Source organism: Cellulomonas sp. Leaf334 (assembly GCF_001424195.1).
Lineage (GTDB): Bacteria > Actinomycetota > Actinomycetes > Actinomycetales > Cellulomonadaceae > Cellulomonas.
Map to the genome: position 1 here is coordinate 630,951 of NZ_LMOO01000005.1, position 115,343 is coordinate 746,293.

General features: G+C 73.4%; 100 protein-coding genes and 2 tRNA genes (2 of these 102 cut by a window edge). 58 read left to right on the top strand and 44 right to left on the bottom strand.

The genetic code is table 11. The features are described from left to right. A protein-coding gene (locus ASF78_RS13320) for a TetR/AcrR family transcriptional regulator (RefSeq protein ID WP_056590031.1) crosses the window boundary here: on the bottom strand, positions 1-13 show its 5' portion. It extends 593 nt beyond the left edge of the window; the window shows 13 of its 606 coding nt (coding positions 1-13); its start codon is at positions 11-13; its stop codon lies off the left edge, out of view. A gap of 101 nt (positions 14-114) precedes the next feature. On the opposite strand from ASF78_RS13320, the gene ASF78_RS13325 reads away from it, so the two are divergent. The 6 genes from ASF78_RS13325 (at position 115) to ASF78_RS23230 (ending at position 5,305) form a co-directional block, all read left to right on the top strand. Further along, the gene (locus ASF78_RS13325) at positions 115-1,608 is read left to right on the top strand and encodes an MFS transporter (protein WP_056590033.1); all 1,494 of its coding nucleotides are present in this window, start codon (positions 115-117) and stop codon (positions 1,606-1,608) included. Between the two features lie 73 nt (positions 1,609-1,681). Next, positions 1,682-2,359 carry a TetR/AcrR family transcriptional regulator gene (locus ASF78_RS13330; protein ID WP_056590902.1) on the top strand — a complete coding sequence of 226 codons (678 nt, stop codon included), beginning with the start codon at positions 1,682-1,684 and terminating at the stop codon, positions 2,357-2,359. Positions 2,360-2,407: 48 nt separating this feature from the next. Next, complete coding sequence (locus ASF78_RS13335) at positions 2,408-3,382, top strand: NAD(P)-dependent alcohol dehydrogenase (protein WP_056590036.1); 975 nt, start codon at positions 2,408-2,410, stop codon at positions 3,380-3,382. 155 nt (positions 3,383-3,537) lie between these two features. Further along, positions 3,538-4,848 (top strand): helix-turn-helix transcriptional regulator, encoded by a 1,311-nt coding sequence (locus ASF78_RS13340; RefSeq protein ID WP_056590904.1) that lies wholly within the window; start codon positions 3,538-3,540, stop codon positions 4,846-4,848. Between the two features lie 119 nt (positions 4,849-4,967). Further along, on the top strand, positions 4,968-5,090 hold the full coding sequence (locus ASF78_RS23225) for a hypothetical protein (RefSeq protein WP_255354813.1): 123 nt from the start codon (positions 4,968-4,970) through the stop codon (positions 5,088-5,090). A gap of 92 nt (positions 5,091-5,182) precedes the next feature. After that, positions 5,183-5,305: a hypothetical protein gene (locus ASF78_RS23230; protein ID WP_255354814.1), complete on the top strand. Its 123-nt coding sequence runs from the start codon at positions 5,183-5,185 to the stop codon at positions 5,303-5,305. A gap of 107 nt (positions 5,306-5,412) precedes the next feature. On the opposite strand, the gene ASF78_RS22430 is transcribed toward ASF78_RS23230, so the two are convergent. Further along, entirely contained in the window at positions 5,413-6,015 is a 603-nt protein-coding gene (locus ASF78_RS22430) for a hypothetical protein (RefSeq protein WP_056590038.1), read from the bottom strand. Between the two features lie 323 nt (positions 6,016-6,338). Here ASF78_RS22430 and ASF78_RS13350 point away from each other — a divergent pair, with 323 nt between their 5' ends. Beyond that, positions 6,339-10,766 (top strand): hypothetical protein, encoded by a 4,428-nt coding sequence (locus ASF78_RS13350; RefSeq protein ID WP_056590041.1) that lies wholly within the window; start codon positions 6,339-6,341, stop codon positions 10,764-10,766. 451 nt (positions 10,767-11,217) lie between these two features. Beyond that, complete coding sequence (locus ASF78_RS13360) at positions 11,218-11,862, top strand: dienelactone hydrolase family protein (protein ID WP_369816332.1); 645 nt, start codon at positions 11,218-11,220, stop codon at positions 11,860-11,862. 140 nt (positions 11,863-12,002) lie between these two features. On the opposite strand, the gene mscL is transcribed toward ASF78_RS13360, so the two are convergent. From mscL to ASF78_RS22045, 3 genes are all read right to left on the bottom strand, one after another. Beyond that, a complete protein-coding gene (gene mscL, locus ASF78_RS13365; RefSeq protein WP_235518566.1) occupies positions 12,003-12,563 on the bottom strand; it encodes a large conductance mechanosensitive channel protein MscL in 561 nt (186 codons plus the stop codon). 64 nt (positions 12,564-12,627) lie between these two features. Continuing rightward, positions 12,628-13,311, bottom strand: a complete 684-nt coding sequence (cpaB, locus tag ASF78_RS13370) for a Flp pilus assembly protein CpaB (protein ID WP_082495044.1) — start codon at positions 13,309-13,311, stop codon at positions 12,628-12,630. A gap of 104 nt (positions 13,312-13,415) precedes the next feature. Then, on the bottom strand, positions 13,416-13,739 hold the full coding sequence (locus ASF78_RS22045; RefSeq protein ID WP_082495045.1) for an FmdB family zinc ribbon protein: 324 nt from the start codon (positions 13,737-13,739) through the stop codon (positions 13,416-13,418). Positions 13,740-13,882: 143 nt separating this feature from the next. Between ASF78_RS22045 and ASF78_RS13380 the strand changes: the two genes are divergently transcribed. Next, positions 13,883-16,456 carry a penicillin acylase family protein gene (locus ASF78_RS13380; RefSeq protein ID WP_056590056.1) on the top strand — a complete coding sequence of 858 codons (2,574 nt, stop codon included), beginning with the start codon at positions 13,883-13,885 and terminating at the stop codon, positions 16,454-16,456. Here the strand turns inward: ASF78_RS13380 and ASF78_RS13385 are convergent. Continuing rightward, a complete protein-coding gene (locus ASF78_RS13385) occupies positions 16,446-17,084 on the bottom strand; it encodes a 5-formyltetrahydrofolate cyclo-ligase (RefSeq protein ID WP_056590058.1) in 639 nt (212 codons plus the stop codon). The two genes, ASF78_RS13380 and ASF78_RS13385, sit on opposite strands and share 11 nt — an antisense overlap. 285 nt (positions 17,085-17,369) lie before the next feature. Between ASF78_RS13385 and glp the strand changes: the two genes are divergently transcribed. The 4 genes from glp (at position 17,370) to ASF78_RS13405 (ending at position 20,512) form a co-directional block, all read left to right on the top strand. Beyond that, the gene (glp, locus tag ASF78_RS13390; RefSeq protein WP_056590061.1) at positions 17,370-18,605 is read left to right on the top strand and encodes a gephyrin-like molybdotransferase Glp; all 1,236 of its coding nucleotides are present in this window, start codon (positions 17,370-17,372) and stop codon (positions 18,603-18,605) included. Continuing rightward, complete coding sequence (locus ASF78_RS13395) at positions 18,605-19,204, top strand: GNAT family N-acetyltransferase (RefSeq protein ID WP_056590064.1); 600 nt, start codon at positions 18,605-18,607, stop codon at positions 19,202-19,204. The genes glp and ASF78_RS13395 overlap by 1 nt, the downstream gene beginning before the upstream one ends. A 63-nt stretch (positions 19,205-19,267) precedes the next feature. Further along, on the top strand, positions 19,268-20,386 hold the full coding sequence (locus ASF78_RS13400; protein WP_056590910.1) for a hypothetical protein: 1,119 nt from the start codon (positions 19,268-19,270) through the stop codon (positions 20,384-20,386). A 53-nt stretch (positions 20,387-20,439) separates the two neighbouring features. After that, positions 20,440-20,512, top strand: a tRNA-Ala gene (locus tag ASF78_RS13405). A 46-nt stretch (positions 20,513-20,558) separates the two neighbouring features. Here ASF78_RS13405 and ASF78_RS13410 read toward each other — a convergent pair. The 3 genes from ASF78_RS13410 to ASF78_RS13420 all read right to left on the bottom strand — a co-directional run bounded on the left by ASF78_RS13410 (position 20,559) and on the right by ASF78_RS13420 (position 21,800). Further along, positions 20,559-21,065 carry an SRPBCC family protein gene (locus ASF78_RS13410; RefSeq protein WP_056590067.1) on the bottom strand — a complete coding sequence of 169 codons (507 nt, stop codon included), beginning with the start codon at positions 21,063-21,065 and terminating at the stop codon, positions 20,559-20,561. Beyond that, the gene (locus ASF78_RS13415; protein ID WP_056590070.1) at positions 21,062-21,421 is read right to left on the bottom strand and encodes a metalloregulator ArsR/SmtB family transcription factor; all 360 of its coding nucleotides are present in this window, start codon (positions 21,419-21,421) and stop codon (positions 21,062-21,064) included. The genes ASF78_RS13410 and ASF78_RS13415 overlap by 4 nt, the downstream gene beginning before the upstream one ends. Before the next feature lie 103 nt (positions 21,422-21,524). Continuing rightward, positions 21,525-21,800: a GlsB/YeaQ/YmgE family stress response membrane protein gene (locus ASF78_RS13420; protein WP_055917383.1), complete on the bottom strand. Its 276-nt coding sequence runs from the start codon at positions 21,798-21,800 to the stop codon at positions 21,525-21,527. Between the two features lie 102 nt (positions 21,801-21,902). On the opposite strand from ASF78_RS13420, the gene ASF78_RS13425 reads away from it, so the two are divergent. Both ASF78_RS13425 and ASF78_RS13430 read left to right on the top strand, forming a co-directional pair. After that, positions 21,903-22,904 carry a bile acid:sodium symporter family protein gene (locus tag ASF78_RS13425; protein ID WP_235518567.1) on the top strand — a complete coding sequence of 334 codons (1,002 nt, stop codon included), beginning with the start codon at positions 21,903-21,905 and terminating at the stop codon, positions 22,902-22,904. A 45-nt stretch (positions 22,905-22,949) separates the two neighbouring features. Then, positions 22,950-24,425, top strand: coding sequence for a family 20 glycosylhydrolase (locus ASF78_RS13430; RefSeq protein ID WP_056590076.1), 1,476 nt, complete (start codon positions 22,950-22,952; stop codon positions 24,423-24,425). 20 nt (positions 24,426-24,445) lie between these two features. On the opposite strand, the gene ASF78_RS13435 is transcribed toward ASF78_RS13430, so the two are convergent. After that, a complete protein-coding gene (locus ASF78_RS13435) occupies positions 24,446-26,551 on the bottom strand; it encodes a dolichyl-phosphate-mannose--protein mannosyltransferase (RefSeq protein WP_235518568.1) in 2,106 nt (701 codons plus the stop codon). Between the two features lie 58 nt (positions 26,552-26,609). On the opposite strand from ASF78_RS13435, the gene rsmI reads away from it, so the two are divergent. Next, positions 26,610-27,494 carry a 16S rRNA (cytidine(1402)-2'-O)-methyltransferase gene (rsmI, locus tag ASF78_RS13440; protein ID WP_056590913.1) on the top strand — a complete coding sequence of 295 codons (885 nt, stop codon included), beginning with the start codon at positions 26,610-26,612 and terminating at the stop codon, positions 27,492-27,494. A 48-nt stretch (positions 27,495-27,542) separates the two neighbouring features. On the opposite strand, the gene ASF78_RS13445 is transcribed toward rsmI, so the two are convergent. Together ASF78_RS13445 and ASF78_RS13450 are read right to left on the bottom strand one after the other, a co-directional pair. After that, the gene (locus ASF78_RS13445) at positions 27,543-28,466 is read right to left on the bottom strand and encodes a cytochrome d ubiquinol oxidase subunit II (RefSeq protein ID WP_056590079.1); all 924 of its coding nucleotides are present in this window, start codon (positions 28,464-28,466) and stop codon (positions 27,543-27,545) included. After that, positions 28,463-29,662, bottom strand: coding sequence for a cytochrome ubiquinol oxidase subunit I (locus tag ASF78_RS13450; RefSeq protein WP_056590082.1), 1,200 nt, complete (start codon positions 29,660-29,662; stop codon positions 28,463-28,465). Before ASF78_RS13450 ends, ASF78_RS13445 begins: the two co-directional genes overlap by 4 nt. Positions 29,663-29,809: 147 nt before the next feature. Between ASF78_RS13450 and ASF78_RS13455 the strand changes: the two genes are divergently transcribed. The 11 genes from ASF78_RS13455 (at position 29,810) to ASF78_RS13505 (ending at position 41,493) form a co-directional block, all read left to right on the top strand. Continuing rightward, positions 29,810-30,904 (top strand): sorbosone dehydrogenase family protein, encoded by a 1,095-nt coding sequence (locus tag ASF78_RS13455; RefSeq protein WP_056590916.1) that lies wholly within the window; start codon positions 29,810-29,812, stop codon positions 30,902-30,904. Between the two features lie 372 nt (positions 30,905-31,276). Then, complete coding sequence (locus ASF78_RS13460) at positions 31,277-32,056, top strand: endonuclease domain-containing protein (protein WP_162243362.1); 780 nt, start codon at positions 31,277-31,279, stop codon at positions 32,054-32,056. A 207-nt stretch (positions 32,057-32,263) separates the two neighbouring features. Beyond that, entirely contained in the window at positions 32,264-34,057 is a 1,794-nt protein-coding gene (gene metG / locus ASF78_RS13465; protein WP_056590087.1) for a methionine--tRNA ligase, read from the top strand. Continuing rightward, on the top strand, positions 34,057-35,010 hold the full coding sequence (locus ASF78_RS13470) for a TatD family hydrolase (RefSeq protein WP_056590090.1): 954 nt from the start codon (positions 34,057-34,059) through the stop codon (positions 35,008-35,010). Before metG ends, ASF78_RS13470 begins: the two co-directional genes overlap by 1 nt. 151 nt (positions 35,011-35,161) lie before the next feature. Beyond that, on the top strand, positions 35,162-36,361 hold the full coding sequence (locus tag ASF78_RS13475; RefSeq protein WP_056590092.1) for a ubiquitin-like domain-containing protein: 1,200 nt from the start codon (positions 35,162-35,164) through the stop codon (positions 36,359-36,361). Between the two features lie 339 nt (positions 36,362-36,700). After that, a complete protein-coding gene (locus tag ASF78_RS13480; protein ID WP_082495047.1) occupies positions 36,701-37,945 on the top strand; it encodes a resuscitation-promoting factor in 1,245 nt (414 codons plus the stop codon). A 73-nt stretch (positions 37,946-38,018) separates the two neighbouring features. Continuing rightward, positions 38,019-38,957: a 16S rRNA (adenine(1518)-N(6)/adenine(1519)-N(6))-dimethyltransferase RsmA gene (gene rsmA, locus ASF78_RS13485; RefSeq protein ID WP_056590099.1), complete on the top strand. Its 939-nt coding sequence runs from the start codon at positions 38,019-38,021 to the stop codon at positions 38,955-38,957. Further along, on the top strand, positions 38,954-39,892 hold the full coding sequence (locus ASF78_RS13490) for a 4-(cytidine 5'-diphospho)-2-C-methyl-D-erythritol kinase (RefSeq protein WP_056590102.1): 939 nt from the start codon (positions 38,954-38,956) through the stop codon (positions 39,890-39,892). The genes rsmA and ASF78_RS13490 overlap by 4 nt, the downstream gene beginning before the upstream one ends. Positions 39,893-39,939: 47 nt before the next feature. Further along, on the top strand, positions 39,940-40,269 hold the full coding sequence (locus ASF78_RS13495) for a helix-turn-helix transcriptional regulator (protein ID WP_056590105.1): 330 nt from the start codon (positions 39,940-39,942) through the stop codon (positions 40,267-40,269). A 2-nt stretch (positions 40,270-40,271) separates the two neighbouring features. Then, positions 40,272-40,739, top strand: coding sequence for an SRPBCC domain-containing protein (locus ASF78_RS13500; protein ID WP_056590108.1), 468 nt, complete (start codon positions 40,272-40,274; stop codon positions 40,737-40,739). A 46-nt stretch (positions 40,740-40,785) separates the two neighbouring features. Further along, a complete protein-coding gene (locus ASF78_RS13505; RefSeq protein ID WP_056590109.1) occupies positions 40,786-41,493 on the top strand; it encodes a hypothetical protein in 708 nt (235 codons plus the stop codon). Between the two features lie 5 nt (positions 41,494-41,498). On the opposite strand, the gene ASF78_RS13510 is transcribed toward ASF78_RS13505, so the two are convergent. Next, positions 41,499-42,677: an LCP family protein gene (locus ASF78_RS13510; protein WP_056590112.1), complete on the bottom strand. Its 1,179-nt coding sequence runs from the start codon at positions 42,675-42,677 to the stop codon at positions 41,499-41,501. 87 nt (positions 42,678-42,764) lie between these two features. On the opposite strand from ASF78_RS13510, the gene ASF78_RS13515 reads away from it, so the two are divergent. Next, a complete protein-coding gene (locus ASF78_RS13515; protein ID WP_056590115.1) occupies positions 42,765-44,552 on the top strand; it encodes an ABC-F family ATP-binding cassette domain-containing protein in 1,788 nt (595 codons plus the stop codon). On the opposite strand, the gene ASF78_RS13520 is transcribed toward ASF78_RS13515, so the two are convergent. Genes ASF78_RS13520 through ASF78_RS13530 form a run of 3 tightly spaced genes read right to left on the bottom strand, consistent with a single transcriptional unit; the run spans position 44,549 to position 46,901 of the window. Then, the gene (locus tag ASF78_RS13520; protein WP_056590118.1) at positions 44,549-45,739 is read right to left on the bottom strand and encodes a CynX/NimT family MFS transporter; all 1,191 of its coding nucleotides are present in this window, start codon (positions 45,737-45,739) and stop codon (positions 44,549-44,551) included. The two genes, ASF78_RS13515 and ASF78_RS13520, sit on opposite strands and share 4 nt — an antisense overlap. 4 nt (positions 45,740-45,743) lie before the next feature. Further along, the gene (locus ASF78_RS13525; RefSeq protein WP_056590120.1) at positions 45,744-46,268 is read right to left on the bottom strand and encodes a MarR family winged helix-turn-helix transcriptional regulator; all 525 of its coding nucleotides are present in this window, start codon (positions 46,266-46,268) and stop codon (positions 45,744-45,746) included. Positions 46,269-46,277: 9 nt separating this feature from the next. Further along, complete coding sequence (locus ASF78_RS13530) at positions 46,278-46,901, bottom strand: TetR/AcrR family transcriptional regulator (protein WP_056590919.1); 624 nt, start codon at positions 46,899-46,901, stop codon at positions 46,278-46,280. Between the two features lie 106 nt (positions 46,902-47,007). Between ASF78_RS13530 and ASF78_RS13535 the strand changes: the two genes are divergently transcribed. Further along, positions 47,008-47,082: transfer RNA gene (locus ASF78_RS13535), tRNA-Gln, on the top strand. Between the two features lie 7 nt (positions 47,083-47,089). Here ASF78_RS13535 and ASF78_RS13540 read toward each other — a convergent pair. Genes ASF78_RS13540 through ASF78_RS13600 form a run of 13 tightly spaced genes read right to left on the bottom strand, consistent with a single transcriptional unit; the run spans position 47,090 to position 60,011 of the window. Continuing rightward, a complete protein-coding gene (locus ASF78_RS13540; RefSeq protein ID WP_235518570.1) occupies positions 47,090-48,304 on the bottom strand; it encodes an acetyl-CoA C-acetyltransferase in 1,215 nt (404 codons plus the stop codon). Beyond that, a complete protein-coding gene (locus ASF78_RS13545) occupies positions 48,304-48,948 on the bottom strand; it encodes a CoA transferase subunit B (protein WP_056590123.1) in 645 nt (214 codons plus the stop codon). Before ASF78_RS13545 ends, ASF78_RS13540 begins: the two co-directional genes overlap by 1 nt. Then, positions 48,948-49,730 (bottom strand): CoA transferase subunit A, encoded by a 783-nt coding sequence (locus tag ASF78_RS13550; RefSeq protein WP_056590126.1) that lies wholly within the window; start codon positions 49,728-49,730, stop codon positions 48,948-48,950. The genes ASF78_RS13545 and ASF78_RS13550 overlap by 1 nt, the downstream gene beginning before the upstream one ends. After that, positions 49,705-50,892 carry an alpha/beta fold hydrolase gene (locus ASF78_RS23415; RefSeq protein ID WP_056590129.1) on the bottom strand — a complete coding sequence of 396 codons (1,188 nt, stop codon included), beginning with the start codon at positions 50,890-50,892 and terminating at the stop codon, positions 49,705-49,707. The genes ASF78_RS13550 and ASF78_RS23415 overlap by 26 nt, the downstream gene beginning before the upstream one ends. Next, positions 50,889-52,085, bottom strand: a complete 1,197-nt coding sequence (locus tag ASF78_RS13560) for a lyase family protein (protein WP_056590132.1) — start codon at positions 52,083-52,085, stop codon at positions 50,889-50,891. The genes ASF78_RS23415 and ASF78_RS13560 overlap by 4 nt, the downstream gene beginning before the upstream one ends. Beyond that, positions 52,082-52,639 carry a protocatechuate 3,4-dioxygenase subunit alpha gene (pcaG, locus tag ASF78_RS13565; protein ID WP_056590135.1) on the bottom strand — a complete coding sequence of 186 codons (558 nt, stop codon included), beginning with the start codon at positions 52,637-52,639 and terminating at the stop codon, positions 52,082-52,084. Before pcaG ends, ASF78_RS13560 begins: the two co-directional genes overlap by 4 nt. Next, the gene (gene pcaH / locus ASF78_RS13570; protein ID WP_056590138.1) at positions 52,632-53,390 is read right to left on the bottom strand and encodes a protocatechuate 3,4-dioxygenase subunit beta; all 759 of its coding nucleotides are present in this window, start codon (positions 53,388-53,390) and stop codon (positions 52,632-52,634) included. Before pcaH ends, pcaG begins: the two co-directional genes overlap by 8 nt. A gap of 15 nt (positions 53,391-53,405) precedes the next feature. Further along, complete coding sequence (locus ASF78_RS13575; protein ID WP_056590925.1) at positions 53,406-55,211, bottom strand: bifunctional sugar phosphate isomerase/epimerase/4-hydroxyphenylpyruvate dioxygenase family protein; 1,806 nt, start codon at positions 55,209-55,211, stop codon at positions 53,406-53,408. 2 nt (positions 55,212-55,213) lie between these two features. After that, positions 55,214-56,194, bottom strand: a complete 981-nt coding sequence (locus ASF78_RS13580; RefSeq protein ID WP_056590141.1) for a phosphotriesterase — start codon at positions 56,192-56,194, stop codon at positions 55,214-55,216. Then, positions 56,191-57,225, bottom strand: coding sequence for a DctP family TRAP transporter solute-binding subunit (locus tag ASF78_RS13585; RefSeq protein WP_056590144.1), 1,035 nt, complete (start codon positions 57,223-57,225; stop codon positions 56,191-56,193). The genes ASF78_RS13580 and ASF78_RS13585 overlap by 4 nt, the downstream gene beginning before the upstream one ends. A gap of 13 nt (positions 57,226-57,238) precedes the next feature. Then, a complete protein-coding gene (locus ASF78_RS13590; protein ID WP_056590147.1) occupies positions 57,239-58,162 on the bottom strand; it encodes a shikimate dehydrogenase in 924 nt (307 codons plus the stop codon). After that, on the bottom strand, positions 58,159-59,433 hold the full coding sequence (locus ASF78_RS13595) for a TRAP transporter large permease (RefSeq protein WP_056590152.1): 1,275 nt from the start codon (positions 59,431-59,433) through the stop codon (positions 58,159-58,161). The genes ASF78_RS13590 and ASF78_RS13595 overlap by 4 nt, the downstream gene beginning before the upstream one ends. Then, positions 59,430-60,011 (bottom strand): TRAP transporter small permease, encoded by a 582-nt coding sequence (locus ASF78_RS13600; protein ID WP_056590155.1) that lies wholly within the window; start codon positions 60,009-60,011, stop codon positions 59,430-59,432. The genes ASF78_RS13595 and ASF78_RS13600 overlap by 4 nt, the downstream gene beginning before the upstream one ends. Before the next feature lie 76 nt (positions 60,012-60,087). Between ASF78_RS13600 and ASF78_RS13605 the strand changes: the two genes are divergently transcribed. The 8 genes from ASF78_RS13605 to ASF78_RS13640 all read left to right on the top strand — a co-directional run bounded on the left by ASF78_RS13605 (position 60,088) and on the right by ASF78_RS13640 (position 67,938). Then, a complete protein-coding gene (locus ASF78_RS13605; RefSeq protein ID WP_056590158.1) occupies positions 60,088-61,077 on the top strand; it encodes a LacI family DNA-binding transcriptional regulator in 990 nt (329 codons plus the stop codon). A gap of 37 nt (positions 61,078-61,114) precedes the next feature. After that, the gene (locus ASF78_RS13610) at positions 61,115-61,390 is read left to right on the top strand and encodes a hypothetical protein (RefSeq protein ID WP_056590161.1); all 276 of its coding nucleotides are present in this window, start codon (positions 61,115-61,117) and stop codon (positions 61,388-61,390) included. A 64-nt stretch (positions 61,391-61,454) separates the two neighbouring features. Continuing rightward, positions 61,455-63,068, top strand: coding sequence for a bifunctional UDP-N-acetylglucosamine diphosphorylase/glucosamine-1-phosphate N-acetyltransferase GlmU (glmU, locus tag ASF78_RS13615; RefSeq protein ID WP_056590164.1), 1,614 nt, complete (start codon positions 61,455-61,457; stop codon positions 63,066-63,068). Further along, complete coding sequence (locus ASF78_RS13620) at positions 63,065-64,048, top strand: ribose-phosphate diphosphokinase (RefSeq protein ID WP_056590167.1); 984 nt, start codon at positions 63,065-63,067, stop codon at positions 64,046-64,048. Before glmU ends, ASF78_RS13620 begins: the two co-directional genes overlap by 4 nt. Positions 64,049-64,052: 4 nt before the next feature. Then, positions 64,053-64,718, top strand: coding sequence for an SIMPL domain-containing protein (locus tag ASF78_RS13625; RefSeq protein ID WP_056590170.1), 666 nt, complete (start codon positions 64,053-64,055; stop codon positions 64,716-64,718). A 246-nt stretch (positions 64,719-64,964) separates the two neighbouring features. Continuing rightward, complete coding sequence (locus ASF78_RS13630) at positions 64,965-65,588, top strand: 50S ribosomal protein L25/general stress protein Ctc (protein ID WP_056590173.1); 624 nt, start codon at positions 64,965-64,967, stop codon at positions 65,586-65,588. A 90-nt stretch (positions 65,589-65,678) separates the two neighbouring features. Continuing rightward, positions 65,679-66,299 (top strand): aminoacyl-tRNA hydrolase, encoded by a 621-nt coding sequence (gene pth / locus ASF78_RS13635; protein WP_056590176.1) that lies wholly within the window; start codon positions 65,679-65,681, stop codon positions 66,297-66,299. A gap of 127 nt (positions 66,300-66,426) precedes the next feature. Then, on the top strand, positions 66,427-67,938 hold the full coding sequence (locus ASF78_RS13640) for a sugar transferase (protein ID WP_056590179.1): 1,512 nt from the start codon (positions 66,427-66,429) through the stop codon (positions 67,936-67,938). Here the strand turns inward: ASF78_RS13640 and ASF78_RS13645 are convergent. Next, positions 67,932-68,531: an acyltransferase gene (locus ASF78_RS13645; protein ID WP_056590181.1), complete on the bottom strand. Its 600-nt coding sequence runs from the start codon at positions 68,529-68,531 to the stop codon at positions 67,932-67,934. The two genes, ASF78_RS13640 and ASF78_RS13645, sit on opposite strands and share 7 nt — an antisense overlap. Positions 68,532-68,794: 263 nt before the next feature. Between ASF78_RS13645 and ASF78_RS13650 the strand changes: the two genes are divergently transcribed. The 7 genes from ASF78_RS13650 (at position 68,795) to ASF78_RS13680 (ending at position 79,846) form a co-directional block, all read left to right on the top strand. Continuing rightward, positions 68,795-73,504, top strand: a complete 4,710-nt coding sequence (locus ASF78_RS13650; RefSeq protein ID WP_056590184.1) for a DUF4082 domain-containing protein — start codon at positions 68,795-68,797, stop codon at positions 73,502-73,504. A 165-nt stretch (positions 73,505-73,669) separates the two neighbouring features. Continuing rightward, positions 73,670-74,725 carry a Gfo/Idh/MocA family protein gene (locus tag ASF78_RS13655; protein WP_056590187.1) on the top strand — a complete coding sequence of 352 codons (1,056 nt, stop codon included), beginning with the start codon at positions 73,670-73,672 and terminating at the stop codon, positions 74,723-74,725. Beyond that, positions 74,722-75,729 (top strand): NAD-dependent epimerase/dehydratase family protein, encoded by a 1,008-nt coding sequence (locus ASF78_RS13660; protein WP_056590189.1) that lies wholly within the window; start codon positions 74,722-74,724, stop codon positions 75,727-75,729. The genes ASF78_RS13655 and ASF78_RS13660 overlap by 4 nt, the downstream gene beginning before the upstream one ends. 14 nt (positions 75,730-75,743) lie before the next feature. Then, entirely contained in the window at positions 75,744-76,856 is a 1,113-nt protein-coding gene (locus tag ASF78_RS13665; protein ID WP_056590929.1) for a DegT/DnrJ/EryC1/StrS aminotransferase family protein, read from the top strand. Position 76,857: 1 nt separating this feature from the next. Next, entirely contained in the window at positions 76,858-77,577 is a 720-nt protein-coding gene (locus tag ASF78_RS13670) for an acetyltransferase (protein WP_082495049.1), read from the top strand. Beyond that, complete coding sequence (locus ASF78_RS13675; RefSeq protein ID WP_056590192.1) at positions 77,574-78,677, top strand: DegT/DnrJ/EryC1/StrS aminotransferase family protein; 1,104 nt, start codon at positions 77,574-77,576, stop codon at positions 78,675-78,677. The genes ASF78_RS13670 and ASF78_RS13675 overlap by 4 nt, the downstream gene beginning before the upstream one ends. Then, a complete protein-coding gene (locus ASF78_RS13680; RefSeq protein ID WP_056590195.1) occupies positions 78,677-79,846 on the top strand; it encodes a glycosyltransferase family 4 protein in 1,170 nt (389 codons plus the stop codon). The genes ASF78_RS13675 and ASF78_RS13680 overlap by 1 nt, the downstream gene beginning before the upstream one ends. A 16-nt stretch (positions 79,847-79,862) precedes the next feature. On the opposite strand, the gene ASF78_RS13685 is transcribed toward ASF78_RS13680, so the two are convergent. The 3 genes from ASF78_RS13685 to ASF78_RS13695 are packed head-to-tail and all read right to left on the bottom strand — an operon-like array spanning position 79,863 to position 84,085. Beyond that, positions 79,863-81,416, bottom strand: a complete 1,554-nt coding sequence (locus tag ASF78_RS13685) for a lipopolysaccharide biosynthesis protein (protein ID WP_056590198.1) — start codon at positions 81,414-81,416, stop codon at positions 79,863-79,865. Further along, the gene (locus ASF78_RS13690; RefSeq protein ID WP_082495050.1) at positions 81,413-82,825 is read right to left on the bottom strand and encodes a glycosyltransferase; all 1,413 of its coding nucleotides are present in this window, start codon (positions 82,823-82,825) and stop codon (positions 81,413-81,415) included. Before ASF78_RS13690 ends, ASF78_RS13685 begins: the two co-directional genes overlap by 4 nt. A gap of 12 nt (positions 82,826-82,837) precedes the next feature. Then, complete coding sequence (locus ASF78_RS13695; protein ID WP_056590205.1) at positions 82,838-84,085, bottom strand: hypothetical protein; 1,248 nt, start codon at positions 84,083-84,085, stop codon at positions 82,838-82,840. A gap of 206 nt (positions 84,086-84,291) precedes the next feature. On the opposite strand from ASF78_RS13695, the gene ASF78_RS13700 reads away from it, so the two are divergent. After that, on the top strand, positions 84,292-85,245 hold the full coding sequence (locus tag ASF78_RS13700) for a glycosyltransferase family 2 protein (RefSeq protein ID WP_200940604.1): 954 nt from the start codon (positions 84,292-84,294) through the stop codon (positions 85,243-85,245). On the opposite strand, the gene ASF78_RS13705 is transcribed toward ASF78_RS13700, so the two are convergent. From ASF78_RS13705 to ASF78_RS13715, 3 genes are all read right to left on the bottom strand, one after another. Then, positions 85,229-85,894, bottom strand: coding sequence for a polysaccharide deacetylase family protein (locus ASF78_RS13705; RefSeq protein ID WP_056590211.1), 666 nt, complete (start codon positions 85,892-85,894; stop codon positions 85,229-85,231). The two genes, ASF78_RS13700 and ASF78_RS13705, sit on opposite strands and share 17 nt — an antisense overlap. Continuing rightward, positions 85,894-86,736 (bottom strand): glycosyltransferase family 2 protein, encoded by an 843-nt coding sequence (locus ASF78_RS13710; protein ID WP_056590214.1) that lies wholly within the window; start codon positions 86,734-86,736, stop codon positions 85,894-85,896. Before ASF78_RS13710 ends, ASF78_RS13705 begins: the two co-directional genes overlap by 1 nt. Before the next feature lie 119 nt (positions 86,737-86,855). After that, complete coding sequence (locus ASF78_RS13715) at positions 86,856-88,373, bottom strand: DUF4082 domain-containing protein (RefSeq protein WP_162243363.1); 1,518 nt, start codon at positions 88,371-88,373, stop codon at positions 86,856-86,858. A gap of 455 nt (positions 88,374-88,828) precedes the next feature. On the opposite strand from ASF78_RS13715, the gene ASF78_RS13720 reads away from it, so the two are divergent. Genes ASF78_RS13720 through ASF78_RS13740 form a run of 5 tightly spaced genes read left to right on the top strand, consistent with a single transcriptional unit; the run spans position 88,829 to position 94,117 of the window. Further along, positions 88,829-89,680 carry a hypothetical protein gene (locus ASF78_RS13720; protein WP_200940605.1) on the top strand — a complete coding sequence of 284 codons (852 nt, stop codon included), beginning with the start codon at positions 88,829-88,831 and terminating at the stop codon, positions 89,678-89,680. A 52-nt stretch (positions 89,681-89,732) separates the two neighbouring features. Beyond that, complete coding sequence (locus ASF78_RS13725; protein ID WP_056590223.1) at positions 89,733-91,295, top strand: acyl-CoA ligase (AMP-forming), exosortase A system-associated; 1,563 nt, start codon at positions 89,733-89,735, stop codon at positions 91,293-91,295. Next, positions 91,292-92,518, top strand: a complete 1,227-nt coding sequence (locus ASF78_RS13730) for a pyridoxal-dependent decarboxylase, exosortase A system-associated (RefSeq protein WP_056590225.1) — start codon at positions 91,292-91,294, stop codon at positions 92,516-92,518. Before ASF78_RS13725 ends, ASF78_RS13730 begins: the two co-directional genes overlap by 4 nt. A gap of 19 nt (positions 92,519-92,537) precedes the next feature. Further along, complete coding sequence (locus ASF78_RS13735; protein ID WP_056590228.1) at positions 92,538-92,798, top strand: acyl carrier protein; 261 nt, start codon at positions 92,538-92,540, stop codon at positions 92,796-92,798. After that, the gene (locus ASF78_RS13740; RefSeq protein ID WP_056590231.1) at positions 92,798-94,117 is read left to right on the top strand and encodes a glycosyltransferase family 4 protein; all 1,320 of its coding nucleotides are present in this window, start codon (positions 92,798-92,800) and stop codon (positions 94,115-94,117) included. Before ASF78_RS13735 ends, ASF78_RS13740 begins: the two co-directional genes overlap by 1 nt. A gap of 13 nt (positions 94,118-94,130) precedes the next feature. Here ASF78_RS13740 and ASF78_RS13745 read toward each other — a convergent pair whose 3' ends face one another. Continuing rightward, positions 94,131-95,552, bottom strand: a complete 1,422-nt coding sequence (locus ASF78_RS13745) for an O-antigen ligase (RefSeq protein WP_056590233.1) — start codon at positions 95,550-95,552, stop codon at positions 94,131-94,133. Then, positions 95,545-96,477, bottom strand: coding sequence for a hypothetical protein (locus ASF78_RS13750; protein ID WP_056590236.1), 933 nt, complete (start codon positions 96,475-96,477; stop codon positions 95,545-95,547). The genes ASF78_RS13745 and ASF78_RS13750 overlap by 8 nt, the downstream gene beginning before the upstream one ends. Before the next feature lie 192 nt (positions 96,478-96,669). On the opposite strand from ASF78_RS13750, the gene ASF78_RS13755 reads away from it, so the two are divergent. Further along, on the top strand, positions 96,670-97,572 hold the full coding sequence (locus ASF78_RS13755) for a hypothetical protein (protein ID WP_056590239.1): 903 nt from the start codon (positions 96,670-96,672) through the stop codon (positions 97,570-97,572). Here the strand turns inward: ASF78_RS13755 and ASF78_RS13760 are convergent. The 5 genes from ASF78_RS13760 to lhgO form a co-directional block, all read right to left on the bottom strand. Next, the gene (locus ASF78_RS13760; RefSeq protein WP_156374167.1) at positions 97,499-98,668 is read right to left on the bottom strand and encodes a glycosyltransferase; all 1,170 of its coding nucleotides are present in this window, start codon (positions 98,666-98,668) and stop codon (positions 97,499-97,501) included. The two genes, ASF78_RS13755 and ASF78_RS13760, sit on opposite strands and share 74 nt — an antisense overlap. Beyond that, positions 98,665-99,687: a hypothetical protein gene (locus ASF78_RS13765; protein ID WP_056590245.1), complete on the bottom strand. Its 1,023-nt coding sequence runs from the start codon at positions 99,685-99,687 to the stop codon at positions 98,665-98,667. Before ASF78_RS13765 ends, ASF78_RS13760 begins: the two co-directional genes overlap by 4 nt. After that, complete coding sequence (locus ASF78_RS13770) at positions 99,684-101,054, bottom strand: MFS transporter (RefSeq protein WP_235518572.1); 1,371 nt, start codon at positions 101,052-101,054, stop codon at positions 99,684-99,686. The genes ASF78_RS13765 and ASF78_RS13770 overlap by 4 nt, the downstream gene beginning before the upstream one ends. Positions 101,055-101,060: 6 nt before the next feature. After that, a complete protein-coding gene (locus tag ASF78_RS13775) occupies positions 101,061-101,753 on the bottom strand; it encodes a hypothetical protein (RefSeq protein ID WP_156374168.1) in 693 nt (230 codons plus the stop codon). 175 nt (positions 101,754-101,928) lie between these two features. Beyond that, the gene (lhgO, locus tag ASF78_RS13780; protein WP_056590251.1) at positions 101,929-103,125 is read right to left on the bottom strand and encodes an L-2-hydroxyglutarate oxidase; all 1,197 of its coding nucleotides are present in this window, start codon (positions 103,123-103,125) and stop codon (positions 101,929-101,931) included. A 144-nt stretch (positions 103,126-103,269) separates the two neighbouring features. On the opposite strand from lhgO, the gene mfd reads away from it, so the two are divergent. From mfd to eno, 7 genes are all read left to right on the top strand, one after another. Then, the gene (gene mfd, locus ASF78_RS13785; RefSeq protein WP_056590254.1) at positions 103,270-106,947 is read left to right on the top strand and encodes a transcription-repair coupling factor; all 3,678 of its coding nucleotides are present in this window, start codon (positions 103,270-103,272) and stop codon (positions 106,945-106,947) included. A 75-nt stretch (positions 106,948-107,022) separates the two neighbouring features. Next, the gene (locus ASF78_RS13790) at positions 107,023-107,595 is read left to right on the top strand and encodes a hypothetical protein (RefSeq protein ID WP_056590257.1); all 573 of its coding nucleotides are present in this window, start codon (positions 107,023-107,025) and stop codon (positions 107,593-107,595) included. Further along, positions 107,592-108,224, top strand: a complete 633-nt coding sequence (locus ASF78_RS13795) for a MazG family protein (protein WP_369816333.1) — start codon at positions 107,592-107,594, stop codon at positions 108,222-108,224. Before ASF78_RS13790 ends, ASF78_RS13795 begins: the two co-directional genes overlap by 4 nt. Positions 108,225-108,383: 159 nt before the next feature. Beyond that, a complete protein-coding gene (locus tag ASF78_RS13800; RefSeq protein WP_056590260.1) occupies positions 108,384-109,937 on the top strand; it encodes a Re/Si-specific NAD(P)(+) transhydrogenase subunit alpha in 1,554 nt (517 codons plus the stop codon). 4 nt (positions 109,938-109,941) lie between these two features. Then, on the top strand, positions 109,942-111,333 hold the full coding sequence (pntB, locus tag ASF78_RS13805; RefSeq protein ID WP_056590263.1) for a Re/Si-specific NAD(P)(+) transhydrogenase subunit beta: 1,392 nt from the start codon (positions 109,942-109,944) through the stop codon (positions 111,331-111,333). Positions 111,334-111,464: 131 nt separating this feature from the next. After that, positions 111,465-113,498 (top strand): endo-1,4-beta-xylanase, encoded by a 2,034-nt coding sequence (locus ASF78_RS13810; protein WP_056590266.1) that lies wholly within the window; start codon positions 111,465-111,467, stop codon positions 113,496-113,498. Between the two features lie 201 nt (positions 113,499-113,699). Then, complete coding sequence (eno, locus tag ASF78_RS13815) at positions 113,700-114,980, top strand: phosphopyruvate hydratase (RefSeq protein ID WP_056590269.1); 1,281 nt, start codon at positions 113,700-113,702, stop codon at positions 114,978-114,980. Between the two features lie 52 nt (positions 114,981-115,032). Here eno and ASF78_RS13820 read toward each other — a convergent pair whose 3' ends face one another. Next, positions 115,033-115,343, bottom strand: the 3' portion of a protein-coding gene (locus tag ASF78_RS13820) for a hypothetical protein (RefSeq protein WP_156374169.1). Its footprint extends 253 nt past the window's final position; only the last 311 of its 564 coding nucleotides appear in the window; its start codon lies off the right edge, out of view; the stop codon is at positions 115,033-115,035.

A 115,343-nucleotide genomic window follows, 5' to 3' on the forward strand; every position in this document is an offset into this window, starting at 1 on the left:
CGTCGACGCTCATGGCCCTACTGTATCCGGAGAATTCGATACCGAGGGGTTCCGGAACTGGCAAGTTCCGTATTAGTGTCGCTCCACCGACCACGACGTCCCAGGAGCACCCTCATGTCCTCACCCACGCAGACCCCGCCGGAGAGTCGGCACCGCTGGCTCGTCCTGGCCACGGTCGCCCTCGCCCAGCTCATGGTCGTGCTCGACGCGACCATCGTGAACATCGCCCTGCCCTCTGCCCAGGCGGAGCTCGGGTTCAGTGACAACGACCGCCAGTGGGTGGTCACCGCCTACGCGCTCGCCTTCGGCAGCCTGCTGCTGCTCGGCGGCCGCCTCTCCGACATGTTCGGCCGCCGCCGCATGTTCCTCATCGGTCTCGTCGGCTTTGCGGCCGCCTCGGCGCTCGGCGGTGCGGCGCAGTCGTTCGAGCTGCTCGTCGGCGCCCGCGCGCTGCAGGGCGTGTTCGCCGCGGTCCTCGCCCCGGCCGCCCTGTCCGTGCTGACCACCACCTTCACCGTCCCCCAGGAGCGCGCCCGCGCGTTCGGCGTGTTCGGCGCCATCGCGGGTATGGGCGGCGCCATCGGCCTGCTGCTCGGCGGCTACCTGACGGAGAACTTCGACTGGCGCTGGAACCTCTACGTGAACGTCGTCATCGCCGTGATCGCGTTCGCGGCGGGGACGATGCTGCTGTCCCGGACCGATGCCAAGCACGACACCCGCATCGACGTGCCCGGCGTGCTCCTCGCGTCGTCGGGTCTCTTCCTGCTCGTGTTCGGCTTCTCGCAGGCCGAGCCCCAGGGCTGGGACGCGCCCGTCGTGTGGGGTTCGCTGGCCGCGAGCGTCGTGCTGCTCGTCGGGTTCGTGCTGCGGCAGCGCACCGCCGAGCACCCGCTCCTGCCGCTGTCGATCGTGCAGGACCGCGACCGTGGCGCCGGCTTCCTGGCGATCCTCGTCGCCGGGTCCGGGATGTTCGGCGTCTTCCTGTTCCTCACGTACTACCTGCAGCTGACGCTCGGGTACGGGCCGATGCAGACCGGCACCGCGTTCCTGCCGATGGTGCTCTTCATCGTCATCACCGCGCAGGTCCAGACGAACGTCCTGGTCCCGCGGTTCGGGCCGAAGGTCGTCGTGCCGCTGGGCATGGCCATCGGCGCCGGCGCGATGCTGTGGTTCACCACCCTCGACCTCGACAGCGGCTACCCCGCGGTGCTGGTCGGGCTGATCGGCGTGGGGATCGCGATGGGCTCGATCATGCCCGCGTCGTTCCAGATCGCCACGCTCGGCATCGCGCCGCGGCAGGCGGGAGCCGCGTCCGCGATGGTCTCCACCAGCCAGCAGGTCGGCGGCGCGATCGGCACCGCGGTCCTGAACACCCTCGCGGCCACCGCCGCCACCGCGTACGTCGCCGACCACGCACCGGCGACCCCCGAGGTGATCGCCGCCGGAGCGCTGCACAGCTTCTCCGTGGCCTACACCTGGTCCGCCGGGATCTTCCTGTTCGGCGCCGTCCTGACCGCGTCGCTGTTCCGGACGCGGCCGGACCGGGAGGCCCGGGCCGTCGACGTCGCACCGGTGACGCCCGACGAGGCCGCCGTGCTCGTGCACTGACCGTGCGGGTGGGCGGCGCGCGGCAGCGTGCGTCGCCCACCTCGTACGATCCGAGCAGGAGAGAGGTGATGTGGTGACGGCCGAACCGGCGCCTGGGGAGCGGCTCCCGCTCAGCCGCGAGCGTGTCCTGCGCACGGCGGTCGCGATCGCCGACGAGCACGGCATCGAGGCGGTCACGATGCGCCGGGTCGGCGACGAGCTGGGCGCCGAGGCGATGTCGCTGTACCACCACGTCGCCAACAAGAACGACCTGCTCGACGGGGTCGTGGACCTGGTGGCGGGGGAGATCAACGACGTCGTCGACGCCCTGGACGCGACGGGCCCCTGGCAACCGGTGGTCCGCGCCCGGATCCTCGCCGCGCGCCAGGTGCTGCTCCGGCACCGCTGGGCCCCGGGCCTGCTGGCCACCCGCTCGGCACTCAGCCCGAACGTCGTGACCTACCACGACCGCCTCGTCGGCCTGCTGCACGCTGGTGGCTTCACGTACGACCTCGCCCACCATGCGCTGCACGCGCTCGGCAGCCGCTCGCTCGGGTTCTCCCAGGAGCTGTTCGACCCGGGCGCCGGGGCGTCCGCGGGGCCGCTGCCCGCGGAGCTGGCAGCCGCGGTGCCGTCGCTCGTGGCCATGCTGGCCGAGGTCGCGCACGACGACCCCGGCTCGACGTTGGGCTGGTGCGACGACCAGACGGAGTTCGAGTTCGGGCTGGACCTCCTGCTCGACGGGCTGGAGCGCCGGCGGACAGGGTCTTGACCTGCCTTACGTTGTAAGTCACTCTGACTTACAACGTAAGGAGCAGCCATGAAGGCGATCGTCCAGACCACGTACGGCTCACCCGACACCTGCACGCTGCAGGACGTCGACGACCCGGAGCCGACGTCCGACGAGGTCAAGGTCCGCATCCGTGCCGCGTCGCTGAACGCCCGCGACTGGCACCTCATGCGCGGCGACCCGTACCTCGCCCGCCTCGCCCCTGGCTTCGGGCTGCGCGCCCCGGCGCTGCGCATCCGCGGATCCGACTTCGCGGGCGTCGTCGAGACCGTCGGCCGGGACGTGACCGGCCTGCGTGCCGGCGACGAGGTCTACGGGCTGCGCGACGGCGCGCTCGCGGAGTACGTGTGTGCGCCGCAGCGGCTCGTCGCCCGCAAGCCGGCGAACCTCACGTTCGAGCAGGCCGCGGCCATGCCGATGGCGGCGATGACGGCGCTGCAGGGGCTGCAGGGCCGTGTCCAGCCCGGTCAGCGCGTGCTCGTCAACGGCGCGTCCGGGGGAGTCGGGACGTTCGCGGTGCAGCTCGCGCACGCGTGGGGGGCCGAGGTCACCGGTGTGTGCAGCACCCGCAACGTCGAGCTCGTCCGGTCCCTCGGCGCCGACCACGTCGTCGACTACACGCGCGACGACGCACTGCGCGCCGGCCGGCGCTACGACGTTCTCTTCGACCTCGTCGCCAACCGCTCGCTGCGGGACCTGCGCCGCGCACTGACCCCCACCGGGACGCTGGTCCTGTCGGGCGGTGGCGTCTTCGAGGGCGGCTCGGTGCTCGGTCCGATCGGTCTGCTGCTCCGCAGCAAGGTCGTGGCACCGTTCGTCGGGCAGCAGATCGTGTCGCTCTCGACGTCGCCCGGCGCCGAGCACCTCGACGTCCTGCGCGGCCTTGCCGAGGCCGGCACGATCGTGCCGGCCATCGACCGCACCTACCCGCTGCCCGCCGCGGCCGACGCGCTGCGCTACCTGGAGACCGAGCACGCTCGGGCGAAGGTCGTCGTCACGATCTAGCGCAGACCACCCGACGCACCCGACGCCGGGTCGCTCGGCCGGAGTCCGAAAAGTCCGAATAGCCCGGAATGGACAGCTCTCCCGGTCGGGCGGCGTGGACGCGTCACCCTGGCACCCGGCTACCGGTGACCCTCCGCGGTCCCTATCGTGAGTACGTGAATCCGCTGAGCCGACGAGTGCGCGACGCCCGCGAGAAGGCCGGGCTGAGCCAGGGCGAGCTCGCGCGGCAGGCCGGGGTCCACCCCACGTACATCTCGCACGTCGAGAACGACCGGCGCGCGCTGGGTGAGGACGCGCTCGCCCGGGTCGCGCAGGTGCTCGGCGTCTCCGTGGCCTACCTGCTCGACGGCGAGCAGGCCCCGGACTACCGGTCGGCGGAGAGCGCCCTCGTCGAGGCGCGCCGGCTGTCCCGCATGGGCGAGGCGCGGGCCGCCGCGGACGTCCTCGCGCAGGTGGACGTGTCGGCGCTCGACGTCGACGCCGCCGCTCGGGTCGGGCTGGCCCACGCCGAGGCCCTCGACCTCGCCGGCGACCTCGAGGGATCGGTCGAGGCCCTGGAACGCCTCTGCGCCCGCCTGATGGACTCGCACCGGTACCTGCAGGCCGCGTACGCCGCGATGCGGATCGTCATGGCCCTGACCGAGATCGCCGACCTCCACCGGGCCGTCGCGCGCGGGGAGGCGCTGCTGGCACAGCTCCCGGCGTCGGTCGCGGGCAGCGACGAGGTGGTCCGGCTCGAGTCGACCATCATCTGGGCCTACATCGCCCGCGGCGACACGACGTACGCGCGCTACCGCGGCCGGCAGCTGCTCGCGCACACCCGCCAGCACGGGTCGGCCCGAGCCGTGTCGTCGGTGCACTGGAACCTCGCGTTCGTCGACGACGCCCTGGGGGACCCGGACGCCGCGCTCGCGCAGCTCGAGTCCGCGATCGCGCTCGCCGGCGGCGACGAGATCGACCGCGACCTGCCCCGGTTGCGTCTGGACCGGGCGTTCCTGCTCGTCTCCGTCGAGCCGCCACGCGCCGCGGAGGCGCTCGTGGACCTCGACGCCGCCCAGACCGCGCTGGAGGTCGGCGAGTCACAGATCGAGCTGGCTCGCGCCGATTCCGTGCGGTCGCGCGCCTGGCTGCTCCTCGACGACGCGACGACGGCCCAGCAGTACGCCACCCGTGCCGTCGAGCTGTTGCGCGAGGGGGTCCGTCGCGACTCGGCCTCCGCGCACGAGGCGCTCGGCGACGCGATGCTCGCCCAGCGGTCCCGGCCGGAAGCCGTCAAGGAGTACCGCGCCGCGGCCGAGCTGCTCGACATGATCTCGTCCGGACGTTCCGCCGCGGTGCTCTGGCGCCGCATCGGCGACCGCCTCCGGGTGGCCGGAGACGAGGACGAGCGGGTGGTCGAGGCCTACGGTCGCGCCCTCGCCGCGGCGGGCATTCGGGGGGTCCTGCCCCCGCCACCGAGGGTGTGAACACCGCATAACGGTGATGTCTACCCCCTGGTGTCCTGCGTCATTGCGCCCTAGACACGGGCTAGGGACCATTCCAGGTGTACCGGAGAGTCCGGTGCACCCTCGGAAAGGTCTCCCTCATGAAGAAGCTCGTCGTCACCGTCGTCATCGCCCTCACCGCGTTCGCCGGCGTCGCCAGCGCCACGGCAGCCTCTGGGGCCACCCAGCAGGTCGCCGCACCGTGCTGCAAGCACATCATCTGACTCCACCGACGCGACGCGTCGCCGCACCCCGCCCCCTGCGGTCCGCGGCGACGCGCGAGGCCCGGCAGAACGACCAGCTGGAAGGTCCCACCATGAAGAAGCAGAGCATCACCCTCGTCCTCGCCCTCGCCGCCCTCACGGGTGTCGGGGCAGTCGTCGCGCCCGTGACCGACGCCCAGGCGTTCATCACCCCGTGCTGCAAGACAGGCACCTGAGGATCGGAGCCAGAGGCGTCCCGCACCCCCCGCGTGCGTCGACGCCCACCACGTCCCGCCGGCCGGTGGGCGCCCTCCGGGGCGCTCACCGGCCCGCTGGGCGCACGTCAGAGCCCGAGCGCCCGTCGGCGGAGTCCGATGCGCGCACCCACGGCAAGGTTGACGACGCCGAGCACGAGCGGAATCGCACCGTTGCTGCCACCCGGGGTGAGCGCGAGGAACAGGCCCCCGGCGGCAGGGACCGCACCACACACCAGGTAGGTCCACATGCGACCCCGCGACGGAGGCAGGCTGACGGACTCCCGCAGCGACTCCCGCGGCGCCGGCCCCTGCGCCGGCCACGGTGCCGGCCACGGTGCCGGCCACGGTGCCGACGCGGCCGGCACGGGAATCGGCCGTGAGCGCTCGGCTTCCCTGCCGTACGACGGATCGGGTGAGGTCCGCGTCAGCGCGTCGAGCCAGAACCGGTCGACCGCCTCCGCCAGCGTCGCGGACGCCACGCCGGGCGCGCGGACCAGGATCACCTCCCGGTCCTGGTGCCACGCCGCGACCACGCCGGGCACGCCCGCGAGCACGTCGACCGTGGCCTCCACGAGGGCGTGGTACGGGTGCGCGGCGAGGTCGCTGAAGCCTAGCTCGACATCCGCCCCGGTCTCGTCCCGATCGAGCTCCTCGATCCAGTAGAGCGGTTCGTCCTCGAGCGCTCCCACCAGTCTCTCCATGCGGAGATGTCGACCGCCCGGCTGCGAACCTTGAGCCAGCCCGTGGTCCCGCAGGATCAGCGAGGATCCAGGTGATTCTCAGGTTCGAGGATTCACCCGGAAGGACGGCCTGGACGTTTGACCAGGACCGCACTCGTGCCGCACACTCGTCTTGATGGTGCGCATCGCCTGCCCCCTGCGCGGTGCGCACCGTCTTGACGTCCGAGAGCGGGACGGGTCCCCTGACCCGTCCCGCTCTCCGTGTCTCCGGGTCTGCCCGTCACGGCGCGCCATGCCCGTGATCACGCGGCAGCGCGGTTAGCGTTCCCAGCGTGACCATCCCCGTGCGCGCCTCCGGCCCGGGACCCGACCAGGCTCCTGAGACCGGCGCAGACCCCGCCGACCGCCCGATGCTCGTCGAGCCCCCGAGCCCCGCCGAGCTCCTCGAAGGGTCCGTCGCGACCTGGCGCGCCGCGCTCGTCGAAGCCGCCGGCGGGTCGACGCTCGTCGACGTCGAGCTGCTCGGCGACGCCGCGCTCGACCTGTCCGCCGCGCACCCGTCGGGGATCTCCCAGCTGTACGCCGGCCGCGAGACCCGGCTGTCCAACCTGGTCCGCGAGGGCGCGGCCCTGTCGACCGCGCGCCGTCGCGCCCGTGCCGTCAGCGCGCGCGCCGCCGTGTACGCCCAGCGCTACGGCATCGCACCCACGTCGCTGGCCATCGGGGTGGCCACCTGGACCGAGCGCACCACCCCGGACATCGCCAGCGACGACGTCGCCGCGCTCGCGTCGGTCACCCGGCAGCGGACCCCGGACGGCGAGCAGCAGACCGATGCCGCCCCGCGTGTCGTGCGGGCTCCCGTGCTCCTGCGCCCCGTCACCCTGCACGCCCGCGGCTCCGGGGAGAGCGACTACGAGCTCGCCCTCGAGCCGTCCCTCGAGGTCAACCCCGTCCTCGCCCGGGCGCTGCGGACGCGCGGCGCGCTCCTCGACCCCGGCGCGGTCGCGCGCGGCACGTTCACGTCCAACGGGTTCGACCCGCGCGGCGCGCTGCACCGGCTCGCCTCCCTCGGCGAGGCCGTTCTCGACGACTTCTCGATGAGCGAGCGCGTCGTCGTCGGCACCTTCGTGCACCCCGGCCAGATCCTCGTCGACGACCTCGACAACCTGTCCGGCACCCTCGAGCGCCACGAGGTCGTCTCCGCGCTCGCGGGTGTCGACGAGTCGCGTGCCCGGCTGCGGCGCGTCCTGCCCGAACCGGTCCGCGGCGACCGCGACCCCGGCCACGAGCGCGGCGTCGGCGACCTCGACCCCGCCCAGCAGCACGTCCTCGACGTCGTGGCGACCGGCACGCACCTGTTCGTCGACGCCCCCGCCGGCGCCGACGTCACCGGGACCCTCGCCGCGCTCGTCGCCGACGCGGCCGCCACGGGCCGCACCGTGCTCTACGTCCCGGGACACCGTCGTGCGGCCGCGGCGCTCGCGGACCGGCTCACCGCCCTGGGCCTCGGCGACCTGCTGCTCGACGTCGCACCCGAGGCCGGGTGGCGGTCGGCGATCTCCCGCCGCCTGCTCGGCGCGATGACGCTCGAGGCGCCCTCGGTCGACGCGCACGGCGTCGTCGCCCTGCGCAGCGAGCTCGTCAGCTCCCGCGAGCGCCTGCGGGACTACGTCGACGCGCTCCATGCCGAACGCGCCCCCTGGGGGGTGTCGGCGTACGACGCCCTGCAGCAGCTGGCCCGGCTGACCTCCACGCGGCCGACCCCGAAGACGACCGTGCGGCTGGCGCCCGACGTCGCGCGCGTGTTCGACGCGCCCCGCCGCACGGAGCTCGCCGACGCGCTCGTGCAGGCCGGGGCGCTGGGCGCGTTCCGGGTCCGCCCCACCGACACCCCGTGGTACGGCGCGGACCTGCGGACGCGTGCCGACGCCGAGAACGCGGTCCGACGGCTCGAGCGCGTGCTCGACTCGACCCTGCCGGCGCTCGTCGCGCGGACCGCCCAGGTGGCCGCCGAGACCGGGCTGACGCAGGCGACGACGGTCATCTCCTGGGTCGAGCAGCTGACCATGCTCGACGGGGTCCGCGCGGCCCTCGACGTGTTCCAGCCGATCGTCTTCGAGCGCACCGCCGCCGACCTCGTGGCCGCGACCGCCACCAAGGAGTGGCGCGCGGAGCACGGCATCGACATGGGCTACTGGCTGCGCCGGCGGCTGCGCAAGCAGTCGAAGGACATGGTCCGTCCCGGCCGGCCCGTCGCGGACCTGCACGTCCGGCTGATCGAGGTGCAGGCACAGCGGGAGATCTGGCAGGCGCACTGCCCGTCCGGCGGGTGGCCGCGGCTGCCCGACGGTCTCGAGCACATCGAGGAGGAGTTCGCCGCCGTGCGCGCCGACCTCGACGCGCTCGACGAGGTCCTGGCGACCACCCCCGGCGGCGGTGGCCTGTCGGGCCTGCCGTTCGCCGCACTGACCGAGCGGCTGACCCGGCTGCGGGCCGACACCAGCGCCCTCGTCGACCTCCCCGAGCGCACCGGGCTCCTGCACCGGCTCCGGTCCGCGGGCCTCGGCGCGCTCGTCGACGACCTGGCCACCCGCCGGATCGACCCCGCCCTCGCGCCGGCCGAGCTGGACCTGGCCTGGTGGAGCACCGTCATCGAGCAGATCCTCGGGGAGGACCCGGCGCTCGCCGGCTACGACGGTGCCGCGCTCGGGGCGCTGTCCGCGCGCTACGCGACCCTCGACCGGGCGCACGTGAAGAGCCTGTCCGGTCCTGTCCTGGGGGCGGTCGTCGGACACGTCTCGCACACCCTGCGCCAGCACCGCGAGCAGGCCGAGGCGCTGTTCGCGGACCTCGTCGAGGAGCGGCTCACGTCGCTGCGGGACACCGTCGTGCGGCACCCCGACGTCACCCGGCGGCTGCGGCCCGTCATCGCCGCCAGCCCCATGCTGGTCCCGCAGGTCCTGCCGCCGACCCGCACCGTCGACCTCGTGGTCATCGACTCCGCCGCGCACCTGCCCGTCGAGGTCGCCCTCGCCGCCGTCGCGCGCGGCCGCCAGGTCGTCGTCGTCGGCGACGCCCGCTGCGCCTCGGGCAGTGCCGTGCGGGAGCTCGCCGCCGTCCTGCCCTCGGTCGCGCTGCGCGCCGACTCCTCCCGTCGCGACCCGTACCTCACCGCGTTCCTCGCCGCCCACGGCTACGCGGGCGTGCTGCGCCCGACGCCGCTGCCGCAGCACCGGCCGCTGGTCAGCCTCGACGTCGTCGACGGCACCGGGATGCCCGACCCGGCGACCGGTTCCGTCGACTCGACGCGCGAGGAGGTCGAGCACGTCGTCGAGCTCGTCCTCACGCACGCGCTGCTGCGGTCCGACGAGTCGCTCGCCGTCATCACCGCGACCTCCACCCACGCGGAGGCCGTCCGGGAGGCCGTCCTGTCCGAGGTCCGCGGCAACCCCGCGCTCGCCGCGTTCTTCGACTCCGGCCGCGTCGACCCCTTCGTCGTCACCGACCTGCCCAACGTCGCCGGCCTGCGGCGCGAGGCGATCATCCTGTCGCTCGGTCTCGGCCGGACCCCGCACCGTCGCGTCCTGCACACCTTCGGGCCCATCACCGGCCCCGGGGGCGACGCCCTGCTGCTCGACGCCCTCGGCTCCACCCGCCACCGGCTCACGGTCGTCTCCTGCTTCGGGTCCGACGACCTCGACCCCGAGCGGCTGCGCGGCCCCGGCCCGCGGCTCCTGGCGGACCTCCTCGCGTTCGCGGCCCGCCGCGGTGCGGGGCAGGACGTCGCCGACCTGGTCACCCCGCCCGAGCCGACCGACCCGCTGCTGCGGTCGCTGGCCGCCGCGACCGCAGCCGCCGACCAGGCCCTCGCTGCGGCGGCCGAGCCCGACCGCCTCCTGCTCGACCTCGCCGAGCGCCTCTGGAAGCACGGCCTGCTCGTCGAGGCCGACCACGGCATCCCCGGCGGCGACCGGATCCCGCTGGTCGTCGGCCACCCCGACCTGCCCGGCGAGATGCTCGTCGCCGTCCTCACCGACGACGAGGAGTACACCGCCGAGCCGAGCGTCCGCGTCCGTGACCGCCTCACGGCCGACCGCCTCGAGCGCGTCGGGTGGAGCGTCATCCGCGTCTGGTCCGCCGCCGCGTTCATGGACCCGCAGGCCGAGGTCGACCGCATCCGCCGCGCCGTGCACGCGCGCGTCCCTGCGCCCGCCGCACCGCGCACCGCACCGCTGCAGCTCGGCCTGATCGACGAGGCCGACGACGCCGAGGAGCTGCCGACGCCCGCCGCGTCCGCCCGGTCGGCGGCACGTGCCGCGGCGCGCGCGGCAGCCCACCCCGGCGAGCCGCGTCCCGCGACGGGGGTGTGGTCGACCATCGAGGTCGTCGACGCGGTCGCCTCGGCGCGTGCTGCCGCGCCCGCGGACGGGCCTGTGGCCGTCGCTGACGCGGAGGGCACCCCGGCACCCGAGGCCTCCGAGGCGTCCGAGGCCGGCGAGGACCCGCACCCGCCCAGCCGTGCGCTCCAGCTGGCGCTCGCGGTGCCGACCCGGCAGCGCCCCGACGTCCGTCGCGGTCTGCCGATCGGCGCGTACAGCGACGACCAGCTCGACGAGCTGGTCGCGTGGCTCCAGTCCGACGAGCAGGAGCGGACCCGCGAGCAGCTGGCCGCCGCCCTGCGGGACGAGCTGGGCATCACGCGCCGGTCCTACCGGATCGACACCGCGGTCCGCAGCGCGATCACCCGCGGGATGCGCTGAGCAGGACGCGCGGTGGGTGGGATCATCGGACGGTGACGTCGTCCGACCAGCCCCAGGGAGCTCCCGTGCGCCGGCCGCGGCGAGCCGTCCGGCATGCGGGGACCGTCGGCGGTGACGACGCGAACCTCGTCTCGTCGCACCCAGCACTCCAGGACCGCCCGCTCACCGACGACTCACCCAGCGCAGACATCTCCATCGCTGGCGACGCAGGTCCTGACAGCACGGCTGGCGCCGCCGGTCTCGACGACGCGCGCGGCGCCCGCTCGGCCGCCGACGTGCCTCCCGCGACCGGGCGTGCGGGCGGGAGTGGGCCGACGGCCGTCCCACCGGCGTCCGAGGATGCGGTCGCGACGCGGAGCGCGGACGACTCCGATGTCGGGTGGGGCGACCGCGAGACGGGCTCCAACGACGACCGACTGCACCAGGACAAGCCACCGCACTGGTAGCCCACGTGTCAGACCCGCGCGAGACGATCGCACGCGACCGACCAACCGCACGACCCGAAGGAGACACCCCCATGGCCGAGGTCCTGCTGTTCCACCACGCCCAGGGCCTGACGTCCGGCGTCCGCGACTTCGCGGACACGCTCCGCGCCGCGGGTCACACCGTGCACGTCCCGGACCTGTTCGACGGGCACACGTTCGAGGACATCGAGTCGGGTCTCGCCTACGCGGACGAGGTCGGGTTCCCGACCGTGCTGGGGCGGGGGCAGGCCACGGTCGACACGCTGCCCGACGGGCTCGTGTACGCCGGGTTCTCGCTCGGAGTCCTGCCCGCGCAGATGCTCGCCCAGACACGCCCCGGTGCGAAGGGTGCGCTGTTCTTCCACTCGTGCGTCCCGACCTCGGAGTTCGACAGCCCCTGGCCCCAGGGTGTGCCGGTCCAGATCCACGGCATGGACGCCGACCCGTTCTTCGCCGGCGAGGGCGACATCGACGCCGCCCGCGCCCTGGTGAAGGAGGCCACGGGCGCGGAGCTCTTCGTCTACCCGGGGGAGGAGCACCTGTTCGCGGACAGCGGCCTGCCCTCGTACGACCCCGCGGCCGCGCAGCTCCTCACCGAACGTACGCTCGCGTTCCTCGCCGCCATCCGGTAGCAGCCCGGCCCGCACGGGACCGGTCCCGCACGGTTCCCACCGCATCCCCTCGGACCGGCCGCCCACCGACCAACGGATGGCGGTCGACCAATCCCTGGGAGCCGCTGAAGCGCTGCTCCACGAGACCCATGGCTTGTTCGTCAGCTGGGGCGCGGGGCGGCTGGACCCGGGGGGATCGACGGCGGCAGGTCGGGGTCCGTCGGCGGTGTCCCGGCGTGGGTCGCTCCGCCCGTCCCGGCGTCGTTGACGATCGCGGGGGAGGGGCGGTTGGCCAGCAGGTCGCGGATCTCCAGCAGGATGTCCTCGCTCGGAGCAGCGGGCTCCTCCTCCTCGCCCTTCTTGCGGCGCGCGGCCAGGGCGTTCAGCGGCAGCACGATGAGGAAGTAGACGGCCGCGGCGGTGAACAGGAAGAGGATCAGGGCCTGGAGGATCACGCCGAACGAGAAGAGCGCGTCGTTGATCGTGAACGACAGCACCTTGCTCATGTCCGGCTGCCCGAAGATCGCCGCGATGAGCGGTCCGATGAGTCCCTCGACGATCGACGCCACCACCGCACCGAACGCCGCACCGATGACGACACCGACCGCGAGCTCGATCGCGTTGCCACGGGAGATGAAGTCCTTGAACCCCTGAAGCACCTTCGCGGTGCCTCTCAAGCCCTGCCGTGCTCCGTCGAACCCTGCGCTGAGTCTGTCGGTCACGCTGCCCCCTCGGGGTGGAGTCGGTTGCGGGGCGCCCCGGGGAGGGGCGTCTCCGGTCGGTCGATCATGGCACGACGACCGCGGACAGCAACGCGGAGGCGGCGGCACCGGCGAGGGTCGGTGCCTCGTCCGGGGACACGGCCAGGAGCACCGGGACGGAGTCGTCACCGGAGCCGCCGAGGGCGAGCGTGCTCGGGACAGCTGCGGTCCGACGGGCCACCGGCAGGACGAGCGCCCTCGTCGCGACCACCCCTCCTGGTCCGCCCTCCGGGGTGGCGGCGAGCACGTCGACCCGCATCCCGGGCGACAGCAGACCGGCGACGGCCGGGTCGGCGAACCGGACGGTCGCGACCACGGTGCCGGGTGGTCCGCTCACGTCGTCGTCGGCGAGCAGTCCCGGCACCACGGGCGTACCCGCCGCGAGCGGGACGGCCGTCGAGGTGTCGACGACGGCGTCGGGGTCGGTCAGTGCGCCATCGGGGACGACGTCGACGGGGAACCGGGCCACGCGGACGTCGGTGCTGGTCAGCGCGGTCCCGGCGGCGAGCGCGTGCGCCGTCACGAGCACGGCGGTGGTCGGCGGGTCGGCCGGTCGCATCGCCTGGACCGTGCACGCGGCCGCGAGGCCGAGGAAGACCGCACCGACGGTGAACCGGGCACGCCACACCGTGACGCGCAGGGCCACCGAGAACGGTCGTCGGCGGTGGGGGAGCGGCGGCGGCCGGCCGGCGAGCAGGTGGGGGTGCATGGTCGGCGACCGTAGGCGCGTCGACGTCGGGACGCGGCGGTCGGGCTGAGCGAGGTGGACGACGCTCCGGCGGTCCGGGCTGGGGGCGGCTCAGCGAGCGTGCGTCAGGAGGAGGCCGCGGGCTTCGCTGCCGGGGCTGCCGACGAGGACGAGGACGTCGACGAGGACGACGAGGACGTCGACGACGAGGTCGACGCAGGAGTCGCGGCGGGCGTCGACGCGGCGGGGCTCAGGGCGGTCGACTTCGCTCCGGCGCGGGCGTCGTTGCGGTAGAAGCCCGAGCCCTTGAACACGACCCCGACGGAGGAGAAGACCTTGCGCAGGCGACCCTCGCACTCGGGGCAGACGCTCAGCGAGTCGTCGCTGAACGACTGCACGATCTCGAAAGCGTGACCGCACGCCGTGCAGGCGTAGGCGTAGGTGGGCACTGGGGGTCTCCCGGGGTCGGAAAGGTCTGGCACTCGCGTGGTCCGAGTGCCAATCGTAACGGTTCGGCCGCCCAGGGCATTCCGTGCGCCGCCGCAGGGCGCTTCGACAGCCGGAGACGGAACGGCAAAGTACCCTCCGAAGCGTGTCTCGTCGTCGCCTCGTCCGTCTCGCCCTGACCACTGTCGCCGCGGTGGTCGTCGTCGCCCTCGTCGCCGTGATGGCCACGGCCGTCATCGTCGTGCGCAGGCCGTTGCCGGAGGTGTCGGGCGAGCAGCAGCTGCCCGGGCTCGACGCCGAGGTGACGGTCACGCGCGACGACCGGGGCGTGCCGACGATCACGGCGACGACGTCGCAGGACCTCTTCCGTGCGCAGGGGTACGTGGCTGCGCAGGACCGCTTCTTCGAGATGGACTACCGCCGGCACGTGACGTCGGGACGGCTGTCGGAGCTCGTCGGCGACAACCCCGACGCGCTCGCCGCGGACAAGGTGATCAGGACCTTCGGGTGGCGGCGGGTGGCCGAGCAGGAGTGGGGCCTGCTGGAGCAGAGCACACGTGACGCGCTGCAGGCCTACGCGGACGGTGTCAACGCGTACCTCGACGGCCGGGACCCGGGCGCGATCGCGGTCGAGTACTCGGTCCTCGGGGTGCGGCTCGACGTGCGGACTCCGGCGGAGTGGGACCCGGTCGACTCGCTCGCGTGGCTGAAGGCCATGGCGTGGGACCTGCGGGGCAACTACGACGCGGAGCTGGAGCGTGCCGCGTCGTACTCGACGATCGGCGACGTCGCACGCGTCGACGAGCTGTTCCCGGCCTACCCGCAGGACCTGAACCTGCCCATCCTCACGGCGGCTGACCTGCCCGCGACCGTCGCGCAGCAGGCGTCCGCGACGACGACAGCGCTCGACCTCGACAGCGCTGACCTCCAGGCGGCCATGGCGTCGGCGGCGGCCGCGCTGGACGCGGTGCCGCACCTCATGGGCGACGGCGAGGGCGTGGGCTCGAACTCGTGGGTCGTCTCCGGGGAGCTCACCGAGTCCGGCAAGCCGCTGCTGGCCAACGACCCGCACCTCGGCATCTCGGCGCCGGGCATCTGGGAGCAGCTGGGGCTGCGCTGCGAGGAGGTCACGGCGCAGTGCCCGTACGACGTCACCGGCTTCGCGTTCGCGGGCATGCCCGGGGTCGTCATCGGCCACAACGCCTCGCTCGCGTGGGGGCTGACGAACCTCGGGGCCGACGTGACCGACTTCTTCCTCGAGCGCGTCGACGTCGAGGGCGGCACCACCCGGCTCGACGGTGCCGAGGTGCCGATCACCGAGCGCGTCGAGGTCATCCACGTCAACGGGGGTGACGACGTCGAGCTGACGGTCCGGGAGTCGGTGCACGGTCCGCTGGTGTCCGAGGTCCTCGACCTGGTGGGCGTCGGCACCGCACCGGTCCCGGAGGACGCGCCGGGGCGCCGGTTCGAGGTCGCCCTCGGCTGGACCGCCCTGCAGCCGGGCCGGACCATGGACGCGGTGCTCGCGATGAACGTCGCCGAGGACGCCGCGGACATCCAGGCGGCGGCCGCGCTGTTCGACGTGCCGTCGCAGAACATCGTCTTCGCGACGACCGACGGCCACATCGGCTACCAGGCGCCGGGTCGCATCCCGGTCCGCGCGAACGTCGCCGGTGGTCCGGTCCCGTCGGACGGCACCTGGCCGCGGCCCGGCTGGGACAGCCGGTACGAGTGGCAGGGGTTCGTCGACCCGGCCGCCATGCCGCGCGCGCTGGACCCCGTCGAGGGAATCATCGTCACGGCCAACCAGGCCGTCACCCCGGCCGGCGTCGGCCCGTTCCTCACCGACGACTGGGACTACGGCTACCGCGCGCAGCGGATCCGGGAGCTCCTCACGGACGCCGCGTCGGACGGCAAGGTCGGCGTCGCGGACATGGGCCGGATCCAGGTCGACAAGCACAGCCCGTACGCAGACGTGCTGGTCCCCGTGCTGCTCTCGCTGGACATCGAGGACCCGTTCTACGACGACGGGCAGGAGCTGCTGCGCACCTGGGACCGCGTGCAGTCGGTGGACTCGGCGGCCGCGGCGTACTTCGCGGCGGTGTGGGCGGACATCCTGGCGGCCGCGTTCGCCGACGACCTCCCCGACGGCTACGGCCCGTCGGGCGGCTCACGGTGGCTCGAGGTCGTCCGTCGGCTCGTCGACGAGCCCGCGTCGCCGTGGTGGGACGACAAGTCGACCCCTGGCGTGGTCGAGGGTCGCGACGAGGTGCTGACCCGCGCGATGGTCGCCGCGCGTCGTGAGCTGACCGCCGCGCTCGGCCGCGAGGCGACGGACTGGCGCTGGGGACAGCTGCACCCCGCCGCGCCGGAGCACCCCGTGCTCGGCGGACCGTCACTGCCCGGGGTCATCCGGAACCTGGTCAACCCCGACCCGGTGGCCGTCGGTGGCGGGTCCTCGATCGTGGACGCCACCGCCTGGGACGCCAGCTCCGGGTCGTTCGCCGTGACCGCGGCACCCTCGATGCGCATGGTCGTCGACCTGGGCGACCTCGACGCGTCGACGTGGGTGACGCTCACGGGGGCGTCCGGCCACCCCGCGAGCGTGCACTACGCCGACCAGCTGGGCCCGTGGTCGCGCGGCGAGACGTTCCCGTGGCCGTTCACGCAGGCCGCGACGGAGGCGGACGCCCGCGACCGGTTGACGTTCACGCCGTGATGAGGTGCCACTCCAGCGGTGTCGCGACGGCGTCCACGAGGCGGTCGTGGCGCTCGCGCGGCAGCGGGCGCTTCGCCGCGTCGTAGAGCTCCTCGGGGAACACCAGCGCGACGACGGGGGCCCCGGGCCGCAGGTGCTCGAGCGCCCGGTCGTACCAGCCGCCACCCTGGCCGAGCCGCGCACCCGTCGTGTCGACGGCCAGTGCGGGGGCGATCACGACGTCGGCATCGGCGAGCGCCGCCGCACCGAGAGTGGGCCCGCCGGGCTCCGGCGGGCGGCCCGGCGCGCGTTCACGCAGGTCGTCGGCGCCGGCGTACTCGGCCCACTCGCGCTGCAGCCCGCCGCCCAGAACGGGCAGGAGCAGGCGGACGCCGCGGGCCGCGAGGGCCTCGAGCAGAGGACCGGTGCCGGGTTCGGTGACGCGGGACGCGTAGACGGAGACGCACGTGGCGTCGGCGACGGCCGGGATGGTGAGGACGACGTCCGCCAGCGCGTGGGCGGCGGCGTCGCGCTGCCGGGCGGAGCGGATCTTGCGTGCGTCGCGGATGGCTACCCGGAGCCGTTCCTTGACGTCCTCGACCTCGTCCCCCTCGGACACGCGCGGATACGGCTGGGCGACGCTGCTCATGGGAACAGTGTCGCCCACCGGACGGCGGCCCGACGACCGACCGAGGGATGAGTTGTGACCTCGTCCACGTGGTGACGGACACCAGGGGTGTGGTCCCGTCGTGACGGGCCACGAGGCAGCCGTCCCCGCCGAGGGACGCGCTCGTGACCCGTGCCGGCGGCGGCGTGCACGGCGTGGTTCCGGGGGCCGTCGACCGACCGACCTGGGGCCCGACTTTCGTGCCCGGTCGGGCGAGTTCTCGCGGACCCTGTCCGACGGACCTCCCGGGCGGGGCAGAATGCCCGCATGAGATCGGTCCAGGATCACCTCGCGGCCGTGCTGGCCTCCGTCGGACCGGTCGCACCGCTCGACGTCGTGCTCCGTGACGCCGTCGGCTGCATCCTCGCCGCCGACGTCACGGCCACGCACGACCTGCCGGCGTTCGCAGTCGCTGCGCGCGACGGGTACGCCGTCGCCGCATACGAGACCGTGGGCGCCGGCTACGCGAGCGCGCAGTCGCTGCCGGTCGCGCACGACGTCCGGCCGGGTGCCGGTCCGCTGCGGCTGGTGCCCGGCACCGCCGTGCGGGTCGCGTCCGGTGCGGCGCTGCCGCTGGGGGCCGACGCCGTCGTGCCGCTGGAGGAGACCGACCGGGGCACCGCACGCGTCGCCATGCAACGCCCCGCCGTGCCCGGCCAGCACGTGCGACCCGCCGCGTCCGACGTCCGTGCGGGTGACGTGGTCCTCGAGGCGGGGACCCGCCTGGGCGCCCGGCAGCTCGCGCTGGTCGCCTCGATGGGTCGCGGGCGCCTGCGCGTCCACCCGACGCCTCGCGTCGTGCTGCTCTCGGTCGGCGACGAGCTCGTCGAGCCGGGAGCGCACGCCGACCGCTCCGGGCACGGGGTCTTCGAGACCGACGGGCACGCCCTCGAGGCTGCCGTCCGGGACGCCGGCGCCGCGTCGGTGCGGGTCGGCATCCTCGGCGACGACCGCGCGGTCCTGCGGGAGGCCATCGAGGACCAGCTGGTGCGCGCCGACCTGCTCGTCATCACCGGTGGGCTGTCCGAGCTGACGCACGACACGGTCAAGGACGTGCTGGCGACGATGGGCAGCGTCCGGCTGGACCAGGTCGCCATGACGCCCGGCCAGCGGCACGGGTTCGGCACCGTCGCCGACGACCTCGCCAGCGACAAGTCCGTGCCGATCTTCGCGTTGCAGGGGCACCCCGTCGCCGCGCAGGTCTCGTTCGAGGTGTTCGTCCGGCCGGCGCTGCGGGCGATGGCCGGGCACGCCGAGGTGTTCCGCCCGTCGGTCGCGGCCGAGGCCGTCGAGGGCTGGGTCTCGCCGCCGGGGCTGCGGCAGTTCGTGCCCGCGACGGTGCTCGGGTCCCCGGAGGAGGGCTACCGCGTGACGCCGATCGGCGACCCGTCGGCTCCGACGGTCAGCGCGCTCGCGCACGCCAACGCGCTCGCCGTGGTCGGTGAGCAGGACCTGACCGTGCACCCCGGACAGGTGATCCACTGCCTGGTCCTGGAGGGCTGATGGTTCCCGGGTGGCCCGCCGTGCTCGTCGAGGGCGACGTCCGGCTGCGTCCGCTGCGGCGGCGCGACCAGGACACGTGGATGGCGCTGCGTGCGCAGAACGCCGCGTGGCTGGAGCCGTGGGACGCCACGAGCCCCGTTCCCGTGACGGGTCCGCGCCCGTCGTTCGGCACCTTCGTACGGACGCTGTCCGCTCAGGCCCGCTCCGGGGTCACGCTGCCCTTCGCGGTCGACCACGCCGGCCGCCTCGTCGGGCAGCTGACGGTCTCGTCGATCACGTACGGCTCCCTGCGCTCCGCGGCCATCGGGTACTGGGTCTCCGAGCACGTCGCCGGGCTCGGCATCACGCCGACCGCCGTGGCGCTGGCCACCGACCACTGCTTCGGGGCGCTCGGCCTGCACCGCGTCGAGATCAACATCCGCCCCGAGAACGGTCCGTCGCTGCGGGTCGTCGAGAAGCTCGGGTTCCGCGACGAGGGCGTGCGGGAGAAGTACCTGCACATCCAGGACCGCTGGTGCGACCACCGCACGTTCGCGCTGACGGTCGAGGAGGTCCCCGACGGGCTCCTGCAGCGCTGGCGGTCGCGCACTGTCGGGTGACGCACAGGCCGACACGCCGCGGTGGTCCCTGGCGGGTGCGGCCTCGACGCCTACCGTCGTGACGTGAACGATCTCGCAGGACCGGTCGCGCTCGCGCTGGTCGGCCTGTGGGTGGCGTACCTGGTGCCGCACAAGCTGCGGCACCGGCAGCAGCTGCTGGAGTCCCGGGCGGACGACCGGTTCTCCGAGGCGCTGCGCGTGGTCGCGGTGAGCGACCGGCGCATCCGCCAGGAGGCCGTCTCCGGGCCGACAGTGAGCAGCACAGCGGGGTTGCTGACCCCGGGCAAGGGGCTCCCGGTGGCCACCGGGAGCGTGACAGGAGGCACCACCGTGGACCGACCGTACGGCACGCAGGACAGGATCACCGCCGACGCGGCCCGCCGCGCCGCGCAGGCACGTGCTGCCCGGGCGGCATCCGTCGCCCGTCGTGGCGCCGCCGCGCGCCGTCGTGCGCTCCTGGCCGGGTTCCTCGTCGTCGCCAGCGTCGTCGGCTGGGCCGCGGTCGGGCTCAGCCCGCTCGTCACCTGGGTCGCGGGCGTCGTGCCCACCGTCCTGCTCGGTTCGGTCCTCGTGCTCGGCCGGCGCGCTGTCCTCGCGGGCCGCGAGGCCGACGAGGCCTGGGAGCAGAAGATCGCCGCCGAGCGCCGCATGGCGTCCGGGCCGCGGACCGGTGCGATGCGTGCCGTGGCGACGGCGACGGCGACGGCGACGGCGACGAAGCCCGACCCGGTCGTGGCGCCGACTGTCCCCGTCACCCCTGCCGAGGCGCCCATGGCCTTCGTCACCGGGCGCGCCGTCCACCCGTCCGACGCCAGCACCGAGGTGTTCGCACGCATCGTCGCCGACAAGGGCGAGTCCGAGGGCACCGCCCGGCACGCCTCGACCGGACAGGTGCCCGTCGTCCGTCGCTCCGTGAGCGAGCGCTCCGCGGAGGCGGAGAGCGACGAGGACGAGGCCTGGTCGCCCGTCCCCGTCCCGCGTCCGACCTACACGATGAAGGCCTCCGCACCGCGCCGCGAGCCGGCCCCGCTGGAGAACCTCGAGGGGTCCACGGCCGCCCGCACCGCCGAGGTCGACGCGCCCGCCGACGTCGACCGCGCACCGCTCGAGGCGCCCGTCGAGACCACCGGCAGCATCGACCTGAACGCCGTCCTGGCCAAGCGCCGCGTCGCCGGGGAGTGACCCCCGGATTTCGCGATCCACCGCGGCCTGGTGTTAGTCTTTAGGCCGCTCGCGGGGCTGTGGCGCAGTTGGTAGCGCGTCTCGTTCGCAATGAGAAGGTCAGGGGTTCGAATCCCCTCAGCTCCACCCGCACACGAAGGCGGCCCCCCATCCGGGAGGCCGCCTTCGTCGTTCAGGCGAACACGGCGCGGTAGTGGTCCGACAGCGCGGGGTAGTAGTCGTCGAAGTCGAGCGCTGCGACGTCGCCCCCGGTCTCGGCCGCGACGAGCCGGTCCAGGTAGTAGTCCCAGCCGGGGCCGACGCCCGTCGCCGTCTCCGCGTCGGGCACGGACTGGCTGAACGTGAGCGTGGTGGTGCCGGCGTCCTCGGTGAGCTCGAGCAGGAAGTGCCAGACGTTCTGCTCACCGACCACCTGTGAGGTGAGGGAGACCCGGTGGGGCGGGTCGCACTCGTGGATCGTGAAGGTCTCGGGCTTGGCGTCGTCACCCTCGGCGTTCATGCGGAACAGGACCGATCCTGTGGTCGGGTCGCCGGTCCAGGTGCCGACCCAGCGCTCGAGGCGGTCGGACTCGGTGACCGCCGCCCAGACGGACTCCAGGGGGGCCCGGAAGACCCGTTCGAACACGACGCTGTCGTGGCCGTCGCGGGTCTCTCGTCGACCGGTGGCGCTCGGGGTCATGCGGTCTCCTCCATCGGGTCGGGGGTCGTGGCTTCTCGGTGGTCGCGGACGGTGCGGCGGACCTCGAGGTCGAGGCCGTCGAGCACCGACTCCTCGAACCGCGGTCGCAGGTCCAGGTCGCGGAGCAGGTCGCGCATCGGCTCGAGCCCGTCGGCCAGCAGCGCGTAGTGGCGTTCCCGCCCGTGCGTCTCGGCGCGGACCAGGCCGGCGTCGACGAGCACGCGCAGGTGCTTGCTGACGGCCGGGCGGCTGATCGGGTGCGCGGCCGCGAGGTCGACGACGCGAGCGGGCTCTCGGGCGAGGGCGCGCAGCAGGTCGCGTCGCACCGGGTCGGCGATCGCCGGGAACGGGTCCATGGACTATTGGTAACCGCATAGTTACCAATTTGTCAACGCCCGGGTACAGCACGAGGGCGGCCCCCCGGTCCGGGAGGCCGCCCTCGTCGTGGCGCGGTGGGGCTCAGAGGATGCTGCGGCGGCGGCCGCGGCTGCCCGAGACGGCGGCGACGCCGATCGCAGCGAGCACGACCTGGAACAGCAGCTCGATCCAGTCGACGCCGGCGGTGTCCTGCACGCCGACCAGGCTGGCCAGGTAGGTGCCGATGAGGGCCGCGACGATGCCGATGAGGATGGTCACGAGAAGGGAGATGCGCTGACGGCCGCGCACGAGCAGACGGCCGAGGATGCCGATCACGGCGCCGATGATGATGGCGGAGATGATGCCTTCGGGTGTCATGTGTGGAACTCCTTGACTTCGAGGGGTTCGTCCGGGTACGACGGATGAATCTAGGGGGGATCCGACGGATCCGCGCGCTGAGCGCGGTGACACAATGTCGCCGTGCCTTCCGCCATGCCCGCCGACGACGCCGGGCGGAGTCTCTGGGCGCGGGCCCTGCACTGGGTCGACCCGCTCGTCGTGATGATCCTGTCGGCGCTCCTGCTGGGGCTCCTGCTCCCGGCCCGCGGGGTCGTCGCCGACGTCCTCGACGTGGCCCGCACGGCCGCGATCGTGCTCCTGTTCTTCCTCTACGGCGCACGCATGGCGACCGGCGAGGTGTGGGCGGGGCTGCGCAGCTGGCGGCTGCAGGGGTCGATGCTCGCGGCCACCTACGTGGCGTTCCCCGTCCTCGGCCTGCTCGTCCAGCTGCTGCCGGACGCGGTGGTCTCGCCCGAGCTCAAGACGGGCGTCCTGTACCTGTCGCTGCTGCCGTCGACCGTGCAGGCGTCGGTGGTGTTCACCTCGGTCGCGCGCGGCAACGTCGCCGGCGCGATCACCGGCGCCACGATCTCCAACGTCGTCGGCATCGTGCTCACGCCGCTGCTCGTCGGGGTGCTGATGGTCCGCACCTCCGGGCAGGCCGGCGGGAACCTCACCGGGATCCTGCTGCAGCTGCTCCTGCCGTTCGCCGCGGGGCAGCTGGTGCAGCGCTGGCTGGGACCGTGGTTGCGGGCGCGGCCCCACCTGACACGCGTGACCGACCGGAGCGTGATCGTCCTCGTCGCGTACACGTCGGTGAGCCAGGCGACCGTGTCCGGGGCGTGGTCGCACGTCACCTGGGTCGCCCTCGTGATCCTCGTCGTCGTGTGCGCGGCGATGCTGGCGACGATGCTGCTGCTCACCTGGAACGGCGGTGGACGGCTCGGGCTCCCGCGGGACGACCGCGTGGCGCTGCTGATGTGCGGGTCGAAGAAGAGCCTCGCCACGGGCCTGCCGATGGCCGCCGTCCTGTTCGCTCCGGCGCTCGCCGCGAGCGTGGCGCTGCCGGTGATCGTCTTCCACCAGCTGCAGCTGGCGACGTGCGCGATCCTTGCGCGCCGCCTCGCGGCCCAGGTCGAGTAGCGTCTCCCCGGAACGATTCGACCCCCCGCCCCCGAGGACCCCACCGTGCCCGACGCGATCGCCGTCATCCCGCAGCCCGCCGACGTCGAACGGACCGGCGACGAGCCGTTCGTCCTGACCGAGGCGACGACCGTCGTCGTCGACGGCAGGCCGGACCTGATCGGCATCGCGGTGCTCGCCGCCGACCTGCTCGGCCGCGTCGGTGGGCGGGCCGTCGAGGTGCGGTACGCCGAGAACAGCCTGAGCAGCGCGAGCGGCGTCGTCCGCCTCCGGCTCGTCGACTCGCTCCCGCCCGGCGACGAGGCGTACCGCGTGACCTCGCGCAGCGGCCGCATCGACCTCGAGGCCCGTACCCCCGCCGGGCTCGTGCGGGCGATCGTGACACTGCGCCAGCTCATCGAGTCCGGCCCCGGCGGGGTCATGCAGGTGCCCGCCGTGCGCATCCAGGACGCGCCCCGGTACCAGTGGCGGGGACTCTCGGTCGACGTCGCCCGGCACTTCGTGCCCGTCCGCGACCTCAAGGTCGTCATCGGGCTCATGGCGCACTACAAGCTCAACGTGCTGCACCTGCACCTGACGGACGACCAGGGCTGGCGGCTGCACGTGCGGTCGCGACCGCTGCTCACCCGGCTGTCCAGCAGCACGTCGGTCGGCGGGGACCCCGGCGGCTTCTACACGGCCGAGGACTACGCCGACCTCGTCGCGTACGGGGCCGTCCGGGGCGTACGCATCGTCCCGGAGATCGACGTCCCCGGGCACGTCAACGCCGCCACCCACGCGTACGGCGAGCTGAACCCGACCGGTGAGCCGACCGACGAGTACACCGGCATCGAGGTCGGCTTCAGCCGGCTGCACGCGACCCTGCCCGCGACGGGCCCGTTCCTCGCGGACGTGTTCTCCGACGTCGCGGCGATGACCCCCGGCGAGTACGTGCACATCGGTGGTGACGAGGTGCTGACGATGGAGGCCGACGAGTACGCCACGCTCGTCGCCGCCGCGTCCGCCGCGGTGCGCGCGGCCGGGAAGAAGGTCGTCGGCTGGCAGGAGATCGCCCACACCCCGCTCGAGCCCGGCACCGTGGTGCAGTACTGGGACACCCGCGTCGACCCCGCGCCGTTCGTCGCCGCCGCACAGGCCGGAGCCCTGCTGCTCATGTCCCCGGGGTCGAAGGCGTACCTCGACATGACGTACGACGCGAGCACCGAGCTCGGCCTGGAGTGGGCCGGTCACATCGAGCTGCGCGACGCCTACGACTGGGAGCCGTCGACCCTCGTCGAGGGTGTCCCGGCGGAGTCGGTCATCGGCGTCGAGGCGGCCGTCTGGACCGAGACGCTGCGCGACCTGCCGGCGCTCACGCAGATGCTGCTGCCGCGCCTCGCCGCGATCGCCGAGGTCGCCTGGTCCGCACCCGAGCAGCGCGACTGGGACGACTTCCGCGCCCGTGTCGCCCGGCAGGCCCCGTTCTGGGACCGCCTCGGGCTGTCCTGGTACGCGAGCCCGCAGGTGGACTGGACCCGCTGACCCGTCTGGCCATCAGGCCGTCAGACCCACGTCTGCAGCCACATGTGCGAGTGCCAGAAGTCGTACGGCACGATCCACGCCGACCAGAGCGGGTAGAAGAACGCGCTGACGCCCACGATCAGCGCGACCAGGACCCCGCACCCGATGATCGCCCACCGGCGTTCGCGGGGGTCCAGGTCCTTCGGTCCGACCACCAGGCCGATCACGTAGACCAGCGTGAGCACGACCCAGGGCGCGAACACGATCGAGTAGAACGTGAAGATCGTGCGGTGCTCGTAGGCGAACCACGGCAACCAGCCGGCCACCAGGCCGGACAGCACGGCACCCGCCCGCCAGTCGCGGTACCGGAACAGCCAGACGACCGCGACGATGATCGCCGCCGCCGCGCACCACCACAGGACCGGGTTGCCGAGCGCGACGATGGCCTGGGAGCAGCTGTTCGCACCGCACGCGTCCTGCGCCGCCTGGCCCGTCAGCCCGGACACCTCGGTCGGGTAGAAGAACGACGTCGGGCGCCACTGCACGATCCACCCGAGCGGGTGGGACGAGTACGAGTGCGGTGTCTCCAGCCCGTTGTGGAACCCCCACATGTCCTGGTGGTACTTCCAGAACGAGCGCAGCGCCGGCGGGAGCCACTGGACGCCCTGGTCCGGGTTCTGCTCCGCCCAGAGCCGCCCGTAGGCACCCCGGTGCGTGAACCAGGACCACCACGAGCCGACGTAGACGAGGAACGCGATCCCGACCATCGAGATCCCCGCGACGACACCGTCCTTGAGGATCCCCGCGCGCCACCAGTGCCGCACCCCGATGCTCCGGCGTGCCGTGATGTCCCATGCCACGCTGAGCAGCCCGAACACCGCGAGGAAGTACATGGCCGACCACTTCGTGCCCAGGGCCAGGCCCAGCAGCACGGCAGCCGCGAGCCGCCACCAGCGGACGCCCAGACGGGGCCCGTCGCGGAGGTCCTCGCCCGCGTCCAGCCGTTGCGCGGTCCGCTCGGCCAGCCGTCGTCGCGCCTGGTCACGGTCCAGCAGGAGCGCACCGAACGCCGCGAGCACGAAGAACATGAGGAACGGGTCCAGGAGGCTGATCCGCGACATCACGATCGCCTCGCCGTCGATCGCGAGCAGCAGACCCGCCAACGTGCCGAGCGCCGTGGACGCGAACAGCCGCCGGCCGATGCGCGCGACCATCAGGACCGCCAAGATCCCGCAGACCGCCGCCGCCAGGCGCCACGCGGCCGAGCTGCCGACACCCCCGCCGAGCTGGATCCCCAGCGCGATCAGCCACTTGCCCACCTGCGGGTGCACCACGTACGAGCCGACGTCCGTCAGGCCGCTGGTGTCACCCGCCTCGAACGCCGGGTTCGGGTCCTCGCCCCACGTCGCCTCGAAGCCGTTGACCAGCAGCGAGTACGCGTCCTTGACGTAGTACGTCTCGTCGAACACCAGCGTGTGCGGGCGCCCCAGGTCCCACAGCCGCAGCACCGCGGCGAGCACCGTGACCGCGAGCGGCCACAGCCAGCCCGTGAGCCGGTCGCGACGCGTGGCGTCGAGGCGGAGCGTGTCGTCGCCCAGCAGCCGCCGCAGCAGCCGTCCGCGGGTGGACTCCTGGGGGCCTTCGACCTCGCGCGGCTCGTCGTCGCGGACGAGCACGGCGACCGGAGCGCCGCCTGCACCGGCCGCTCCCACCGCGGCCTCCGCGCCGGCGCCACCGACCGCACCGGTCGTGGCGGTCGCGTCGACGACGGTCTCGGCCGGTGCGCTCGCGTCGACCGTGTCCGTGGCGTCGGCGACCTCGTCCGGCGCGGTCTCGTCGACGCTCTCGTCGGCGACAGCAGCAGGCTCGGCGGCGGTGGCGGGGGCTGTGCTCTCGTCGGGGACGGGCTCGTCGACGACCTCGTCGACCGAGCCCATCTCGGTGGCAGCGCTCTCCTCGACCGCAGCAGGCTCGTCGTCGATGTCGGTGGCGGTCTCCTCGACGGCAGCGGTCTCGTCGGCGGGGTCGGTCGCGTCGCTCGTCGTCGGCACCGGGGTCGTCGGCTCCTCGTCGGGATCCGGGGAGGCGGCGGGGACCTCCTGACGTTCGGTCAGGGTCGAGGCGTCGTCGTCTCCGGTGAGCGGCACGCGGGTCATCGTAGGGGCGGGGACTGTGCTGCGGGAGGGGGGTCCGGGAGGTGGCAGGCTGACCTGCGTGACCCCTGCGAGCCCGACCGAGCACCCCTCAGGCCGTCTCGTGCTGGCTGCGACGCCGATCGGCAACGCCGAGGACGCGTCGGCGCACCTGCGTCGGCTGCTCGCGGAGGCGGATGTCGTCGCCGCGGAGGACACCCGTCGGCTGCGGGCGCTCGCTGCCCGGCTGGGGGTCGAGATCGGCGGTCGGGTGCTGAGCTTCCACGAGCACAACGAGGTCGAGCGGTCGGCGGAGGTGCTCGCGGTCGTGGCCGGTGGGGGGACGGTGGTCGTCGTGACGGACGCCGGGATGCCTGCCGTGTCGGACCCGGGGTTCCGGGTGGTGGGGGCCGCGGTCGCTGCGGGTCTGCCGGTGACGGCCGCCCCCGGGCCGAGCGCCGTGCTGACCGCGCTCGCCCTGTCCGGGCTGCCGACGGACCGGTTCTGCTTCGAGGGGTTCCCGCCCCGCAAGCCCGGGGAGCGCGCCCGGGCGTTCGAGCTGCTGGCCGACGAGCGCCGCACGATGGTGTTCTTCGAGGCGCCGCACCGGCTGGACGACACCCTCGCGGCGATGGCCGTCGCGTTCGGCGCAGGCCGTCCTGCCGCCGTCTGCCGCGAGCTGACCAAGACCTACGAGGAGATCGTCCGCGGACCGCTGGCGGACCTGGTGACGTGGGCGTCCGCGGACCAGGTGCGCGGGGAGATCGTCGTGGTGGTCGGCGGGGCGGTGAAGGCGGTGGAGCTGTCGACCGCGGACCTGGTCGCGGAGGTCCTGTCCCGCACGGACTCCGGCGACCGCCTGAAGGACGCGGTCGCGGAGGTCGCCGCAGCGGCGGGCGTCCCTAAGCGTGACCTGTACGCAGCAGCCCTGGCGGCGAAGGCCCCGACGAAGCCCTGACCCCCGCGCGGCCGACATCCCACGTCCTGGCTCGGTCGGCATCGGGCGTCAGTAGAAGACCGCGTCGCGCGGGCCGACCGGGTGGCGGAACGTCCACCAGACCCACGCCTGGACCGTGAGCAGGACCGGGACGCAGGCGAGCAGGACGAGCTCGAGGGTCGGCGCCGGTGACGGCACCGGCGCGAGGGCGACGGCGGCCGCGACGACCGGCAGCACACCGCCGACGGCCACCGCACCGAGCGCACGGTGCAGCCGACCGGTCGCGAGCGCCGGCCGTGCCACGAGGGCGGACCCGGAGCCTGCCAGCACCACGAGCGGTGGCAGGACGGCGGTCACGGGACCGTCGGCGGGCACGAGGACGACGTACGCGATCGCCGACGCCGCGAGCAGCCCCGCCGACCAGGGCAGCGCCCGCAGGGCCAGCCGCGTGGCGCGCTCGCGCAGGACGCCGGAGGTCCGGACGGCGACGAACGTGGTGCCGAGGACGCGGGTCACGGCGACGGCGGACAGGGCGGTGAGGACGGGGACGACGATCCGCGCGGTCAGGGAGGGTTGCGGCGGGAGCCACACCAGCGCGGTCCCGAGCAGGGCGCCTGCGGACAGGGGCAGTCCCACTGACGCGACGACGATGACGCGTTCCCAGCCGGCCCGCCAGCGGACGCCCGGACGTCGGCTGCGCAGCCACACGCCGGCGTCGCGCAGCACCCAGGCCACCAGCAGCGCGATGACCAGCGGGTACGCGACGAAGACGAGGTCGCGCTCGAGGTCGTGGAAGCCGGCGAGCAGCACGCCCGCGGCGGCGACGAGCCAGACCTCGCCCGCCAGCAGGAACGGTCCGAGCGCGGTGAGGACGGTCCGGCGCTCGCCGGGGGTCCGGCCGACCTGGCGGAGCGTGGCGCCGAGGCCCTGGTTCATGCCGTCGAGCACGGCCCAGCCCGCGAACGCGCCGACGAGCAGCACGGTCCAGATCATCGGGGTGCCTCCGCGAAGGTCAGGTGCTCGTCGGGCTCCCGCGCGTGCAGGGCGGGGGCGCCGAGCGTCGGGGATCCCGGGCCGAGACGGGCGAGGCGGGCGAGCAGGACCCAGTCGATGACGGCGAGGACCGCGACGAGCCCGACGAGGACGGCGAGCGAGACGAGGACGGTCGTGGCGCTGTGCGTGGAGGTCGCGTCGGAGGTCCGCAGCACGCCGACGACGATCCACGGCTGCCGGCCGATCTCGCGGGCGAGCCAGCCGAAGATCGCGAGCACGAACGGGACGGGCAGCACCGCGGTGAGGAAGCCGTAGACGGCGTTGCGGAAAGGCAGCCGGAAGAGGGCGCCGCCGACCATGAGCCCGAGCATGGGGAACGCGCCGAGGAACAGGGCGAAGCCGCCCAGGATCATGAACCCGAGCGCGGTGCCGACCACGGGGGACTGCCCCGCCGCGGCGTCGTCGCCGAGGTAGGAGAACTGCGAGAACCCGAACCCGACGGCCAGCACGGCCCCGACCGCCCCCACGACGACGCCGGTGCGCAGCGAGCGCTGGAACAGCTCGTCGTAGCCGGTCTGCCGGCGCAGGTGCCACGCGCTGACGCCGATGACGACGAACGCCCCCGCCAGCAGGCACGCGCCGATGACGTGCCCGAGCGACAGGACGGACGCGGGGTTGAGGACGAGCGCGGCGCTGTCGGTGATGTGCGCGACGCCGTCGCGGAGCTCGTAGCCGACGGGGTTGCGCAGGAACCCGTTGGCCACCATGACGGCGAACGCCGACGCGTACCCCGTGACCACCACGAGCCAGAACACCGCCGTGTGCACCCACCGGTTCAGCTGGTGCCACCCGAACACCCACAGCCCCAGCAGCGTCGACTCGAGGAAGAACGCGACCATCGTCTCGACGGCGAGCGGGGCGCCGAACACCTCACCGGCGACGTCGAGCAGCCCGGGGAAGTGCAGCCCGAACTGCAGCTCGAGGAGGATCCCCGCGACGATGCCGAGCGCGTAGTTGACCAGGTACAGCTGGCCCCAGAACCGGGTGGCGTACTGGTGGACGTCGAGCCGGGTGACCGCCCACCGGGTCTGGAAGATCGCGACCACGGGTCCGAGGCCCAGGGTCACGAGGACGAACAGGAAGTGGAAGCCCGCGAGCAGGGCGAACTGCGTACGGGCGGCGTCGACGGCGCTCACGAGAGGGACGCTAGGTGCGCGGGAGGGTCGCGGACCCTGTTCCCAGGGGAAGACCGGGGACGGTTCCGGGTGGTCCCGGAGGCGCGCGGCGCGCCGGTCAGGGTGGTCCCGGAGTGCGGGGCGGGATCGCGCGTGATCGGCTGGGGCATGGCTGCACGAGCGGTGACCGGTCTCGCGCTCGTCGTCGCCCTCGCGGGCTGCACCGCGGCCGACGGGCCGACGCCGGGACCGACGACCGCACCCGCGCAGGCCCCGGCGACGGTGGAGGTGACCGAGGTCGACGACGTCCTCGGAGACCTCGACGTGCCTTGGGGCCTCGCGTTCCTGCCGGACGGCGACGCGGTCGTCACCCTGCGCGACGAGGCCGCGCTGGTCGTCGTCGGACCGGACGGCTCGGCGACGGACGTGACCGGGCCGGGTGCCGACGAGCTCGCCGACCTGGTGGTCCCGGGCGGTGAGGGCGGTCTGCTCGGTGTGGCGGTCCTGGGCGCAGACGGGTCGGCCGTGGACCTGGCCCTGTACGCGACCGCGGCCGACGACAACCGGGTCCTGCGCGGGACGCTCGACGGGTCGGTCCTGGGCGACCTGCGACCGATCCTCACGGGCATCGAGAAGGCGGGGAACCACAACGGTGGCCGGCTCGCCGTCGGTCCGGACGACTTCCTCTATGTCGCCACGGGCGACGCGGGCGACCCCTCGTCGTCGCAGGACCCGGACAGCCTCAACGGCAAGATCCTGCGCATCACCGCCGACGGCGACCCCGCCCCGGGCAACCCCGACGAGGGCTCACCGGTGTGGACCCTGGGGCACCGCAACGTGCAGGGGCTCGGCTGGGCGCCCGACGGGCGGATGTTCGCGTCGGAGTTCGGCCAGAACACCTGGGACGAGCTCAACGAGATCGAGCCGGGCGGCAACTACGGGTGGCCGGAGGTCGAGGGGGACGGCGAGGGGTTCGTCCAGCCGGTCGCCGTCTGGGCGACCACCGACGCGTCGCCCAGCGGGTTGGCCGTCACCGACGAGGCCGTCTACCTGGCCGGGCTGCGCGGCGAGCGGCTGTGGCGGGTGCCGCTGACCCAGGACGGCGTCGGCACCCCGGAGGCCCTGCTGGAGGGCGAGCGCGGACGGCTGCGTGCGGTCGAGCCGGCGCCCGACGGCTCGCTCTGGGTGGTCACCGGGAACACCGACGGTCGCGGGGACCGACGCGACGGCGACGACCGCATCCTGCGGGTGGTCGTCGACTGACCGCTCGGGGTGGCGTCGCCGGTCGACCCCCGGGCGTCCCGGAAGCGACCGGAAGCGAACCGTCGCCGAACCAGCCGCACCTGGTGCGCCCGTCGCGAATGACCCCCGTGCGACCGCCTCATCTGCCCCTCCCGCACCAAGTGCGGCTGGATCGAACGCGACCCCACCCGCTCGGGCGCACTGGCGCTCAGGCGCCCCATCCGTCCACAGCCCCGGGATCACGCGCTGCTCTTCACCGGGTCGTCGTGTGAGCGCCCTCGATCTCCCCGGCAGGGGTCGGATGGGACGGTGCGCGACCCACTCATGGCGCGGCTCGCTCTGCTGGGTGGGGCAGCACGCCGGGCGGACCTCGTCCGGGCCCGAGGTGATGACGTGTCGTTGCGACGTGCGCTCGCGGCCGGTTCGGTGGTCCGCCTGGCTCACGGGGTCTACGGGGTTCCCGGGTGCTCGACGGCCGTGGCCGCAGCGGCGGTGCACGGTGCGGCGATCGGGTGCATCTCGGCGGTGGAGCTCGCCGGCGTCGCAGTCCTCCATCGGCCGGTGCATCCCCACCTCGTCGTCCCGCGCGACCGGGGGCGGACGCCCTCTCAGGCGCGGGACTCCGTGCCGGTCGTGCTCCACAGGGAGCCACGCTGCGACCCGGGCCGGACGGTGGGCGTCCAGGCGGTGCCACTCGATGCTGCGCTGGCGCGGATGCTGCTCTGCTGCCCGCCGGTGGCGGCGGTCGTGTCCGTCGACAGCGCTCTCCAGCGCAGGAGGACGACGTCCGCTGCCATCGCCGGCCGGCTCCCGGCCACCGCGCCGGTCAGCGCCCGACTCGTCCTCGCTCGCGCCGACGGCCGGAGCCGGTCACCGCTCGAGACCGTGGCGAGGCTCGCGCTGCGCGCTGCCGGACTGCAGGTCGACGTCGGTGTCGTGATCCCCATGGTGGGGGAGGTCGACCTGGTCGTCGCCGGACGCGTCGTCGTCGAGCTCGACGGGCTGGCCTACCACTCCGGGCGGCGGGAGTTCCGGGAGGACCGACGCCGCGACCGGGAGCTCGCACTGCAGGGGTACGTGGTCCTGCGGTTCACCGCGGAGGACGTCCTGGGGGACCTGGCGCGGCTGGTGGCGACGGTCCGGGCGGCTCTCTCGGCTCCTCGCCGCCGCTGAGGGTCGCCGCCGGAGGCCACGGCGCGCGTCCGTCGAGCGTGTCAGACCCAGCCGCACTTGGTGCAGTTGCGGGCTGCTGGGGTGCCCCGAGCGTCACAGGCGGCCCATGCGTCACAAGTGCGGCTGGGTCTGGGGTCTTCGGCGGGCCGGTTCGTCGACGGGCGGGCGTCTGCGCGTCCGGACCACCGGGCGACCTAGGATCGGCGCATGTCTCGCATCCTCTCGGCCGTCGCGTGGCCCTACGCGAACGGCCCCCGCCACATCGGTCACGTCGCCGGCTTCGGTGTCCCGTCGGACATCTTCAGCCGCTACAACCGGATGGCGGGCAACGAGGTGCTCATGGTCTCCGGCACCGACGAGCACGGCACCCCGATCCTGGTGCTGGCCGACCAGGAGGGCCTGCCCCCGCAGGAGCTCGCGGACAAGTACAACCGCGTGGTCGTCGAGGACCTGGTGAACCTGGGGCTGAGCTACGACCTGTTCACGCGGACGACGACGCGCAACCACTACGCCGTCGTGCAGGAGCTGTTCCGCACGGTGCACAAGAACGGCTACATGATCGAGCAGTCGTCCTTGGGGGCCATCTCGCCGAGCACCGGCCGCACGCTGCCCGACCGGTACGTGGAGGGCACCTGCCCGATCTGCGGGTACGACGGCGCGCGCGGTGACCAGTGCGACAACTGCGGCAACCAGCTGGACGCGATCGACCTGATCAACCCGCGCAGCCGGATCAACGGCGAGACGCCGAAGTTCGTCGAGTCGAACCACTTCTTCCTGGACCTGCCGGCGCTCGCCGGTGCCCTGGAGGCGTGGCTGAGGACGCGCACGGACTGGCGCCCGAACGTCCTGAACTTCTCGCTCAACCTCATCGAGGACCTGCGCCCCCGGGCCATGTCGCGGGACATCGACTGGGGCATCCCGATCCCGCTGGAGGGCTGGGAGGAGAACCCGAACAAGCGCCTCTACGTGTGGTTCGACGCGGTCATCGGGTACCTGTCGGCGTCGATCGAGTGGGCGCGCCGCCACGGCGACCCGGAGGCGTGGCGCCCGTTCTGGAACGACCCCGAGGCCCTGAGCTACTACTTCATGGGCAAGGACAACATCACGTTCCACTCGCAGATCTGGCCGGCGGAGCTGCTGGCCTACGACGGTCTCGGGGCGAAGGGCGGATCACCGGGGCAGTTCGGCACGCTGAACCTGCCCACCGAGGTGGTCTCCAGCGAGTTCCTCACCATGGAGGGCAAGCAGTTCAGCTCGTCGCGCGGGGTGGTCATCTACGTGCGTGACGTGCTGTCGCGCTACCAGCCGGACGCGTTGCGGTACTTCCTGTCGGTCGCCGGGCCGGAGACCCAGGACTCGGACTTCACGTGGGCGGACTTCAAGACGCGCACCAACTCCGAGCTCGTCGCGGGCTGGGGCAACCTGGTCAACCGCACGGCGAGCCTGATCCACAAGAACTTCGGCGAGATCCCGGCGCCCGGTGAGCTGCAGCCGGTGGACCAGGGGCTTCTCGCGGCGACGTCGGCGGGCTTCGACAAGGTCGGCGGGCTGATCGGCACCCACCGCAACCGCGCCGCGGTCAGCGAGGCGATGCGCGTGGTCCAGGAGGCCAACCGGTACATCTCCGAGACCGAGCCGTGGAAGCTGACGCAGGACCGGGACCGCCTCGGCACGGTGCTGCACACGGCCGCGCAGGCGGTCAGCGACGCCAACACGCTGCTGGCGCCGTTCCTGCCGCACTCCGCGCAGAAGGTCCACGAGACGTTCGGCCGCACGGGGACGTTCTCGCCGCTGCCGCGGATCGACGAGGTCACCGACCTGGACGACGACTCGCGCCACTACCCGATCATCACCGGGGACTACGAGCTGGGCCGGACCGTGGCGCCGTGGGGTCGCGCGGACGTCGTGCCCGGCACGCCCGTCGGCAAGCCGGTGCCCGTCTTCACCAAGCTCGACGACTCGATCGTCGAGGAGGAGCTCGAGCGGCTGCGCCAGGCCTGATGGCGCGGTCGAAGGGGGACCGCGGCTGGCCCGCGTCGCCGGAGCCGCTGCCGGTCGCGGTGGTCGACAACCACACGCACCTGGAGTCGGTCGAGTCGTGGGAGGCGCCCGGCTGGACGCGCAGCGACGACGGCACGGCGATCGACGGTCCCCCCGCCGACATCGCTGCGCACCTCGCACGGGCGGCGGCGGTCGGCGTGACGCGCATGGTGCAGGTCGGGTGCGACGTCGACGCGATCCGGTGGACCCACGCGGTCGTGCAGGAGCACCCCGAGCTGCTCGGCGCGGTGGCGATCCACCCGAACGAGGCCGTCCTGCACGAGCGTGTCCGCGAGATCGCGCCCGACGGGCGGCTGCCGGAGCACCCTGACGACCTGATGGCGATGGGCCGGTTCCAGGAGGCGTTCCACCTCGTCGAGCTCGTCGCGCGCGCCAACCCGCGCATCCGGGCCATCGGTGAGACGGGCCTGGACCACTTCCGCGCAGGACCGCGGGGCCGAGAGGTCCAGCGCGAGGCGTTCCGCGCCCACATCGCGCTGGCCAAGGAGCTGGGCCTGGCGCTGCAGATCCACGACCGCGACGCGCACGACGAGGTGGTCGAGGTCCTGCTCGCCGACGGCGCCCCGGACCGCACGGTGTTCCACTGCTTCTCGGGCGACGCGGAGCTGGCCCGGCTCGCGGTGTCCCACGGCTGGTACCTGTCGTTCGCCGGACCGGTCTCCTTCGGTCCGAACGACGGTCTGCGCGCGGCGCTCCGCGAGGTCCCGCCGTCGCTGCTGCTGGTCGAGACGGACGCGCCCTACCTGACCGTGCACCCGTTCCGCGGCCGCCCGAACGCCCCGTACCTGCTGCCCGGCACGGTCCGCACGGTTGCCGAGGTCACCGGTCGCCCGCTGGCGGACGTCTGCACGTCGCTCGTGGCCACGTCCGAGGCGGTCTACGGCTCGTGGTGACGGGATCGACCCGGTCTGTCGCCGCACGGTCGGGTGATGCCGGTCCCGGAGAGCGGACCTCGGGTTACCGGGTCGGTCACGGATCGGTTACGGTCGGACCTGCGTCCAGGACGGACGCATCTTTGTGAGCCCTGCCGAGAGGACCCACCGCGTGAGGCCGGACCAGGAGCGTGCGACGCGCAGTCGCCCCTTCCGTGGTCGTCGAGCCGCCCGCGTGGTCGCCCAGGCCGCCGTGCTCGCGGTCGTCGCGGCCGCGACGAGCGCCTTCGCGGTCCTGCACAAGACGGTGACCGTGGACGTCGACGGGACGTCGGTGGAGGTCGAGGCGTTCGGCCGGACCGTCGGTGACATGCTCGCGAGCGGGGACATCGAGGTCGGTGAGCGGGACCTCGTCGCCCCGGCGCTGGACCAGCCGATCGCCCGGTCGGGCCAGATCGTGGTGCGGCACGGACGTGAGCTCGCGGTCGAGGTCGACGGCTCGGAGCGCTCGGTGTGGACGACCGCGCTGACGGTCGGCGAGGCGGTCGACGGACTCGGGCTGCGGGACACCGAGGTGCGCCTGTCGGCGTCACGTTCTGCCGCGCTCGGCCGGGACACGCTGCGCGTCTCGACGCTGAAGACGATCCACCTCGTCGTCGACGGCCAGGTCATCGACGGCCTGAGCAGCGCCGCCACCGTGCGCGACGGCCTGCGGGACATCGGGCTCGTCCTCGAGGAGGGCGACCAGGTCTCGGTGCCGCTCGACTCCACGGCCGTCGACGGGCTCGTGGTCCTGGTGACCCGGGCCAGCACGTCGGGCGAGACGGTGACCGAGGCGATGCCGTTCGAGTCGACCGAGGTCGAGGACCCCGGGATGGTCAAGGGCAACACCGTCATCGCCAGCAAGGGCAAGGCCGGCGTCCGCACGACCACCTACGAGCTCCAGGTGGTGGGCGGTGTGGTGGTCGGCAGGACCGCGATCGCGTCGGTGGTCACCGTCCCGCCGGTCGCCCAGGTCACCCGCGTCGGCACCGCGGAGCTCCCGGACCCGTCGGTCGTGGCCGTCGAGCCGGGCACCGCCCAGGCGCTCGGCAAGGAGATGGCGGCGGCGCGCGGGTGGGGTGACGACCAGTTCGCCTGCCTGCTAGCGCTGTGGAACAAGGAGAGCGGCTGGCGGGTGAACGCGGAGAACAAGTCGTCGGGTGCGTACGGCATCCCGCAGTCGCTGCCTGGCAGCAAGATGGCGACCGTGGCCGACGACTGGCGGACCAACCCCGCCACGCAGATCACCTGGGGCCTGAACTACATCCAGGCGCGCTACGGCAACCCGTGCGGCGCCTACGCGCACAGCCAGGCGAAGAACTGGTACTGATTCACCCGATTTCCGTGTGATCCCGCTCACGCCCCCTGACGTGGGGGAACGCCTGATCAGCCGCGAAAACGGTGCACATCGCTACCGCATCTGATGGTAGGCGCGCTTGGCAACGCGATCACGATTCGGTTACGGTCGGTGCCGCCCCGCGATCTGGACATCGGCCCACCTGTGCCGGCTGTCGATTCTGCAGGGTGGTCGGCGCCCGCTCCAGGCGGGCCGCCGTGACGGCCGGATCGGGGATCCGGGACCGACGGGAGACACCTCACCAGGTGTCCACAGAACCTTGATCCTGAGGAACACCGTCGGGTGCCGCGCCTGCGGCACGCTCCGCCCCCCGTGCCCGGGCACCTCGACGGCTGGAGCCCCGTGCAGTTCTCGACCCTGATCCCTGGTCTGTCCGCGCGAACGCGCACCTCGTCCTCCCCGGACGAGCCCCCCACGACGGACCACCGGTCCGGTCGGGCACGCATCCTGCCCATCACCGCCGCCGCCGCGGCACTCGTCCTCGCGGGCGGGACGGCCGCGTTCGCGCACGCTCAGAAGACGGTGACGCTCGACGTCAACGGCGACGTCGCGCAGCTCAGCACCTTCGCCGGGTCGGTCGAGGGCTTCCTGGAGGACCAGGGCGTCGTCGTCGGCGACCGGGACCTCGTGAGCCAGACCGGCTCGCTGCGGGAGGGCTCCGAGATCGTCGTGCGGCACGCGCACCAGGTCTCGATCAGCGTCGACGGTGCGGAGACGTCCGTCTGGACGACCGCACTGTCCGCCGACGAGGCGCTCGACTCGCTCGCCGCCCGTGGCCAGACCGTGGCGCTCGTCGCGTCCCGGTCCGCAGCCGGTGGCCGGCCGGAGCTCGCGCTTGACCTGACCCTGCGCGGTCCGGCCGACGTCCTCGTCGACGGCACCACGCTCGAGGTCGCCGACGCCGACGCGTCCGTCGCGCAGGTCCTCGGTGAGCTCGGGGTCGAGCTGAACGCGCTCGACCGGGTGTCCGTGGTGCAGAGCGCGAACGGCCGGGTCCAGGTCGTCGTCAACCGCGTCGTCGTGCAGGACGTCACGTCCACGCACGAGGTCGCGTTCGCGTCGACCACGCAGCAGGACGCCGCGCGCTACACCGACCAGAAGCGCACGCTGACCGCGGGCGTCCCCGGGGTCCGCACGCTCGTCGAGCGGGTCACCACGGTCGACGGTGCCGAGTCGGCACGCACCACGCTCTCCGACGCCGTCACGCAGGCGCCGGTCGACGAGGTCCTGAGCGTCGGCACCAAGACGCGCCCGGCCGTCGTGAAGACGCCGGCCGCCCCCGCGACGGGCAGCCCCGTCACCGCCGGCGGCAGCGCCGACTCGCTCAACTGGGCCGCGCTGGCCAAGTGCGAGTCGGGCGGCAACCCCACGATCGTGTCGTCGACGGGCAAGTACCACGGGCTCTACCAGTTCTCGGTGAGCACGTGGCAGGCCGTCGGTGGCGCGGGACTCCCGTCGCAGGCGTCGGCCGACGAGCAGACGGCCCGCGCGAAGATGCTCTACAACCGCTCCGGTGCCGGCCAGTGGCCGCACTGCGGGAAGAACCTCTTCAGCTGAGCTCCCGACGCAGCCCCCGCCCGGCAGTAGCCGGTTGGCGGGGGCTGCGCCGTGCTCGCCTAGGCTCGTGCGCATGTCGACCACCACCACGCTGCTCGGGCCTGCGGAGATCCGTGAGCTCGCGGAGCGTGCGGGGGTACGACCGACCAAGCAGCTCGGCCAGAACTTCGTCCTCGACGGGGGCACGGTGCGCAAGATCGTGCGGCAGGCCGACGTCGTCGAGGGGGACCGCGTCGTCGAGGTCGGACCGGGCCTGGGGTCGCTCACGCTGGGGCTGCTCGAAGCCGGCGCCGACGTGGTCGCGGTCGAGATCGACCCGACGCTCGCCCGCCTGCTGCCGGCCACGGTCGCGCGGCACGTGCCGGGTCTGACGGTCGTCGAGGGCGCCGACGACGAGGCGGTGGTCCTGCGTGACGACGCCGGCCGCGACCGCCTGACGATCGTGCTCGCGGACGCCCTGGACGTGCACGCCCTGCCCGGCCCGCGACCCGTCGCGCTCGTCGCCAACCTGCCGTACAACGTGTCCGTCCCGGTGCTGCTGACGTTCCTCGAACGGTTCGACAGCCTGGAGCGGGTGCTCGTCATGGTGCAGGCCGAGGTCGCGGACCGGCTGGCAGCACCGCCCGGCAGCCGTACCTACGGGGTGCCGTCCGCGAAGGCCGCCTGGTACGCGTCGGCCCGGCGGACCGCGACGGTCGGCCGCTCGGTCTTCTGGCCGGCCCCGAACGTCGACTCGGCACTGGTCCGTTTCGACCGGCGCGAGCCGCCCGCCACGGATGCGTCCCGGGAGGCCGTGTTCGCCGTCGTCGACGCCGCGTTCGCGCAGCGCCGCAAGATGCTCCGCTCGGCCCTGTCCGCGCTGGCGGGATCCGCCGACGCCGCGGTGGCGGCCCTGGAGGCGGCCGGCGTGGACCCGCAGGCCCGCGGCGAGCGCGTCGACATCGCGGGGTTCGCACGCATCGCGGAGCACCTCGGGCCGGTCGGCGGACGACCTGGCATGGTGGTGCCGTGACGTTGACCCCCGTGGCCCCGCTGCCCGAGCACGAGGTCAGGGTCCGCGCGCCCGGCAAGGTCAACCTGTCGCTGCGGGTCGGTCCGCGCGAGGACGACGGCTACCACGCGGTGTCGACGGTGTTCCAGGCGGTGTCGGTGTTCGAGGAGGTCGTCGCGACCCCGTCGGAGGAGCGCACGCTGACCGTGAGCGGCCCGCAGGCGGAGCTGGTCCCGACGGACGGGTCGAACCTCGCGCTGCGCGCCGCGGCCCTGCTGGCCGAGCGGGCGGGGATCGACGACGGCGTCCACCTGCACCTCCACAAGGGCGTCCCGGTCGCCGGGGGGATGGCGGGTGGTTCGGCGGACGCCGCGGCGACCCTGGTGGCGTGCGACTCCCTGTGGCGCACCGGGCTCAGCCGGGACGACCTGCTGGAGCTGGCTGCCGAGCTGGGGTCGGACGTGCCGTTCTCCCTGGCCGGGCACACCGCCGTCGGCTCGGGTCGCGGGCACCTCCTGACGCCGGCGCTCAGCCGCGGCGAGTTCCACTGGGCGTTCGCGGTGCAGGACCGGGGCCTGTCCACCGCCGACGTCTACGCCGCGTTCGACGACCTGCACGGCACCGCGCTCCTCCCCGACCAGGACGACGACGTCCCGCTGATGCAGGCGCTGCGTGCGGGCGATCCGCGGGCGCTCGGTGCCGCGCTCCACAACGACCTGCAGATGGCGGCGCTCGAGCTCGACCCCGGCCTCGCGGAGCCGCTCGCGGTGGCGCAGGACGCGGGGGCGCTCGGAGTCGTCGTGTCCGGTTCGGGTCCGACGGTGGCCGCTCTCGGCCGCAGCCGCCAGCACGCGCTGGTCCTCGCGGCGGCGTTCACGGCCTCCGGCGTGGCTGACCGCGTCCTCACCGCCGCCGGCCCGGTGGCCGGCGCGCGCGTCGTCAGCTCCTCGGACTGAGACCTGGACCTCTTGACTTCTCGTCGCGACGAGCAATACTTAAGCACATGCTTAACAATGGCGAGCTGGACAGGGTCTTCAAGGCCCTGTCCGACGCCACCCGCCGCGCGATGGTCGAACGTCTCGTGCGCGGTCCGGTGTCGGTCAGCCAGCTCGCCGAACCCTTCGAGATGTCGTTGCCGGCCGTCCACCAGCACCTCGCGGTGCTCGAGGACGCGGGCATCGTCACCTCGCACAAGACCGGCCGGGTCCGCACGGTCCAGCTCGCCGCCGACGCCCTCACCGGCGCGGGGGAGTGGATGGGCCGGCAGCGGCTGCCGGCCGAGCGCCGGCTGGACCGGCTCGGCACCTACCTCGCCTCCACGAAAGGACCCTGATCATGCCCACCGAGACCACCGCCCCAGCCGTCCACGCGACCTTCGTCGTCGAGCGCACCTTCGACGCCGACCTCGACCGCGTCTGGGACGCGTTCGCCGTGCCCGAGCAGCACGCCCAGTGGTTCGGCTCCGACCCCGGGTTCACCGAGACCGAGGCGCACGAGGACTTCCGCGTCGGCGGCCAGGCCGTGCAGGACGGCCAGTGGCACGACGGCCCCACCAGCCGCTACGTCGCCGCCTACACCGACATCGTCGAGCGGCGTCGGATCGTGGCCACCTACGACATGTGGGTGGCCGGTGAGCACCTGTCGACGTCCCTGTCGACGACCGAGCTCGAGCCCGTCGACGGCGGCACGCGCGTCACCTACACCGAGCAGGCCGTCTTCCTGGACGGCTCGGACGACGGCAGCAAGCGCGAGTCGGGGTTCGCCGGGATCTTCGACACCCTGGCGGAGTACCTGGCCCGCTGACGCGCGGCGGGTTGCGTCGCGTCGGCCACGACGGCAAGGTGACGCGATGCGCGCCACGACATCGACCCTGCTCACCGCCGTGTGCGTGCTGGCCCTCGTCGGGTGCGCACCGACCGAGCCGACGGCACAGGAGCCGAGCCCGACGACCACCACCGACGCGGCGCCCACGCCCACACCCACGCCGACACAGGCGCCGATCTCCGACGTCCCGGTCGAGGTCATGCTGCCCGCGACCGCCTGGGAGAGCATCAGCCCGGACGACGTGCGGGAGGAGTCGACGGACGTCGTCGACTGGCGCGTCCCGGAGGCCTGCGACGGGGGGAGCCCGACCGGCGGTCTCGCGATGCGCACGGTCACGGCGGGCTCCGGGGAGCTCGAGACCCGGGTGGGCGTGCACCAGGTCGTCCTGCTCGCCGACGCCGACGCCGCGGTGGCCGAGGCCGACCGGCTGGGCGCCGCACTCACCGCGTGCACGCAGCACGTCTCCGACGACTCCACGACGTACGTCGTCGAGCCGCTGACCGTCGGGGCACAGGGAGTCGGCCTGGCCACCGACTACTACGGCGGGTCCGTCGAGGGGGCGCTGGACGACGCGATGGGCACCTACCTGGGGATCACGCGTCGGGGGAACGCGATCGCCCTCGTCGCGGTCGACGGGGGCGAGGGGACGGTCGGCACCGCGCGCGAGGCGGTCACGGCGAACGCGCAGGCGGCGTGGGAGCTCCTGTGCACGTACGACTCCGCGGGCTGCTGACGAGGTCAGCAGGTCGACGAGTCGTCCGCGGACGTGAGGACGTCGGCCGGTGGGGTCCAGGGCGCGTCCGTCGTCGGGGGCGGTGCCGACGGGTCCGTGACCGGCGGTGTCGTCGTCGTGGCCGCCCCACCGATCGGCTGGTCCGCGGCGACCCGCGCCCAGAGCTCGACCGCCTCGGAGGTCGCCTCGACGCGGTACTTCTGCGACGTCGACGGCACGGTCGGCATCGACACGAACACGATCTGGTCGGCGGTCAGGTTCCGCAGCGACAGACCGAACCCGGTCAGGTCGGTGAGGTTGCGGAACCCGTCGCTGGCGGTGATGGCACCCGTCGCCGCCTGCGCGAACTGGAACAGGGCGGTGGGGTCCGTCAGCACCTCGCGGCTGAGCACCGACCGCGTCATGGCGGCCATCAGGTCCTGCTGGCGTTCCATCCTGCCCGTGTCGGAGCCGTCGCCGATGTTGTGCCGGGCACGGGCGAACTGGACGGCCGTCGTGCCGTCGAAGACCTGCGGTCCGGCCTTCACGTGCAGGCCGGTGTACTTCGGGTCGTCGAGGTCCGTCGGCAGGCAGATGGGCACGCCACCGATCGCGTTGACCATGTCCCGCAGGCCCACGAAGTCCACGAGCACGAGCCCGTCCAGCCGGACGCCGGTGAGCTGCTCGACGGTCTTGTACGTGCAGGCGGCCGCCGACCCGATGTCGTGGCCGTGGTCCCAGCCGATCCGGAACGCTCCGTTGAACTGCACGTTCTCGCGCGCGGGCGTCGTGCTGCCGTCCGTCATCGTGCACGACGGCCGGTCGGCCAGCAGGTCCCGGGGGATGGACACCAGCTCGACGCGCGACCGGTCCGCGGCGACGTGCGCGACGATCGTGGTGTCGGACTGCATGCCCTCCTCGGCGCCGCCGATGGTGGCGTTCTCGCCGCTGCGGTCGTCCGACCCGATGATCAGCAGGTTCACGGGCGCCCCCGCCCGCGCGTCGCCCGGGGGCGGCTCGCTCGCCTGCGGCCGAGCGCTCTCGTCGCCCACGAGGCCCGCCAGGTCGACCCCCGAGACGTTCGACTGGAGCTCCCGGTACACGGCGGCCGCGGCCGCGGCCCCGAAGACGAGGACGCCCACGACGGTGAGGCCGACCGCGCGAAGGGCCCGGCGTGGACGGACGGCGCGCGCGTGCTGGCTCATCCTTCGGACGCTAGTGCGCAGGTCAGTGCCGGTACCGGCGGTCTGCGTGGAGGACCTGTGCGAGTGTGCGGGTAGCCTTCACAGGACATGGCACACCTTCTCGGCGCGGATCGCGTCACGCTCGCGCTGGGCACGCGCACCCTCCTCGACGAGGTTTCCCTCGGGCTCGACGACGGCCAGCGCATCGGCGTCGTCGGCCCCAACGGCGCCGGCAAGTCCACGCTGCTGCGCGTCCTGTCCGGCATGCAGGAGCCCGACGACGGCCGCGTGACCCGCGCGGGCGGCGTGCGGATCGCGGTGCTGGACCAGCGCGACGACCTGCTGGCCGGGAGCACCGTCCTCGACGTGGTGCACGGGTCCGCCGACGAGCACGAGTGGGCCACCGACTCCCGGATCCGGTCGGTGCACGCGGGCCTGCTCGGGGACGTGTCCCTGGACGCCGACGTCGCGACCCTGTCCGGTGGCCAGCGGCGCCGGGTCGCGCTCGCCGCGCTGCTCGTGCGCGACGACGAGGTGCTCGTCCTCGACGAGCCCACCAACCACCTCGACGTCGAGGGCGTGGCGTGGCTCGCGGCGCACCTGGTCGAGCGGTACCGGGGGTCCAAGGGCGCGCTCGTCGTCGTCACCCACGACCGCTGGTTCCTCGACGCGGTCTGCACCCGCACGTGGGAGGTGCACGACGGGACGGTCGACCAGTACGAGGGCGGGTACGCCGCCTACGTGCTGGCGCGCGCCGAGCGGGCGCGGACGGCGTCGACCACCGAGGAGAAGCGGCAGAACCTGCTGCGCAAGGAGCTCGCGTGGCTGCGCCGGGGGGCTCCTGCGCGCAAGAGCAAGCCCAAGTTCCGGATCGACGCCGCGAACGCCCTGATCGAGAACGAGCCACCGCCGCGCGACCAGCTGAGCCTGACCCGGATGGCCACCGCCCGGCTGGGCAAGGACGTGCTCGACATCGAGGACGCGTCCGTCGCGTACGGCGACCGGGTCCTGCTGCACGACGTCACGTGGCGGCTCGGCCCCGGTGACCGCGTCGGGCTGGTCGGCGTCAACGGGGCCGGCAAGACCTCGCTGCTGCGGCTCCTGTCCGGGCGGCAGCAGCCGACGACCGGCCGGGTCAAGCGCGGCAAGACCGTGCAGGTGGGGGAGCTGACCCAGGACGTCGAGGAGCTCGACGAGCTGGCCGGCCTGCGGGTCATCGAGGTGATCGAGAGCGAGAAGCGCTCGGTCGTCGTCGGCGGCAAGGAGCTCACGGCCGCGCAGCTGGTCGAGCGGCTCGGCTTCGACCGCGAGCGCTCGCGGACCCCCGTGCGGGACCTGTCCGGTGGCGAACGGCGTCGGTTGCAGCTGCTGCGGCTGCTCGTCGGCGAGCCGAACGTGCTCCTGCTCGACGAGCCGACCAACGACCTCGACACGGACACCCTGGCCGCCCTGGAGGACCTGCTCGACGGCTGGCCGGGGACCCTGATCGTCGTGTCGCACGACCGGTACCTGCTGGAGCGGGTCTGCGACACGCAGTTGGCCCTGCTGGGCGACGGCCTCCTGCGCCAGCTGCCCGGTGGCGTCGAGCAGTACCTGGACCTGCGCCGCACCGCGACGGCGACCGCGGCCTCCCCGCTGGACGCCCGCGCGCCGACCGAGGTCGCCCCGGCAGCGGTGTCCACCGCGGACCTGCGCACCGCGCGCAAGGAGATCGCCCGCATCGAGCGCCGCCTGTCCCGGATCGCCGACCAGGAGGCGACGCTGCACCAGCGGATGTCCGACCAGGCGACCGACCACCAGGCCGTGATCGCGCTCGACGCGGAGCTGCGGGCGCTGGCCGTCGAGAAGGACGAGCTCGAGGCCGCGTGGCTCGAGGCGGCGGAGATCGTCGGCTAGGACGTCTCTCGGCGCATGCTGCGCAGACCCAGCCCCGTCGCGACGCCCATGGTGAGCACGGCGGCCAGCACGACGAGCAGCGGCGCGGTCCACCCGCCACTCGACGCGTGCACCGCACCGAGCACGCTCGGGCCGAGCGCCGCGCAGCCGTAGCCGAGGCTCTGCACGGTCGCGGACATGCGGCGCGCGGCGGCCTGCGACCCGGCGCTGGACGCGATGACGGTGAAGATCACCGCGAAGTTCCCGCCCTGCGCGACGCCCGCGAACGTGCACCACACCGGCCACCACTGCGGCGCGAGCAGGAGACCGAGGGGGAGCGCCATCCACCCGACGGCGATCGCGGCGGCCACGGCGGCGACCGGTGCGCGCCGTCCCAGGGCGATCGGCACCGCGATGCCGCCGACCATCCCGAACAGCTGGAACAGCGCCGCCGCCCCGCCCGAGGCCGCCCGTTCGAGGCCGAGCGTGTCGTGCAGCACGGACGGCAGCCACGCGCTGACCGCGTAGTACCCGAACGCCTGACCGGCGAAGGCGACGGCGAGGAACCAGGTGACCGGCCGTCGCCACACGTCGGGCGCGGTCGACGCGGTGACCAGCGCGACGGGCTCGGCACGCGCGAACGGGTACGCCTTCTGCCACACCACGAGCGCGACCACGGCCAGCAGCCCCCACGACGCGAGCGCCCACCGCCACCCCACGACCTCCGCGAGCGGAGCGGTCAGGGTGGTCGTCAGGACGCTGCCCGCGTTGAGCGCCGCCGTGTACAGACCGGTCACCCGGGGCACGTGCCCGGGGAAGTCCCGCCCGATCACCACCGGGACGGCCACGTTGCCCGCCGTGATGGCGACGCCGATGAGGACCGTGCCGACGAGCGCGGTGCCGAAGCCGTCGGCGGACCGCAGGAGCGTGCCGACCAGGACGGTCACCAGCGACGCCGCGACCACCCGCCCGGTGCCGAGGCGCCCGAGCAGCACGGCCATGAGCGGGGTGGCCAGCGCGAAGCAGAGCACCGGGATGCCGGTGAGCAGGCCGACGGTCGCGGCGCTCAGCCCGAGGTCGGCCCGGACGTCGTCGACGACGGGCGCGAGGGCCGTGATCGGGGCGCGCAGGTTCAGCGCGTAGAGCAGGACCGCGGCGAGCAGCAGCCCGCGCGCAGCAGACGGTGCCAGGGACCGTGCTGCCGTCATGCCCTCACGACGCGTCGAACGGCGCGGTCACCTCGCGCAGCAGGTCGGCCAGCCGGTCGCGGTCCGCCTCGCTGAGGTCTCCCAGCAGGCCGCGCTCGACGTCGAGCAGGTCGGCGAACGCCGCGTCCACCCGGTCCAGCCCGGCGGGGGTGAGCTGCACCAGGACGCCGCGCCGGTCGTCGGGCGCGGGCTGCCGCTCGACCAGACCGTGCTCCACGAGCCGGTCGATGCGGTTCGTCATGGTGCCGCTGGTGACCAGCGTCTGGGTGAGCAGCGCCCCCGGTGACAACCGGTAGGGAGAGCCGGCGCGCCGCAGGGCCGACAGCACGTCGAACTCCCACGTCTCCAGGTCGTGCCGCGCGAACGCCGAACGTCGGGCCAGGTCGAGGTGCCGGGCCAGCCGGCTGACGCGCGACAGGACCGTCAGGGGGCGGACGTCCAGGTCGGGGCGCTCGCGCTCCCAGGCGAGGACGATCCGATCGACCTCGTCGCGGGCGCCCGGGGCGTCCGGAGGGGTGCGTGCCACCATGACGCGAGATTACTCGACGTCGAGAGAGATCCCCTTCACGTACGGGGTGAGCGTCGGCCGGCGCTCGAGTGCCGACAACCCGTTCCACGCCAGGTTCACCAGGTGCGCCGCGACGACGTTCTTGCTGGGGCTGCGCGCGTCGAGCCACCACTGACCGGTGAGCGCGACCATGCCGACCAGCATCTGCGCGTAGATCGGCGCCGTCTTCGGGTCCTGCCCCTGCTTCCTGAACTGGTCCGCGAGCATGTGCTCGACCTGCGACGCGACGTCCCCGATCAGGCTGGAGAACGTGCCGGTCGCCTGCGCGACGGGGGAGTCCCGCACCAGGATCCGGAACCCGTCCTCGGACGCCTCGATGTACCCGAGCAGGGCCAGCGCCGTCCGCTCGACCAGCGCCTTCGGGTGCCCGCCCACCTCCAGGGCCCCGCTCAGCGCCCCGGTCAGGGCCTGGATCTCGCGGTCGACCACGACGGCGTAGATGCCCTCCTTGCCGCCGAAGTGCTCGTACACGACCGGCTTGGACACCTCGGCGCGTGCGGCGATCTCCTCGATGCTGGTGCCGTCGAAGCCCTTCTCGGCGAACAGGCCGCGGGCCACGTCGACCAGCTGGGCGCGCCGCTGCGTCCCCGTCATGCGGGAGCGGGTCGCGCGCTTGCTGTCGTTGGCCACGCGCCCATCATGCCGTGAGTGGTCCGTCTGCCCTGGCAGACTTGGCGGCCACGGCGCCCTCGGGTGTCGGTCCGCCCTGGTGTAACGGCAGCACGCCGGCCTTTGGAGCCGTGCAGTCCAGGTTCGAATCCTGGGGGCGGAGCCACGGAGCCTCAGACGCGTTCCAGGACGGCCGCGAGCGCCTGCCCCCCGCCGATGCACAGGGTCTCGACCGCGAGCGTGCCGTCGAGCGCGGGCAGCTCGTGGGCGAGGGTCGCGAGGATCCGGATCCCGGTGGCGCCGATCGGGTGCCCGAGGGAGATCCCGCTGCCGCGCGGGTTGACGCGCGGGTCCTCGGGGTCGAGGCGCCAGTCGGCCAGGCACGCGAGCACCTGGACGGCGAAGGCCTCGTTGAGCTCGAGGACGTCGAGGTCGCCGAGCGTCGCACCGGCCCGGTCGAGCGCGCGCAGGGTCGCCGGGACCGGGGCGATGCCGAACCGGCGGGGGTCGACACCGGCGACCGCCCAGGAGCGCAGGCGCAGGGCGGGCGTCAGGCCGAGCCGACGGGCGTGCGGCGGGGTGGTGACGATGCAGGCGGCCGCGGCGTCGTTCTGGCCGCTGGAGTTCCCGGCGGTCACGGTCGCCTCCGGGTCGGCGCCGACCAGGACGGGTCGCAGTGCCGCGAGGGCGTCGAGCGACGCGTCAGCGCGGGGGTGCTCGTCGCGCTCGACGACGACGGGTCCGCGTCGGCCCGGCACGCTGACCGGGACCATCTCGGCGTCGAACGCTCCCGCGTCCTGGGCGGCGACCGCGCGCTGGTGCGAGCGGAGGGCGAGGGCGTCCTGGTCGTGCCGGCTGATGCCGTACTCGGCGCGCAGGGTCTCGGCGGTGCCGACGTTGCCGTCGGGCGTGGGGTAGTCGACCCCGCCGGCCGTCTCGCGGCCGCGGGTGAGCGCGTCGTGCAGCAGGAGCCCGACGGCGGGCAGCCCTCGCCGGCCCTCCTCGGTGTAGAGCGGGGCGTTGGACATGGACTCGACGCCGAGGGCGACGACCACGTCGGCGGCGCCCGTCTGCACCTCCATCGCTGCGTTGAGCACGGCCTGCAGCCCGGAGCCGCAGCGCCGGTCGAGCTGGTAGCCGGTGGTGGTCACGGGGAAGCCGGCATCCAGGGCGGCGACGCGGCCGAGGGCGGGGGACTCCATCGTCGGGTAGCCCTGTGCGCCGATGACGGAGTCCACGGCGGCGACGTCCAGCTGCGTCCGCTCGACGAGCGCGCGGAGCACCGCCACCGCGAGATCGCGGGCGGTCAACGGTGCGAGCGCGCCAGCAAGCCGCCCGACCGGGGTGCGCAGCGGCGAGCAGATCACGACCTCGCGCAGCGCAGCCATCAGCCGACCGCCGGCGCGACGTCGAACGGGGCCCCGGTGGCGGCCCGGACCTGGTCCACGGTGACGTCCGGCGCGAGCTCGACCAGCAGCAGGCCGTCGTCGGTGACGTCCAGGACGGCGAGGTCGGTGATGATGCGGTCGACGCACGCCCGCCCGGTCAGCGGCAGCGTGCACTGCTCGACGACCTTGGCGGACCCGTCCTTGGCGACGTGCTCCATCACCACCAGCACGTGCTCGGCACCGTTGACCAGGTCCATCGCCCCGCCCATGCCCTTGACCATCCTGCCGGGCACCGCCCAGCTGGCGATGTCCCCGCCGGCCGAGACCTGCAGGGCGCCGAGGACGGCGTGCGTGACGCGGCCGCCGCGGATCATCCCGAAGCTCGCGGCCGAGTCGAAGTAGGCGGCCCCGGGCAGGACGGTGACGGTCTCCTTGCCGGCGTTGATCAGCTTCGGGTCCTCCTCGCCCTCCCACGGGTACGGGCCCACGCCGAGGATCCCGTTCTCGGAGTGCAGGACGACCTCGATCCCGGGCGGCAGGTGGTTCGGGATGAGGGTGGGGAGGCCGATTCCGAGGTTCACGTAGGAGCCGTCCCGGAGCTCTCGCGCGGCGCGGGCGGCCAGCTCGTCGCGGGTCCGGGGCATCAGGAGACCTCCGGCCGGGTGCGGACCGTGGTCTTCTCGACGGGCAGGTCGGCCGCCTGCTCGGGGGTGAGCAGGACGACCCGGTCGACGTAGATGCCGGGCAGGTGGACGTCGTCCGGGTCCAGGTCGCCCGGCTCGACCAGCTCGTCGACCTCGGCGATGGTGAGCCGGCCCGCCATGCCGGCGAGCGGGTTGAAGTTGCGGGTGGATCTCTCGAACCGCAGGTTGCCGTGCCGGTCCCCGACTGCTGCCCGCACGAGCCCGTAGTCCGTGCGGATCGCCTGCTCCAGGACGTACTCGCGACGACGTCCGAACGCGTCGAACGGGCGCAGCTCCTTGGGCTCGCTGGCCAGCGCGACCGAGCCGTCCGCGGCGTACCGCAACGGCATGCCGCCCTCGGAGACCGCCGTGCCTGCCCCGGCGGGCGTGTAGAAGGCCGGGATCCCGACGCCGCCTGCGCGCAGCCGCTCCGCGAGGGTGCCCTGCGGGGTCAGCTCGACCTCGACCTCCCCGGCCAGGTACTGCCGGGCGAACTCCTTGTTCTCCCCGATGTAGCTGGCCACGACCCGACGGATCTGCCCGGCCGCGAGCAGCTCGCCCAGACCCCAGCCGTCGACGCCGCAGTTGTTCGAGACGACCTCCAGGTCGTCGACCCCGCGGGCGAGCAGCGCGCGGATCAGTGCGATCGGCACGCCGGACAGCCCGAACCCGCCGACGGCGAGCGACGCACCGGACGGGATGTCGGCGACGGCCTCGTCAGCCGTCGCGACGGTCTTGTCCACCGGGTCCTCCTTCGGTCTCGGCGACGACGTCGCGGGCGACGGCCATGGCCGCGTTCGCCGACGGCAGCCCGGCGTACAGGGCCGTGTGCAGGATGACCTCGGCGATCTCGTCGGCTCCCAGGCCGTTGCGCAGGGCGGCGCGCACATGCATCCGCAGCTCGGTGTCGTGCCCGCCGGTGACCAGGCTCGCGAGGGTCGCGATCGACCGGTCGCGACGGGTCAGGCCGGGGCGGGACCAGACCTCGCCCCACGCGTAGCGGGTGACGAAGTCCTGGAACGCGGCCGTCTGCGGGGTCGTCGCGGCGATCGCGGCGTCCACGTGGGCGTCGCCCAGGACGGCGCGCCGCACCCGCATCCCACGTTCGTGGGCGCCGCCGCCCCCACCGAGGTGGTCTTTGACGAGTGCCGCGACGGCGGCCGGCGCCTCGAGCATGGCCAGGTGCGAGGTCGCGGCGAGCGTCGCGTGCACCGCGTGCGGGAACCTCTCGGCGAGCCGCTGCATCGAGGCGGGGGTGGTCACCTGGTCGTGCTCCCCGCTGACCAGCAGCGTCGGCACCCCGACCCTGGCGACCGACCCGGTCCGGTCGAACCCGGCGAGCGCCTCGCTGCAGAGCGCGTACGACTCGTCGTCGACGTCCACGAGCGCGGCGAGCGTGTGCGCGCCGGCGCGGCTGTCACGTTCGAGGAAGCCGGGTGCGAACCACCGACCCGCGCTCGCCGCGACCAGGGAGGCCGTCCCGCCTGCGCGCACCGCGGCGGCGCGCCGTGCCCAGCCGTCCACCGTGCCCAGGCGGGCGCCGCTGCAGCACATGGCGAGGCTCAGCACCCGGTCCGGGTGCTCGGCGGCGAGCTCGAGCGCGACCGCCCCGCCGAGCGAGACGCCCGCGACGTGGAACGACCCGCCCCCGGTCTCCTCGACCACCTCGAGCACCGCGCCGGCGAGGTCGGCCACGGTGAAGGGGTCTCGCGTGGCCGGGCTCACGCCGTGCCCGGGCAGGTCGATCCGCAGGATGCGTAGTGCGGCCGTCGACGGCTCCGCGCGGAGCTGCGCGACGACCCCGTCCCACAGCTCGGTCGTGGTGCCGAGCGAGGGCAGCAGCACCAGCAGGTCCTGGTGGGCGGCCGGGGCGGTCGCCGGGGCGAACGAGCCACGCAGCCTCATCGGTGCGGCCCGTCGTCGAGCGTCCTGCGGAAGCGGGCGATCGATGCGTCCACCACCCGGCCGCAGGCGGCGAGCGTGACGTCGTCGGCGGCGCCCACCCCGGCGTCGCGCAGGTTCCGCGCGGCGGCCTCCCGGTCCAGGGACAGGCCCGCGACCGTGCGGGCCGCCGCGTCCGCGGAGCCGCCCGCGAGCCGGACGAGGTCGCGCAGCGCGGACCACTCCGCGTGCCACTCGCCCGCGGGCCGCTCGTCCACCGACACGGCCGCCCGGGAGACCGTCGACAGCAGCCCGGGGGCCTGCAGGGCCGCGGCGGTCATGACGACCGGACCGACCGGGTTGCGCTTGTGCGGCATCGACGACGACGCGCCGCCGCCCGCGAGCACGACCTCGTCGACACCCTCGCGCGAACCCGCGACGAGGTCGCGACCGATCCGGCCCAGGGCGGTCGTCACGGTCGCCGCCGTCGTCGCGACCGCGAGGACGGGAGTCCTCTCGGTGTGCCACGAGCGTCCGGGGTCGTCGAGGCCCAGGTCCTCGGCCAGCGCGGACCGGAGGGTGGTGATCGTGCCGGGTCGGCCTGCGGCACGGTCCGCCTGCTCGCCGGTGCCGACGGCGCCGCCGAGCTGCACCGGGAACGTCGTCCGGTCGACGACCGCCACCGCCGAGCTGATCCCGTCCAGCCACCCGGCGGCCTGCACCCCGAGCGTGGTCGGCGCGGCGTCGCGGCCGAGCGTGCGTCCGACGCGTCGTGCGTCGCGGTGGTCGTCGGCCAGGACCGCGAGCGCGGTGCCCGTCGCGACGAGGCGCACCCGGAGCCGGTCGACGGTGGTGCGCGCGACGAGCATGAGGGCGGTGTCCAGCACGTCCTGGCTGGTGGCGCCGGTGTGCAGCCGGGGAGCGGGGATCTCGCGCTGCTCGAGGTGGTCCTGCAGCAGCTCGAACAGCACCACGACGGCGACGCCGTCGCGTGCCACGCCGGCCACGAGCGCGTCCCGGTCGAGGTCGGCCAGGGTCGCGGCGACCGCGTCGAGCTCACGAGCGGCCGCGTCGTCGTCGGTGTCGTCCACCCGCGCCCAGGCCCGCAGCAGTGCGGCCTCCACCTGCACCATCGCGGCGAGCACCCGGTCGTCGTCCACCGGGTCGAGGGTGCCGGCGGTCGCGGGCTGGAGAAGGCCCCAGTCGCCCGGCGTCATCGCGGCGTCCCGTAGTCGAGGAACACGGTCTCGCCCGGGCCCTGGAGCCTGAGGTCCAGCCGGTAGGACCGCGGACCGTCCACCGCGGCGACCAGCGTGCCGCGCCGGTCCGCCTCGACGCGCCGCAGCAGCGGGTCGGTCGCGTTCGCGTCGGCCTCGTCGGCGAAGTACGCCCGGGTCAGCAGGTGGTGCAGCAGCCCGCGGGCGAAGACGGTGACCACGACGTAGGGCGCGGAGCCGGGCCGGGTGGGCCCGGGCTTGACCGTGCTGAACGTGTACGCGCCGTCGTCGGAGGTAGCAGCCCGCCCGAACCCGGTGAACCCGAGCGGGTCGCGGTGCAGCGAGCCACGTTCGGTCGACGGGAGCCCGCTCTCGTCGGCACCCCAGACCTCGAGCAGCGCGTCGGGCACGGGGGAGCCGGCGCCGTCGAGCACGGTCCCGTGCAGCCGGATCGCGTCGGGCTGCCACGGTGCCCTGACCTCCGGGCCGCCGACGTACGGCAGCGCGTGCCCGAAGAACGGTCCGACCGTCTGGCTGGGGGTCTGTTCAGGCATCGTCCGCGTCCTCCGGCTCGGTCCAGGTAGCCCGCGGTCCGGTCAGCACCACGTCCCAGCGGTACCCGAGGGCCCACTCGGGCTCGCTCACCCCATGGTCGTACTCGGCGACGAGCCGGGCGCGCGCGGCGGGGTCGGTGATCGACTGGAAGATCGGGTCGAGCCCGAACAGCGGGTCGCCGGGGAAGTACATCTGCGTGATCAGCCGCTGGGTGAACGCGGTGCCGAAGAACGAGAAGTGGATGTGTGCCGGGCGCCACGCGTTGCGGTGGTTGCGCCACGGGTACGCGCCGGGCTTGATCGTGGTCAGCCGGTACGAGCCGTCGTCGCCCGTGATGATGCGGCCGACCCCCGTGAAGTTCGGGTCGAGCGGGGCCGGGTGCTGGTCGCGCTTGTGCGCGTACCGCCCCGAGGCGTTGGCCTGCCAGACCTCGATCAGCTGGTTCCTCACCGGCCGCCCCTCGCCGTCGAGCACGTGACCGGTGACGACGATCCGCTCGCCCGACGGCGCACCGGCGTGCTGGACGGTCAGGTCCGACTCGTGGGCCGCGACGTCGCTGTGCCCGAACGCGGGGGAGACCAGCTCGATCTCCTCGGGGTCCGCACGCACCAGCTCGTGCGTCGGGTGGCGCAGGGCGGTGGAGCGGTAGGGCGCGAAGTCGCGACGCGGGTGCACGGCGCCGCTGCCCTGCTCGCGCCGGTGCCGGTCGGCGATCTCGGCGGAGACGACGTCCTGGGTCGGTTCGGTCATGGCGTTCTCCCCCGCTCACCGTCGCGCGAGGTGCTGGGCTGCGAGGCGGACCGGGGCGCCGGCCGCGCCGTACCCGTCGTAGCCGCCGTCACGTTGGACGAGCTCGAAGAACACCGCGCCGACCGTGCGCGTGTAGAAGTGCCGGAACTCGCCACCGGACTCGTCCCGGTCGTAGAGCACGCCGAGCTCGCGCATCTCGTCGAGGACCGCCGCGGGCAGGTCGAACCGCGCGGCGAGGTCGTCGTAGTAGTTCGCCGGGATCGGGAGCGGATGCAGCCCACGTGTGCGGGCGAGCCGTGCGGCTGCGACCACGTCCGGGCTGCGGAACGCGACGTGCTGCGGCAGCCCGCGGTCGAGCACGGGCGCCACGTTGAGCGCGAGCCGGACCGCGCCGTCGTCCGAGCGCATCACGCGGCTGCGGACCAGACCGGTCGGGGCGGCGACCTCCTGGGTCCCCTGGGAGCGCAGCGCCAGCACGCTGGTGTGGAACAGCACGGACTCCTCGAAGGTCTGCCACGGGTGCGCGAGGTTCACGTGGTCGATCGCGAGCCCGGGCGCACCGCCCGGCTGCTCGCCACCGTCGAACTCCGGCACCCACGCGGGCTCTCCGGGCGAGGGGTCGGCGAAGAAGATCTCCGTGCCCTCCGGTGCCCGGAACGCCACCAGGTCCTGCTCGCCGGCGCGGGTCCGGCGGAACACCGAGGGTGCCCCGAGCAGGCCCGCGCGGCGCACCGAGGCTGCCGGGTCGGGCACCTCCATGCCGATCGCGGCCAGCGTGGGCGCCCGGTCGCGGGCGAGGTGCTCGTTGCAGAGCACGCGTGCCGTGCCCTGGGTCCAGAGCCGCACGGGCTTGCTCCGGTGGTGGCCGCGGAACGAGAAGCCGAGCAGCCGCAGCAGCTCGTCCACCTCACCGGCGTCCTCCGCCTTGACCTCGACGAAGTCGAACGCGACCGGCTGGCCGACGTCCGGCAGCCGGCTCGGGCCGTCGGTGCGCCGGGACCGCACCGAGCGCCGGGCGACCTGGTCCTCCAGCCAGGTCAGCGACCGCTTGGCCTGCCGGGCGGTGCGCTCGACGTCGGTCTGCCGGAAGGTGTCGTTGAAGACCTCCAACGAGACCGGCCCGGTGTAGCCGGCGTCGAGCACGTGACCGAGGAACGCTGCCAGGTCGAACGAGCCCTCGCCCGGGAACAGCCGGTGGTGGCGGCTCCAGGACAGCACGTCCATGGTCAGCGCGGGAGCGTCCGCGAGCTGCAGGAAGAAGATCTTCTCCGCGGGGATCTGCTCGATCGCCGCCGGGTCGTGCCCTCGCGACAGGATGTGGAAGCTGTCCAGGCAGACCCCGACGGCGGGGTGGTCCGCGCGCTCCGCGATCCGCCAGGCACGCCGGTAGTCGTCGACGTACCGGCCCCAGGCGAGTGCCTCGTAGGCGATCCGCACCCCGTGGGCCTGTGCCTCGTCGCCGAGCCGGCGCAGCTGGTCGGCGGACACCGCGTCGTCGTCGACGGTCGCGGTGGCGACGTTGGAGCAGACGAGCACCGTGTCCACGCCGAGCCGCTGCATCAGCCGGAACTTGGCCCGGGCGCGATGCAGGACCGCCTCGAACTCGGTCTCGGTGACGCCCTCGGCATCGCGGAACGGCTGGTAGAGGTCGAGGGTGAGACCGAGCCGGCGCGCCAGCGCGCCGATCTCCTCCGGGCTGGCCGGGGACGCGAGCAGGTCCGGTTCGAACAGCTCCACGCCGTCGAACCCGGCGTCGGCGCACGCGTGCAGCTTCTCGGTCAGGGTGCCGCTGAGGCAGACGGTGGCGATCGAGGTGCGCAGCATCAGAGCTCCTCCTCACGGGCCGTGAGCAGCCGGGCGGGGTTGGTCACGAGCATCTGGTCGAGGTCCTCGTCGGTCGCCCCGCCGGCCCGGAGCATCGGCAGCACACGCCGGTGCAGGTGCTCCAGGTGCCAGTGCGGCGCGTGCACCCGTCGCCACGACGGCGGCGTGACCCGGCTGTAGAACGCGGCGTCCTGGGAGAGCACCATCCGGTCGGCGTAGCCGTGGCGCAGCAGGGCCAGCACGGTGCGCACGCGGCGGTCGTCGGGAAGCACGTGCTCCATGCCGAACCGGTCCATGCCGAGCGTGGCTCCGGTGTCCATGAGGGCACGCAGGTCGTCGACGTCCTCGCTGTCGCCGCTGTGCCCCAGGACCACCCGGGTCGGGTCCACGCCGTGCCGCGTGAGCAGGTCGAGCGCCTCGCGGCCGCGGTGCGTCGCGGGGTCGGTGTGCACGGTGACGGGGACGCCCGTGCGCCTGTGGGCCGCCGCGGCCGCGGTCAGCACCCGACGGACGTCGGGTGTCCCGCCGGCGACGACCTTGAGCATCGCGGCCCGCACCCCGGTGCCGGCGATGCCCTGCTGGAGGTCGCGCACGAAGAGGTCCTCGAGCGGGTCGGGTCCGTCCAGCAGGAGACCCGGACCACGGACCGCGAACGTGACCGGCAGCGCCGCCGGCGCGTACCAGCCCGTGCTGGCGAGCAGGTGCACCGGGACCTGGGCCGCGACCTGCGCCACCAGTGCGACGTCCCGGCCGAGGCCCGGCACGGTGAGGTCGACGACGCTGCGCACGCCCAGCGCGTGCACGCGGCACAGCCCGTCGACCGCGGCGGCGACCATCGCCGCCGGGTCCCACTCCGGGTCGGGGAGGTTCACGTCCAGCTCGTGGTCGCGGACGAACACGTGCTCGTGCAGCAACGTCGTCCCGAGGTCGGTCACCGGGACCGACCCGCGGAACGTGTGGACCTCCCCGACAGCCGTCATTCGGACGTGGCCCGGATGGCCTCGTAGACGGTGAGCTGCTCGGGCGTGAAGTTCTCCCGCAGGTAGGCGTCGGCCTGGGTGCGGAAGGCCTCGACGTCGACGTCGTCGACCATCTCCATGGCGCCGGTCTCCTGCCACTCCGCGAGCTTCGCCTGCTCGTCGTCGTCGACGCAGCCGGGCACCTGCTCCATGGCCGTGTCGACGGCCGACTGCAGCGCGTCCTGCTGCTCTGCGGACAGCTGGCCCCAGGAGTCGCCGCCGATGATCACGAGGTTGGAGTTGGCTTGGTGCGAGGACATGCTGATGAAGTCCTGCACCTCCTCGAGGTTGCTGGCGTCGATGTTCACGATCGGGTTCTCCTGGCCGTCGACGGTCCCCTGCTGGAGTGCCAGGAACAGCTCCTCGTAGGCCACCTCCGTGGCCTGCGCACCGAGCGCCTCCGCGTTCATGAGGAACTGGGGCGAGGCGGGGAACCGCATCCGCAGCCCGTCGAGGTCCTCGGGGCTGCGGATCGGCTTGTTCGCGGTGAACTGCCGCATGCCCGCCGACCAGGCGCCGAGGGTGTGCACCCCCGTCTCCTCCTCGAACCCGGTCAGGAGCTCGTCGGAGGCCTCGTCGGAGAAGAACTGGGCCAGGTGGTCGCTGTCGTCGAACGCGTAGGCCGCATCGAGCACGCTGATCGGGGTGTACACGGCACCGAGGGCGGAGGCGCCCTGGATGTCCATGTCGATGTCGCCGGAGACGACGGACGCGATGCGGTCGGCGTCCCCGCCCAGCTGGCTGCCGGGGAAGATCTCGACCGTCAGCCCGACGTCGGCAGCGGCGACCTCGTCGGCGATGACCTGTGCTCCGCAGCGGTGCTGCGGCTGGGTCTCGGCGTAGCTGTGCGCCAGCTGCAGGGTGACCTCCTCGGCGGTGGCAGCAGGTTCGCTGGCCTCCCCGCCGGGGTCGTCGTCGCCGCTGCAGGCCGTGAGCGTGGTGAACGTGATGACCGCCCCTGCGACGAGGGCGACCTTGGGGTTCCATCGCATGGGTATCTCGACCTCACTTCCTTGTGGGGGGCCCCGGAGCCGGGGCCTCGGGGGTGTGACGATCGCCGCCGGTCTCGGCGGCGACCAGCTCGTCGAAGTCGCCGAACATGGCGTCCCGGTGAGCCGGGTGCCCGGTGATGAGCTCGAACGTGTCGGCCGCCTGGTGCACGGCCATGCCGGCCCCGGAGAGCGTCCGGCAGCCGCGCGCGTGCGCGTCGCGCAGCAGAGCGGTGAAGAGGGGGCGGTAGACGATGTCCGCGACCCACAGGTCGGGGCGCAGCCCGGAGGTGTCCACCGGGGTGCCGGGGTGCCCGGTCATCCCCACCGGGCTGGCGTTCACCAGTCCCGCGACGTGCGCGAGAGCCAGGGGCACGCCGTGCGGGACCACCGGGTCCAGCTGCACCTCGTGCGGGGTCCGCCGGAGCGAGTCGACGAGGGTCCGGACGCGCTGCACGTCCGGGTCGGCGATCAGCAGCCGCCGCACCCCCAGGGCGGCCAGCGCGTGCGCGACGGCGGTGCCGGCACCGCCCGCTCCCAGCAGGAGCACCTCGCCGAGGTCGACGTCCGGCAGCCCGTCGCGGAACGCGGCGGTGAACCCGGTGACGTCGCTGTTGTGCCCGAACGTCCGCCCGTCCGACACCACGATCGTGTTCAGGGCCCCGATCGCGGCCACCTCCGGCGACACCTGGTCGACGAGCGGCACTATGGCCTGCTTGATCGGGTGGGTGACGTTCAGGCCGTCGAAGCCGAGCTCCACCGCGGACCCGAGCAGCTCACGCAGGTGGTCCGGGTCCAGCTGGCCGTCGTCCAGGTCCACCGCCTTGTAGACGTAGCGCAGCCCCTGGCGGACCGCCTCGCGCTCGTGCAGCTCCGGCGTGAGCGACGGGCCGACGCCCCGGCCCAGCAGGCCGGCGAGGATCGAGCGCCGCGCGTTCACAGCCCGAGCCTCTGGGGCAGGTACAGGATCGCGTCGGGCCACAGGATGATCGCGACGCACAGCAGCAGCAGCGGCACCATGAACGGCAGGGAGCCCCAGAAGACCTCCGACATCCGCACCTTCGCGATCGCCTGCAGGACGAAGATGACCGTGCCGACCGGCGGCGTGAGCAGCCCGATCATCTGCGACAGGATCATCAGGACACCCACCGCGATGGGGTCCACGCCGTACTGCGCGGCGATCGGCATGAGGATCGGCACGGTGAGGGTGAGCACGGCGATCGCGTCGAGCGCGGTGCCGAGGATGAGCGAGAGCGCGAGCACCAGCAGCAGGAAGACGGTCGGGTCGGAGGTGATCCCGAGCATCCACTCCGCGATCGCCTGGGGTACCCGCTCGCGGGCGAAGATGTACCCGAGCAGGTTGGCCGACGCGACGATCAGCAGGATCGCGCCCGAGGTCAGCACCGCCTCGACCAGGATCTTCGGCAGGTCCCGCCAGTGCAGGGTGCGGTACGCGAAGCCGAGAAGAGCGATGTACGCCGCGCCCACCGCCGCCGCCTCGGTCGGCGTGAACCAGCCGCTCAGGATGCCGCCGAGGATGAGCACGGGAGCGACCAGCACACCGAGCACCCGGCGACCGGCGTGGCCGACGTCGGCCCGGTCGAACCGGGTGGGACGGATGTTCGGGTCCCGCCGCACCCACAGGAACACGACGACGCACAGCCCGAGCGCCATCAGCAGCGCGGGCACGACGGACGCGGCGAACATCGCGCCGGTGGAGACCGCGGCCAGGCCCGCGAAGATCACCGCCGGGATGCTCGGCGGCATCACCGGGGCGATCAGCGCCGAGGCACCGGAGACGCCGAGCGCGAACCGCTTGGAGTAGCCCTCGCGCAGCATCGCCGGGATCTGGATCTTGCCCAGGGCGGCGGCGTCCGCGACGGCCGAGCCGCTGATCCAGGAGAAGCCCACGCTGACCCCGACGGCGACGTAGCCCAGGCTGCCGCGGACCCGGCCGAGCAGCGCGAGGGCGAACGCGTAGAGGCGGTCCGCGATCCCCGCGTGGCTGGCGAGGCACCCCAGCAGGATGAAGAGCGGCACCGCGAGCAGCGGGAAGCTGGCCGTCGACTGGGCGACGAGCCGCAGCGACAGGCCGAGCGACTGCCCGGTGGTGAGCAGGTACAGCAGCGACGGTCCGATGAACGCGAACGCGACGGGCACCCGTGCGAGCAGCAGCACGGTGATGAGGACGCACAGGACGAGCAGGCTCATGTGCTCGTCACCTCAGGAAGCACGTCGTCCTGCTCGTCCGCGTCGGGCACACCGAGCACCGCGAACCGCAGCGCCGCGACCGTCGCGCGCAGCGTGGTGCTGACGAACCCCACGATCGAGATCCCGTAGAGCCACGACATCGGCATCCCCATCGCCGGCGAGCGCATCCTGCTCTGGGTGTGCATGAGCTCCCAGGCCTCGGCGGTGAGCAGTGCCCCGATCGCCGCGACGGTGACGCACGCGAACACCCGCACGACGCGGCGGACGACCGGGTTGCGGACGACGTCGATGGTCTCGATCGCGATGTGCGAGTCGTTGCTGACCAGGACGCCGGCCGTCACGAACGTGAGCCAGACCAGGGAGAACCGCGCGAGCTCGCCGGTCCACGGCCATCCGTGCACCGGCAGGTAGCGCTGCCCGGCCTGCACGAGGACGAGCACGAAGATGATCAGCATCGCGAGCACACCGATCGCGAGCTCGACGACCGTCAGGGCCCGGACGGTCCGGGCGACCGGGCGTGGCGGGTCGGCGAAGAAGGTGTGCAGCCGACCGCCCTGATCCGATGTGATGTGAGTCACATCGCGGACGCTATTGAGCCGCGGACAACTGTGGCAAGGGGTTGTCAAAAGTTGCCGGAGTGGGTTGGCTTGCGGCGTGCGAGGACCGACGATCTACGACGTCGCCACTGCGGCGGGGGTGGCGACCTCCACCGTCTCCCGGGCGTTCTCGACCCCGTCGCGCGTCGGTGCCGCGACCCGTGAGCACGTGCTGGCCGTCGCCGAGCAGCTGGGGTACCGGCCGAACCCGCACGCCCGCGCCCTGCTGTCCGACCACCACTACACCGTCGCGATGGTCGTCTCCGACATCACCAACCCGCACTACTTCGAGCTGATCCGCGGCGCGGAGATGCGCGCCAAGGCCTCCGAGTACACCCTCGTGCTGGTCAACGCGGAGGAGTCCGCCCACATCGAGCTCGAGCAGATCCAGCGGCTGCTGCCGTCGGTCGACGGCTTCGTGCTCGCCGCCAGCAGGCTCCCGGACGAGAACCTCGCCCACCTGGCCGAGCAGCGACCCGTGGTGCTCGTCAGCCGGGAGCTGCCCGGTCTGCCCTGCGCGCTCCTGGACCACGTGGACGGCTGCCGCCAGATCGTGCAGCACCTGGACTCGCTCGGGCACCGGCACCTCGTCTACCTGGCCGGTCCGCGCAGCTCGTGGATGGCGACCACCCGGTGGTCGGCGCTGCGGACGGCCGCGGAGGACGCCGGCATGCGAGCCGACCGGGTCGGCCCGTTCACGCCCAAGGTGGCGCAGGGCGGCCTCGCGGCGGACGCGGCTCTGGGCACGGGCGCGACCGCCTTCGTCGCGCACAACGACCTGCTCGCGATCGGGGTCCTCCAGCGCCTGCAGCAGCGCTCGGTCGGCGTCCCGGCCGACGTCTCCGTCGTCGGCTTCGACGACATCTTCGCCGCCGACCTGTGCACGCCCCGGCTGACCACGCTCGGCGGTGCGCACGCCGACGTCGGGCGCGCCGCCGTGGAGATCCTGCTCAAGGCCGCGGTCCGGGGAACGGCCGGGGGGCCGCCGGTGCGGGTGGTGCTGCCGACCGAGCTGCGCCTGCGCGAGTCGACGGGTCCCGTCCGGTGAACCGACCTCTCGCCCCTGACGCGGTACGGTGCGAGACATGGCGACGACGCGCGACCTGCGTGCTGCATACGTCCTGCTGGGTCTGTGCGTCTTCGGGGTCGTGAGCCAGGTGGTGGACCTCGCCGCAGGCGCCACCGAGGTCGGCGTCCGGGTCACCGTGATCGTCGTCGCGGCCCTCGGGGCGGTGGCGACCGGCGTGTGGATCGCGCACCAGAAGCGGGTGCCGCCGCCGGTCCGGCGACAGCTGACCCCGGCCCCGGACGAGGTGCCGGACGATCCGGACACGGCGGAAGCGCCCTCCGCGCGCGGGTAGAGTTCACGGTGCGCACGAGATCCGCCGCCCGAGACCCGGGCAGATCCGCGAGGAGCACCCCCAGGTGACGTTCCCCCGCCCGGCCGCCGTCGTCGTCCTCGCCGCAGGTGAAGGAACCCGGATGCGCTCGGCAACCCCCAAGGTCCTGCACACCCTGGCCGGTCGCAGCATGCTCGGCCACGCGCTGTCCACGGCACGCGCTCTCGACCCGGGCCGCGTCCTGGTCGTCGTCCGGCACGAGCGCGACCTGGTCGCCGCCCACGTCACCGAGGTCGACCCGCAGGCGCTGCTCGCCGACCAGGACGACATCCCCGGCACCGGTCGCGCGGTCCAGGTGGCGATGACGTCGCTCGACGCGGCCGCGCAGGCGGACGCCGCGGAGGACACGACGGCGGGCTCGGCGACGCACGCGCAGGTGTCCGGTGCGGTCGTCGTCATCGCGGGCGACGTCCCGCTGCTGGACGCCGGCACGCTCGAAGAGCTGCTCGCGGCGCACCACGCGGACGGCAACGCGGTCACGGTCCTGACGACGCAGGTCGCGGAGCCCACCGGGTACGGCCGGATCCTGCGCGAGCCCGGCACGGGTGACGTGCTCGGCATCGTCGAGGAGAAGGACGCCGACGACGCGCAGCGCGCCATCACCGAGATCAACTCCTCCATCTACGTCTTCGACGCCACGGTGCTGCGCGGCGCGCTCGGCCGGCTCGGCCGGGACAACGCGCAGGGCGAGGTCTACCTGACGGACGTGCTGGCCATCGCACGCACCGACGGCGGGCACGTGCGCGCCCTCCAGACCGACGACCCGGTGCTGGTCGAGGGTGTCAACGACCGCGTCCAGCTGTCGGTGCTGCGGGCCGAGATGAACCGCCGCATCCTCGAGACCTGGATGCGCGAGGGCGTCACGATCGTGGACCCCGCGACCACCTGGGTCGACGTCGACGTCGAGCTCGAGCGGGACGTCACGCTCCTGCCCGGCACCCAGCTGCACGGCGCCACGGTGCTCCGCGAGGGTGCGACCGTCGGCCCGGACACCACGCTGACCGACGTCGAGGTGGGTGCGCGCGCCAGTGTCGTGCGCACGCACGGCTCGCTCGCGGTGGTCGGTGCCGACGCGAGCGTGGGGCCGTTCGCGTACCTGCGGCCCGGCACGGTGCTCGGCGAGAAGGGCAAGATCGGCACGTTCGTCGAGACGAAGAACGCGCAGATCGGGACCGGCTCGAAGATCCCGCACCTGTCCTACGTGGGCGACGCGACGATCGGCGAGCACACGAACATCGGCGCCGCGTCGGTGACCGTCAACTACGACGGCGTCAACAAGCACCGCACGACCATCGGCTCGTACGCCCGCACGGGCGCGGACAACATGTTCGTCGCACCCGTGACCATCGGCGACGGCGCGTACACCGGCGCCGGCAGCGTGATCCGTCGCGACGTCCCCTCGGGTGCGCTCGGCGTGAGCGCGGGTGCCCAGCGCAACATCGAGGGCTGGGTCTCGCGCGCCCGCGCCGGGACGCCGGCGGCCGACGCGGTCGTCCGGCCGTCCGCCGGCGACGAGCTCTCCCCGCAGGCGCGCGCCGAGCGCGACCGCGCGTCCGCCGCAGCCGCCGACGCACCTCCGACCCCGCCGCCTGCACTGCCGGACAGCCCCGGCTCGAACCCGAAGGACTCCGCACGATGACCGGGATCATCTCCTCGGACGGCGAGAAGCGTCTCGTGCTCCTGACGGGCCGGGCGCACCCCGACCTGGCCACCAGCGTCGCGACGCACCTCGGCATCGACCTGCTGCCGACGACCACCTACGAGTTCGCCAACGGGGAGATCTACACCCGGTTCGGGGAGTCCGTGCGCGGCGCCGACACGTTCGTGCTGCAGTCGCACTCGTCGCCGATCAACACGTGGATCATGGAGCAGCTGCTCATGGTCGACGCCCTCAAGCGCGCGTCCGCCAAGACGATCACGGTCGTCGCACCGTTCTACGGGTACGCCCGGCAGGACAAGAAGCACCGCGGCCGCGAGCCGATCTCCGCGCGTCTCATGGCGGACCTGTTCAAGACGGCCGGTGCCGACCGGCTCATGAGCGTCGACCTGCACGCCGCGCAGATCCAGGGCTTCTTCGACGGCCCCGTCGACCACCTCTGGGCGATGCCGATCCTCACCGAGTACGTGCGCAGCCGCGTCGACACCTCCAACGTCACGGTCGTCTCGCCGGACGCGGGCCGCATCCGCGTCGCCGAGCAGTGGGCCGCGAAGCTGGGCGGCGGTCCGCTGGCGTTCGTGCACAAGACGCGGGACATCCGCAGCCCCAACAAGACGGTCGCCAACCGCGTCGTCGGTGACGTCGAGGGCCGCAGCTGCGTGCTCGTCGACGACCTCATCGACACGGCCGGCACCATCGCCGGTGCGGTGCGCGTCCTGCTGGAGGCCGGCGCCAAGGACGTCATCGTCGCCGCGACGCACGGTGTCCTGTCCGACCCCGCCGTGGACCGCCTGCAGAACTGCGGCGCGCGCGAGGTCGTCATCACCGACACCCTGCCGATCGCCGAGGACCGTCGCTTCCCGCAGCTCACGGTGCTGTCGATCGCGCCGCTGATCGCGCGGGCCATCCGTGAGGTGTTCGACGACGGCTCGGTGACGTCGCTCTTCGACGGCCAGGCCTGACACCGTGGACGGTCGCGACGAGGACGTCCGTCGTCGCGGTCCGCGCGGTGGTGTGACGGTCACCGGTGCCGGTGAGGCCGAGGCCGTGCCGGACACCGCGATCGCGGACCTCGGTGCCGAGGCGCGAGCCGTGGACGCCGAGCGCGCGCTGGCCGAGGCGGGGCTCTGCCTCGACCGGATGCGGGCGGTCCTGCGGGATGCCGGGGTCGACGACCTCTCGATGCGGACGACGCAGTCGAGCACCTGGACCGACAGCTCCGCGGTCGGGACGTCGCGCGTCGTGGCGCGGCTCGGGCTGCAGGTCACGCTGCGCGACGTCGCCGTGGCCGGGGACGTCGTCGGTGCCGCGGTGGTCGCGGGGGGCGAGCCCGCCCGGATGGACGGCATCCGCCTCGAGATCAGCGACCCCACCGGGCCGCGCGCCCGGGCGCGGGAGGCCGCGTGGGCCGACGCCGTCGCGCGCGCCACCCAGTGGGCCACGCTGGCCGGTCGCCGGCTGGGCGAGGTGCAGTGGATGACCGAAGGGGGCTCCGACGCCGCCCCGCTGCGGATGGGTCGCGTGATGGGCATGGCGAAGGCGATGTCCGTCCCCGTCGAGGCGGGTCAGCAGACCGTCTCGGCCGACGTGACCGTGCGGTGGGCGTGGGCCGAGGACGTCTCGTCCCTCTGACCCGCGGGTTGGGTTCCACGCGCTCGCTCGGGTAGGCTCTCCAGGTTGCCTCGGCGAGGGACGAAGGACGGTCGACGACGTACCACGACCACCTGCGCTCCGTGATCGACTGGGCGAGCGCCTCCGCGTGCCCGTCCTGCGTCCCGCGTCGAGGCCACCACACCTCTCTTCATCGCGGCCTCGTGCCGCCATCGCCACCGCCACCACGTCGGCCCACTACGCCGACGCCAGCACTTGGGAGTACACGTGTCCGAGGTCAAGCTTGTCGCCACCACCCGCACGGAGTTCGGCAAGGGCGCCGCACGCCGTCTGCGCCGCGCCGACCAGATCCCTGCCGTCCTTTACGGGCACGGCTCGGACCCGCTGCACGTCGCCCTGCCGGGCCACGCGACGATGCTCGCGGTGAAGCAGGCCAACGCCTTGTTCTCCGTCGAGCTCGACGGCAAGACCACGCTGGCGATCACGAAGGACGTCCAGCGCGACGTCGTCAAGAACACCATCGAGCACGTCGACCTGCTCATCGTCACGCGCGGCGAGAAGGTCACCGTCGACGTCCAGGTCGCCGTGGTCGGCGAGTCCTACCCCGGCACGATCCACGTCTTCGAGACGCAGGCGCTGTCGCTCGAGGTCGAGGCAACGCACATCCCGACCGAGATCGAGGTCTCCATCGAGGGCCTGCACGGCGGCTCGTCCATCAGCGCCGGCGAGATCACGCTGCCCGAGGGCGCCACCCTGCTCAGCGACCCCGACCTCACCGTCATCGCGATCAGCGTCCCGCACGCCTCCGCCGAGGACGTCGCGGCCGACGCCGCCGCCGCGGACCTGGCTGCCTCGCAGTCCGCCGCGTCCGCCGCCGCAGCCGAGGCCTGAGCCTCCGCTCTACCCCACGACGCCCGGTACCGTTCCTGACGGTGCCGGGCGTCGTCGTTCCCGCACGTTCCCCGCAGGAGGAGATCCCCGATGAGCGACGGACCCTGGCTGGTCGTCGGCCTCGGCAACCCGGGCCCGCAGTACGCCGGCAACCGGCACAACGTCGGCCAGATGGTGCTGGACGAGCTGGCGCGCCGGACGGGGTCGACGTTCGGCGCCCGGGCGTCGGGGCTGCTCTCCCGCCGGCCGCAGGCAGCGGTCGCCGAGGCGCGCCTCGGGGTGCTCCCCGGCGGTGTGCCGGGACCGCGGGTCGTGCTGGCGAAGCCGACGACGTACATGAACGTCTCGGGCGGTCCGGTGGCGGCGCTCGCGAAGTACTACGACGTACCGCCCGAGCGCACGGTGCTGGTGCACGACGAGCTCGACATCCCGTTCGCGGACGTCCGGCTCAAGCGCGGTGGCGGCGAGGGCGGCCACAACGGTCTGCGGGACACGACGAAGGCGCTGGGCACCAAGGAGTACGTCCGGGTGCGGGTCGGCGTCGGCCGCCCGCCTGGTCGGATGGACCCCGCCGACTACGTGCTTCGTGACTTCGCGAAGGTGGAGCTCAAGGACCTGCCGTGGCTCGTGGACGCGGCCGCGGACGCGGTTGAGCTGGTGGTCACGCGGGGCCTGGAGGCTGCGCAGCTGAAGTTCCACACGAAAGGCTGACCTCGCAAAGCATGCCAAGCGGGTGAAGTATGGGTGAAAACGGACAAAAGGGTCTATCTCCACTCATTGCACGCGCATAGCCTCCAACCCGGACGGATGATCAGATCTGGGGCGGACGGTAGGCGACATGACGATCCTCGAGGATCCGGCAGAGGACGTGGACGTCCTTCTCGACCGGCGCAGGGCAGCAACCGGGCCCCGGCGCTCCTGGGCATCGACGGAGCCGTTCGTCACCCACCCGCGTGAGTCGCTGCCGTCGTACGACGCGTCCCACTGGGGCTCGGTCGCCGGCCACTACGTGCGTCAGGCGCTCGCCGTCGACGCCTGCATCGCCGGTCTGGTCGTCGCGGTCGTGGCGTCGTTCACGGCCGCCGCGGTCGGGTGGTCCGCCGTCGTGGCGCTGGCCTTCCTGGTCCTCGTCGCGATCGGCCACGGGTACGACCGCAAGTCGCTCGGCGACGGCCCGGTCGAGTTCCAGGCCGTGCTCCGCGCGGGCGTCGGGTCGGCGGCCGTCGTGGCGCTCGGCAGCGTGGCCTTCGCAGTGCCGCTGCCCCGGGTCCAGGTCGCGGTCACGGTCGTCCTGCTGACCCTCGGCACGGCGGTCGGTCGGCACGCACTGCGTCGGTCCCTGCACGGGCGTCGCAGCCGCGGGGTCGCGATGTCCCGCACGCTCGTCGTCGGCGACGCCACGTCGGTGCACCACCTCATCCACGACCTGCGCGGCGCGACGTACCACGGGTACCAGGTCATCGGGGTCTGCCTGCCCTCGATCACCGACCAGCCTCCGCAGGACGGGGTCCCCACGCTCGGGGCGCTCGCGGACATCCCGCAGGTCGCGTACGACCACCAGGTCGACGTCGTCATCGTGTCGGGCAGCGAGCTGTCGGGCGACGCGCTGCGGCGGCTGTCGTGGGCGCTGGGACGGGCGGGTGTCGACCTCGTCGTCGCCCCGGGTCTGGTCGAGGTGCTCGGTCCGCGCGTCCACCTGCGGCCCACGGCCGGGCTGTCCCTGCTGGAGGTGGAGACGACGTCGCCGCGCCGGCGGCTGCTGGCCAAGTCGACGCTCGACCGCACGCTCGGCGCCGCGATCCTGCTGGCGGTCTCGCCGGTGATCCTCGTGGCTGCGCTCGCGGTCCGCCTGAACAGCAAGGGCGCACCGTTCTTCCACCAGCGTCGCATCGGGGTCGACGGGCGCGAGTTCACCATGTGGAAGCTCCGCAGCATGTACACGGACGCCGAGGAGCGTCGCGCCGCCCTGCTGGGCAGCAGCGACCGTGACGGGCTGATGTTCAAGATGCACGACGACCCGCGCATCACGCCGGTCGGTCGGCTCCTGCGCCGGTACTCCGTCGACGAGCTCCCGCAGCTCTGGAACGTGGTGCGCGGGGACATGTCGCTCGTCGGCCCGCGCCCGCCGCTTCCGCAGGAGGTCGACGAGTACCACGACGCGGTCTACCGCCGGCTGCGCGTGCGCCCGGGGCTGACGGGCCTGTGGCAGGTCAGCGGGCGCGCGGACCTGTCGTGGGACGAGTCGATCCGGCTGGACCTGCGGTACGTCGACAACTGGTCCGTCGCCATGGACCTGATGATCCTGTGGAAGACGGGCCGTGCCGTGTTCGGCGGCTCCGGCGCCTACTGAGCCAGCGACAGCGCTCCGTCGTGCTCCTCGTACCGCTCCCCGGTCGTCGGGCACACCCACGCGTCACCCTCGGGCTCCAGCGGAGCGCCCGCGCGGCCCACCCAGCGGATGCGCCGGGCGGGCACCCCCGCGACGAGCGCGAAGTCGGGCACGTCCTTGGTGACCACGGAGCCCGCGGCCACGAGCGCCCAGCGGCCGATCGTCACGGGCGCGACGCACACCGACCGGGCGCCGATCGAGGCGCCGGTGCGGACGGTCACGCCGACGGCGTGCCAGTCGTCGGCCGACTTCAGGCTGCCGTCCGGGTTCACCGCCCGGGGGTAGTAGTCGTTGGTGAACACGACGGCCGGGCCGACGAAGGCGCCGTCCTCGAGCACCGCGGGCTCGTACACCAACGCGTGGTTCTGGATCTTGCACCGGTCGCCCACGACCACCCCGGGACCGATGTACGCCCCGCGGCCGACGATGCAGTCCTCACCCAGCCGGGCGTCCTCGCGCACCTGGGCGAGGTGCCAGACCCGGGTGCCGGCGCCGAGGGTCGCGCGCGGGTCCACGTCGGCCGTGCCGGCGACGGTCGGGGTGCGGTCGGGCACGGGGTTCTCCTCGTGGTGGGGCGTGATGACGCGGGTCGAGGCCGATTGTGCCGGTCGTCCGCTCCTGCGGTCGACGACCGCTACGTCATCCGGGGGAGTGTCGCTGTCACGACGGGTGATATCTGCATCTTTGCGCCGAAGTGGCATGAGTTGTCCCATATCGTCCCGTATCAGGAGCCGTCCCCCCGGCTCAGTACTCGGCGGAAGCAGGCCACCCCCGGCCCGCGTCGCCTGCAGCTCGACCCCATCACCCGGAGCGCCCCATGAGTTCCCGTCCCGTCTCCCGCCGACTCGTCGGGCTCGTCGCTGCGCTCGCCACCGGCGCCTCTCTCGTCGTCGTCGCGGCCACCCCGGGTGCCGCCGCCGACCCGTGCGCGACGGGGGGCAACCCGATCGTGTGCGAGAACTCGAGGACGGGGACCGACCCCGACGTGTGGGACATCGACGGGGCCGGCGACGAGGGGATCCAGGGGTACGCCACCGACATCTCCGTGAACGTGGGCAGCACCGTCCAGTTCAAGATCAAGACCGACGCCGTGAACTACGACATCGACATCTACCGCACCGGTTGGTACGGCGGGGACGGCGCCCGGTTCATCACCTCGGTCCCGTCACCCTCGGTCCGCCAGAACCAGCCCGGGTGCGTCTCCGACGACGACACCGGCAACTACGACTGCGGGAACTGGGCCGTGTCGGCCAGCTGGGCGGTGCCCACGACCGCGGTCTCCGGCGTGTACCTGGCCAAGCTGACGGACCCCGTCACCGACGACACGAGCCACATCACGTTCGTCGTGCGCAACGACGCGAGCACGTCCGCCGTGGTGTTCCAGACGTCCGACACGACGTGGCACGCGTACAACACCTACGGCGGCTCGAGCTTCTACCAGGGCGGCGCGGTCGGGCGGGCCTACAAGCTCAGCTACAACCGGCCGTTCGCCACGCGCAACTGGGAGCAGGGGCGGGACTTCTACTTCAGCTCCGAGTACGCGATGGTGCGCTTCCTCGAGCGCAACGGGTACGACGTGAGCTACCTGGCGGGTGTCGACTCCGACCGTCGCGGCGCGCTCATCAAGAACCACAAGGTCTTCATGTCGGTCGGCCACGACGAGTACTGGTCGGGTGCGCAGCGCGCCAACATCGAGGCCGCCCGGGACGCGGGCGTGAACCTGGCGTTCTTCAGCGGCAACGAGGCCTACTGGCGCACGCGCTACGAGAGCTCCATCGCGGGCACGCCCACCGCGTACCGCACGCTCACGTCGTACAAGGAGACCTGGTCGAACCAGAAGGTCGACGACACGTCCCCGGAGTGGACCGGCACGTGGCGCGACCCGCGCTTCGCGTCGCCGGCCAACGGCGGCGGACGCCCGGAGAACAACCTCACCGGCACGATGTACACCTCGAACTTCTCGGACCTGCCCGTCACCGTCTCCGCGGACGAGGGCAAGTACCGGCTGTGGCGCAACACCTCGCTGACCTCCCTGAGCTCGGGGACGAAGGTCGCGCTCGCGCCGCACACCATCGGCTACGAGTCGAACGAAGACGTCGACAACGGGGCGCGCCCACAGGGGCTCGTCCGGTTGTCGACGACCACCGGCCTGGTCCCGCAGTACCTGCAGGACTTCGGCAACGTGGTCGCGGAAGGCACGACGACGCACCACCTGACCCTGTACCGGGCACCGAGCGGTGCGCTGGTGTTCTCGGCGGGCTCCATCCAGTGGGCGTGGGGCCTCGACCAGGAGCACGACGGCGACGGTGCCGCTGCGGACCCGCGCATGCAGCAGGCGACGGTGAACCTGCTCGCGGACATGAAGGCGCAGCCGGGCAGCCTCATGACGGGCCTGGTCGCGGCGACGGCGTCGTCGGACACGACCGGCCCGGTCGCCACCATCAGCTCGCCCGCGTCGGGTGCGTCGATCGCCAACGGCACGTCCGTCACGGTCAGCGGTGTGGCGACCGACGTCGGCGGTCGGGTCGCGGGCGTCGAGGTGTCCACCGACGCCGGTGCGTCGTGGCACCCGGCGACGGGCACGACCGCGTGGAGCTACACCTACGTGCAGTCCGGCAACGGGTCGACGCCGGTGCGCGTCCGCGCCGTCGACGACAGCGCCAACATCGGCGCCGTCGCCACGCGGTCGTTCACCGTGGCGTGCCCGTGCTCGCTGTTCGGCTCCGCGGTCCCGAAGGTGCCCGCGGCCAACGACCCGGACGCCGTCGAGCTGGGTCTGAAGTTCTCCGCGACCGCCAACGGGTTCGTCACCGGGGTGCGCTTCTACAAGGGCGCGGGCAACACCGGGACGCACGTCGGGTCGCTGTGGAGCTCCACCGGCGCGCGCCTGGCGACCGCGACGTTCCAGAACGAGACGTCCGCGGGATGGCAGACGGCGGTCCTCTCGCCGGCGGTGGAGGTCACCGCGGGGACGACCTACGTCGTGTCCTACACGGCTCCCGCAGGCCACTACGCGATGCAGGACGACGCGTTCTGGTACCGCGGCGTCTCCGCACCGCCGCTCCTGGTCGCCGGTGGCTTCGGCGCCTCGGGTGCCGGCACGTTCGGTGCGCCCGGCACGTTCCCCGCGGAGAGCTTCCGCTCGACGCACTACTTCGTCGACGTCGTCTACTCCTCCGTCGACACCACACCGCTGACCATCAGCGGCCAGTCGCCCCTGGGCGGCTCCACCAGCGTGCCCGTCGGGTCGCCCGTCAGCGTCGTGCTGTCGAAGGCCGTCACGGCCGGCTCGGTCGCCATGACGCTCACCGCCCAGGGCGGCTCCGCCGTCGCGGGCACGACGAGCTACGACGCGACCACCCGACGGGCGACGTTCACGCCCTCGGCGGCGCTCGGCGCGTCGACCGTGTACACGGCCTCGGTCAGCGCGTCGGCGAACGGCGCGGGCATCACGGGCCCGTCGACGTGGTCGTTCACGACGGCGGCACCCCCGCAGGTGCCGGGTGGCCGCACCGTCAGCTTCTACGACGACTCCGCCGTGCCCGCCACGCTCCAGGACCCGGACACCGACGCGGTGACGCTCGGCACCCGGTTCGCCAGCAGCGTCGACGGCACGGTGACGGGCGTCCGCTTCTACAAGGGCCCGAACAACACCGGGACCCACGTGGGGCAGCTCTGGGCGGTCGGCGGTTCGCAGCCCCTCGCGCAGGCGACGTTCGGCTCCGAGAGCACGTCCGGCTGGCAGACGGTCCTGTTCGCGACGCCCGTGCGCATCACGAAGGACACCGAGTACATCGTCGCGTACCGCGCGCCCGTCGGCCGGTACTCGTCGACGGCCGGGGCGTTCTCCGGGACCGGTCTGCAGCGCGCGCCGCTGCGCACCGAGCCCATGAGCGGCGCGTACACCTACGCCACCGGCTACCCGGGGTCGTCGAGCACGACCAGCTACCTGGTGGACGTCGTGTTCACGCAGGACGCCGCGGCGCTCGCCGTCACCGCGCAGTCACCGGCGGCGGCCGATCCCGGTGCGTCGGTCTCGGCGCCCGTGAGCGTCACCTTCAACGCTCCGCTCGCGGCGGGCGCCACCCTGAGCCTCAGGGCGGGCACCGCCGCGGTGGCGGGGACGGCGACGCGGTCGTCGGACGCGCGGACGCTCGTCTTCACGCCCTCGTCAGCGCTGGCGAGGTCGACCGTCTACACGGCGACGGCGAGCAGCCTCGTCTCGACCGACGGCAGCACCCTGGCCGACGTCACGTGGTCGTTCACCACGGCGGCCGCGGACAACTGCCCGTGCACGCTCTTCAGCGGGCTGACGCCGGCCACCAGCTCCGTCAACGACTCCTCCGCGGTCGAGCTGGGCGTCTCGTTCAGCCCGACGAGCTGGGGTGTGGTGACGGGCGTCCGGTTCTACAAGGGGGCCGGCAACACCGGGACGCACACGGGGACGCTGTGGAGCTCGTCCGGCCAGCTGCTGCGAACCGTGACGTTCGCCGACGAGTCGGCCTCGGGCTGGCAGACCGCACTGTTCTCCAGCCCTTACCAGGTCGCTCCCGGGACCACCTACGTCGTGTCGTACCACGCGCCCCAGGGCCACTACGCGGCGACGCCGAACGACTTCACGGTCAATCGCACCGTCGGGCCCCTGACCACGCCCGCGGTCGGCAACGGCCGGTACCGCTACGGCAGCGGGGGAGTGGCCCCCACCGAGACGTGGCAGCAGACGAACTACTTCGTCGACGTGGTGTTCGCCACGGCGGCACCGGACCTGCCCACGGTGTCGGCGCAGGCTCCGCCGGCGGGTGCGACCGGCATCTCGACGTCGGCCTCGGTGGGTGCGACCCTCTCGGTGGCCCCCGCCTCGGGCTCGCCGGCCATGGCGCTGAGCGGTCCGTTCGGCACGATCGCGGGGGAGAGCTCCTACGACCCGACGACGCGCCGGGTGATGTTCACGCCGAGCTCCGCCCTCCCTGCGGGAAGCTCGATCTCGGTGGCGACGACGCTGGCGGGCACCCCGCTCGCCGGTGGGTCGTGGACGTTCACCACGGCTGCGGCGACCGGTTCGGCCGTGTCGCTGTGGACGGACTCGGAGGTGCCGACGGTCGCGGCGTGGAACGACCCCGACCCGGTCATGGTGGGCACGCGGTTCACCGCGAGCGCGCCGGGAGCGGTCACCGCCATCAGGTTCTACAAGGGCGCGACCAACACCGGCACGCACACGGTGAGCCTCTGGGACGCGGCCGGGGTCAAGGTCGCGGAGGCGCCCTCGAGCGCGGAGTCGGCGTCCGGCTGGCAGACGGTGCCGCTCACCACGCCCGCCGTGCTCGTGCCCGGGCAGGTCTACACGGCGGCGTACCACTCGACCTCGGGCCGGTACGCGGTCACCTCGAACGGCCTCGCCGCCGTCCGCACCGTCGGACCGCTCTCGACCGTCGCCACGGGTGGTGCGTACGTCTACGGGACGACGTTCCCGGCGTCCTCCACGTCGACGTTCTTCGGGGTGGACCTCGTGTTCGCCCCGGCCGGCTAGGGCCTCCCGGAGCGGCCCGCGACGTCGAGGTCGCGGGCCGCGCTCCGGTGGGTGCCGCCGTTCGGGTGTTCACCCCGTCGTCGCGGGGTGAAAATGTCCGATATCTACGGACATGCCCCGTCGGGTTCGTGACACTGGAGCCCACCAAGACGTGAGGGGTATGACATGACCGAGCAGCTGCGTGCGGCTGTGGTGGGGGCGGGCTACTGGGGCCCGAACCTCGCCCGCAACTTCCGGAACAGCCCGGACTGGGATCTCGTCGCCGTGTGCGACCTGGACGCCGACCGGGCCCGGAAGGTGGTCGGTGCGCGGTCGACGGTGGACGTGATGACGTCGGTCAGCGACCTGCTGGCCCGCGACGACGTCGACGCGATCGCGATCGCGACGCCGGCCCGGACGCACGCCCCGATCGCTCTCGCCGCGCTCGAGGCGGGCAAGCACGTCCTGGTCGAGAAGCCGATCGCGGACCGCGGCACGGGGGCCCGCCAGATGGTGGCGCGGGCGGCCGAGCTCGACCGCGTCCTCATGGTCGACCACACGTTCTGCTACACGTCGCCGGTGCTCAAGATGCGCGAGCTGATCGCGGAGGGTCACCTCGGCGACATCCTGTTCGTCGACTCGGTCCGGATCAACCTCGGCATCGTGCAGCCGGACGTGGACGTCTTCTGGGACCTCGCCCCGCACGACCTGTCGATCCTCGACTTCATCCTCCCGGGGGGCCTCGTCCCGTCGGGTGTCGCCGCGCAGGGGGCCGACCCGTTGGGCACCGGCCAGTCCTGCGTCGGGTACCTGACGCTGCCGCTGCCGGGCGGGGCCATCGCGCACGTCCACGTCAACTGGCTCAGCCCCACCAAGATCCGCCAGATGGTGGTCGGGGGCAGCAAGCGCACGCTCGTCTGGGACGACCTGTCCCCGCAGCAGCGCCTCACCGTGTACGACCGCGGGGTCGAGCTCGGTCAGCCGCTGCCCGACAAGACGACGGCCAACATCTCCTACCGTCTCGGTGACGCCTGGGCCCCGGCCCTGCCCGAGAAGGAGGCGCTCGGCGTGATGGTCGCGGAGCTCGCGTCCGCCATCCGCGAGCGTCGCGCACCCCGCACGGACGGGCACGCCGGGCTGCGCGTGCTCGACGTCCTCGAGTCCGCGTCCCTCAGCCTGCGCGACGGCGGTCGTCTGACCCCCGTCGCCTCGTCCGCACCCACGATGGAGACCGTCGCATGAGCACGCTTCAGGGGGCCCGCGTCCTCGTCACCGGCGGGGCCGGCACCATCGGCTCGACCATCGTCGACCAGCTCCTCGACGCGAGGGTGAGCGACGTCGTGGTCCTGGACAACCTGGTCCGTGGGCGGCGCGAGAACCTCGCCGACGCGCTGGCGACCGGCAAGGTCCAGCTGGTCGAGGGCGACCTGCGCGACCGCGACCTGGTGCACGACGTCACCCGGGGGAAGGACCTGGTGTTCCACCAGGCCGCGATCCGGATCACGCAGTGCGCCGAGGAGCCGCGCCTGGCGCTCGAGGTCCTGGTGGACGGAACGTTCACCGTCCTGGAGGCGGCCGCGGAGCACAAGGTGGACAAGGTGATCGCCGCGTCGAGCGCGTCGGTCTACGGGCTGGCGGAGCAGTTCCCGACCGGGGAGCGGCACCACCACCACAACAACGACACGTTCTACGGTGCGGCCAAGTCGTTCAACGAGGGCATGGCCCGCAGCTTCCGCGCGATGTACGGGCTCGACTACGTGCTGCTGCGCTACTTCAACGTGTACGGCCCGCGCATGGACGTGCACGGCCTGTACACGGAGGTGCTGGTGCGCTGGATGGAGCGGATCGCCGACGGCCAGCCGCCCCTGATCTTCGGCGACGGCCTGCAGACGATGGACTTCGTCGTGACGACCGACATCGCGCGCGCCAACCTGCTCGCGGCCACCAGCGACGTCGTGGACGGCGTCTACAACATCGCGAGCGGCACCGAGACGAGCCTGCTCGGGCTCGCGCAGGCGCTGCTGCGGGCGATGGACTCCGACCTGTCCGTCGAGCACGGCCCCGACCGGGCGGTCAACGGCGTGACGCGCCGGCTGGCGGACACGTCCGCGGCGCGCATCGACCTGGGCTTCGAGGCCCAGGTCGGGCTCGAGGAGGGTCTGCGGGAGCTGGTCGCCTGGTGGCGGCCGTTGCGCAGCGAGATCGCCGCAGGCCGGGCGCTGAGCAGCGCGGGTGCACGCCCGTGAGCCGTGTCAACGTCATGCAGCCCTGGTTCGGGCCGGAGGAGATCGCCGCGGTCAGCGAGGTGATCGCGTCCGGCTGGGTGGCGCAGGGCCCCCGGGTCGCCGCGTTCGAGGCGGCGTTCGCCGAGGCCATGCAGGCCGAGCACGCCGTCGCGGCGTCGTCGTGCACCACCGCGCTGCACCTCGCGCTGGTCGTCGCCGGGGTGCAGGCCGGGGACGACGTGGTCGTCCCGTCGTTCTCGTTCATCGCCACGTCGAACGCCCCCGTCTACGTGGGTGCGCGCCCGGTGTTCGCCGACGTCGACCCCGTCACCGGCAACCTCACCGCAGCGTCCGTCGAGGCTGTGCTGACCGACGCCACCCGCGCGGTGATCGTGGTGGACCAGGGTGGTGTCCCGGTGGACCTGGACGCGATCCGCGCCGTGACGGACCCGCGCGGCATCGTCGTCATCGAGGACGCGGCGTGCGGGGCGGGGTCGACGTACCGCGGTCGACCCGTCGGTGCGGGCGCGGACGTCGCGGCGTGGTCGTTCCACCCGCGCAAGATCGTCACCACGGGTGAGGGCGGCATGCTCACCACGCCGCACGCCGAGTGGGCCGAGCGCGCCCGGCGCCTGCGCGAGCACGCGATGAGCGTCTCCGCGGCTGCCCGCCACGCCAGCGTGCTGGCGCCCCCGGAGGAGTACCTCGAGGTCGGCTACAACTACCGGATGACGGACCTGCAGGCCGCCGTCGGCATCGTGCAGCTGGGCCGGCTGCCGGAGGTCGTCGCGCGTCGCCGCGAGATCGCAGCGACGTACACCAAGCAGATCGCCGAGCTGCCCGGGCTGCGCGCCGTGGCCGACCCCGCGTGGGGAACGAGCAACTTCCAGTCCTTCTGGGTCGAGGTCGGACCCGGTTTCCCGCTCGACCGCGACGGGCTGCTGGCGCACCTCGCCGACGCGGAGATCTCCGCGCGCCGCGGCATCATGGCGACGCACCGCCAGCCCGCGTACGCCGGGACGTCCCACGCTCCGCTGCCTGTCACCGAGCACCTCACCGACTCGACCCTGATCCTGCCGGTGTTCCACCAGATGTCGGAGTCCGAGCAGTCGCGCGTCGTCGACGCGCTGCGCTCGGCCGGTGCCTGACGTGGCCACACAGCTGATCCTGGTCGCTGCCAGCGGGCTGGCCCGCGAGGTGCTCGCGCTCGTGCGGGCCCACGGCGGGTACGACGTCGTGGGCTTCCTGGACGACGACGTCGCGCGGCACGGCACCACCCTGGACGGAGTGCCGGTGCTCGGCGGGATCGACGCCGTGACCGAGCACCCGGACGCCGAGCTGCTCGTGTGCGTCGGCAAGGGTGCGAGCCGCGAGCAGGTCGTGGAGCGGCTCGACGGCCTCGGGGTCTTCCCGATCCGGTACGCGACGGTCGTGCACCCCGCCGTGGACGTCCCCGACGGCTGCGAGGTCGGCGTCGGGTCGATCCTGCTGGCCGGGGTCGCCATGACCGCCGCCGTGACGGTCGGCTCCCACGTCGTGGTGATGCCGAACGCGACGCTCACGCACGACTGCGTGCTGCAGGACTTCAGCACCGTCTGCGCAGGCGTGGCCCTCGGCGGCAGCGTCGTCGTGGGCCGGGCCGCCTACCTGGGCATGAACGCCTCCGTGCGCGAGAACGTGCGCGTGGGCGAGGGGGCGACGCTCGGCATGGGCGCCGCACTCCTGGTGGACCAGCCGGACGGGGAGACCTGGGCGGGGGTGCCGGCGCGAGCGCTCGGCGTCCCGACCGGCATCGCCCGGCACCGTAACGACGGGTGGCCCGCGACCGCGGAGCACACCGAGCGCATCGACGAAGGAGCACGGGCATGACGACGATCCCGCTGGTGGACCTGGGGGCCCAGCAGGCCGAGATCGCCGAGGAGGTGCGCGCCGGTCTCGACGAGGTCTTCGCGACCACGGCGTTCGTCGGAGGCCCGGCCGTCGGCCGGTTCGAGGCCGCGTACGCGGCGTTCTCGCAGGCCACGCACTGTGTCGGCGTCGCCAACGGCACCGACGCCCTGGAGCTGGCTCTGCGTGCGGCGGGCGTGCGGCCCGGCGGTGAGGTGATCGTCCCGGCGAACACCTTCATCGCGACCGCCGAGGCGGCGTCCCGGATCGGCGCCGTCCCGGTGCCGGTCGACGTCGACCCGGTGCACCTGCTCATCGACCCTGCCGCGGTGCGGGCGGCGGTCGGTCCCCGGACCGAGGCGATAGTCCCCGTGCACCTGTTCGGCCAGGTGGCACCCGTCGAGGAGATCGGCAAGATCGCCGCCGACGCCGGGGTCCCCATGATCGAGGACGCCGCCCAGTCGCAGGGCGCGCTGCGGCACGGCCGCGCCGCGGGCTCGTTCGGGCTGGCCGCGGGAACGAGCTTCTACCCGGGCAAGAACCTCGGTGCCGCGGGCGACGCGGGCGCGGTGACGACCTCCGACGCGGAGGTCGCGCGCACGGTCCGGGTCATCGCGGCCCACGGCTCCGCGCGCAAGTACGAGCACGAGACGATCGGCATGAACTCGCGGCTCGACACCGTCCAGGCCGTGGTGCTCGAGGCGAAGCTGCGCCGGCTGGCCGGGTGGAACGACGCCCGTCGTGCCGCCGCGGCCCGGTACGCCGAGCTCCTCAGCGGCATCGACGGCGTCCGCGTGCCGGTCAGTGCTGCCGGCAACGAGGACGTCTGGCACCTGTACGTGGTCCAGGTCGACGAGCGCGACCGGGTCCTGCGCGAGCTGAACGAGGCGGGGATCGGCGCGGGGATCCACTACCCGACGCCTGTGCACCTCACCGGCGCGTACGCGGACCTGGGTCTGCGCGCGGGGGCCTTCCCCGTCGCGGAGGCCGCCGCGGCCCGCATCCTGTCCCTGCCGATGTTCCCGCACCTGACGGCGGCACAGCAGGAGCGCGTCGTGGACGTGCTGGCCGGGGCAGTCTGATGGCCGCCAGGCCCCGCTCGGTCCTCGTCCACCTCAACAGCCTCGAGCTCGGGGGGACGCAGATCAACGCGGTGGACCTGGCCGCTGCCCTGGTGCCGCACGGGTACGAGTCGCACCTGATCGGCCCGGAGCCGACCGGCACGGGCGCCAGCCTGCTCGACGTCGCCGCCGAGCGCGGGGTCCGGGTCACGCCGTTCCGCGAGCCGCCGACGGCGCTCGCCTACAGCCGCGTCCTGCGGCAGCGCGCCGACGCGGTCGGCGCCGACCTGCTGCACGCGTACGGGACGTGGGGTGCCGCGCGCGCGTTCTACTGGGGTCCGAGCCGGTTCGGCCGGCTGCCGTGGGTGCAGACGATGTACGAGATGGAGCTCCACCACTCGGTCCACCGGCACCACCCGCTCGTCGTGGGCACGGAGTACCTCGTCGAGGAGTGCGTCGACCGCCCCGGGCCGACCGTGCTGATCAGCCCGCCGGTCGACATGCTCCGGGACCGGCCACGACCGGCCGACGCGCCGCCCAACGAGCAGGTCACGATCGTCATCGTGTCGCGGCTCGAGGAGGACATGAAGTCGGTCCCGGTCGAGGCCGCGATCGGTGCGGTCGGGCTGCTGGCGGAGCACGACCTCGTCCTGGAGATCGTCGGCACCGGGGCGGCGGAGGCGCGCCTGCGGACGCTGGGTGAGAAGGCGAACGCCGACCTCGGCCGCGAGGCCGTCCGCTTCCTGGGCGCCCTGTCCGACCCGCGGCCCGCCTACGCGCGCGCCGACATCGTCCTCGGCATGGGCGGGTCCGCCGCCCGTGGCCTCGCGCACGGCAAGCCGCTCGTCGTCCAGGGCGAGGCCGGGTGGAGCGCGGTGCTCGAGCCGGACAACGCCGCGTTCCTCGCGCGCAGCAGCTACTGGAGCCCGGACACCGTGGCCGAGCCGGCTGCCCTCCTGGCGCAGAACCTGCGCACGCTGGTCGACGACGAGGACCGCCGCCGACGCCTCGGAGAGTTCAGCCGGGCGTTCGCGGAGCAGCGGTTCGGGCTGACGGCGATGGCCGAGAAGCTGGTCGGCGTGTACGAGACGGCGCTGACCTCGTACACGGCGCGCTCCTGGTGGGCGGACCTGCCGGTCGAGGCGCGCCGCGTCCCGGACAAGCTCGCCCGGCTGACCCGGGTCCGCTGACGCCGGACCTCGCGCGCTACGTCGTCGCGAGCCGGGAGAACCGCTGCAGGCGACCCCGCACCGCCGCCGGCAGGGGCGCGAGCTCGAGCGCGTCCCGGTAGGTGTCGCGCAGCACGAGCCGCAGCAGCAGCAGGTGCGTCGCGAGAACCGTGACGCCGATCAGCGCGGCGCGCACCACCAGCGGCCCGGGCACGAGGACCAGGACGAGCAGCCCCGCCCCGCCGGACACCAGCGCGCAGACCGCGACCGACCCGAACGACCGGGCGAGCTCGCCGACCGTGGTGCCGATCTCCTTCGACACCAGGACCCAGCGGGCGCCGGTCGCGGCCACGGCGACGCCGACGAACGCCCAGGCGACCGCGGTGAGGCCCTGGGACACCACGAGGGCCGTGGCGGCGACGGTGATCACGTCGGTGATCGTGGCGTACACGAACCACTTGCCGGCGCGGCCCAGCGCGTAGAAGAGGCCGTGGTCGAGCAGGGCGCCGATCGTCAGGATCCCCGCGACCGCGAGGCCGCGGGTCACCGGCACGCTCTCGGCCCACTGGGTGCCGAACATCACCGGGATGACGACGGGTGCGGCGACCGCGACGAAGACCAGCACCGGGGTCACGGCGCCGTACGTCAGCGAGGACGCCCGCCGGTAGGCCTGCCGGAGCCGCTCGGGGACGTCGCGCACGCGGGCGAGCACGACCACGGAGACGGGTGCGACGGCGGACCCGCCCAGCTCCTGGGCCACCTGGACGAGCCGTTGCGCGATCGTGAGGTAGCCGAGTGCGGCGGTCCCCAGCACGATCGCGATGATCGCGGTCTCCGCCCAGTTGCGGAGCACGGCGACCAGCTCGACGCCGACGACCTTGTAGCCGAACCGCGCCATGGTGCCGAACTCACGCCGGGAGAAGGACCACGTCGGTCGCCACCCGGCGGCCAGCCACGCGGCCGTCGTCGTCACGAGCGTCGTGGTGATCGCCTGCGCGACCAGCGCCCAGACGCCCCCGCCGGCCAGGGCGATGACGACGGCGACGACCTGGGCGAGCGCGGCGGCGGCGGTGCCCTGGATCGCGAGCCGGCGGAACGCCATCCTGCGCCGCAGCAGGGCGGTCGGCACGGCGGCGATGACGACCAGCGGCACGGACGCCAGCAGCACGCGCAGGACCGGCCCCGCCTCGGGCGCGTCCAGCGCGGCCACCACGAGCGGCACGCAGGCGAACAGCACCCCGCCGAGGACGATCGCGGCCACCAGGGAGAACCAGAACCCGGTGCTCAGCATCCGTTCGTCGGGGTCGTCCGCCTGCACCAGGTACGTGGACAGCCCCAGGTCGGACAGCAGCAGGACGAACGGGATGATGGCCGAGGCCACCGCGACGACGCCGAACTCCTCCGGCGAGACCATGCGGGCCAGGACGGCGATGGTGGCGAGCCCGGACAGGCGCACGAGCCACTTCTGCGCCGTCAGCCACGCCGCCCCCGACGCGGCCGCGCGGCCCAGACCGGACGTCGGCTCGGTGGAGCTGCCGGGCGGGTCGCCCTCGGGTGCGGGCGTGGCGACCTGCTCCTGGTCCGCGCTCATCGTGCCGCCCCCTCGTGCGGCACGCCGGCGCCGTGACGCGCGACTGCAGCGCGGGCGACGGACGCGTGCCCGGCGACCATGGTCGCGAAGCTGTCGTCGGCGGGCGGACCCGAGCGGCCCCGACCGCGGACCGTCGCGGCGGCGTGCGCGACCGCGGCCGCGACCTGCGCGGCGTTCGCCTGGCGGCCGGCCCGGCGTCGGGCGACCGCAGCACGCCTGTCAGTCACCTCGGCGGCCGGCCCGCTCGCGTTGCTCACGAGGGTCGACCCGGGGGCGGCGCGTGCCACGAGCTCCGCGGCGCCGCCCGCCTCGCTGATCACGATCGGCAGGCCGGCGGACACCGCCTCCGTGGCAGCCAGGGGCCACCCCTCGAAGAACGAGTCGAGGACGAACGCGTCGGCGGCGCAGAGCAGCGTCGCGGCGTCGGAGCTGCCCAGCAGGTGCACGCGGTCGCCGTGCGGGTGGCTGCGCCGGATCGCGTCCGCCCGGCGGTACTCGAGCCAGTCCGACGGGTCGCCGGCGACCACCAGGTGGGCCCGGGCGTCCTGCGCGGCGGACAGGAACGAGGCGACGGTCCCGGCGATGTTCTTCTGCGCGTCGTACCGGGCCAGGCACGCGAACACGACCTCGTCGACCAGCGGCGTGCCGACCGTGCGGGCGAGCTGGTCCCGCGCGGCGGCCCGCACCTGCTCGGTCGCGGCGGGCAGCGGCATGGCCCCGTTGGCGACGACGACGATCTTCCTGCCCGCGCTCGCGGGCACGCGGTCGACGTGGAACTGCCGCACGAGAGCGCTGACGGCGATCACGGAGTCGGCCTGGTCGAACAGCTCGGCCGTGCTCCGCCACTTCTCGGGGGAGTAGTGGATCTCGGTGTTGTGCAGGACGGGCACGATCGGTGCACCCGTGCCCAGCGCGGCCGCGACGAGGTGGTCCGGCGCGCTGTGCACCTGCACGACGTCGAGCCGCGCGGACGCCAGGGCGCGCACCGCCGACTGCTCGTCGCCGGCCACGACGACCTCGATGCCGAGGTCCCGCAGCCGCGCGGTCCGCCGGCCCTCCTCCGGGCAGACCACGACGGGCTCGATCCCCTCCGCCGACAGCCCCTCGGCCAGCATCTCGACGACGCGACCGATCCCGCCGACGTCGAGGGAGTCGGCGACGAGGCCGCAGCGCAGGTCGGGCGCACGCGTGGCGGTGCCCGTGGGGAGCGGGTGGAAGGCGGCGCCGGCGACCGCGGGCAGCGCGGCGAGGGGCCGCCGCAGGACCGCGCGCGCGAGCGGGTGGACGTACCCGTAGCGCAGCCCCGGTGACGTCAGGTCGACCAGGCCGACCGCTGCCCCGAGCACCGCGGCCGAGACGCGGGCTGCCGCGCGCGAAGGAGCCCCGCGGACCCGTCGTGGCGACGACATCGCACGCCCCCGCTACCGGGCGAGCTCCGCGGGTGCACCTGCGGAGCTCCCCGGGCTGGTGGCGTGGCGGGGCCGGAGCCCGAACGGTGCGTTCCGGCGGGCGGGCCAGAGGGCGCGCACGCGGCCGACGGTCGCACCGACCAGGACCCAGCTGCCCGTGTCCTGCGCGTGGCCCACCAGGTGCGGCAGTGCGCGCAGGGCGGGTGCGAGCACGCGCAGGGCGGACTCGTCGAGACCGGTGACGAGCAGCGTGCGCCCGGGCTCGGGCGCGGCCAGGGTGCGGGCGAGGTCGTCGACGGTCGCGACGACCGCGGAGACGTCGCGTCCTCGGCGCGTCACGGACACCGGCCTCCACGGCTGTGCGTCGGCACGGCTCGCGACGACGTTCACCACGTCGAGGCGATCGGCGTCGACGACGTCCAGGGCGTCGTCGACGTCCAGCCGGATGTCGCCGAGCACGACGTCGCGGGCGGACCCACCCGTCGACCGGGCGAGCCGGGCCGCGACGAACGACTCCCGGGCCCAGGTGGCCACGCCGTGCCGACGACGCCATGCGGTGCTCCACCGACCGCGGTGGGCCGACGCGCGCACGACGCCGCACGTGGTGTGCAGGGGGAGCAGGTCCGGGTACGTCCGGGCGACGTGCGCGTGCGCCTCGGCGAGGCGGTCGAGGTTCGTGGTCATGCTGTTGTGGGTCAGCACGACGTCGTGGGTCCGCACCCGCAGGCCCTGGCTGCGGACGCGGGCGCCGTACTCCACCGCGTACGCGTGCCACGCCAGGTCGGGGTGCTCGCTGAGCGGCTGGTCGAGCACGCGGTCGCGCTCGACGAGGAAGAGGACCTCGTCCAGGCTGTCGACCGGGACCGACGGCGACGAGGGCGCGCCGATCATCACGACCCGGTCCCGCACCACGCCCGCGACCGTGTCGGACGACGTGATGCCGACCGCGCCGAGCAGCCCCGTCCCCGGGTCGTCCAGGAGCGCGGCGGCGGCCTCCTCCAGCGCGACCAGCGAGTGCAGGTAGACGTCCTGGTGGACGAGGACCACGACGTCGTGACGCGCGCGGCGGGCCCCGTCGTTGAGCGCGGCCCCGGCGGACGTGAACCGGCCGTCGCGGTTGTCGACGGGGAGGTACTCGGTCTGCGGCGCCTCGGCCCGACCGGCGTCGACCGAGGCGTCGAGGCACGTCGTGCGGACGTCGAGGTCGTTGAAGACGCAGACGATCGACACCGGTGCGCGGCGCGGCTGCGTGCCTGTCATCAGGACCTCTCTCGGGTGGTTCGCGTCGTCTCGACGAGTCGACGATAGGGGACGAAAGGGGCAGGTTGGACACCTGCGCCCGAGGTTCACCCGGGTGGTGGCGACCGTCCGGGGACCCTGCTCGGCGGACGGGTGATGCGTCGCGAACAGGTCCCGTGCGACGATGCCCGCACCCCCGCCGACCGATCGATCCGAGGATGACCACGGTGCCTGCTGTCCCGCGCGGTGCGCCCGGCCGGGTGGTCGTCGTCGTGGTCACGTTCAACAGCGCCGACGTCGTGCCCGGCCTGCTCACCTCGTTGCCCGACGGGCTCGTCGGCCTCGACTGGACGCTCGTCGTGGTGGACAACGGCTCGCGGGACGACACGGTCGAGGTCGTGGAACGGCTCGCGCCGGACGCCGTGGTCGTCCGCTCGGCCCGCAACGGGGGCTACGCCGCGGGCATCAACCTGGGGGCGGCGCAGGTGCCGGACCGGTCGGCCGTGCTCGTGCTCAACCCGGACGTGCGGCTGGGTCCGGGCTGCGGCGCCGAGCTGGTCGCGGCGGTCGACCGCACGGGGGCGGGGATCGCCGTGCCGCGGCTCGACGACGCCCGCGGACACCTGATCTCCTCACGCCGCCGCGAGCCGACCCTGCGCCGGGCGCTCGCGGACGCGGTCCTCGGCGCGGAGCGGGCCGGGTCCCTGGCGGACCTCGGCGAGGTCATCACCGACGCCCGCGACTACGAGGACGAGGCGCCGACGGACTGGGCCGAGGGGTCGACGCAGCTCGTCTCGGCTGCGTGCTGGGACGCGGTCGGGCCGTGGGACGAGTCGTACTTCCTCTACTCCGAGGAGACCGACTTCGCGTTGCGCGCGCGGGACGCCGGCTACCTCACGTGGTTCGTCCCCACCGCGCACGCGGTGCACCTCGAGGGCGGCTCGGCCGGCAACCCCGGGCTGTGGCGGCTGCTCGTCGCCAACCGGCTGCGGCTGTACGGGCGCCGGCACGGTCGGGTGGCCACCGCTGCCTTCTGGGTGGTGCTCGTGGGCCGGGAGGGCAGCCGTGCGCTGCTCGGCAAGCAGACGAGCCGCGCGGCGCTGCGGGGCCTGCTGAGCCCGCGCTACCTGCGCCAGACGCCTGGCCCGCACAGCATCGTGGCGGTCAGCGCCAGCGCTTGAGCAGTCCCTTGGCCTCGAGCGCCACCCGTCGGTGCACCGGCGGGGGGACCAGCGCCGCCTGGACGAGGGTCTGGGGCGTGTCGTGCCGCGTCACGCTGAACCGCGGCCGCAGCCATGCCCCGTCCGTGGCGAGCCGCCGGTCGGAGGTGTGCACCGCGGTGTACCCGAGCTCGCGCAGCGACCGCAGCGTGCCCCGGTCGTACTGGCCGCGTGGCAGCGCGGCCTCGGTCACCTCCCCGGCGACCGCGGCGATGACGTCGCGGGCCTCGACGAGCTCGCGTCGGCGCACCTCGGCGGTCATCGCACGCCACGACACGTGGTCCATGCCGTGCGACCCCACCCGCATGCCCGCCGCGCCGAGCCCGGCGACCTGCTGCGACGTGAGGCTGCCGGGGGTGTCGAGGCGGCCGGCCAGGACGAAGAACGTGGCGGTCAGGCCGCGCTCGAGCAGGCCGGGCAGACCGATCTCCACGTCGGAGGCGTTCCCGTCGTCGAACGAGACGACCGTCGCGGGCCACGTCGCGATCTCGTCGAGGATCCGCAGGTACTCGTCCGCGGTGATCCAGTAGCGCGCCTCGTCGTCGTCGATCGTCCGACCCGGGGTCCCGATGCCGTGGAAGCAGATGTTGCGCACGTCCCCGCGGGCCATCAGGGTGTCCCCCCGGCCAGGCGCGACGACGTGTCGAGCTCCCACCGCTCGCCACCGCCGCGCGCGCGACGGTCGGCGACGAGCGTCAGGACGGCGTAGACGACGCCCGCGGGTGCGAGCCACGGCCGGCGCAGGACGACGTCCGTCAGCCAGCTGGTGCGGCTGGACGCCCGCACCCCGGCGGACCGGGCGCGCAGGGCGACGTTCCCGCGGCGCACGCGCGTGAGCCGGGCCACGAGGTCGCGCGTCCGACGAGGCGTCTCGACCTCGGTGGTGACGGAGGTGAGCACGACGCGCTCCTGGGCGGAGAAGAGGGAGTCGAGGAACAGGTCGTCCGCGAGCACCTCGGGGAACTGCTCGAAGCGGGCGCGGCCGGCGGCGGACAGGGCGATCATGCCCCGGCCGTAGAGCCCTGTCCGGGCGGCCGGGAGGCGGGACTGGATGGCGTAGTAGCAGCGGACGGCGAGCGGTCGACCCGTCACCACGAGGTGCCGGTCCGGCACCGCCGCGAGCGGGGTGGTGCCGTCGGGACCGGGTCGCGTCAGGGCGTCGGCCAGGGCGCGGACGGTGGAGGTCGTCGTCGCGACGTCGGCGTCGAGGTAGATCCGGGGGGTGCTCTCCGCGACCGCGTCGCCCGCGTTGAGCGCGGCCGCCTTGCCGGGCGACGGCAGGTCGAGCACGCGGACGGCACGGGTGCTCGCGACGGCGACCGTCTCGTCGACGCACCCGTTGGCCACGACGACCACGTCGAGCTCGCCGGGTGCGGCGCCGGCCAGGAGCCGGTCGAGGTTGCGGCCGATGACCGCCGCCTCGTTGTACGCGGCGATGATCACGCTGGTCATCGGGCTGCCCCTCCTCGTCGCGCCGGTACCGACCGTCCGGCGGGGAGACAGAGCCGCACCGGACGCGAGCCCGAGACTACGGGATCACGTCCGGTGCGGGTCATGCCCTGCAGGTGAGGTCAGCCGACGCGCTGGCCTGCCTTGGGTCCGTCGTGCCAGACGTTCCCGGAGAGCGTCACGGCGGGGGCGTTGACCGAGGAGAACGGTCCGTACGCACCGCCGTTCGGGAAGACGCTCGTCGTGATGCGGTTGTTCGAGATGACGACGTTGCCCACGCGGGACAGGACGTCGGTCCCGGCCTGGTAGCCGCCGTACACGGTGTACGCGCCGCCGCCCATCAGGTTGTTGTCGATGAGGATGTTCTTCATCGACTGGGCCGAGCCGGTCGACAGGATGATCGCGGAGGTCGAGCCCTTCGCCACCAGGATCGTGTTGTGCGCGATCTTGACGTTGTCGGACCCGAGCGACTGGATGCCGTCGTTGTGCGAGTCGGACGTCATGAGCAGGTCGTGGATGTACGAGTCCTGCACCGTGACGTTGTCGCCGATCTTCAGCCCGTCGATCGTCCTGTGGATGTTCACGCGGGTGAGCGTGTAGTTGCGTCCGGCGACCGCGGCGTCGTTGTTCGTGTTGCCGTTGCCGTCGAGCTCCGAGTCGATGATCTGGAGGTTCTTGGCGCCCTCGTCGTTCAGGACGAGCCAGAAGCCGTTCGCCCGGACGATCGAGTTACGGATGACGACGTCGTTCGCCCCGGCCGTGATGACCAGCGGCGTGGTGATCAGCTTCGAGTCGATGACCGTGCCCGGCTGGGTGATGCGGGACGGGCCGGTGTACGGCGTCAGGGTGACGCCGGCGGGGACACCCGTGTTCGAGGCGTTGGGGAAGGCGCCCGAGGCCGGCGGCGGTGTGGGCGTCGCGGTCGGCGTCGGCGTGGGGGTGGCCGTCGGGGTCGGCTTCGGCGTGGCCGTCGGCGTCGGCGTCGGGGTGGCCGTCGGCGTGGGCTTCGGGGTGACGGTCGGGGTCGGTGCCGGCGTCTTGGTGGGCGTCGGGGTGGCCGTCGGCGTCGCCGTGGGGGTACCCGTACCCGTGCCCGTCATCGGCGCGAACACCGCGTCGACCCAGTACTGGCTGCGGTTCCAGGTCTGCTTGGGGAACGAGCTCGACCTCCCGTACGAGTAGACGCCCGAGTTGCCCTTCGGGACCGAGAGGAGGTCGGTCGTCGAGCCGGACCAGAACTGCTGCGTCTGGTGGTAGCGGCCCTTCGGTGCGAGGTAGGACGCGACGTAGCCGGAGCCGGCCTTCAGCTTCACGGGCTGGTCGAAGTAGGCGGTCTGCCAGCCGCGGGAGGTCTCGCCGGAGAACGTGACCGTCGCGAGGCGCTTGCCCGAGGCGTCCCAGAGGTTGCCGACGTGGGTGCCGCTGTTCTCCGGGGTCTTGTAGAACCGGACGCCGAGGACGACGCCGTCCGTGGCCGGCGTGAACGGGGTCCCCAGCTCGACGCTGTCCCTGTCACTGTCGACGCTGCCGTTGGCGGGGGCTGCATCGCCCCAGACCGTGACCTTGCCCGGCACTGCGGCGGCCGTCTGGGCAGCCGTCGGACCGGCTCCCGCACTGGCGACGCTGAGGGTGACCCCCACGACCGCTGCTGCCGCGACCGTCGCGATCACTCGCGCCAGTGGCGCACGCCGCGAGGGCGCTCTGTGCATGCTCGATCGATTCACGAGGTGTGTCTCCCAACCATCGCGGCGCCTCGGGATGACGGACCAGGTGGTCCGATATCCCACTTCTCCGTGCGAGGGGCGCCGTTTTTGTCACTGTCAGATAACGAAGCGGCCCTCATGCTGGCATGGGTGAACTTACCGACAAACCTTCACCCGGATGGAGCAATCGCCTGAACCCCCCGATCCTTGGCTGAACTGGAAGAACGTCCAACAAAACTCGTTATGAGATTTGTCTCACCATTCGAGACAAATCGAACCTGTTGCCCCATAGAACCGGGCATCTGCGGACAACCTTCACCCGGTCGGGCGAACGGCCCGATGCACCGGCCGGGCGATGACACGGCCGGTGCGTCGTGGCAGGCTGCACGACCGTGACGACCCCGGTCCGCCTCAGCCCCGTCGACGACGACGACCTCCCCGAGATCGCTCGGTTCCTGCACGAGAACCTCAACGACGGGCTGTCCGCCGACGGCTGGGCGCGCGCCCTCGTGCCCTCCTGGCGCACGGCCGAGCCCACCCACGGCTACTGCCTGAGGGCCGACGGGATCCTGGTCGGCGTCTACGCCGCCTTCTTCTCGGAGCGAGTGGTCGCCGGCCGGCTGCGACGGGTCTGCAACCTCGCGGCCTGGTGCGTCCTCGACGGGTACGGGGCGCACGGGCTCAAGCTGCTCCGGGCGCTGCTGTCCTCCGGTGCGGACGTCTACACCGACCTGTCGCCCAGCGGGTCCGTGGTCCCCATCGAGCTGCGCCTCGGGTTCCAGCGGCTCGACACCACGACCGACGTCCGGCCGAACCTCCCGTCCTGGCGGCGACGGGTGAGGGTCGTCACCGACCGACGGCGCATCGCCGACCTGCTGACCGGGCGCGACGCCGAGCTGTTCCGCGACCACGTGGCCGCCGCGGCGGTACGGCACGTGGTCCTGCTCGTCGACGGGCAGCCGTGCTACGTGATGTACCGGCGCGTCCGCCGCAAGCGCCTGCCCCTGTTCGGTGCCGTCGTGCACGTGGGGGACGCCACCCTGTTCGCGCGCGGCGTCGGACCCCTCGGTGCGCACCTGCTGGTCAGGGGCATGCCGGTCCTGCTCGCCGAGCGCCGCATCGTCGGCGGGCCCGTGTCGCGGTCGAGGACCGTGCAGGGGCGGACCAAGCTCTTCAAGGGGGCCGACGTCGAGGCGCGGGACATCGACGACCTCTACAGCGAGATCACCTCCGTTCCGTGGTGACTTCACCCCGTGTGCCCCGGATCGGGGCTGGGACGGTCGCTACGCTGACGCGGTGGTCACGGTCTGGCACGAACTCCTCGCCTCGCGCTCCCGGGTCGCCGGCGACGCTCCTGCGCTCACCTTCAAGACCGAGACACTGAGCTACGGGGACCTGTGGGCCGCCGCAGCCCGGTGCGGCTCCGCGTTCGCCGGGCTCGGCCTGGAGCGGGAGGACCGCGTCGCGGTGTTCCTCGAGAAGCGTCCCGAGACGGTGACGGCGTTCCTCGGCGCGTCGGTGGCCGGGGGAGCCTTCGTGCCGGTGAACCCGCTGCTCAAGCCGCCGCAGGTCGCGCACATCCTCGCCGACTCCGGCGCGCGCGTCCTGGTGACGTCGGCCGCGCGGCTCGAGCTGCTGACGGACGTGCTCGCGCAGTCCCCGGCGCTGGAGCACGTCGTGGTCGTCGACGAGCCCGGGACCGCCCCCGACGGCGTCGCCGTGCACGGCTGGGCCGCCCTCATGCGTGACGCGACGGTGCCGCCCCCGGCCCCGGGCGTCGACCTCGACGTCGCCGCGATCCTCTACACCTCCGGCAGCACCGGTCTGCCCAAGGGTGTGGTCCTGAGCCACCGCAACCTCGTGGTCGGCGCGCAGAGCGTCAGCCAGTACCTCGAGAACACCGCGGACGACGTCATCCTGTCGGTCCTCCCGCTCAGCTTCGACGCCGGTCTGTCCCAGGTGACCACGGCCCTGGCCGTCGGCGCGCACGTCGTCCTGCTCAACTACCTCGTGGCGGCCGACGTGGCGCGGGCGTGCGCCCGGTGGAAGGTCACCGGGCTGACGTGCGTGCCGCCGCTGTGGATCCAGATCGCGAACCTGGACTGGCCGCAGGAGGCGCGCGAGTCGCTGCGGTACTTCGCCAACACCGGGGGACGGATGCCGAAGACGGTCCTCGACAAGCTGCGCTCGGTCTTTCCCGACGCCAGGCCCTACCTCATGTACGGCCTGACGGAGGCGTTCCGGTCCACCTACCTGGACCCCGCCGAGGTGGACCGGCGGCCCGACTCGATCGGCAAGGCGATCCCGAACGCGGAGATCCTCGTGGTCCGGCCCGACGGCACCCGCTGCGACCCCGGGGAGCCGGGCGAGCTCGTGCACCGCGGCGCACTCGTCTCGCTGGGCTACTGGGGCGACGCCGAGCGCACCGCGCAGCGGTTCCGACCCGTACCCGGACCCACCACCGGGCACCGGCTGCCGGAGCTGGCCGTCTGGTCGGGCGACACGGTCGTGGCCGACGAGGACGGGTTCCTCTACTTCGTCGGCCGGGCCGACGAGATGATCAAGACGTCCGGCTACCGCGTCAGCCCCACCGAGGTCGAGGAGGCCGCGCTGCGCACCGAGCTCGCGGTCGACGCCGTCGCCTTCGGGGCCGAGGACGCCCGGCTCGGGCAGCGGATCGTGCTGGTCGTGGCGCCGCCGACGGGCGAGACGCTGGAGCCGACCACGCTCCTGACGGCCCTGCGCAGCACCCTGCCGGCGTTCATGGTCCCGGCCGAGGTCGTCGTCCGGGACGCGATCCCGCGGTCGCCGAACGGCAAGTACGACAGACCGCGCGTCCGGGCGGAGTACGAGTCGTGACGGCGTCGACCACCGTGAGCGCGTTCGGCGAGGTCGACGGGGTGCTGAGCGTCGGAGGGGTCGGCGTCGACCGGCTGGCACGACGGGTCGGCTCCACGCCGTTCTTCGCCTACGACCGCACGCTCATCACGCAGCGCGTCGCCCTGCTGCGCTCGCTGCTGCCGGAGCGCCTCAGCCTGGGCTACGCGGTCAAGGCGAACCCCATGCCGGCCGTCGTCCACCTGCTGGCCTCGCTCGTCGACTCCCTCGACGTCGCGAGTGCCCACGAGATGCGGGTGGCCCTCGACACCGGCACCGACGCCTCCCGCGTGAGCTTCGCCGGCCCCGGCAAGACGACCGCGGAGCTCGAGCAGGCCGTCGCGTCCGGCGTCACGATCGAGATCGAGTCCGAGGGCGAGGCGCGCCGCGTCGTCGCCGTCGGCGAGGAGCTGGGAGTGCGGCCCCGGGTCGCGGTGCGCGTCAACCCGGACTTCGCCGTCCGCGGCTCCGGGATGCGGATGGGCGGCGGCCCGCAGCAGTTCGGCGTCGACGCGGAGCAGGTGCCGGAGCTCCTGCGCGACCTGGACGCGGCGGGCGTCGACCTGCTCGGGTTCCACGTGTTCGCCGGCTCGCAGAACCTCTCCGCGGACCTGCTGGTGCAGGCGCAGACGCGCACGGTCGAGCTCGTGCTCGCCCTGGCCGCCGAGTCGCCCCAACCGGTCCGGTACGTGAACCTCGGCGGCGGGTTCGGCGTCCCGTACTTCCCGCAGGACCAGCCGCTCGACATCGCCGCGGTGGCCGCGAACCTCACCCGTCTCGTCGAGGACCGGCTCGCGCCGGCGCTCCCCGATGCCGACCTCGTCATCGAGCTCGGTCGCTACCTCGTCGCCGAGGCCGGGGTCTACGTCACGCGGGTGGTCGACCGGAAGGTCTCCCGCGGCAGCACCTACCTCGTGGTCGACGGCGGCATGCACCACCAGCTCGCCGCGTCCGGCAACCTCGGCCAGGTGATCCGCCGCAACTACCCGCTCGCCGTCGGCGGCCGCGTCTCCGCCGAGCCCGAGGAGACGGCCACGGTCGTCGGGTGCCTCTGCACCCCCCTGGACCTGCTGGGCGACCGCGTCGAGCTTCCGCGCGCCGACGTCGGCGACCTGGTCGTCGTCTTCCAGGCCGGTGCCTACGGGCTGACGGCCAGCCCGACGGCCTTCCTGGGCCATCCCGCACCAGTCGAGATCCTCGTCTGAACCACCACCAAGGAGCTCCATGACCGACGCAACACTCGAGGGTGTCAAGGGCATCGTCGTCACCACCCTGGGCATCGAGGACCGCGCCGCGACGCTGACGGCGTCCAGCCCGCTCTTCGGCGCCGTGCCGGAGCTGGACTCGCTCGGCGTGCTCGAGGTGGTCACCCGCCTCGAGTCGCACTTCGGCATCACGATCGACGACGAGGAGTTCTCCGGCGAGATCTTCGAGACGCTCGGCTCCCTCGCGCAGTTCGTCGAGGGCAAGCTCCCGTCGGCCTGATGCGCCCGCCACGCGTCCTCATCATCGTGCAGAACCTGCCGGTCCCCCTGGACCGGCGGGTGTGGCTGGAGGCCCAGGCCCTGACGGCCGCGGGCTACCAGGTGAGCGTCATCTGCCCGAAGGGCCCGGACGACCCTGCGCGGCAGGTGCTCGACGGCGTCGGCATCTACAAGTACCGGCCGGCCCCGGAGGCCAACGGGCTGCTCGGGTTCGTGGTCGAGTTCGCGTACTCGTGGCTGCGTACCGCGCTGCTGTCGGTGGTGGTGCGGCGCGAGCGCGGGTTCGACGTGATCCAGGCGTGCAACCCGCCGGACACGTACTGGCTGCTCGCCCTCCTGTGGCGTGTCGCCGGCGTGCGGTTCGTCTTCGACCACCACGACCTCAACCCCGAGCTGTTCCGCTCGCGGTTCGGGGAGCCGCGGTCGGTCGGGGCGCGCGCGCAGTACGGCGGGCTGCTCTGGCTCGAGCGCCGCACGTTCCGCGCGGCGGACCGGGTCATCTCGACCAACGAGTCGTACCGCCGGGTCGCCCTCGAGCGCGGCGGGGTGCCCCGCGAGCACACGGAGGTCGTGCGCAGCGGCCCGGACACCCGCCGGATGCGGCCCGTCGTGCCCGAGCAGGATCGCGCCCGCGGCGGTCACCTGCTCGTCTACCTGGGGATCATGGGCCCGCAGGACGACGTCCACGTGGTGCTCGAGGTCATGGACGAGCTGGTCCGGGTGCGGGGCCGGCGGGACGTGCGCGCCGCGCTGCTCGGCTTCGGGGACACCCTCGAGGACCTGCGGCGGCAGTGCACCGCCCTCGGGCTCGACGACGTCGTCGAGTTCACCGGCCGCGTCGGCCCGCGCGAGATCGGCGACTACCTCAGCGCGGCGAGCCTCGGGCTCGGCCCTGACCGCAACACCCCGCTCAACGACGCCTCCACCATGAACAAGACCATGGAGTACATGGCGTACGCCGTGCCGGCCGTCTCGTTCGACCTCACGGAGACCCGCTACTCCGCCGGCGACACCGGCGTGATCGTCCCGTCCGGGGACATCGGCGCGTTCGCGGACGCCGTCGAGGCGCTCCTGGACGACGAGGACCGCCGGGTCGCCCTGTCGCTCGCGGCGCGGGAGCGTGCGACGGCCGAGCTCGACTGGCGTCCACAGCGCAGCCGCTACCTCGGCGTGTTCGACGGGCTGCTCCGGTTCCGCTCGACGGCCCCGTCCGACGACCCGGCACCGGACGCGCACGACCCGTGGGGCCGTGCCTACGTCGACCTCGACGAGCCCGGCAGGCTCGAGTCCTTCGTCCGGTCACGGGGTCCCGCGCGCTGAGCCGCGTGACCGCTCAGCGCGAGCTGTCCGACACCCGCGCGCGGCGCCCCTCGTCCACGTCGGGCGCGTCGGCGTCGGGCGTCGGCACGAGGGCGACCGGTGCCGGCTCCCCGTCGGCGGCGGTCGCTGGGGGCGCCGGATCTCGATCGCTCGGATGGAGGCGGATCAGCGCCCCCGCGATGCCGAGCGCCAGGAACAGCGTCCCCATCGTCATCGGGAAGCCGAACCCGTCGAAGAACGCGAGCGAGACCGCCCCGGCCAGGATGCCCGCGATGAGCGAGAGCGCCAGGTCGCGCGACTGCGGGTCCGCCCAGCGGCGGCGCCGGCGCACCAGGACGACGATCGCGGTGATGGGGACCGCGACGAACGCGACCGTGCCGACGATCCCGCAGCTGACCAGCAGGCCGAGGTAGTTGTTGTCGAAGATCCGGTACTTCGGCAGGAACGTGCCCAGGCCGCGACCGAACCAGGGTGCGTCGAGGAAGAACTGCCAGGCGACCGCGTAGCTGTCCGTGCGGGACGTGATGCTCGGGTCGTCCTTCACGCCGCTGAACATGCCACGCACCGAGCTGAACAGACGGGGCACGCCGGCGGCCAGCACCACGGCCACGGCGAGGAACGAGCCGCCCACCCGCCACCGCAGCGCGGGCGGCCAGCCCCACAGCAGCACGAGCATGCAGACCGCGAGGCCGATGTACGCCGAGCGGGACATGGAGATCGCCAGGGCCAGCGAGATCGCCGCCACGGGGAACCAGCGCCGCACGAAGCCGCGTCCCGACGGGTAGAGCGCCCCGTGCAGCGCGAGCGGCAGCAGGATGGACAGGAGCGCGCCGAACTCGATCGGGCTGGTCGCGGTCCCCGAGATCCGTACCAGTCCGTTGCGAAACGCCGCGCTGACGTCGCCGACCGCGGTCAGGCCCGGGATCGCGATGCGGTCGACCAGCGGCTGCTTGGTCACGTACTGCGCGAGCCCCACGAGGGCCATCAGGCCGCCGATGAACGCGAACCGGCGCACCAGCACCTCGACGTCCCGGAGCTTGGTCAGGCCGTCGTGCGCCGTGAGCAACGCACCCGACCAGGAGACGACGACGAGCAGGGCGACGTCGGCCGGGCTGACCTCGTCCCCGTCGATCGGCCGCGTCATGGCTGCGACGTAGCTGATCCCGACGGCGACGAGGAAGTAGGTGAGCGCGATCCGGATCGGCCGCCGCGGCCCGGCGACGCTCGCGGAGCGCCACAGCTGCGCGAGGAACCACACGAGCGCGCTCGCGAGACCGAACAGCGTCGACGGTGCGCCCGCGCTGCCCAGCGGATGGAAGATCAGCCGCGACGGGATCGCGAACAGCAGCACGAGGTAGACGGTCAGCCAGGTCAGCACACCGGTCGTGCGCAGCGCGTCGCGGGACCGGGCTGCCGTGACCGTCGCGCTACCCACGATGGACGATGTGGAACTCGTCGTCGAGGGCGGGATCGTCCGTCGCACGCGGCGGCCACTGCGAGCCGTAGCGCTCCTCGGACCGGGCGAAGTCCTGTGCCTGGACCTTCGGCGCGGTCTTCTGCCACGACGTCGCGTCCTCGTCGGTCGTCTGCGCGGCCTGGGGCAGCTCGGGCTCGGGCTCCTCAGGTGCGGTGGCCACCGAGGGGTCCGCGGGGACCGGGGGCGCCGTGGTCGCCGCCGACGACGGCGCGGCCTGCCCGTCGGCGTCCGGCGCGACGGCCGCCTCCGGCGCGTCCGTCGACTCCGCCCCCGCACGGAGGTGCTCGCGCCGGCGGGCAGCCAGGCTGTCGAACGCGATGGCGCCGACGAGCGTCAGCACCATCCCCACCCCGGCGGCGGCGATGAGCGCACGCAGCGAGTCGCTGCGCTCCGTGGTGGCACGGGTGTCGACGGACAGCGGCATCGAGGTGACGCGGGAGTCCGCCGGGGCCTCGACCTGGTCCTGGAGCATGGTCAGGGCGTCGGGCAGGGTGTCGAGGACCGCGTTCAGGGCGGCCATCACGTCCTCCTCGGACGGGTCCTCCACCTTGATGAGCACCAGCGGGCCTCGGGAGAGCGGGTCGAGCACGATGTCGTAGGTCGTGTTCGGGAAGTCCTCGGCGAACAGCTGACGGGCCTCGTCACCCGCCAGGTACGCGACGACGAGAGCCGCGGGCTGCTCGAGGCCGCCCAGGGCGAGCAGGGGGTTCGAGCCGTCCTCGAGCGAGGCGCCCGGCGGGAGGAGGAGCACGCTGCCGGCCGCGCTGTACGTCGGCGGGACGGCGTCGTTGGCCACGTAGACGAGGCCCGCGGTCATGGCCAGACCCACGAGCACGACATACCACCGCCGCAGAAGTGCAGCGACGACGGCGGTGAACTCCATGGGTGCTCCTGTCGGGTCCTCCCCGCGCTGACCTGGCTGGCGGCGGTCCTTCGAGGTTAACGCCGGGGTCTGCGGTCGCGGCACGGGCACCCGGAATCATGTCCGATTCGTCACGATATCTTCATCCGGTCGCCGAGGTGTCGGGCCGGGTCCGCGTGCCAGACTCGACGCGGTGCGAGGAGGTGGTGGGCGATGACGATCTGGGACGCGTTGCAGGCGCTCGTCCGCCGCTGGTACGTGCTGGTCGGCGCCGTCCTCATCGGTCTGCTCGCCAGCTACGTCGCCGTCTCCGCCGAGGGTGCCTACTGGTCGAAGGCGGAGGTCACGTTCCTGGCGCCGACGAGCGCGATCAACCCCAACGCGCTGCGCGTCACCTCCAGCGACCTCATCATCGCCGCGGGAGCCGTGGCGAAGCGCGTGAACGGGAACGCGACGTGGAACCAGATGGCCGACCCCGCGGCCACGATCGTCGGCCAGGGCATCCTGGACGGGTCGCAGGTCAAGCTCCCTGACCACGGGGGCCAGTGGTCGCGCGTGTACCCGCGGCAGGTGCTCGACGTCCAGGTGAGCGGTCCGACGGCGGACATCGTCCGCTTGCGTCGCACGCAGATCATCGACCGCATCGACGCCGAGCTGGCGGTCCTGCAGGAGGGTGTCGCGCCGTCGGACCGGATCACGACGGCGGTCGTCCCGGCTGCGCCGGCGATCATCTACGTCCACGGCAGCAAGGTCCGCGCGCTCGCGATGATCTGGATCCTGGTCGGGGTCGGCGTGCTCGCCGCGATCCAGATCCTCGAGCCGCGCACCGCCCGGCAGCCGTGGTCCGGCGCCGTCCCCGCGTCCGTTCTCGGCGGGGCGTCCGGGGCCGGATGGTTGCGGCCGTGGTCACCTGTGACCCGGCGCCCCCGGCGGGGGAGACGTCCCGACGTGCCGCCGGAAGGGAACCCTGCCGGGATCGGGTGGACCACGGCGGTCGCCGCGGCGGACGGCCGGCGGCGTCCTGCTACCGAGCCGGCAGGGCTCAGCCGCCGGCACGGGCGTGAAGCGCCCCGCGGATCAGCGCGGCGCGCTGAGCGCCGACCCGGCCGTACGTGAACCCTCCGGCGGCCGCGCGGGCGGTCGCGGCGTAGGTCGCACGGGTCCGGGCGTCCTCGGCCAGCAACCGGATCGCCGCGGCGATCTGCGCGACCGAGCCGGGCTCGACCACGACGCCCGTGCGCCCGTCCTCGACCAGCCGCGCGGCCCCCATCGGCGTCGTGACCACGGGGAGGCCGCAGGCGGCCGCCTCGTACGTCACCTGGGGGCCGCCCTCCTCCCAGGTGGGGAACACGAAGACGTCCGACCCGGAGTACAGCGCGGCGGGGTTCGGGACGTAGCCGGACAGGCGGACGCGGCCCGAGCGGGTGTGCGCCTCGACCAGCCCGCGGATCTCGTCGTCCACCGCGCCCACCAGCACGAGCTCACCCTCGACGTCGAGCGACGCCCAGGCCTCGAGCAGCTCGGGGACACCCTTGCGCACGCCGATGCGACCGACGAACACGGCCCGGAACCCGGGCGACCTGTCGACGGGCGCGTCGAGGTCGAACCGCTCGGGCACCCAGCCGAACGACGTCCGCAGGATCTGCTCGGGCCGGACGTCGAGGGCGAGGAGCGACCGTTCGACCTCGGGGTTCGACGCGAAGTAGTAGTCGTAGAGCCGGAGCTCGGCCGTCTCGCCCTCGATCACGTCACGGGTCACCCCGTGCGTGGGCGGCAGGCCGAGCCGGGCGTACGCGGCGTCGAGGATGGGCCCGGAGGTCGCGCAGGCGGAGTTGATCATCTCCCGCACCGTGACGATGCCCCGGTCGCGGGCCGCCTCGACGGCGGAGGCCGGGCTGCCGGGCCAGAAGTGCGCGACGGTCGTGCGCGGGTCCGCGGCGCCGACGGCGCGGCGGAACTGCCCGTCGAGCAGGCGCAGCGCAGGCGCCTCGACGTGGCGCCACGGGAGCCGGCTGGTCACGGCGGGGACGGGCGCGCGCACCGTCACGCCGTCGGGCGGGGCGCTCCGGACGCGGCCCGCGTGGACCTCGGTCCGGATCCCCGCCGCCGCCATCCCGCCGGCGATCTGCGCGCAGCTCTCGGCCGGCCCGCGGCCGCTGAACGAGTACGGCGCGTACACCAGGCAGCGGACCTCGCCCGTCGTCGGCCTCATCCCACCACCGCCGGTGACCACGCCCCGGGGATCAGGACCGCCGGGGTGGCGTCGGACGTCGTGCCCACCGCCCACACGTCGGTGGTGCCCGGCACGTCCGCGCGGGGCAGCCCGTACAGGAGGGTGTCGTCGTCGAGCCACGCCGCCTGGTCGTCGACGCCGCGCGTGGCCGGGAGCTGCGTCTCGGCGCCGGTGGCCAGGTCGAGCACGGCGAGCGCCCAGACCGGCTGCCCGCCCGCGTGGTCGACGACCTTCTTGTACGCGACCCGCGTCCCGTCCGGCGAGATCGACGGGCACTCCGCGTCCTCGCGCACCGACGTGAGCGTCCGGTCGCGCAGCGACCCGCGGACCAGCCACGTCCTCCCGGCCGACTGCGAGGCGGCCGTCGCGTAGAACTCGTCGTCCCCGACGAACGTCACCCCCCAGATGTTGCGGTCGGCGGCGGTGAACGGCTCGCCGTCGACGGTCAGCGCGTAGTCCTCGACGTTGCCCAGCGACGTGCCGTCGGCGCGGTGGATCTCGGTGAGGGTCGAGAAGCCGACGGTCGCGTAGGAGTGGCCGGTGACGAACGACGTCGTCGCGACCAGGGTGCCGTCGTCGGACATCCGGGTGCGGCTCGGGATGCCGGGCAGGCCCCACGTGTCGACGGCCTGCCAGCCGGCGTCGAGCACCTCGGCCTCCCAGCGGGTCGCGATGCCGGCGATCGTCCGCAGGCAGGAGGCGGCCGGGCCGGCGACGTCGACCCGGTCGCAGGCGACGTCGGTGAACGCGCGCGGGCCGCCGGGGTCGTCGAGCGGCACCGCGGCGACGAGGCCGTACTCGTTGCCGGGCAGCGTGGACCGGAACACGATGTGCGGTGCGTCGAGCACGGCGTCGAGGGCCGTGGACGAGACGGGAGGCGCGGACTCGGTCGCGGCGCGGTCCGCCCGCCAGGCAGCGACCGCGTACCCGCCCATCCCGAGCACGGCCACGACCGTGATGGCGACCAGGATCGCGACGCGCGGCTGCACGCGCCTCACCGGCCGTCCCCGGCGTCCACGAGCTCCGGGACGGGGGCGTCGAGCCCGCGCACGACGTACCAGGCGACCGGGACCGCGCACGCGAGGAGGACCGCGACCGAGAGGATCGCGGGCCCGCGACCCACGGTGAACCACAGGAGGCCGAAGAGGGCGGACGACGCCATACGCGCGACGGCGACCACGGTCTGCGCGGTGCCGATGGCGGCGGCGCGGACGTTGGGAGCGGCACGACGTCCGACGAGGGCGGCGAGGACGCCGTCGGTCGCGGCGTAGAACAGCCCCAGCAGGAGGAGGGCTGCGACCGTGGTCACGGCGGAGGCGGTCGCGACGCCCGCGCAGACGTACGCGACCACGAGGGCCGCGTGGCCCCAGACGAAGACCCGGGCCCGGCCCACCCGGTCCGCGAGCCGGCCGACGGGGATCGCCAGGGCCATGTAGGCGACGTTGGTGCCGACGTACAGCAGCGGGAACCACTGCGTCGCGAACCCGTCGCGGGCCTGCAGGGACAGGTAGATGAAGCCGTCGCCGACCGTGAGCAGGGCGAGGATCCCGGCCATGACGAAGACGCGGCGCAGGCCCGGCTCCCGGAGGAACGACCAGCTGAACGGCCGCCCGGCGGGCTCGAGCCCCGGGATGTCGCAGCTGCAGCCCTTGCACTTGGGCAGCTTGCGGGCCTCGCGCGACCGGTGCTGCGTCAGCCACGCCGCGCGGCGAGGGCGCAGGTCGGGGACCAGCAGGACGAGTGCAGCGAGCCCGATGACGGCGCAGCCGAACGAGATGACGAACACCGTCTGGTAGCCGTCGGGGATCAGCCACAGGACCACGAACGCGAGCAGCGGTCCCAGGGCCGCGCCGATCGTGTCGAGCGTGCGGTGCACCCCGAACGACCGGCCGAGCGTGCGCGGGTCGGACGACGCGGTGATCATCGCGTCGCGCGGCGCGGTGCGGATGCCCTTGCCGATGCGGTCGACCGCCACGATGGCCGTCACGGCGGCGAAGCTGCTGGCGACGAGGAGGACCCCGCGCGTCACGGCCGACAGCCCGTACCCGACCACGGCGACCCACTTCGGGTGGTCGCCCTTGTCCGCCGCCCAACCGCCCGCGATCCGGACCAGCGCGCTGGCACCCTGCATGAGGCCGTCGACGAAGCCGTAGGCGAGCGTCGAGAGCCCGAGCGCCGTGGTCAGGTACAGCGGCAGGACCGCGGCGACGGACTCCGAGGAGATGTCGGTCAGCATGCTGACCACGCCGAGCGTGATGACGACCGACGAGACACGGCCGCGCTTGGCGGCCTTGACGGCGCGCACCTCCTCCGGTGAGGCGGGGGCGGTGCGGGCAGCGGGCCGGTCGCGCAGGGACAGGTACACCGGCCGTCACCCGGCCGTCGTCAGGACGCCGGCGACGGAGAGCTCGGTGCCGCCACCGGTGCGCTCGCGCACGGTGAGCACCAGGCCGTCCGGACCGCGCGTGAAGGAGGTGGCGGTGGACCCGGGCAGCGCCGGCGAGTCGCCGACGGTGAACCCGTCCGCGCTGAGCGCGCCGACGTACGCGGCCTGGACCTCGGCCGGTGCGGAGTCGCTGCTCGCCTGGAGACCGACCTGCAGCCGGGAGCCCGACGCAGAGACGGAGCTCGACACCACGGTGAGGCCGTCGGGGAGGGGGACGACCGTGGTCGGGAAGCCCTTCACGACCGCGCCGTTCGCGCTCCCCGTCGCGGGCAGCGGCCCGGTGAGCGAGGGCCCGGGCGGCGCCGTGTCGGGCAGCCCGGACGGTCCGGGCGCCTGGGACGGCAGCATCTCGCCGGCCAGGACCTGCGCGGCGTCCGCCTCCGACCCCCCGGCGTCCGCGGGGTCGGGGGCCGTCGAGCCGTCCGTGGGTTGGCCCGCCTCGGCGTCACCGGCGCGGTCGCGCACGGTCGACGAGGACGACGGTGCCGCGTCCTCCGGTGCGGACCCGTGCGACGTGCACCCGGCGGTGGCGCCGAGCACGAGCACGACCGCGAGCACCACGGCGCGACCGCGGGGGGCGGTTGCGCCTGCTCGGGACGGGCTGTGCGGGGTGGACATCGGCGACCTCGGCGGGGTGGTGGGGTCCAGCGGATCGACGACCGACCAAAGCGCCAGAAACCGGACATGCGGAACGTGCTCACGGTACCGACGCGACGACCGGGTCCGGACCGTGCGCGCCCCTTTTCACCCGGGTCAGAAGGGTGCCGTCACACGTTCGGTCCAGGCGCTCGTGTCAGGGGAGAGGCAGCTGGCCGACCACGTGGTCGGCGATCTCCAGGGCGCACGTCGCCGCCGGGGACGGGGCGTTGAGCACGTGGACCTGCCGTGCCGTGCGCTGCAGGAGGAAGTCGTCGACGAGCCGGCCGTCGCGGGCCATCGCCTGGGCGCGCACGCCTGCCGGGGACGGCACCAGGTCGTCCGGCACGATCGCGGGCACCAGAGCCGCCAGGCTGTGCGCGAACGCGCGCCGGGACACGGACCGCACCACCTCGCGGGCACCGGGCACGAGGTTGCGCACCCCCATGCGCCAGAGGCCGGGCCACGTGAGGGCGTCGGCGGTGTCGCGCACGTCGATGTCGCGCCAGGTGTACCCCTCGCGGGCGAGCGCCAGGACCGCGTTGGGCCCGGCGTGCACACCACCGCCGACCATGCGGGTCAGGTGCACGCCGAGGAACGGGAACCGCGGGTCCGGCACGGGGTAGACGAGGCCGTTCACCAGCTCGGCGGCGGTCGCGGAGAGCTCGAAGTACTCGCCCCGGAACGGCACGATCCGCGCGCCCGGGTCGAGGCCGCAGGCGCGGGCGACGCGGTCGGCGTGCAGACCGGCGCAGGCGACGACGGCGTCCGCGCGCAGCTCGGAGGTGGCGCCCAGGCGCTCGAGCTCCAGGTGCACGCCGTCGGCGGACTCGGTGGCGGCGACGACGCGGGTCCCGAACCGGACCTCGCCCTCGCCCGCCGAGACCTGGGCGGCCAGCGCCCGGCAGACGCCCGTGTAGTCGATGATCCCGGTGCTCTCCACCCACAGCGCGTCGACGCAGGCGACGTGCGGTTCGCGCTCGCGGGCGCCGGACCGGCCCACCAGCTGCGCCGGGACACCGTTCGCGCGGGCGCGCTCGGCGAGGCGGTGCAGCCCGGCCACCTGGTCGGGCGTCGTCGCGACGACGAGCTTGCCGGTGATCTCCACATCGACGCCGTGCTCGCGGGCGTACGCGGTCATGCTGCGCTGCCCGGCGACCGACATGCGCGCCTTCAGGCTGCCCGGCGTGTAGTAGAGGCCGGAGTGGATCACGCCGGAGTTCCGGCCGGTCTGGTGCAGCGCGACGGACTGCTCCTTCTCGAGCACCGTCACGCGGTGCCCGTCGCCCGTGAGGCGTGCCGCCACCGCGAGGCCGACGATCCCGGCCCCGACCACCACCACGTGCACGCCCATCTCCTGATCCTCGGCCGGTCGTCCTGCGCGCAGGCTAGCGGTCGCATGTCGGCGGCGGCTCGTAGACTGGCTGCGCACCCCGGGTCCGACGGATCCGGGGCTGTCGTGCTGCGCCGTCGTGCGCCCCGACCATGCGAAGGAACCATGGATCTCACCGGCCTCCTGCCCGCCCTGCTCTCCGACCCTGCCGCCGCCGCCGCGGTGGACTCCGTCCGCGCGCGTGGCGAGCTCGACGTGGTCGGCCCCGCCGGCGTGCGTCCGCCCCTGCTCGCCGCGCTGGCGTCGGGGCGCCCGCTCGTCGTCGTGACCGCCACCGGCCGGGACGCGGACGAGCTGGCTGCCGCGATCCGCTGCTACGTGCCCGCCGACGACGTCGCGGTGCTGCCGTCCTGGGAGACGCTCCCGCACGAGCGGCTGTCGCCCCGCAGCGACACCGTGGCCCGTCGTCTCGCGGTGTTCCGTCGGCTCGCGCACCCGGAGACCGAGGGGCACGCCGGGCCGGTCCGGGTGCTCGTCATGCCGGTCCGCGCGATGCTGCAGCCGGTGGTCCAGGGGCTCGGTGAGCTGGTGCCGGTGTCGATCAGCACCGGGGACCGGGTGGACCTCGCCGACCTCGCGGAGCGGCTCGTCGCCGCGGCGTACACGCGGGTCGACATGGTGGAGAAGCGCGGCGAGTTCGCGGTGCGCGGCGGGATCATCGACGTGTTCCCGCCGACGGAGGACCACCCGCTGCGCGTCGAGCTGTGGGGCGAGGACGTCGAGGAGATCCGGTGGTTCTCCATCGCGGACCAGCGCAGCCTCGAGGTGGCCGACCACGGCGTGTGGGCGCCGCCGTGCCGGGAGATCCTGCTCACCGACGCCGTGCGCGCCCGCGCGACGGAGCTGATCCCGCAGCTGCCGGGTGCGGTCGACATGCTGGACAAGCTGGCCAACGGCATCGCGGTCGAGGGCATGGAGTCGCTGGCCCCCGCGCTGGTCGAGTCGATGGTCCCGGTGCTCGACCTGGTGGCCGACGACAGCCTGCTCGTGCTGGTGGACCCGGAGCGCGTGCGCCGTCGTGCGCACGACCTCGTCGCGACGACGCAGGAGTTCCTCGCGGCCGCGTGGACGTCCGCGGCGGCCGGTGCGGCGACGCCCCTGGACCTGTCCGCGGCGAGCTTCGCGTCGTTCGCGGAGATCCGCGCGCTCGCGGCCGTGCGAGGGCTCGGCTGGTGGACGCTGTCGCCGTTCTCGCTGGACGTCGACGCCGCGGAGGCCGCGAAGCCCGACGACTTCTACGAGGGGGAGACGGGCACCGGCCACACCGCGGCACGCAACGAGGCGCCGCACCTGACCGCGATGGCCGACGACCTCGCGGCGACCGCGCAGACGGTCGTGATCGCGGCGCGGGACGTCGAGCGGTACCGCGGGGAGGTCGCCCGTGCGGTCGCCGACGTGCGCGTCCTGCAGCAGGCGGGCTGGCGGCTCGTGCTGGCGACCGAGGGGCACGGCCCCGCGCAGCGGATGGTCGAGCAGCTCAAGGCCGCGGAGGTCCCGGCGCGTCTCGTCGGCACCATCACCGACGAGCCCGAGGGCGGTGTCGTGCTCGTCGTGCCCGCGCCCGTCGGCCCCGGCTTCGTCGCCGAGGCCCTGCACCTGGCGGTGTTCTCCGAGTCGGACCTCACGGGCCGTGCGGGCACGTCGACGCGGGACATGCGCAGGATGCCGAGCCGGCGCCGCAACGTCGTCGACCCCCTGCAGCTGCGCCCGCACGACTACGTGGTGCACGAGCAGCACGGCGTCGGGCGGTTCGTGGAGCTGGTGCAGCGGACCATCGGCTCGGGCGCCACGGCGGCGACGCGCGAGTACCTCGTGATCGAGTACGCGTCGAGCAAGCGGGGGCAGCCGGGGGACCGGCTGTTCGTGCCCAGCGACCAGCTGGACCAGGTCACCAAGTACGTGGGTGGCGAGGCGCCGTCGCTGTCCAAGATGGGCGGCGGCGACTGGGCGAAGACCAAGGGCCGGGCCAAGAAGGCGGTCAAGGAGATCGCCGCGGAGCTCATCCGGCTGTACTCGGCGCGCATGGCGACCGCGGGGCACGCGTTCGGTCCGGACACACCGTGGCAGCGCGAGCTCGAGGACGCGTTCGCGTACGTCGAGACCCCGGACCAGGCGGCGACGATCGACGAGGTCAAGGCCGACATGGAGAAGCCGATCCCGATGGACCGGCTGGTCTGCGGGGACGTCGGCTACGGCAAGACGGAGATCGCCGTGCGGGCCGCGTTCAAGGCGGTCCAGGACGGCAAGCAGGTGGCGATCCTGGTGCCGACGACGCTCCTGGTGCAGCAGCACCTCGACACGTTCAGCGAGCGGTACAGCGCGTTCCCGGTGACGGTGAAGGCGCTGAGCCGGTTCCAGTCGCCGAAGGAGTCGAAGGAGGTCGTCGCCGGGCTGTCCGACGGCACGGTCGACGTCGTCATCGGCACGCACCGGCTGATCACGGGTGAGGTGCGGTTCAAGGACCTGGGCCTGGTGGTGATCGACGAGGAGCAGCGGTTCGGCGTGGAGCACAAGGAGACGCTCAAGGCCCTGCGCACCAACGTCGACGTGCTGGCGATGAGCGCGACCCCGATCCCGCGCACGCTGGAGATGGCGGTGACCGGCATCCGCGAGATGTCGACGCTGGCCACCCCGCCGGAGGAGCGGCACCCCGTCCTGACGTTCGTCGGCGCGTACGACGAGAAGCAGATCAGCGCGGCCATCCGGCGCGAGCTGCTGCGTGAGGGCCAGGTGTTCTACGTGCACAACAAGGTCGACTCGATCGAGCGGACCGCGTCGCGTCTGATGGAGCTCGTCCCAGAGGCCCGGGTCGCGGTGGCGCACGGGAAGATGAACGAGCACCAGCTCGAGCAGGTCATCGTCGACTTCTGGGAGAAGCGGTTCGACGTGCTGGTCTGCACGACGATCGTCGAGACCGGGCTGGACATCTCCAACGCCAACACGCTCATCCTGGAGCGCGCCGACCTGCTGGGCCTCTCGCAGCTGCACCAGCTGCGCGGCCGCGTCGGCCGCGGCCGCGAGCGCGCGTACTCCTACTTCCTGTACCCGCCGGAGAAGCCGCTCACGGAGACCGCGCACGACCGGCTCCAGACGATCGCCGCGAACACCGACCTCGGGGCCGGTATGGCCGTCGCGATGAAGGACCTGGAGATCCGCGGCGCGGGCAACCTGCTGGGCGGCGAGCAGTCCGGGCACATCGAGGGCGTCGGCTTCGACCTGTACATCCGCATGGTCGGCGAGGCGGTCGCCAACTTCCGGGGCGACGTCGAGGAGGAGCTGCCGGACGTCACCATCGAGCTGCCCGTCGACGCGCACATCCCGCACGACTACATCGCGCACGAGCGGCTGCGGCTCGAGGCGTACCGCAAGATCGCGGCGGCGGCGGACTCGGCGGCCCTCGGCGAGGTCCGCGCCGAGCTGGTCGACCGCTACGGCGCGGTGCCGTCGGCCGTCGACAACCTGTTCGAGGTGGCCGAGTTCCGGCAGCACGTGCGCAACAGCGGGCTGTCCGACGTCACCGCGCAGGGCAAGTTCGTCCGGTTCGCGCCCGTCGACCTGCCCGAGTCCGCGCAGCTGCGGCTCAAGCGGCTGTACCCCGGCGCGGTGCTCAAGCCCGCCACGCGGACCGTCCTGGTGCCGTGGCCGATGACGGCGCGGCTGGGCGGCAAGCCCGTGCAAGGCCGCGAGGTCATGCTCTGGGCGCGGCAGTTCATCGACGCGGTCGTGCGCGGCGACGTCGCGGCCGCCGCCGCAGCAGGCACGGTGGGCACCGCACGCAGGTGAGGGCCCTACGATGACCCACGATCGACGAGCGACGACGCGGGAGGTCCGGCGGTGGCGGTGCAGTGGCGTAGGGGTGTGCGGGCGGCCGGAGTGCTGGTCGCGCTGACGACGACGGTCGGCCTGGCGGGCTGCGCTGGGCAGCCCGGGGCCGCGGCGGTGGTCGACGGCACGGCCATCCCCACGTCGGACGTCGAGGCCGCCCTGACCGAGCTCCTGCCCTGGTTCCAGGGTGTGACCACCACGAACGTGCTCTCCGTCCTGATCCAGGAGCCCACGGTCGTGGACCTGGCCGAGGAGAAGGGGGTCGGCGTGTCCGACGAGGAGGCTCAGGCCCTGCTCGACCAGGTGGTCAAGCAGAAGTCCCCCGACGCCACCGCGACGTTCACGGAGCCGTCGCTGGCGGTGGCCCGGTACTCGATCGCCTACAGCAACCTCGAGGACGTGCCCAACCCCTCCGCGGTCGGCGAGGAGATCGACTCGCGGCTGCGCGCGCTCGACATCGAGGTCAACCCGCGGTTCGCGTCGCTGGAGGACGGCTTCCAGGTCGGCCCGCCGGCACGGCCGTCGTGGCTGGTCGGCTCCGGCTCCGGCGCTGTCGAGGACAGCGCGCCGCAGCCCACCCCGGAGCCGACGCCCTCGGCCTCGTGACGCCGTCGGAGCCGGACCCGCTCCGCGACCTCGTGCGCGTGATGGACCGGTTGCGCTCGCCGGGCGGCTGCCCGTGGGACGCGCAGCAGACCCACGAGTCGCTCGTGCCGTACGCGCTGGAGGAGGCCCACGAGCTCGCGGAGGCGATCGAGACCGCGGACCGTGCCGGGCTGCGCGAGGAGCTCGGGGACCTGCTGCTGCAGGTGGTGTTCCACGCGCGCATCGCCACCGAGCACCCGAGCGACCCGTTCGACGTCGACGACGTGGCCGCCGACCTCGTCGCCAAGCTCGTCCGCAGGCATCCCCACGTGTTCGAGGACGCGGAGCTCGACGGCGACGTGCACGTGCAGTGGGACCGGCTGAAGACCGCCGAGAAGCAGCGAGCGTCAGCGCTCGACGGGGTGCCGCTGGCCCTCGGTGCGCTGGCGCGGGCCCAGAAGGTCGCCGGGCGTGCCGCACGTGCCGGGCTGACGGCGCCGGTCCCGGCCGGGGACGGGCTGGGGGAGCGGCTGCTCGCACTGGTCCTCGAGGCCGACGCGGCCGGGGTCGACGCCGAGGGGGCGCTGCGCCGGACGGCGGCCACGTGGGAGCACGACCTGCGGTCGCGGGAGCAGTCGGGCGGTCCCTGACGCCCGGAAGTTCCCCGGATCATCCGAATGTCGGACGGAAAGCGCTTGCCGAGCGAGCGGCGGAACCCGTAGCCTGCCGGTGGCCGCCATGATGAGGGCGGCTCGCCGTCCCCCGGCGACGAGCCCGTGACGACCATCCGACGACGGAGGAACGCCCCGATGCGCATCGGCATCCCGATCGAGAGCCGGCCCGGCGAACGGCTCGTCGCCGCGACGCCGAAGACGGTCGGCCAGCTGGTCGGCCTCGGCTACGAGGTGGTCGTCGAGAGCGGAGCCGGCGCCTCCGCGACGTTCCGGGACGAGGACTACGCAGCAGCGGGCGCAGCCGTCGGGGGCGTTGCCGACGTCTGGCACAGCGACGTCGTCGCCAAGGTCAACCCGCCGACGGACGCCGAGGTCGCCTCCCTGCGCCCGGGCGCCACGCTCGTCGCGATGCTCGCGCCCGCGGCCAGCCCGGCGCTCGTCGAGGACCTGCACGCCCGCGGCGTGACGGCGCTCGCCCTCGACGCGGTGCCGCGCATCTCCCGCGCGCAGGCCCTCGACGTGCTGAGCACCATGTCGAACGTCGCCGGCTACCGCGCGGTCGTCGAGGCCGCCGAGGTCTACGGCGGCATGTTCACCGGGCAGGTCACCGCGGCGGGCAAGACGCCGCCGGCCCGCGTGTTCGTCATCGGCGCGGGCGTGGCCGGGCTGGCGGCGATCGGGGCCGCGGGGTCGATGGGCGCCCGCGTCCGCGCGTTCGACGTCCGGCCCGAGGTCGGCGAGCAGATCGAGTCGATGGGCGCCGCGTTCGTGCAGGCTGACGCCGCACAGCAGGCGGTCAGCAGCGACGGGTACGCCAGCGCGCTCACCGACGAGCAGGAGCGGCTGACCCAGGAGATGTACACCGCCGAGACGGCGGACGCGGACATCGTCATCACCACCGCGCTCGTGCGTGGGCACGCACCGACGACCATCACCGCGGCGATGGTCGACGGGATGCGGCCCGGCAGCGTGATCATCGACCTCGCCGCGTCGGGTGGCGGCAACTGCGAGCTCACCGTGCCGGGCAAGGCGGTCGTGACCGAGAACGGCGTGACCGTCGTCGGCTACACCGACCTGACCAGCCGCATGCCGCAGCACACGTCGCAGCTCTTCGGCACCAACATCGTGCACCTGCTCCAGCTGCTCACCCCCGCCAAGGACGGGCAGCTGGTGCTCGACCTGGACGACCCGGTGCAGCGCGGCATGGTGGTGACGCACCACGGTGAGGTGCTGTGGCCGCCACCACCGGTGCAGGTCTCCGCTGCACCGGTCGCGGCGCCCGTGCCCACGCCCGAGGAGCGGGCGGCGTCCGCGGCGGCCACGCTCGCGGACACGAACCGACGGCGCCAGCGCCGGTCGGTCGTCCTGGGTCTGGTGGCCGTCCTCGTGCTGCTCGGCATCTCGTTCGCGCCGGCCGTCTTCCTCGGCCACTTCACCGTGTTCGTGCTCGCCGTGATCGTCGGCTACTACGTGATCTCCAACGTCAGCCACTCCCTGCACACACCGCTGATGGCCCAGACCAACGCGATCTCCGGGATCATCCTCGTCGGCGCGCTCCTGCAGATCGGCGACGACAGCTGGCTCGTCACCGTCCTCGCGGTGATCGCCGCGTCCGTCGCCAGCATCAACGTCTTCGGGGGATTCCTCGTCGCGAACCGCATGATCCGCATGTTCCGGAAGGACGCCTGACCCCGTGCTGACCTCCGTGGCCCAGGCTGTCTACCTCGCCGCCGCCGTCCTGTTCATCCTCAGCCTCGCCGGACTCTCGAAGCAGGAGACCGCCCGGCGCGGCAACCTCGCGGGCATGGTGGGCATGGCGCTCGCGCTCGTCGCGACCGTCGCGCTCGCCCTGGAGGGCTCCGAGCGGCCCGTCTCCGTGACGGCGTCACTCATCCTCGTGGTGTTCCTGATCGGCGCGACCGTCGGCACCTGGCAGGCGCGTCGCGTCGAGATGACTCAGATGCCCGAGCTCATCGCGATCCTGCACTCGTTCGTCGGGCTCGCCGCCGTGCTCGTCGGGTACAACTCGTTCCTCACCGAGCCGTCCGACCCGGCGCACCTGGTCGAGGTGTTCCTCGGGGTGCTCATCGGCGCCGTGACGTTCACCGGCTCGATCGTGGCGTACCTGAAGCTCTCGACGAAGATCAGCTCCGCGCCCATGGTGCTGCCCGGCCGCAACTGGCTGAACCTGGGCATGGTCGTGCTGTCCGGCGTGCTGCTGGCGTGGTTCCTCGGCTCCGGGAGCGTCTGGCCCCTGCTGCTCATGACGGTCGTCGCGCTCGCGCTCGGCTGGCACCTGGTGGCGTCCATCGGCGGCGGCGACATGCCGGTCGTCGTGTCGATGCTGAACTCGTACTCCGGGTGGGCGGCCGCCGCGGCGGGCTTCATGCTCAGCAACGACCTGCTCATCGTCACCGGCGCGCTCGTCGGCTCGTCCGGTGCGATCCTCAGCTACCTCATGTGCACGGCCATGAACCGGTCCTTCATCAGCGTCATCCTCGGCGGGTACGGCACGGTCGGCGGGACGGTCGCGGCATCGGACGCCGAGCTCGGGGAGTACCACGAGATCAAGCCGCCCGAGGCGGCCGAGCTGCTCGCCGACGCGCGCCGCGTCGTCATCACGCCCGGGTACGGGATGGCCGTCGCGAAGGCGCAGTACCCCGTCGCGGAGCTCGTCGCCAAGCTGCGCGCCCGCGGCGTCGACGTCCGGTTCGGCGTGCACCCGGTCGCCGGCCGGCTGCCCGGGCACATGAACGTGCTGCTCGCCGAGGCCAAGGTCCCGTACGACATCGTGCTCGAGATGGACGAGATCAACGGCGACCTGGCCGACACCGACGTCGTGCTCGTCATCGGCGCCAACGACACCGTGAACCCGGCCGCCCTCGACGACCCGTCGTCGCCCATCGCCGGCATGCCCGTCCTCGAGGTGTGGAAGGCCGCGCGCGTCATCGTGTTCAAGCGCTCGATGGCCACCGGCTACGCGGGCGTGCAGAACCCGCTGTTCTTCCGCGAGAACACCTCGATGCTGTTCGGGGACGCGAAGGAGCAGACGGAGCGGATCGTCGAAGCGCTTCACCAGGCCTGACCTGCGCGTCCGGGCGCCAGGATCGCACCCGAACCGATTCACCGCTGGCGCGGCAGAGCGTTGCCTCCCTAGCGTCCGGCGCGTGTCCCGGCGGTTCGGTCGCCGGGTCCCCGTCGCGAAGGAGCGTCGCCATGCCTCGTCCTGCCCCTGTGACAGCAGCGGTGCCGGCCCCGCTCGTCGTGAGCGTCCTGGCGGCACTGCTCGTCATCGCCCTGGCGATGCTCGCGCTGGTCGCGGCCCCGTTCGCCGGGCCGGCGCGCGCCGCGTCGCCCGCTGTCGTCGTGCAGGCCGACTTCGAGGACGGTCCCGACGGCTGGGTGGCCCGCGGGCCTGCGCCCACGGTCGCGCTGTCCACCGAGGCGCCGCGCGGCACCCAGAGCCTGCTCGTCACCGGCCGCACGTCCACCTGGCACGGCGCCGGGATCGATGTCACCGACGCGTTCGAGCCCGGCGTGACCCACACGATCGGGCTCTGGCTGCGGCTGCCGTCCACCGGCACGGGCTACGCCGACCTGCGCGTGTCCGTGCAGCGCGACGTCGGCGGCGCCTCGTCCTACGACACCGTCGCGACCGCCACCGGCGTCACCAACGGTGCGTGGAAGCAGGTCGTGGCCAGCTACACGCCGGGTCCGTTCGACACCGCGCTGCTGTACGTCGAGTCGACGTCGTCGCTCACCGACATCCTGGTCGACGACGTCGTGGTCAGCGCGACGCGTGCCACGCCGGACCTCGCGCTTCCGCAGCTCGACCAGACGCTCGCGCCGTGGTTCCCGTTCGGCCTCGCGGTGGAGCCCGCCGACGTGCTCGCCGGCCGTGGCGACCTCGTCGCCCACCACGCCGCGCAGATCACCCCCGGCAACCAGATGAAGCCGGACGCCATCCAGCCCACCGAGGGGACGTTCCGGTTCGACGACGCCGACCTGCTGGTCGACTTCGCGCTGGCGCACGATCAGCGCGTGTACGGGCACACGCTCCTGTGGCACCAGCAGACACCCGCGTGGTTCTTCCAGCGGGACGGCGCCGCGCTCACGACGAGCTCCGCCGACCAGGCGCTGCTGCGCTCGCGGCTGCAGACCCACATCGAGGCGATCGCCGAGCACTACCGCACCGCGTACGGCGAGTTCGGTACGCCCGGCAACCCGATCTTCGCGTTCGACGTGGTCAACGAGGTGATCGACGAGAGCCAGTCCGACGGGCTGCGGCGCAGCGAGTGGTACCGGATCCTGGGACCGTCCTACATCGCCGACGCGTTCCGGTACGCCCGCGCGGCGTTCGGTCCCGAGGTCGAGCTGTTCATCAACGACTACAACAGCGAGTACCCCAACAAGCGCACGCCGTACGTCGCGCTCGTCCGGTCGCTGCTGGCCGACGGTGTCCCGGTGGACGGCGTCGGTCACCAGCTGCACGTCGAGGTCGGCCGGTCGTTGAGCTATGTCGAGGCGACGATCACCGCGTTCGAGGCGCTCGGCGTGCGGCAGGCCGTCACGGAGCTGGACGTCTCGACGTACCTGCACGGTGGCGAGAGCTGGACGACGCCGCCGGCCGACCGGCTGCTGCAGCAGGCGCTCTACTACCGCGACCTGGTCACGGTCCTCAAGCGGCACGCGGCGTCGTTCGAGTCCGTGACGATCTGGGGTGTCGACGACTCGCGGACGTGGCTGCGGGCCGGTGCCGCGCCGCTGCTCTTCGACGGTGCGCTGCAGGCCAAGCCGGCGTTCTGGGGGATCGTCGACCCGTCCCGGATCGGCGTGACCCCGACGCCCACGCCCACACCGACCCCGACCCCGACCCCGACGCCCACGCCCACGCCCACCCCGACGCCCACGCCGACGCCCACCAGCGGTCCGGCCGCGTGCACCGTCCGGTGGTCGTCGAACGCGTGGAACACCGGCCTCACGGCGAACGTCCGCGTCACGAACACCGGCACGACGACGGTCGACGGCTGGACGCTGACGTTCACGTTCTCCGGAGGACAGCAGGTCACGCAGGGCTGGAGCGCGCAGTGGTCGCAGGCCGGCACGGTCGTCACGGCGTCCAACGCGTCCTGGAACGGCCGGCTGGCCCCGGGCGCGAGCACGGAGATCGGCTTCAACGCCTCGCACCCCGGCGCGCCCACCGCTCCGAGCGACTTCCGGCTCAACGGTGCCGCGTGCGCCTCGTCGTGACGTGAGGTGACGTCGCGGCCGACCGCCCTGCACCGTGGGGGCGGTCGGCCGGTGCGGTGTCGAGAACCCGCGCGCCGGTCGTCGTCGGGCTCGTCGTGCGGCACCCTCGAGCGGTGTCCAGCGGACGAAGGTCCCGGTACGCCCCTCCTCGGACGCCACTAGGGTGAGGTCGTAAACCCACCCGCTTCCAAAGGAGCACCCATGGCCAGCATCGAGGCCGTCGGCGCCCGCGAGATCCTCGACTCGCGCGGCAACCCCACTGTCGAGGTCGAGGTCGCACTCGACGACGGCACCATCGCCCGTGCTGCAGTTCCCTCCGGCGCCTCGACCGGCGCGTTCGAGGCCGTCGAGCGCCGCGACGGCGACTCCGCCCGCTACCTGGGCAAGGGTGTCGAGGAGGCCGTCAGCGCCGTCATCGACGAGATCGCCCCCGAGCTCATCGGCTTCGAGGCCACCGAGCAGCGCCTGATCGACGGTGCGCTGATCGACCTCGACGGCACCGCCAACAAGGGCAAGCTCGGCGCCAACGCGATCCTCGGCGTCTCGCTCGCCGTCGCCAAGGCAGCCGCTGACTCGGCCGACCTGCCGCTCTTCCGCTACCTGGGCGGCCCCAACGCCCACGTGCTGCCGGTCCCGATGATGAACATCCTCAACGGTGGGTCGCACGCCGACTCCAACGTCGACATCCAGGAGTTCATGGTCGCCCCCATCGGTGCGGCCACGTACCGCGAGGCGCTGCGCACCGGTGTCGAGGTCTACCACTCGCTGAAGTCCGTGCTGAAGAGCAAGGGCCTCTCGACGGGCCTCGGCGACGAGGGTGGCTTCGCCCCGAACCTGGGCAGCAACCGTGAGGCGCTCGACCTGATCCTGGTCGCCATCGAGAAGGCCGGCTTCACGCCCGGTGTCGACCTGGGCCTCGCGCTCGACGTCGCCGCCACCGAGTTCTTCAAGGACGGCGCCTACCAGTTCGAGGGTCGCGCGCACTCCCCGCAGGAGATGATCACGTACTACGAGCAGCTGGTGCGTGACTACCCGCTGGTCTCCATCGAGGACCCGCTGTCCGAGGACGAGTGGGAGTCCTGGTCGCAGCTCGTCGCCGAGGTGGGCGACCGCGTGCAGATCGTCGGCGACGACCTGTTCGTCACCAACCCGGAGCGTCTCCGCAAGGGCATCGAGCTCAAGTCGGCCAACTCGCTGCTGGTCAAGCTCAACCAGATCGGCACGCTGACGGAGACGTTCGACGCCGTCGAGCTGGCCCAGCGCAGCGGCTTCACGACGATGACCTCGCACCGCTCCGGCGAGACCGAGGACACCACGATCGCCGACCTGTCGGTGGCCACGAACGCCGGCCAGATCAAGACCGGTGCCCCCGCCCGTGGCGAGCGCATCAACAAGTACAACCAGCTGCTCCGCATCGAGGAGGAGCTGGACGACGCCGCGCGCTACGCCGGTCGCTCCGCCTTCCCGCGGTTCACGGCCTGACGCACGACCCTCGGAGGCCGGTCACCCGCTCGGGTGGCCGGCCTCCGGCGTGTCAGGGGGCCGGCGGTGCCGAGACGATCGGCTGCGGATCGCCCCCGACGGACTCGGTGGTCGAGAAGACGGCCGTGAGCCCGACCGTGACGACACCGGTCACCAGCAGGACCGGAACGGTGGCGACGAAGATCGTCCGCCAGGCCTTCCAGCCGGCGCCCTTGCGGACCCAGCCGACCGAGGCCACGACCGCGAGGACCAGGACCGCCAGCGGGATCACGAGCAGCGCCAGGCTGACCGGGGCGAGCACCAGGCCGAGCATCGAGCCCCCGAGCGCGACGAGGACGATGCCGCCGGGCGAGTCGGTGACCG

Excerpts from the sequence above, each read along its gene's own strand:
- ASF78_RS23415 (WP_056590129.1), bottom strand. The coding sequence starts at position 50,892 with ATGAGGCTGCGTGGCTCGTTCGCCCCGGCGACCGCCCCGGCCGCCCAC.
- ASF78_RS13470 (WP_056590090.1), top strand. The coding sequence starts at position 34,057 with ATGGCGCGGTCGAAGGGGGACCGCGGCTGGCCCGCGTCGCCGGAGCCG.
- ASF78_RS13695 (WP_056590205.1), bottom strand. The coding sequence starts at position 84,085 with ATGACAGGCACGCAGCCGCGCCGCGCACCGGTGTCGATCGTCTGCGTC.
- ASF78_RS13335 (WP_056590036.1), top strand. The coding sequence starts at position 2,408 with ATGAAGGCGATCGTCCAGACCACGTACGGCTCACCCGACACCTGCACG.
- ASF78_RS23225 (WP_255354813.1), top strand. The coding sequence starts at position 4,968 with ATGAAGAAGCTCGTCGTCACCGTCGTCATCGCCCTCACCGCGTTCGCC.
- glp (WP_056590061.1), top strand. The coding sequence starts at position 17,370 with ATGAGATCGGTCCAGGATCACCTCGCGGCCGTGCTGGCCTCCGTCGGA.
- pcaH (WP_056590138.1), bottom strand. The coding sequence starts at position 53,390 with ATGACCGAACCGACCCAGGACGTCGTCTCCGCCGAGATCGCCGACCGG.
- ASF78_RS13665 (WP_056590929.1), top strand. The coding sequence starts at position 75,744 with ATGCAGCCCTGGTTCGGGCCGGAGGAGATCGCCGCGGTCAGCGAGGTG.
- ASF78_RS13585 (WP_056590144.1), bottom strand. The coding sequence starts at position 57,225 with ATGCGATGGAACCCCAAGGTCGCCCTCGTCGCAGGGGCGGTCATCACG.
- ASF78_RS13540 (WP_235518570.1), bottom strand. The coding sequence starts at position 48,304 with ATGGCTGCGCTGCGCGAGGTCGTGATCTGCTCGCCGCTGCGCACCCCG.
- rsmA (WP_056590099.1), top strand. The coding sequence starts at position 38,019 with ATGTCGACCACCACCACGCTGCTCGGGCCTGCGGAGATCCGTGAGCTC.
- ASF78_RS13620 (WP_056590167.1), top strand. The coding sequence starts at position 63,065 with ATGACCGGGATCATCTCCTCGGACGGCGAGAAGCGTCTCGTGCTCCTG.
- ASF78_RS13640 (WP_056590179.1), top strand. The coding sequence starts at position 66,427 with ATGACGATCCTCGAGGATCCGGCAGAGGACGTGGACGTCCTTCTCGAC.
- ASF78_RS13710 (WP_056590214.1), bottom strand. The coding sequence starts at position 86,736 with ATGACCAGCGTGATCATCGCCGCGTACAACGAGGCGGCGGTCATCGGC.
- ASF78_RS13445 (WP_056590079.1), bottom strand. The coding sequence starts at position 28,466 with ATGATCTGGACCGTGCTGCTCGTCGGCGCGTTCGCGGGCTGGGCCGTG.
- ASF78_RS13560 (WP_056590132.1), bottom strand. The coding sequence starts at position 52,085 with ATGACGCCGGGCGACTGGGGCCTTCTCCAGCCCGCGACCGCCGGCACC.
- ASF78_RS13415 (WP_056590070.1), bottom strand. The coding sequence starts at position 21,421 with ATGGACCCGTTCCCGGCGATCGCCGACCCGGTGCGACGCGACCTGCTG.
- ASF78_RS13385 (WP_056590058.1), bottom strand. The coding sequence starts at position 17,084 with ATGAGCAGCGTCGCCCAGCCGTATCCGCGCGTGTCCGAGGGGGACGAG.
- pcaG (WP_056590135.1), bottom strand. The coding sequence starts at position 52,639 with ATGCCTGAACAGACCCCCAGCCAGACGGTCGGACCGTTCTTCGGGCAC.
- ASF78_RS23230 (WP_255354814.1), top strand. The coding sequence starts at position 5,183 with ATGAAGAAGCAGAGCATCACCCTCGTCCTCGCCCTCGCCGCCCTCACG.
- ASF78_RS13610 (WP_056590161.1), top strand. The coding sequence starts at position 61,115 with ATGGCGACGACGCGCGACCTGCGTGCTGCATACGTCCTGCTGGGTCTG.
- ASF78_RS13515 (WP_056590115.1), top strand. The coding sequence starts at position 42,765 with ATGGCACACCTTCTCGGCGCGGATCGCGTCACGCTCGCGCTGGGCACG.
- mfd (WP_056590254.1), top strand. The coding sequence starts at position 103,270 with ATGGATCTCACCGGCCTCCTGCCCGCCCTGCTCTCCGACCCTGCCGCC.
- eno (WP_056590269.1), top strand. The coding sequence starts at position 113,700 with ATGGCCAGCATCGAGGCCGTCGGCGCCCGCGAGATCCTCGACTCGCGC.
- ASF78_RS13800 (WP_056590260.1), top strand. The coding sequence starts at position 108,384 with ATGCGCATCGGCATCCCGATCGAGAGCCGGCCCGGCGAACGGCTCGTC.
- metG (WP_056590087.1), top strand. The coding sequence starts at position 32,264 with ATGTCTCGCATCCTCTCGGCCGTCGCGTGGCCCTACGCGAACGGCCCC.
- ASF78_RS13650 (WP_056590184.1), top strand. The coding sequence starts at position 68,795 with ATGAGTTCCCGTCCCGTCTCCCGCCGACTCGTCGGGCTCGTCGCTGCG.
- ASF78_RS13760 (WP_156374167.1), bottom strand. The coding sequence starts at position 98,668 with ATGAGGCCGACGACGGGCGAGGTCCGCTGCCTGGTGTACGCGCCGTAC.
- ASF78_RS13750 (WP_056590236.1), bottom strand. The coding sequence starts at position 96,477 with ATGGAGTTCACCGCCGTCGTCGCTGCACTTCTGCGGCGGTGGTATGTC.
- ASF78_RS13680 (WP_056590195.1), top strand. The coding sequence starts at position 78,677 with ATGGCCGCCAGGCCCCGCTCGGTCCTCGTCCACCTCAACAGCCTCGAG.
- cpaB (WP_082495044.1), bottom strand. The coding sequence starts at position 13,311 with ATGCACCCCCACCTGCTCGCCGGCCGGCCGCCGCCGCTCCCCCACCGC.
- ASF78_RS13705 (WP_056590211.1), bottom strand. The coding sequence starts at position 85,894 with ATGGCCCGCGGGGACGTGCGCAACATCTGCTTCCACGGCATCGGGACC.
- ASF78_RS13775 (WP_156374168.1), bottom strand. The coding sequence starts at position 101,753 with ATGTCCACCCCGCACAGCCCGTCCCGAGCAGGCGCAACCGCCCCCCGC.
- ASF78_RS13755 (WP_056590239.1), top strand. The coding sequence starts at position 96,670 with ATGACGATCTGGGACGCGTTGCAGGCGCTCGTCCGCCGCTGGTACGTG.
- ASF78_RS13325 (WP_056590033.1), top strand. The coding sequence starts at position 115 with ATGTCCTCACCCACGCAGACCCCGCCGGAGAGTCGGCACCGCTGGCTC.
- ASF78_RS13685 (WP_056590198.1), bottom strand. The coding sequence starts at position 81,416 with ATGAGCGCGGACCAGGAGCAGGTCGCCACGCCCGCACCCGAGGGCGAC.
- ASF78_RS13525 (WP_056590120.1), bottom strand. The coding sequence starts at position 46,268 with ATGGTGGCACGCACCCCTCCGGACGCCCCGGGCGCCCGCGACGAGGTC.
- ASF78_RS13675 (WP_056590192.1), top strand. The coding sequence starts at position 77,574 with ATGACGACGATCCCGCTGGTGGACCTGGGGGCCCAGCAGGCCGAGATC.
- ASF78_RS13510 (WP_056590112.1), bottom strand. The coding sequence starts at position 42,677 with ATGAGCCAGCACGCGCGCGCCGTCCGTCCACGCCGGGCCCTTCGCGCG.
- ASF78_RS13495 (WP_056590105.1), top strand. The coding sequence starts at position 39,940 with ATGCTTAACAATGGCGAGCTGGACAGGGTCTTCAAGGCCCTGTCCGAC.
- ASF78_RS13420 (WP_055917383.1), bottom strand. The coding sequence starts at position 21,800 with ATGACACCCGAAGGCATCATCTCCGCCATCATCATCGGCGCCGTGATC.
- ASF78_RS13735 (WP_056590228.1), top strand. The coding sequence starts at position 92,538 with ATGACCGACGCAACACTCGAGGGTGTCAAGGGCATCGTCGTCACCACC.
- ASF78_RS13580 (WP_056590141.1), bottom strand. The coding sequence starts at position 56,194 with ATGACGGCTGTCGGGGAGGTCCACACGTTCCGCGGGTCGGTCCCGGTG.
- lhgO (WP_056590251.1), bottom strand. The coding sequence starts at position 103,125 with ATGGGCGTGCACGTGGTGGTGGTCGGGGCCGGGATCGTCGGCCTCGCG.
- pth (WP_056590176.1), top strand. The coding sequence starts at position 65,679 with ATGAGCGACGGACCCTGGCTGGTCGTCGGCCTCGGCAACCCGGGCCCG.
- ASF78_RS13690 (WP_082495050.1), bottom strand. The coding sequence starts at position 82,825 with ATGTCGTCGCCACGACGGGTCCGCGGGGCTCCTTCGCGCGCGGCAGCC.
- ASF78_RS13505 (WP_056590109.1), top strand. The coding sequence starts at position 40,786 with ATGCGCGCCACGACATCGACCCTGCTCACCGCCGTGTGCGTGCTGGCC.
- ASF78_RS13500 (WP_056590108.1), top strand. The coding sequence starts at position 40,272 with ATGCCCACCGAGACCACCGCCCCAGCCGTCCACGCGACCTTCGTCGTC.
- ASF78_RS13660 (WP_056590189.1), top strand. The coding sequence starts at position 74,722 with ATGAGCACGCTTCAGGGGGCCCGCGTCCTCGTCACCGGCGGGGCCGGC.
- ASF78_RS13410 (WP_056590067.1), bottom strand. The coding sequence starts at position 21,065 with ATGACCCCGAGCGCCACCGGTCGACGAGAGACCCGCGACGGCCACGAC.
- ASF78_RS13810 (WP_056590266.1), top strand. The coding sequence starts at position 111,465 with ATGCCTCGTCCTGCCCCTGTGACAGCAGCGGTGCCGGCCCCGCTCGTC.
- ASF78_RS13530 (WP_056590919.1), bottom strand. The coding sequence starts at position 46,901 with ATGACGGGGACGCAGCGGCGCGCCCAGCTGGTCGACGTGGCCCGCGGC.
- ASF78_RS13655 (WP_056590187.1), top strand. The coding sequence starts at position 73,670 with ATGACCGAGCAGCTGCGTGCGGCTGTGGTGGGGGCGGGCTACTGGGGC.
- ASF78_RS13595 (WP_056590152.1), bottom strand. The coding sequence starts at position 59,433 with ATGAGCCTGCTCGTCCTGTGCGTCCTCATCACCGTGCTGCTGCTCGCA.
- ASF78_RS13395 (WP_056590064.1), top strand. The coding sequence starts at position 18,605 with ATGGTTCCCGGGTGGCCCGCCGTGCTCGTCGAGGGCGACGTCCGGCTG.
- ASF78_RS13455 (WP_056590916.1), top strand. The coding sequence starts at position 29,810 with ATGGCTGCACGAGCGGTGACCGGTCTCGCGCTCGTCGTCGCCCTCGCG.
- ASF78_RS13545 (WP_056590123.1), bottom strand. The coding sequence starts at position 48,948 with ATGCCCCGGACCCGCGACGAGCTGGCCGCCCGCGCCGCGCGAGAGCTC.
- ASF78_RS13740 (WP_056590231.1), top strand. The coding sequence starts at position 92,798 with ATGCGCCCGCCACGCGTCCTCATCATCGTGCAGAACCTGCCGGTCCCC.
- ASF78_RS13520 (WP_056590118.1), bottom strand. The coding sequence starts at position 45,739 with ATGACGGCAGCACGGTCCCTGGCACCGTCTGCTGCGCGCGGGCTGCTG.